The 81,104-nt window shown below is 69.7% G+C and carries 71 protein-coding genes and 3 pseudogenes; 27 read left to right on the forward strand and 47 right to left on the reverse strand.

The window, feature by feature from the left end:
• Positions 1 to 88: 88 nt before the first annotated feature.
• Positions 89 to 1,090 (reverse strand): transposase, encoded by a 1,002-nt coding sequence (locus tag N555_RS26510; protein WP_051683580.1) that lies wholly within the window; start codon positions 1,088 to 1,090, stop codon positions 89 to 91.
• Entirely contained in the window at positions 1,050 to 1,520 is a 471-nt protein-coding gene (locus N555_RS26515; RefSeq protein ID WP_156036076.1) for an IS110 family transposase, read from the reverse strand. Before N555_RS26515 ends, N555_RS26510 begins: the two co-directional genes overlap by 41 nt.
• A gap of 130 nt (positions 1,521 to 1,650) precedes the next feature.
• Between N555_RS26515 and N555_RS0102160 the strand changes: the two genes are divergently transcribed.
• The 4 genes from N555_RS0102160 to xerC (N555_RS0102175) all read left to right on the forward strand — a co-directional run bounded on the left by N555_RS0102160 (position 1,651) and on the right by xerC (N555_RS0102175) (position 5,483).
• A complete protein-coding gene (locus N555_RS0102160) occupies positions 1,651 to 2,178 on the forward strand; it encodes a hypothetical protein (RefSeq protein ID WP_051683584.1) in 528 nt (175 codons plus the stop codon).
• Positions 2,179 to 2,388: 210 nt separating this feature from the next.
• On the forward strand, positions 2,389 to 2,604 hold the full coding sequence (locus tag N555_RS0102165; RefSeq protein WP_029429861.1) for a helix-turn-helix domain-containing protein: 216 nt from the start codon (positions 2,389 to 2,391) through the stop codon (positions 2,602 to 2,604).
• A gap of 158 nt (positions 2,605 to 2,762) precedes the next feature.
• A complete protein-coding gene (gene xerC, locus N555_RS0102170) occupies positions 2,763 to 3,908 on the forward strand; it encodes a site-specific integrase (protein WP_029429862.1) in 1,146 nt (381 codons plus the stop codon).
• A gap of 312 nt (positions 3,909 to 4,220) precedes the next feature.
• The gene (gene xerC, locus N555_RS0102175) at positions 4,221 to 5,483 is read left to right on the forward strand and encodes a site-specific integrase (RefSeq protein ID WP_081865909.1); all 1,263 of its coding nucleotides are present in this window, start codon (positions 4,221 to 4,223) and stop codon (positions 5,481 to 5,483) included.
• Between the two features lie 668 nt (positions 5,484 to 6,151).
• On the opposite strand, the gene N555_RS29210 is transcribed toward xerC (N555_RS0102175), so the two are convergent.
• Positions 6,152 to 6,535, reverse strand: a complete 384-nt coding sequence (locus tag N555_RS29210; protein WP_081865910.1) for an AraC family ligand binding domain-containing protein — start codon at positions 6,533 to 6,535, stop codon at positions 6,152 to 6,154.
• Positions 6,536 to 7,865: 1,330 nt separating this feature from the next.
• On the opposite strand from N555_RS29210, the gene N555_RS0102185 reads away from it, so the two are divergent.
• Both N555_RS0102185 and N555_RS0102190 read left to right on the forward strand, forming a co-directional pair.
• On the forward strand, positions 7,866 to 8,858 hold the full coding sequence (locus tag N555_RS0102185) for a DDE-type integrase/transposase/recombinase (RefSeq protein WP_197028878.1): 993 nt from the start codon (positions 7,866 to 7,868) through the stop codon (positions 8,856 to 8,858).
• Positions 8,859 to 9,380: 522 nt separating this feature from the next.
• Positions 9,381 to 9,527 (forward strand): hypothetical protein, encoded by a 147-nt coding sequence (locus tag N555_RS0102190; protein WP_197028879.1) that lies wholly within the window; start codon positions 9,381 to 9,383, stop codon positions 9,525 to 9,527.
• A gap of 104 nt (positions 9,528 to 9,631) precedes the next feature.
• On the opposite strand, the gene N555_RS27710 is transcribed toward N555_RS0102190, so the two are convergent.
• From N555_RS27710 to N555_RS0102230, 9 genes and pseudogenes are all read right to left on the reverse strand, one after another.
• On the reverse strand, positions 9,632 to 9,772 hold the full coding sequence (locus N555_RS27710; RefSeq protein WP_156036079.1) for a hypothetical protein: 141 nt from the start codon (positions 9,770 to 9,772) through the stop codon (positions 9,632 to 9,634).
• A gap of 68 nt (positions 9,773 to 9,840) precedes the next feature.
• Entirely contained in the window at positions 9,841 to 10,065 is a 225-nt protein-coding gene (locus N555_RS27715) for a hypothetical protein (protein ID WP_051683587.1), read from the reverse strand.
• Entirely contained in the window at positions 10,062 to 10,232 is a 171-nt protein-coding gene (locus N555_RS27720) for a helix-turn-helix domain-containing protein (protein ID WP_156036082.1), read from the reverse strand. Before N555_RS27720 ends, N555_RS27715 begins: the two co-directional genes overlap by 4 nt.
• Positions 10,233 to 10,639: 407 nt before the next feature.
• Positions 10,640 to 10,783 (reverse strand): annotated as a pseudogene (locus tag N555_RS27725) (DUF3418 domain-containing protein); the annotation flags it as partial.
• A 55-nt stretch (positions 10,784 to 10,838) separates the two neighbouring features.
• Complete coding sequence (locus tag N555_RS0102205; RefSeq protein ID WP_081865912.1) at positions 10,839 to 12,329, reverse strand: aldehyde dehydrogenase family protein; 1,491 nt, start codon at positions 12,327 to 12,329, stop codon at positions 10,839 to 10,841.
• A gap of 241 nt (positions 12,330 to 12,570) precedes the next feature.
• Positions 12,571 to 13,686, reverse strand: coding sequence for an acyl-CoA dehydrogenase family protein (locus N555_RS0102210; protein ID WP_029429868.1), 1,116 nt, complete (start codon positions 13,684 to 13,686; stop codon positions 12,571 to 12,573).
• Between the two features lie 46 nt (positions 13,687 to 13,732).
• Positions 13,733 to 14,968 (reverse strand): acyl-CoA dehydrogenase family protein, encoded by a 1,236-nt coding sequence (locus N555_RS0102215; RefSeq protein WP_029429869.1) that lies wholly within the window; start codon positions 14,966 to 14,968, stop codon positions 13,733 to 13,735.
• A 40-nt stretch (positions 14,969 to 15,008) separates the two neighbouring features.
• A complete protein-coding gene (locus tag N555_RS0102220; RefSeq protein WP_034508353.1) occupies positions 15,009 to 16,691 on the reverse strand; it encodes a class I adenylate-forming enzyme family protein in 1,683 nt (560 codons plus the stop codon).
• Positions 16,692 to 17,119: 428 nt separating this feature from the next.
• A complete protein-coding gene (locus tag N555_RS0102230; RefSeq protein ID WP_034508357.1) occupies positions 17,120 to 18,565 on the reverse strand; it encodes an MFS transporter in 1,446 nt (481 codons plus the stop codon).
• 277 nt (positions 18,566 to 18,842) lie between these two features.
• Between N555_RS0102230 and N555_RS0102235 the strand changes: the two genes are divergently transcribed.
• Positions 18,843 to 20,564 (forward strand): N-acyl-D-amino-acid deacylase family protein, encoded by a 1,722-nt coding sequence (locus N555_RS0102235; RefSeq protein ID WP_029429873.1) that lies wholly within the window; start codon positions 18,843 to 18,845, stop codon positions 20,562 to 20,564.
• A gap of 332 nt (positions 20,565 to 20,896) precedes the next feature.
• On the opposite strand, the gene N555_RS0102240 is transcribed toward N555_RS0102235, so the two are convergent.
• The 5 genes from N555_RS0102240 to N555_RS25490 all read right to left on the reverse strand — a co-directional run bounded on the left by N555_RS0102240 (position 20,897) and on the right by N555_RS25490 (position 27,389).
• Entirely contained in the window at positions 20,897 to 21,997 is a 1,101-nt protein-coding gene (locus tag N555_RS0102240; protein ID WP_029429874.1) for a 2-oxoacid:ferredoxin oxidoreductase subunit beta, read from the reverse strand.
• Positions 21,994 to 23,910 (reverse strand): 2-oxoacid:acceptor oxidoreductase subunit alpha, encoded by a 1,917-nt coding sequence (locus N555_RS0102245; RefSeq protein WP_029429875.1) that lies wholly within the window; start codon positions 23,908 to 23,910, stop codon positions 21,994 to 21,996. The genes N555_RS0102240 and N555_RS0102245 overlap by 4 nt, the downstream gene beginning before the upstream one ends.
• 114 nt (positions 23,911 to 24,024) lie before the next feature.
• Positions 24,025 to 24,537, reverse strand: coding sequence for a DoxX family protein (locus N555_RS0102250; RefSeq protein WP_029429876.1), 513 nt, complete (start codon positions 24,535 to 24,537; stop codon positions 24,025 to 24,027).
• A 1,849-nt stretch (positions 24,538 to 26,386) separates the two neighbouring features.
• Positions 26,387 to 26,887: an alcohol dehydrogenase catalytic domain-containing protein gene (locus N555_RS25485; protein WP_051683593.1), complete on the reverse strand. Its 501-nt coding sequence runs from the start codon at positions 26,885 to 26,887 to the stop codon at positions 26,387 to 26,389.
• An 88-nt stretch (positions 26,888 to 26,975) separates the two neighbouring features.
• Positions 26,976 to 27,389 carry a cupin domain-containing protein gene (locus N555_RS25490; protein ID WP_081865916.1) on the reverse strand — a complete coding sequence of 138 codons (414 nt, stop codon included), beginning with the start codon at positions 27,387 to 27,389 and terminating at the stop codon, positions 26,976 to 26,978.
• A gap of 712 nt (positions 27,390 to 28,101) precedes the next feature.
• Here N555_RS25490 and N555_RS0102270 point away from each other — a divergent pair.
• On the forward strand, positions 28,102 to 28,977 hold the full coding sequence (locus N555_RS0102270) for a quinone oxidoreductase family protein (protein WP_255347331.1): 876 nt from the start codon (positions 28,102 to 28,104) through the stop codon (positions 28,975 to 28,977).
• Between the two features lie 60 nt (positions 28,978 to 29,037).
• A complete protein-coding gene (locus N555_RS0102275; RefSeq protein WP_029429879.1) occupies positions 29,038 to 30,042 on the forward strand; it encodes a MaoC/PaaZ C-terminal domain-containing protein in 1,005 nt (334 codons plus the stop codon).
• A 247-nt stretch (positions 30,043 to 30,289) separates the two neighbouring features.
• On the opposite strand, the pseudogene N555_RS29215 reads toward N555_RS0102275, so the two are convergent.
• A pseudogene (locus N555_RS29215) lies at positions 30,290 to 30,550 on the reverse strand (SDR family NAD(P)-dependent oxidoreductase); the annotation flags it as partial.
• Between the two features lie 10 nt (positions 30,551 to 30,560).
• Positions 30,561 to 30,695 carry a hypothetical protein gene (locus tag N555_RS28915; RefSeq protein WP_255347329.1) on the reverse strand — a complete coding sequence of 45 codons (135 nt, stop codon included), beginning with the start codon at positions 30,693 to 30,695 and terminating at the stop codon, positions 30,561 to 30,563.
• 297 nt (positions 30,696 to 30,992) lie between these two features.
• On the opposite strand from N555_RS28915, the gene N555_RS26540 reads away from it, so the two are divergent.
• Both N555_RS26540 and N555_RS0102295 read left to right on the forward strand, forming a co-directional pair.
• The gene (locus tag N555_RS26540) at positions 30,993 to 31,403 is read left to right on the forward strand and encodes a carboxymuconolactone decarboxylase family protein (protein ID WP_197028881.1); all 411 of its coding nucleotides are present in this window, start codon (positions 30,993 to 30,995) and stop codon (positions 31,401 to 31,403) included.
• A gap of 123 nt (positions 31,404 to 31,526) precedes the next feature.
• On the forward strand, positions 31,527 to 32,003 hold the full coding sequence (locus N555_RS0102295) for a VOC family protein (RefSeq protein WP_029429882.1): 477 nt from the start codon (positions 31,527 to 31,529) through the stop codon (positions 32,001 to 32,003).
• Positions 32,004 to 32,083: 80 nt separating this feature from the next.
• Here N555_RS0102295 and N555_RS27730 read toward each other — a convergent pair whose 3' ends face one another.
• Together N555_RS27730 and N555_RS27735 are read right to left on the reverse strand one after the other, a co-directional pair.
• Positions 32,084 to 32,239, reverse strand: coding sequence for a hypothetical protein (locus N555_RS27730; RefSeq protein WP_156036093.1), 156 nt, complete (start codon positions 32,237 to 32,239; stop codon positions 32,084 to 32,086).
• A gap of 295 nt (positions 32,240 to 32,534) precedes the next feature.
• The gene (locus N555_RS27735; RefSeq protein WP_156036096.1) at positions 32,535 to 32,672 is read right to left on the reverse strand and encodes a hypothetical protein; all 138 of its coding nucleotides are present in this window, start codon (positions 32,670 to 32,672) and stop codon (positions 32,535 to 32,537) included.
• A gap of 147 nt (positions 32,673 to 32,819) precedes the next feature.
• Here N555_RS27735 and N555_RS27250 point away from each other — a divergent pair.
• A pseudogene (locus N555_RS27250) lies at positions 32,820 to 33,125 on the forward strand (leucine zipper domain-containing protein); the annotation flags it as partial.
• Between the two features lie 279 nt (positions 33,126 to 33,404).
• Here N555_RS27250 and N555_RS0102305 read toward each other — a convergent pair.
• From N555_RS0102305 to N555_RS0102360, 12 genes are all read right to left on the reverse strand, one after another.
• On the reverse strand, positions 33,405 to 34,178 hold the full coding sequence (locus N555_RS0102305; protein ID WP_029429883.1) for an enoyl-CoA hydratase/isomerase family protein: 774 nt from the start codon (positions 34,176 to 34,178) through the stop codon (positions 33,405 to 33,407).
• Positions 34,179 to 34,369: 191 nt separating this feature from the next.
• Complete coding sequence (locus N555_RS0102310) at positions 34,370 to 35,482, reverse strand: NDMA-dependent alcohol dehydrogenase (RefSeq protein WP_029429884.1); 1,113 nt, start codon at positions 35,480 to 35,482, stop codon at positions 34,370 to 34,372.
• 104 nt (positions 35,483 to 35,586) lie between these two features.
• Positions 35,587 to 36,513, reverse strand: coding sequence for an MBL fold metallo-hydrolase (locus N555_RS26545; protein WP_051683600.1), 927 nt, complete (start codon positions 36,511 to 36,513; stop codon positions 35,587 to 35,589).
• Positions 36,514 to 36,797: 284 nt separating this feature from the next.
• Positions 36,798 to 37,634, reverse strand: a complete 837-nt coding sequence (locus N555_RS0102320) for a mycofactocin-coupled SDR family oxidoreductase (protein WP_029429886.1) — start codon at positions 37,632 to 37,634, stop codon at positions 36,798 to 36,800.
• Positions 37,635 to 37,726: 92 nt separating this feature from the next.
• Positions 37,727 to 39,145 carry an aldehyde dehydrogenase family protein gene (locus N555_RS0102325; RefSeq protein WP_029429887.1) on the reverse strand — a complete coding sequence of 473 codons (1,419 nt, stop codon included), beginning with the start codon at positions 39,143 to 39,145 and terminating at the stop codon, positions 37,727 to 37,729.
• 315 nt (positions 39,146 to 39,460) lie between these two features.
• On the reverse strand, positions 39,461 to 40,702 hold the full coding sequence (locus N555_RS0102330; protein ID WP_051683602.1) for an amidohydrolase family protein: 1,242 nt from the start codon (positions 40,700 to 40,702) through the stop codon (positions 39,461 to 39,463).
• Positions 40,703 to 41,059: 357 nt separating this feature from the next.
• Positions 41,060 to 41,815: an ABC transporter ATP-binding protein gene (locus N555_RS0102335; RefSeq protein ID WP_081865919.1), complete on the reverse strand. Its 756-nt coding sequence runs from the start codon at positions 41,813 to 41,815 to the stop codon at positions 41,060 to 41,062.
• Positions 41,812 to 44,616, reverse strand: coding sequence for a branched-chain amino acid ABC transporter permease/ATP-binding protein (locus N555_RS0102340; RefSeq protein WP_029429890.1), 2,805 nt, complete (start codon positions 44,614 to 44,616; stop codon positions 41,812 to 41,814). Before N555_RS0102340 ends, N555_RS0102335 begins: the two co-directional genes overlap by 4 nt.
• A gap of 264 nt (positions 44,617 to 44,880) precedes the next feature.
• Positions 44,881 to 46,086: an ABC transporter substrate-binding protein gene (locus tag N555_RS0102345; RefSeq protein WP_029429891.1), complete on the reverse strand. Its 1,206-nt coding sequence runs from the start codon at positions 46,084 to 46,086 to the stop codon at positions 44,881 to 44,883.
• A gap of 272 nt (positions 46,087 to 46,358) precedes the next feature.
• Entirely contained in the window at positions 46,359 to 47,651 is a 1,293-nt protein-coding gene (locus tag N555_RS0102350) for an alpha/beta fold hydrolase (protein WP_051683604.1), read from the reverse strand.
• A gap of 145 nt (positions 47,652 to 47,796) precedes the next feature.
• Complete coding sequence (locus N555_RS0102355) at positions 47,797 to 49,410, reverse strand: thiamine pyrophosphate-binding protein (protein ID WP_029429893.1); 1,614 nt, start codon at positions 49,408 to 49,410, stop codon at positions 47,797 to 47,799.
• A gap of 151 nt (positions 49,411 to 49,561) precedes the next feature.
• On the reverse strand, positions 49,562 to 50,803 hold the full coding sequence (locus tag N555_RS0102360) for an acyl-CoA dehydrogenase family protein (protein WP_051683606.1): 1,242 nt from the start codon (positions 50,801 to 50,803) through the stop codon (positions 49,562 to 49,564).
• Between the two features lie 492 nt (positions 50,804 to 51,295).
• On the opposite strand from N555_RS0102360, the gene N555_RS0102365 reads away from it, so the two are divergent.
• The 5 genes from N555_RS0102365 (at position 51,296) to N555_RS25505 (ending at position 56,709) form a co-directional block, all read left to right on the forward strand.
• The gene (locus tag N555_RS0102365) at positions 51,296 to 52,243 is read left to right on the forward strand and encodes an ABC transporter permease (RefSeq protein WP_029429895.1); all 948 of its coding nucleotides are present in this window, start codon (positions 51,296 to 51,298) and stop codon (positions 52,241 to 52,243) included.
• Complete coding sequence (locus tag N555_RS0102370; RefSeq protein ID WP_029429896.1) at positions 52,240 to 53,160, forward strand: ABC transporter permease; 921 nt, start codon at positions 52,240 to 52,242, stop codon at positions 53,158 to 53,160. Before N555_RS0102365 ends, N555_RS0102370 begins: the two co-directional genes overlap by 4 nt.
• 5 nt (positions 53,161 to 53,165) lie before the next feature.
• Complete coding sequence (locus N555_RS0102375) at positions 53,166 to 54,194, forward strand: ABC transporter ATP-binding protein (protein WP_197028882.1); 1,029 nt, start codon at positions 53,166 to 53,168, stop codon at positions 54,192 to 54,194.
• On the forward strand, positions 54,191 to 55,228 hold the full coding sequence (locus tag N555_RS0102380; protein WP_081865920.1) for an ABC transporter ATP-binding protein: 1,038 nt from the start codon (positions 54,191 to 54,193) through the stop codon (positions 55,226 to 55,228). The genes N555_RS0102375 and N555_RS0102380 overlap by 4 nt, the downstream gene beginning before the upstream one ends.
• Before the next feature lie 77 nt (positions 55,229 to 55,305).
• Entirely contained in the window at positions 55,306 to 56,709 is a 1,404-nt protein-coding gene (locus N555_RS25505) for an MmgE/PrpD family protein (RefSeq protein ID WP_081865921.1), read from the forward strand.
• A 61-nt stretch (positions 56,710 to 56,770) separates the two neighbouring features.
• Here the strand turns inward: N555_RS25505 and N555_RS0102390 are convergent, their stop codons facing one another.
• From N555_RS0102390 to N555_RS25515, 4 genes are all read right to left on the reverse strand, one after another.
• Positions 56,771 to 57,298, reverse strand: coding sequence for an FAS1-like dehydratase domain-containing protein (locus N555_RS0102390; protein ID WP_029429900.1), 528 nt, complete (start codon positions 57,296 to 57,298; stop codon positions 56,771 to 56,773).
• Positions 57,299 to 57,761: 463 nt separating this feature from the next.
• The gene (locus tag N555_RS0102395) at positions 57,762 to 58,544 is read right to left on the reverse strand and encodes an enoyl-CoA hydratase/isomerase family protein (protein WP_029429901.1); all 783 of its coding nucleotides are present in this window, start codon (positions 58,542 to 58,544) and stop codon (positions 57,762 to 57,764) included.
• A 348-nt stretch (positions 58,545 to 58,892) separates the two neighbouring features.
• On the reverse strand, positions 58,893 to 59,468 hold the full coding sequence (locus N555_RS26550) for an MBL fold metallo-hydrolase (RefSeq protein ID WP_029429902.1): 576 nt from the start codon (positions 59,466 to 59,468) through the stop codon (positions 58,893 to 58,895).
• 283 nt (positions 59,469 to 59,751) lie between these two features.
• Entirely contained in the window at positions 59,752 to 60,558 is an 807-nt protein-coding gene (locus tag N555_RS25515; RefSeq protein ID WP_051683617.1) for an enoyl-CoA hydratase-related protein, read from the reverse strand.
• Between the two features lie 145 nt (positions 60,559 to 60,703).
• Here N555_RS25515 and N555_RS0102415 point away from each other — a divergent pair, with 145 nt between their 5' ends.
• Positions 60,704 to 62,275, forward strand: coding sequence for an AMP-binding protein (locus tag N555_RS0102415; protein ID WP_029429904.1), 1,572 nt, complete (start codon positions 60,704 to 60,706; stop codon positions 62,273 to 62,275).
• A 185-nt stretch (positions 62,276 to 62,460) separates the two neighbouring features.
• On the opposite strand, the gene N555_RS0102420 is transcribed toward N555_RS0102415, so the two are convergent.
• Both N555_RS0102420 and N555_RS0102425 read right to left on the reverse strand, forming a co-directional pair.
• Positions 62,461 to 64,080, reverse strand: coding sequence for an AMP-binding protein (locus tag N555_RS0102420; protein WP_029429905.1), 1,620 nt, complete (start codon positions 64,078 to 64,080; stop codon positions 62,461 to 62,463).
• A 19-nt stretch (positions 64,081 to 64,099) separates the two neighbouring features.
• Positions 64,100 to 64,996: an enoyl-CoA hydratase gene (locus N555_RS0102425; protein WP_081865924.1), complete on the reverse strand. Its 897-nt coding sequence runs from the start codon at positions 64,994 to 64,996 to the stop codon at positions 64,100 to 64,102.
• A gap of 130 nt (positions 64,997 to 65,126) precedes the next feature.
• On the opposite strand from N555_RS0102425, the gene N555_RS0102430 reads away from it, so the two are divergent.
• Complete coding sequence (locus N555_RS0102430) at positions 65,127 to 65,921, forward strand: SDR family NAD(P)-dependent oxidoreductase (RefSeq protein ID WP_051683620.1); 795 nt, start codon at positions 65,127 to 65,129, stop codon at positions 65,919 to 65,921.
• A 101-nt stretch (positions 65,922 to 66,022) separates the two neighbouring features.
• On the opposite strand, the gene N555_RS0102435 is transcribed toward N555_RS0102430, so the two are convergent.
• From N555_RS0102435 to N555_RS0102460, 6 genes are all read right to left on the reverse strand, one after another.
• Positions 66,023 to 67,171 carry an acyl-CoA dehydrogenase family protein gene (locus tag N555_RS0102435; RefSeq protein ID WP_051683622.1) on the reverse strand — a complete coding sequence of 383 codons (1,149 nt, stop codon included), beginning with the start codon at positions 67,169 to 67,171 and terminating at the stop codon, positions 66,023 to 66,025.
• Positions 67,168 to 68,784, reverse strand: coding sequence for an acyl-CoA dehydrogenase family protein (locus N555_RS0102440; protein ID WP_051683623.1), 1,617 nt, complete (start codon positions 68,782 to 68,784; stop codon positions 67,168 to 67,170). Before N555_RS0102440 ends, N555_RS0102435 begins: the two co-directional genes overlap by 4 nt.
• 62 nt (positions 68,785 to 68,846) lie before the next feature.
• Entirely contained in the window at positions 68,847 to 69,389 is a 543-nt protein-coding gene (locus N555_RS0102445; protein WP_029429910.1) for a cupin domain-containing protein, read from the reverse strand.
• Positions 69,390 to 69,466: 77 nt separating this feature from the next.
• Positions 69,467 to 69,658 (reverse strand): ferredoxin, encoded by a 192-nt coding sequence (locus N555_RS27255; protein WP_029429911.1) that lies wholly within the window; start codon positions 69,656 to 69,658, stop codon positions 69,467 to 69,469.
• 25 nt (positions 69,659 to 69,683) lie between these two features.
• Complete coding sequence (locus tag N555_RS0102455) at positions 69,684 to 70,832, reverse strand: amidohydrolase family protein (RefSeq protein WP_029429912.1); 1,149 nt, start codon at positions 70,830 to 70,832, stop codon at positions 69,684 to 69,686.
• Positions 70,833 to 70,930: 98 nt separating this feature from the next.
• The gene (locus N555_RS0102460; RefSeq protein ID WP_051683640.1) at positions 70,931 to 72,403 is read right to left on the reverse strand and encodes an aldehyde dehydrogenase family protein; all 1,473 of its coding nucleotides are present in this window, start codon (positions 72,401 to 72,403) and stop codon (positions 70,931 to 70,933) included.
• 273 nt (positions 72,404 to 72,676) lie between these two features.
• Here N555_RS0102460 and N555_RS0102465 point away from each other — a divergent pair, with 273 nt between their 5' ends.
• The 5 genes from N555_RS0102465 to N555_RS0102490 all read left to right on the forward strand — a co-directional run bounded on the left by N555_RS0102465 (position 72,677) and on the right by N555_RS0102490 (position 77,652).
• A complete protein-coding gene (locus tag N555_RS0102465; RefSeq protein WP_029429914.1) occupies positions 72,677 to 73,654 on the forward strand; it encodes a TIGR03621 family F420-dependent LLM class oxidoreductase in 978 nt (325 codons plus the stop codon).
• Entirely contained in the window at positions 73,651 to 74,529 is an 879-nt protein-coding gene (locus N555_RS0102470) for a sugar phosphate isomerase/epimerase family protein (protein WP_029429915.1), read from the forward strand. Before N555_RS0102465 ends, N555_RS0102470 begins: the two co-directional genes overlap by 4 nt.
• Positions 74,526 to 75,533 carry an aldo/keto reductase gene (locus N555_RS0102475; RefSeq protein ID WP_029429916.1) on the forward strand — a complete coding sequence of 336 codons (1,008 nt, stop codon included), beginning with the start codon at positions 74,526 to 74,528 and terminating at the stop codon, positions 75,531 to 75,533. Before N555_RS0102470 ends, N555_RS0102475 begins: the two co-directional genes overlap by 4 nt.
• A gap of 180 nt (positions 75,534 to 75,713) precedes the next feature.
• A complete protein-coding gene (locus N555_RS0102485) occupies positions 75,714 to 76,754 on the forward strand; it encodes an aldo/keto reductase (protein WP_034508363.1) in 1,041 nt (346 codons plus the stop codon).
• On the forward strand, positions 76,747 to 77,652 hold the full coding sequence (locus N555_RS0102490) for a DUF6282 family protein (protein WP_029429918.1): 906 nt from the start codon (positions 76,747 to 76,749) through the stop codon (positions 77,650 to 77,652). Before N555_RS0102485 ends, N555_RS0102490 begins: the two co-directional genes overlap by 8 nt.
• Before the next feature lie 66 nt (positions 77,653 to 77,718).
• Here N555_RS0102490 and N555_RS0102495 read toward each other — a convergent pair whose 3' ends face one another.
• Positions 77,719 to 78,024, reverse strand: a complete 306-nt coding sequence (locus N555_RS0102495) for an AtuA-related protein (RefSeq protein WP_029429919.1) — start codon at positions 78,022 to 78,024, stop codon at positions 77,719 to 77,721.
• Positions 78,021 to 79,379 (reverse strand): acyclic terpene utilization AtuA family protein, encoded by a 1,359-nt coding sequence (locus tag N555_RS0102500; protein ID WP_029429920.1) that lies wholly within the window; start codon positions 79,377 to 79,379, stop codon positions 78,021 to 78,023. The genes N555_RS0102495 and N555_RS0102500 overlap by 4 nt, the downstream gene beginning before the upstream one ends.
• A gap of 402 nt (positions 79,380 to 79,781) precedes the next feature.
• On the opposite strand from N555_RS0102500, the gene N555_RS0102505 reads away from it, so the two are divergent.
• The 3 genes from N555_RS0102505 to N555_RS0102515 all read left to right on the forward strand — a co-directional run.
• Positions 79,782 to 79,964, forward strand: a complete 183-nt coding sequence (locus tag N555_RS0102505) for a hypothetical protein (RefSeq protein ID WP_029429921.1) — start codon at positions 79,782 to 79,784, stop codon at positions 79,962 to 79,964.
• A gap of 62 nt (positions 79,965 to 80,026) precedes the next feature.
• Positions 80,027 to 80,218, forward strand: coding sequence for a hypothetical protein (locus N555_RS0102510; RefSeq protein WP_029429922.1), 192 nt, complete (start codon positions 80,027 to 80,029; stop codon positions 80,216 to 80,218).
• Positions 80,219 to 80,359: 141 nt separating this feature from the next.
• The coding region (locus tag N555_RS0102515; RefSeq protein ID WP_029429923.1) for an FAD-dependent oxidoreductase at positions 80,360 to 81,104 on the forward strand (745 nt) is incomplete at its 3' end.

Below are 81,104 nucleotides of genomic sequence, written 5' to 3' on the forward strand. Positions count from 1 at the left end.
GAGCACCGCGACGACTCGCTGGGCATCCGGACCCGGACCCCGCGGCTGTCCTGGCAGCTAGCGGACGGCGCCCGCACGCAGGGGGGTATCAGCTACGGGCGGACAACGGCTGGGAGCTGGGATCGACGGCGATCGCAGCCTGCTGGTCCCCTACGTCGGACCACCGCTGCGGTCGGGGACAGCAGGTGCGGTGGAGTGTGCGCGTCCGCACCGACCTCGGGGAGAGCCCCTGGGCGCCGGACTGCTCGTTCGAGAGCGGGCTGCTCGGCGGGGCGGACTGGCAGTCCTCGTGATCGAACCCGCGCGACAGCCGCAGGGTCCTCCCGAGTACGAGCTCCGGGATCAGCAGATCTGAGTCCTGCGATCGGCGCCCTTGCGGAAAGGTGAGGGAACGCCGCCTCCCCCCGCGACAGTCGCGAGGTCGCGGCCCAAGGGTTGGCGTCGAGCCCGGCGGGCCGGTGCTGCAGGCGCGCGTCAGCGCGGGGGCGGGCGAAGCCAGTCCGCAGTAGTTCTGCAGTAGTGCTTCAGGCGGCCTGGTCGAGGACCACGGTGTGACCGAGGCGCTCGAGCTGGGCGACCAGGCGGCGGGCGTGGGCCTGCCGTTGCGGCGGGCCAGCCACTCAGGTGCGAGGTCCTGGTAGGGCTCGTCGCGGGTGAGCATCCAGTAGGCCGAGACGAGGATCGAGTGGCCGACCGCCAGCTGGGCGCGGGCCATGCCGCGGCGGCTGGTCAGGCGGGCGTGCTGGGCGGCCAGGCAGTTGGCGCCCCTCATACGCCCGACCGACCCGGCGGCCTCGACCAGCATCGCGGTCAGCCACTTGTTGCCGTGCGGCGGCCGCACCGGATACCGCTTGCCCGCAGACTCCCGCGTTCCTGGAGCGACCCCGGCCCAGGAGGCCAGGTGCTCCGGCGTCGGGAATCGAGACATGTCTGCGCCGGTCTCGGCGATGATCACTTGCGCGACCTTCTCCCCGACTCCCGGGATCGTCTGCGGCAGCTCCGGCTGGTGCGCCCAGGGCTCGAACGCCGTGGCGATGACCGTGCTTGGCTCAGCCAGCGCGGTCTCGATCGCCTCGATTCGGCTCAGCATGGAGCGGGCAAGCTGCGCGTGCTGGGCGTCGAAAGTGCCCGGTCAGCGCTTCGGTCAGGGCTGGGATCTTGCGGCGCATCGTGCCCTTGGCCGAGTCCGCCAGCACCCGCGGATCGCTCTCCCCGTTGATCAGCGCGCCCAGCATGGCGCGGGCCGAGACGCTGGTCAGGCTCGCTGCGACCGAGGAGAGCTTGACCGAGGCGTCTTCGAGCATCGACTCCAGTCGGGTGATCTCTCGGGTGCGGTCGGCCATCAGCTGCACCCGGTAGCGGGTCAGCATCCGCAGCCGGCGGATGTGCGGTGGTGGCACGAACGACGGCCGCAGCAGCCCGCACTCCAGCAGCTGCGCGATCCACTCAGCGTCCTTGACGTCGGTCTTGCGCCGCGAGATCGACTTGATGGGCGCGGTGTTGACCAGCCAGACCTCCATCACCGGCAAGCGGTGCAATCAAGATCGCAAGCGGGCACACCTCTTGCATCTTCGGTCGGGCCAACTCGTTGTGACGAGTAGCCGGCGCTGATATTGGCTGTCATGCGGCGGCTCACGGGACGATCTCGCCATGGGCAAGCGACAGCGTGAGGACCCGGACGTCCTGCACCGCAAGGCGCAGATCGCCATCCTTTCCGGCCTAGCCGACGGCATCGATGACGCATTCGAGCTCATCCTCTCGGTCCGCCCGTTCGACGTCCGCGGCCTGTTCACGCCGGATGTCGCGCTGTTCGACGTGGCGGCAACGGCGCTCGGTCTGGCCTGCCCGCCGGGCAGTGAGCGACTGGAGTACGAGGGGCTGACAGATCGCTACCTGGCTGACCTGATGCTCGACGGCCGCACCGTTCGCCACCGGACCCAGTACGCCATCTATGCGGCCGCCTGCATGCGCGGCGGGCTGCATCCCGACCTGCTGATGGAGGCCGGCGGCTGGGAGCCGCCGCTCTGGACGTACGCCGTCTCGGCGGTTGTCCTCTACTGCCGCGCCGCCGCGGAACGCCTCGACCTGCCGACAGCGGCGATCGCCCTGCGTGTCGCTGACGAGCTCGGCCTCGAGCTGCCCACCGCCGGAGGGGCATCCGAGCAACTCCTGCCGTAGCTCTGCGCGGGACCGGCGACAGGAGAAGCGCAGGCCCCCCGGGGCCGCAGGACCTACGCAGGCCTGAACAGGAGAAGGTCTGGAGGCTTCGACGAGCAGCCAACCACGCTCCCGTCCGGGCTGGAGAAGTGCGCTCCTGACACTGGAGAAGCACCGGCGACCCGTCGGCCATCGTGAGCTGGACATTGCTGACGCCGGAGAGGCCTGGCCATGACCGACGACTCACGAGACGCATCGCTGCTGACTCTCACCGAGGCGGCCACCGTTCTTCGCACACCCGTGGCCACCCTGCGCTACTGGCGGCACCTCGGCATCGGACCCGCCGGATTCCGCTTGGGCCGGCGCGTGCTGTACCGCCGGCAAGACCTCGACCGGTGGATCGAGGAGCAACGCACCGCCGAGGCGGTCGACCGGCCACGGCGCTGACACCCGAGGAAGGCACCGACGCGGCGTCATCCACAGGCACGCCGCCGTCCCCAGATCAACCCGGGACTCGACCACGGTGACCTGCCCGACCGCAGGCTGACAGATCCCGGTCATCCGCACGCCGCCCACAGCCGGGTCCGACGCTGAGGGGACGAGACATGCCGAGGCCGCCGCTGGCCGTGGGGACCTTCGGCAAGGTCAACTTCCTCGTCCTGGGCAAGGGTCGGGTGCGGGCGCAGGTCGGCTTCCGCGACTTCGACGGCCGCCGCCGCTCGGTCAGCCGCTTCGGGCGGACCAAGGCCGAGGCTGAGCGCCGCCTGCGGGCCGCGCTGCGCGACCGGGACAGCGCCCCTGACGAGGGGAACAGCAGCGACAGCCGGCTCGCCACTGTGGCCACCGCCTGGCTGGCGGAGGTCGACGACAGCGATCTGGCCACCGGCACCAAGCGGCTGTACCGCTTCGCCGTCCAGAGCTACGTCCTCCCGGGCATCGGTCAGCTCCGGCTGCGGGAGATCACCGTGCCCGCCGTCGACCGGCTGCTGACCGCCGTCCGCACGAGCCACGGCGCCGGCGCCGCGAAGTCCGCCCGCTCCGTGCTGTCCGGCATCCTCGCGGAGGCGGTCCGCCGCGGGGCCATCCCGACGAACCCGGTGCGGGAGGTCGGCTCCCGCCGCGCTCACCGCCGGCCGACGGCGGGGCCACGCGCCCTGACGGTCGACGAGGAACGCCAGCTGCGCGAGCGGCTCGCCGCCGACGACGAGACGGTCAAGCTCGACCTCCCGGATCTGGTCGACTTCATGCTCGGCACGGGCGTGCGCATCGGAGAGGCCTGCGCGGTCCGTTGGGCCGCCGTCGACCTCGATGCGGCGACGCTGCGCGTCGAAGCGACCTTGATCCGCGTACCCGGCCGCGGCCTGGCCATCCAGGAGGCGCCGAAGACCACCGCCGGCCGGCGCACCATCGCCCTGCCGGCCTTCGTCGTGGACCTGCTCCGCCGCCGTCGGGCGCAGGTGTCCACGGCCGACGGCTCGGAGGTGGCCTTCCCCAGCCCGACCGGTCGGCTGCGGGATCCGCACAACACCAGCAGCAATCTGCGTCAGGCGCTGAATCGAGCCGGCTTCGAGTGGGTGACCTCGCATGTGTTCCGCAAGACGGTGGCGACGCGGCTCGACGAGGCGGGGCTGTCGGCCCGCCAGATCGCCGACCACCTCGGCCACAACCGGCCGAGCCTGACCCAGGACGTCTACATGGGCCGGGGCCTGGCCGCTCCGGAGGCGGCGGCAGCGCTCGAGCGCGGCCGCTAGTCAGCGTCGGGCGAAGGGCGATCCACCGGGGCCGCGGGCAAGCAAGGCCGTGACGAATCTTCGTCGTTTGTTCGTCGTAGCGGCCGGTGCGGCGGGGCGCTCAAGCGCCTGACCTGCGGAGATGCTCCCCCGACTGGACTCGAACCAGTAACCCTGCGATTCCCTAGTCGCACCTGGCCGGTACACACCGCCGCGTCCCACGACTGGCCTCTGAGCACTGCATATGCGGAACCGCTCAAGCCGCTGTGGACCCTTGCGCTCCCCTGTTGACCGTCATTTTCTGCGGGTAAAGTGTGGGTAAGCTGCGGGCCCATGGGGCGACCACCGCTTGAGCTGGGCACCTACGGCACCATCCGCTTCTACAACACCGACACCGGCTACCGGGCCTGCACAACGGCGCGCGACTACGACGGCCGGACCCGGGCTGTGGAACGGCACGGCAAGACCAAGGCAGCGGCCGAGCGGGCGCTCAAGGCGGCACTGCGAGACCGCGCCGGTGACCACGCGAACGGTGACATCACCGCCAGCTCCCGGGTGTCGACACTGGCCGAGGCCTGGTACGCCGCGTTGACCGACCTGTCCCCCGTCACCATGCAGGCCTACCGGGCCCGGCTGGACCGACAGATCCTGCCCAGGCTCGGACAGCTGCGCGTGCGGGAGCTGAGCGTCGGCAACCTGGACCGGCATCTGAGAGGCATCACGGACCAGCACGGAGTAGCGACAGCTCGGATGTGTCGATCGGTGCTGTCGGGCATGTGCACGCTGGCCGCCCGTCATGACGCTCTTGCTCAGAATCCGGTGCGAGCCCTGGGTCCGGTGAACAGCAGAGCCAAGAAGGCGCCACGGGCACTCACCGTGCTGCAGCTGCGCCAACTGCGCGCCGCCCTGACTTACGACGACCGGGCCATCGCCCGGGACGTGCCCGACCTGGTCGGCTTCCTCATGGCCACCGGGCTGCGCATCGGCGAGGCCTGCGGTCTGGCCTGGGACGCCGTCGACCTCGAGGTCGGCACCATCGAGGTGCGGGCCTCCGCCGTCCGCGTCCGCGGGCGAGGGTTGGTGGTCAAGTCGACCAAGACCGACGCGGGGCACCGCACGCTGGTGCTGCCGCGCTGGTGCACCTCGATGCTGGGGGACCGAGCAGACCGCCTGCACGCCACCATTGCTGACCGTGGGAGCCGACCGGTCTTCCCGGCTCCGCTGGGCGGCTGGCGGGACCCGTCCAACACCCAGGCCGATCTTCGGGAAGCTTTTGCCGCCGCAGGCTTCGACTGGATCACTTCGCACTCCTTCCGTAAGACCGTGGCGACCCTCATGGACCAAGCCGGGCTCTCCTCGAGGGCAGCCGCCGACCAGCTGGGCCATGCCAACACGTCGATGACCACCGACGTCTACTTCGGCCGGAAGGTCGCCACCACCGGTGCCGCCGTAGTTCTGGAGGCGTTGAGCTCGCAACCCGAGGAGACGCCCGTGGACGGCGGCTCTTCACGCAGGAGCAACACCCTTCACCAAGTTGTTGAGGCAGAGCAGCAGCACGGCAGTGCCCTCGGTGATCGCTTTTCTCCCCGACACTAGGGCCCTCGTGGTGATAGACAGCAGGTCCCGGTCCCAAGGACCGCACCAGAGGTGACCAACCGGTCCGGCCAAGCAAAGTCCAGTGCCCCGCGGACGATCTCCAGCTGGCCAAGCTGACTGTGCGGTCTCTATTTCCGCCACCCGCTCCCATGCGATGTCGCGGGACACCTTTCAGAGGCTCGTGGCTCGTGGAGGAGAAGTGCTGCTGTGAGCCAAGAAGCACCCCGAGAGAGCCGACGTATCCGGGAGTACGCCCGTTGCACCGAACCGCCGGACCAAGCGCCGGGAGGATGACCGGATCAGGGCAATCCGCGGGGCGCGTCGCCATGTAGACGGGGCATCGCGGGCGCCGCGACCACCCGTGCGCGTTCATTTGAACGGCGAGTACGCCTTGCCGGATCGCGGCCGGTCGGAGGGGACGTCCGCCGGACCGCGGAAAGCGAAGGACGCCGAAATACTGGAGATCCGTTGCAGCGATCCCGGTCTTCGCCTCAGTTCCAGTCGGCTGCTCGCCGACCAGCGAGCGTCCACAGTTGCGACGCGCCTCGTGCGCTTACTGCCGCCCGCTCTCGATCGCCGATTGTCATGCAGTTGCCGTCAGATCGGCGGTGGCTCTCCTAGGCTCCTCCCTTCCGACGTCGCGAGAGCTCGCGGCGTGTCCCTCCGGGTCAATTCTGGGATGGCCGCTTGAACCCGCCGGTCGTGACCGTCAGGTGGGCCATCGGGCCATCGTCGGCCGCACCGTGGGTGTGGAGTTCGTCCGGTGGCGTGATGACCACGTCGCCGGGACAGATCCAGACTCGTTCGCCCGCTGTCTCGACCCAGCCGTTACCGGAGACGACGACGATGAGCTGCCCGCCGTCGTGCGAGTGCGGCCGAGCATGACCTACGTCGCCATTTGATCCGGGCTCGCCTGCGTCGCCTGCGTCATGGATGTGTTCTTCCGGCGCATCGGAGGCTGGCGCGCGTCGACCAGCGTCCCTCGCCCGACTGGGCAGGAAGCGGTGGTGGAGCAGGAAACGGAAGGAACGCCACCGCGGGTCATCGACCAGCTGCCGGCTCGCCCGTTTCCTCGCCGAAAGGCTCTCGGCGCCCTGTCACACGTAGTAGTGGACCATCTGCCACACCCGTGCGCATTGATCCGAGCAGAACCAGGCTTGACCGTCTGGCCGGTCCCCGCCACAGAAGACACAACCATGGGGCAGCAGCCGCCCGACCGCCCGCCTGTATCGATCCGCTCTCTGTCCGCTCCTGTCGGTTCCCGCCTGCGCCGGCGTCCCGACATCGGGAGCAACCACCACCGACTGCCCCGTGGCCTGCCGCTCATCCATCGCTCGGGAACCGTCACCTCCGACCTCAAGCGCACGCGTGTCGACAGGGGCGCGCTCGTGGGTACGCGGAGCGCCACTCCGCCCAACGAGGACTCGGACCACCGATCCCATGCGACGCCAGGCACTCCTAGACTCGACAGCTACTGCCGCTGGGCTCATAGTATCCAGGATGCAGCACTCGACCCACGAACACAACGGTCAGTGCCGCACCTCCTTGTACGGGCGACCTCCATCCCGCGCCGAGCGCCCGAGCCCGGTCGCGTCCGAGGTGAACGGGCTCCGGAGAGGCGGTCGGCGGGGCCATCTATGAAGACGGGCCCGGGGTCGATGGGGTCTTGGTGGGCGCTCCACCCAGACCCGCTCCTCACCGCCGGCGATCAACCCTTGCCCCGACAGGAACGGGCGCCATGGGTGCCCGGACGGGGAGATGCGGATCCGGGCAGACTGCTCGTCACCGTGCCGGGCGGCACCTACGATCGCTCCTATTGGGACACCCGCCTGCCTCAGGACGACGCCTACAGCTTCGCCGACGTGGCGACGGTCCGAGGGTGGCTCGTCCTGCTGCTGGACAACGTCGGCACGGGTGCCAGTTTCCGTCCGGCCGACAGCGGGTCGGTGACCGTCGCAGTGATGGCGGACGCCGTGGCGCAGGCCCACCCGGGCGGTCTCGGCCCGGATCCGGGACGGCGAGGTAGCCGGCCTGCCAGCCGCGTCACCATCGTCCGTCGTCGGGGTGGGGCACCCCCTCGGCGGTCAGGTCGTCGCCACCGCGCAGGCCCGGCACACCCCTTTTGATTGCGTCGCGATCCTCGGCAACTCTTCCTGGGCAACTCAGAGGCCGCCCGGCGGCCCCGCGGCCCATCCACCGAGGTGACGCGAGAGCTGGCAGAGACAGGTCTTAACGTGATGAGCGGCGAGAGCTGGGAGTCGGGCTACCTCGAGGTGCCTAGGCCTTGCTGGTCACGGGTTGAGGTGACACCTCTTCGATCTTGGAGGGGGTCACGGGGTGGGAGCCTTCGGTTGCTTCGGTGACCAGAAGGAGACCCTCCCCGTGACCCCTGACCAGATCATCCATGCTCGGCGTGCCCACGTGTTGGAGCAGGCCGCGCTGACCGACGTGACGACCGCCTGCAGGGCCGCCGGCGTCTCGCGCACCAGCTACTACCGATGGGTGGCCAAGGCCGAGAAGTACGGACTGTCGGCGCTGATGCCCAAGGACCGGCGGGCGCCGGTGATGCCGAACGCGATGAGCGCCGAGGAGGTCAGCACGATCTTGGCGACCGCGGTCGCCAAGGCCACGCTCGGTGCCCGGCAGTTGGTCGACCACCTCGCCACGGCCGGGGTGCACCGGTCGGCCTCCGGCATCCAGAAGGTGCTGTGTCGGCACAACCTGGGAACCCGCCGTCAGCGGGTCGCAGCGCTGGCGTCGCTGACCGCCGCCGGCACCGGGCAGCTGACCGATGCGGCGCTGGAGGGCCCGTTCGGGTTCTGCCTGGCTGCCACCGACCCGGGGCAGCTGGTCTGCCTGGACACCTTCTACGTCGGCAAGCTCAAGGGCGTTGGCGCGGTCTACCAGCTCACCGCGATTGACGTGGCGACCCGCTGGCTGGTCGTGCGGCTGATCGTCGGAGACAAGGGCGCGCCAGTCGCCGCTCGCTTCCTCGATCAGGTTCAGGCCGCGCTCGGCCAGATCGATGTCGAGCTGACCGGTGTGCTGACCGACAACGGTCCGGAGTTCACCGGCCGAGCATTCCGGGACCACGTCGCCGACATCGCGGTTGCCCATCACCGGATTCCGCCGCGCAGCCCGAACCACAACAGCGTCTGCGAACGCGTCCAGGGCACCGTGCTGCAGGAGTTCTACCGGCCCTACTTCCACCGCGGCCGAGTCGACCGAATCGCCGATCTCGACGACGCACTGCAGACCTGGACCACCGACTACAACACCCGCCGACGCAACCACGGCGACTACATGCGAGGCCGCAACCCCCGCCAGGTCCTCGAGGCGATCACCGCCCGCAACGCCCTCTGCCAAGCTGCCTGACGACAGCGCAGCCGACGGCCCCACCTGTCACCTCAACCCGTGACCAGCAAGCTCTAGGCGGTCCTCCGCGAGCAGTTCTTCACTCCCGACGTCCCGGAAGAACATATCGACGCCGCGTTGACGGTGCTTCCACGCGAGGCCGCTCTCGTACCGTCCCCCTTGGGAGACGTCTCGTAGCGGATACGCACCCGGTGTTCCCGTGCTACGCGGGACGGGATATGTCCCCGACCCCTCGCGAAGAGGCGCTCGGCTTCAGCGGCTCCCCCGACGTCACCCCCTTCCTCCTGCCGGGTCCGCACACCGTCACAACGTGGCCGGCAACCGGCATCTCCTGTGGGGCCGCCTGCTCACCCGGGCAACCGACGCCACGCAGGTACCCCGGGATCGGTCGCGGCGCTCGCAGGCGGATGACCGTCGACCCAGCGCGCTGCCCGGCCCACGAAGACACTCATCACCCGCCACGATCAAGAAGGAGTGGGACACCGGCAATACCGTGATCTGATCGAGCAGCACCAGGCAGTCATGGCGTACGCCGACCAGATCGTCCACCCGGGGCCCGGCGCCGGTCACGAGGGCGCCCGGGTTGTCTTCGAGGGGACGCCGGCCGACCTGGGCGCCGACTGCTCAACCTTGACCGGCCAGCACCTTGCGGAGCACGTCGGCGCCTGAGCTGGCCTTGTCTCGGCCGGTGACATATCGGAACCGCAATGTCGGGCATCGCCGGCCGTTCTAGCCTGACACCGGCGCATCTTCCTCCGCTAGCTGGCGTCGGATCAGTCCCCCTCCGCCGGCTGGAGAAGGCGGTCCACCAGCCGCGCAGTCAGCTGGGCGACGTCTGCCGCCGGCGCGGCGGCCAGGGTCGCGAAGGCCCCGGAGGTCCGGCTCAGCACGACACCCGCGAGTGGTGCGGTCACGATTTCCGCCCGCAGCTGGGCCTCCGCAGCCAAGCCATTGGGCTCGGCGCGCGCACGGGACGGCTGGATCAGGGCTCGGTCGAGCACCTCGAGGGCCGCTGTCTGCAGTTGGCGTCCTCGTGGGGGCGGACGGCGGCGTCCAACGTGGGCGTGAGGCCGCGCAACGCGACGCGCTCCAGCAGATGCCGGACGACCTCGGGGTCAGCGACATCCCTCGGGACGACGTCCGCCTGGTACCGCCGGATGGAAGCCAGGTAGAGCGCGGCCTTGCTGCCGAAGTAGCGGGCGATCATGGCGGGTCGACCGCCGCCCGTTGTCCGATCTCGCGGACAGTGGTTTGTTCGTAGCCCCGTTCGGCGAACACATGTGCGGCAGCTCGGAGCAGTCGTTCCCGGCTGTCGGTGGCGTCGCGACGCCGGATCAGCGGAACGGGCTCGGCCATGCCGGCGAGGTCGGTCACGGCGTCCGCTCCAGCGACCCGACACTCTTCTCGAGTGTGAGCGTGCTCGAGATCGCAGCGTCGACGTCCTGCTCGATCTCCAGTTCCTGATCGGGAGTGAACGAGGCGGACAGCCCGACGTCCCAGCGTCGCCACGCTCACCAGCGCCGCGAGAGGAGCAGCCCGGCGCTAACCAGCGCGCCGGTCGTGTAGCCGGCAGCGGAGGGGAAGACCCCGGATGCGGCGGTGTATGCGGTGAGGATGGTCCCTGCCAGGGCGCTGCCCAATGGAGTAACCGACCTGCGGCATGGGTACGGGGCTCGGCCATCGGACATCTCCTTCGACTGCGTGGACTAATCCTCTCGCCTCTCCCCCGCTCCCGCCGGGGCCAGACCCATCGAGCGCGGAGTCACACGCGCCGACGGCGCTCAGGCCGGGACGCGGTCCAGCACCCGGTCGATGGACTTGTAGATCCGCTGCTCGGAGACAGCGCACGCCGAACCGATCTGCTGGGCGAACAGCGCCACCCGCAGCTCCTCGACCATCCAGCGGACCCCGGGCTGCCCGGGCGTGCTGGCCTCGCGAGCGAGGGCAGCACGCCTCGGGGTGCGGCCTCTGGCCTGGCGGTTAGAGGACCACGGAGATTGCCTTCTCCCGCGTGTAGCTCACCAGGCTCTCGAAGTCGCCGGCCTTCCCGACGCCGCTGTGCTTGAACCCACCGAAGGGCATGCCGCTCGGTCCGCCGTTGGCGGTGTTGATCCACAAGCGGCCGGCCTCGATCTCGTTGGCGAGTCGGAGGCCCGGCCCGAGGTCGCCGCAGGCGATGCGCGCGGTGAGCCCGTACTCGACGCCGTTGGCGATCTCGATGAGCTCGTCCTCGGTGGACCACTTCATGATGGATACGACCGGTCCGAAGATCTCCTCGTTCGCGATCCGCATGCCGCGGTCGACATCGGCGAACGCCGTCGGCTCGACGAAGAAGCCGCTCTCGAAACGGTCCGGCGTGCCGCCGCCGGCCAGGAGTCTGGCGCCCTGACGCTGTCCGATGTCGATGTAGTCGCGAACGCGGGCGAAGTGCTGCCGGAAGGCGAGAGCGCCCATCTCCGTCGCCGGATCCCGGGGGTCGCCGATCTTGACCTCGCCGAGGGCCTGGACCAGCCGCTCGCAGAACGTGTCGTACATCGACTCGTGCACCAGGACGCGGGACGTGGACTGACACGACTGTCCGGCCTGGACCCCGCGGAAGTTCATCCCGCCCACGGCCATCTCGACTGCCAGCGCCACGTCGACGTCGGGGAGGATGGCCAGCGGCCCCTTTCCACCGAGCTCGAGCGTCACGTGCTTGAGCTCCTCGGCGGCGGCACGCATCACCAGCCGTCCGGTCCGGATGCTCCCGGTGAAGGAGATCCGCGGGATGGCGGAGTGCTCACTGATGGCGTTGCCGATGCTCGCGCCGTCACCGGTCAGGACGCTGACCAGCCCGGCCGGAAAGACCTCCTGCGCGATGCGGCCGATCTCCAGCGAGGAGAGCGGCGTGAACTCCGAGGGCTTCAGGACCACGCCGTTGCCGGTCGCCAACGCGGAACCGATGGCCGAACACGTTCCGAGAGAGGGGTGGTTAAACGGCAGTATGTGGCCGACGAGGCCGTAGGCCTCGCGGGTGCTGTAACCCCAGATGCCGTTGGCCTGGGGGAACGTCGCGCCCTTGATCTCCTCCGCCAGACGGGCATGGCTCTTGATCATCCGGGCGCCGTAAGCGGCCTCCATCCGGGTCGCGCTGATCGGCATGCCCGCATTGATGGTGTCCAGCCAGCCGAGCCGCTCGTTCGCCTCAAGGAGGCGGTCCGCGAAGGCATCCAGCAGACCGACGCGCTGGGACGGGGCGACCTTCGCCCATTCCTTCGCGGCTTGCCGAGCAGAATCGATGGCGCGGTCGAGGTCGTCCCGATCGGCGTTGGGCACCGAGGCGACCACCGAGCCGTCGATCGAGGACTCGATGTCGGAGTACTTCCCGTTGACCGGCTCGTGGCCGCCGCCGCCGTAGACGAGCCCCCAGCCGGTCTCGGGGGGCTCGATGGGCTCGACCGGTGCCAAACCCGGCGTGGACAGAGTGGTCATCTCGACATCCGCTCTTCGTTGGTGTTGTCCGAGTAAGTGCTCTGCGACCGATCAGCGGGCGCGCGTCGCCGCATCCTCACCCGCGCTCCGCCCGGAGGTGCGTGCCCGCAATCCGTCGGTGCAGGTGGGTGATGCGGACGTTAGGCCGTGAACTCCGACGCCGGGGCTCGTCAGACCAGCACCCCGCGCGACCGCCACCCGCACATCTCATCGGCCTCCGCCCGCAGGAAGGTCTCGCCGGTCACAGCCCCATCTGGTCGGCGATGCGGAGCAGGTGCTGATCGGGAGCTCCCAGCAGCTCACGGCTCGACAGCGCACGCTTGAGATACAGGTGGGCATCGTGCTCCCAGGTGAAGCCGATGCCGCCGTGGATCTGGATGTTTTGCTGGGCGGCCCGGACATAGGCCTCGGAGCAGTGCGCCTGGACCGCCGCGGCCGCCAACGGGACGTCGTTGCCGTCGACCGACACGGACCAGGCGGCCTGCCAGACCGCACTGCGACCGGACTCGATGTCGAGGACCATGTCGGCGCACTTGTGTTTGATCGCCTGGAAGGACCCGATGGGTCGGCCGAAGGCCACGCGGGTGCCGGCGTAGCCGACCGCCATGTCCAGGCAGCGCTGCGCGGCGCCGATCTGCTCGGCGCCGAGCGCCACGGCAGCGTCCTCGAGGGCCCGGCGCAGGCCCGGGCCGGCTGCCCCGTCGGCACCGACCAGGACCGCCGGCGTCCGGTCGAACTCCAGCCGCGCGAGCCTGCGGGTGCCGTCCAGCACCGGCAGCGCCGACCGGCTCAGGCCGGGCGCGTCGCCGTCGACGGCGAAGAGGCAGAGTCCGGCCGCGGAGCGTGCCACGACGAGCACGAGGCCGGCTGACTGACCATCGGGGACGAACGCCTTGGCGCCGGTCAGGGCCCAGCCGTTCCCGTCGGGCTCGGCGGCGAGCCGGACGGCATCGAGGTCCCACGACCCGTCGTCCTCGGTCAGTGCCAGGGTGCCGATCGTCGTCCCCTCGGCCAGACCGGGCAGCAGTCGGCTCATCGCATCCACGTCACCGGAGCGCAGCAGCGCCCGGGTGGCGAGCACGGCCGAGGAGAAGAAGGGAGAGGGCACGAGCTGGCGGCCCATTTCCTCCAGGACCACCACCAGCTCCACGAAGGACGCACCGATGCCGCCGTGCTCCTCGGGCACGGCGAGCGCGTGCAGGCCGAGGTCGTCGGCCATGCGGCTCCAGAGCGCCGGGTCGTAGCCCTGCTCCGTCTCCGGAAGTTCCCGTGCGGCCTCGGTCGGTGACTCCTTGGCCAGGAAGGCACGGACCGAGGCCTGCAGGTCCCGCTGCTCGGTGCTCAGGTCGAAGTGCACGAGCCCCTCCTCCGCTTCCCGTCCACGACGCCGCCGGTGGCCACCCTCATCTGGCGGCCGCCGGGCGGGGCTCCCGGGGCATGCCCAGGATCTGTTCGGCAATGGTGTTGCGCTGGATCTCGCTGGAGCCGCCGTAAATGGTCCGGGAGCGGGCGTTGAGGTAGTCCTCCACCCACGCGGCGCTCGAGGCGCTGTCGAGCCCCAGCGGCTGCGCCTTGAGCGTGTCGTACGCGCCGGGGCCGGTCGGCGCGAGTGCTGCCATCCCCAGGACCTCCACGGCCAGCTCGGTGACCAGCTGGTGGTACTCGGCGGTCAACGCCTTCGTCAGGGAGGACTCCGGCCCGGGCGGTCCGCCGCGCAGGCCGGCCGAAAGTGCCCGCAGGGCCACGCAGCGCAGCGTGTGGACCTTGACCTGGCAGTGGGCGATGCGCAGCCGGATGTCCCGGTCCGCCGACCGGCCTCGCGCGTGGGCCAGCTGCACCAGGCGGCGCAGCTCGATGGCGAACGCCTCGGCGTTGGCCACCCCGGAGATGCCGCGCTCGAAGCCGAGCAGCGTGAGGGCGACGCGGGCGCCGTTCCCCAGCCCGCCCAGCACGTTGTCCAGCGAGGTGACCGCGTCGGTGAGGAACACCTCGGCGAGTTCGGTCACCCCGGTGATGTTGCGGATGCCGCGCAACTCCACACCGGGCTGGTCGAGCGGCACGAGGACGAACGACAGCCCCTTGGCCCGCTCGGCGCCAGGATCGGTGCGCACCATGGTGAACAGCCAGTTGGCCGTGAGCCCCGCGGTCTGCCAGATCTTCTGGCCGTTGATCACGAGGTCGCCCCCGGACACGGTCGCGCGGGTGCGCAGGTTGAACAGGTCCGAGCCGGCGTCGGGTTCGGAATAGCCCTGCGCCCAACGGATCTCGCCGCTCAGCGTGCGCGGCAGGAAGAACGCCTTCTGCTTCTCGGTCCCGTACTGCAGGAGGGTCGGCACGAGCAGGTTGAACCCGAAGTTGTCGTTGGGGTGCGGCAGCACCGAGACGCCCACGCGGACGAACTCCTCGGTGAGCACGGCCTGCTCGACCAGCGTCAGCCCCGCGCCGCCGTACTCGGCCGGCACGGTCACGCCGAGGAGCTCGTTGTCCAGCAACCTCTGCCGCCAGTTGCGCTGGAACTCCGCCTGGTCATCCGGCGGCAGCGCGCCGAGCCCGGTCCATCCCTCGGGCAGGGAGTCGGCGAGGAACCGCTGCACCCGCTCCCGGAACTCCTCCGCCTCGGGTGGATACGTCAGGTCCACGGGATCTCCTCCGGTCGGTGCGGCGTCGGGGCGAGCGCGGTCATGCGCCCATCACCGGCGTGCCGATGGTGAGGTCGGCCTTGACCACCTTTCCGCTGGCCGTGCGGGGCAGCGGGTCGTCGGTGAAGCGGACGGCCGTCGGCACCTTGAAGGCAGCCAGCCGCTCGACCAGGAAGGCCGTGAGCTCGCCGGGGTCCAGTGACCGGCCCGGGCGGAGGCGCACGAAAGCTCCCACCTCCTCGCCCCACAGCGGGTGGGCGATCCCGATGACCGCCGCCTCGAGGACGTCGGCGTGGTTCTCGATCGCGGACTCGACCTCGGCGCAGTACACGTTCTCACCGCCCCGGATGACGACGTCCTTGAGCCGGCCGACCAGGTGGACGAAGCCGTCCGCGTCCACGCTCACCTGGTCCCCCGTCCGGTACCAGCCGTCGGCGAAGGCATCGGCGGTGGCCTCCGGGCGGTGGTGGTAGCCCACGGCCACCTGGGGACCGCGGATCTCCAGCTCGCCGACCCCGCACGGGGGCACGATCGCGCCGTCGGAGGCCCGGACGCGCATCTCGACGGTGGGCACCGGACGTCCCACGCTCGTCGGCCGGGCCAGGTAGTCCGCGCCGGTGATCGTCAGGACCGTCGACGTGGTCTCGGTGGAGCCATAGCCGGTGCCGGGGCTGACCGCTCCACCGAACGTGGTCCCGATGTCCTGGATCAGCTGCGGCGGCGCCGGTGCCGCACCGACGACGAGGGACACCAGGCTCGACGTGTCGTGCTCACCCCGCGCGGCGCCGTCCACGAGCTGCCGCACCACCAGTGGCGGCCCGGACATCTCCGAGACGCGCTCGCGCTCGATCAGGCGCAGCGCCTCCTCGGCGTCCCACTTGTACATGAGGACGACGCGGCGGCCGGCGTAGGCGTTGGAGGTGAGGGCCGTCAGCGCCGCGATGTGGAACAACGGATTGGTCACCAGCGTCGCGGTCGGGGTGGCCGGTCCGCCGGCATCCGCGAGCCGGGCCCGGCGGACCGCCTCTGCCCGCAGCCGCATGACCAGGATGGTCGAGACGTGGTTGCGGTGCGTGGCCAGCACGCCCTTGGGCGCCCCTGTCGTGCCGGACGTGTACAGAATCGTGGCGACGTCATCCGGAGTCACCGGGTGCGGCTCCACGTCGGGACCGTCGACGTCGGCGACGACGTCCTCGAACGGGACGGCGGCCGGGTGACGGCCTCGCACGACGATTACGCCGCGCAGCCCGGCCAGGCCCTCGGGCCGTCCGGCGACCCGCCCGAGCCGTTCCTGGTCGGCGATCAGCACGACCGGCTCGCTGTCGGCCAGCAGGCCCTGCAGCTCGTACCCGGTGAGCCACGCGTTGAGGGGGACGACGACCCCGCCGAGGAGCTGGACGGCCCAGAACACCGGACCCCACTCGGGGTAGTTACGCATCGCGACCGCGACCCGGTCCCCCCGCCCGACCCCGAACCGGTCGCGCAGCTGCCGGGCGAGGGCCATCACCAGGCGGTCCTGCTCGGCGTAGGTCCACCGCTCGTCGAGGTACACCAGCGCCTCGGCGTCTCCGTGCGCGCGCATCTCGAGAAACGCCTCGACCAGGGTGCGCGGGCTCCGGTCGAAGACCTGTACGGGACGCCCGTCGACGACCTGCTCGGTGAGGGGGAAGGGGCCGCGCCGAGCGGTGAGCTCCCAGTAGGGGTCGACCGATTGCGCGCTCACGAGAGCACCAGGGAGTGGACCGGCGACCCGGCCGCCCCCCTGATGGTCGGACGCACCGCGGTAGGCAGAGACTGGGAAGTCCCGTCCGCGGCGAGGCCGGCCACGAGGGCCTTGAGGTGCCACATCTCGTTGCTCCAGACGCTGGCGTTGACCAGGAGGACCACGTGGAGAGGGGCCCATCGCTCTTTGCGATCGTACGAGAGGCTGCACACCAGCACGAGGGCGCCCTCGCCATCCTGGATCCAGCATACTCCTCGAGGTGCTCGCCCTGGGTAGCCTCCGCCGGCTCCGGCCAGGGACGGTCCACCCGCCCCGAGACCTCAAGGAGCACACCCGCCGACGGCGCGGTGCCGGACAACCTCGGTCTTGGCACCGTCCGCCTTCTTGCCGGTGGCCGACACGCGCCCCGGTCAATCGGACTCACTCATCTAGGAGTCGGTCGGCAGCGGGGAGAGTGACCGCGGGGCGCCCACGACGGCGGCGCGGCGGGCGACGCGCCGCGGGTCGGGCATGACCCGGGTGGCCAGTGCGGCGACGACCATGATGACGGTGAGCAGCAGGAATCCCGTGGTGTAGCCGCTCTCGGTCGGGATACCTCCGGGCGGGGCGGTCGAGGTGACCACGGTGGCCATCGTGGCGGTGCCGATGGAGCCGCCGATCGTGCGGATGTTGGCGTTCATCCCGCTCGCCGCGCCGGTCTGCTCGCGCCGGACAGAGGTCACGATCACATTGGCCAGCGCAGCCTGCATGGTGCCGGTGCCGAACCCGAAGAGGACGAAGGAGACCAGCAGCTGCCAGTGCTCGTCGTGCGCCACGGTGAACCCCGTGTATGCCAGCACGCTGATCAGCGTGCCGGCGGTGACGATGTTGCGGGAGCTGAAACGCCGGCGCAGCACCCCGGCGGAAAGACCCGCGCAGAACCCCGCGGCGGCCTGCGGCAGCAGCGCGAGACCGACCTGGTTGATCGACGAGCCGAAGCCGTAGCCGGCCGACGGTGGCGTCTGCATGAGCTGGGGGAGGAAGGCGAACGCGGCGAAGGTGGTCAGCCCGACGCAGAAGGCGATCAGGTTCGCCGTCCAGACCGCGCGCAGCCGCATCATGCGCATATCGATGAGCGGTTGCGCCGACCGCGTCTCGACGGCGATCCAGCCGGCCAGGAGGGCGACGCCACCGCTCAGCAGCGCCAGCACCGGGGGCGACCCCCAGCCCCACGCGGTGGCCCGGCTGACCCCGAGGAGGACGCACACCAGCCCGCCGGAGAGCAGCAGTGCAGCCGGGACGTTGACCCGGCCGGGTGTACGTGTGCGTGACTCCGGGATCACCCGATGAGCGATGGCAGCAGCGACCACCGCGACCCCCATGGGCAGCCAGAAGAGCCAGTCCAAGCCCAGCGCGGAGTCGATGGGGCCGGCGATCACCACGCCGGCCGCGGAGCCGACGGCAAGGAGCGACGAGAGCGCGCCGATCGCGCTCGCCACCCCGGCGTCGGGAAACTCGTCGCGCAGGATGCTGTAGCCGAGCGGGACGATGCCGCCGCCGACCCCCTGCAACGCCCGGCCGACAATCATCAGCGGCATCGCGCCGGCCACCGCCGACAGCAGGCAGCCGAGGCTCAGCAGCAGCAGCACGCCGACGAACAGACGATGCTTGCCGAACATGTCGCCGAGCCGCCCCACGATGGGCGTGGCCACCGCCGCGGCCAGCAGGTTCGCCGTCAGCACCCAGGTGACGTCGGCCTGGGTGGTGCCGAGCTCGGCCTGGATCGTCGGCAGCACCGGGATCACCATCGACTGGAGCAGCGCGTAGGTGAAGAATCCGCACGCCAGGACCGCGGCGATCACCCGATGCGACCTCCGGCCCACCTCTTCGCCCACGCGCCAACTCCTCGTCCCACTGGTTGTCGCCACCAACTGCCCACTGTGACAGGCCCATAGTGCGTAGAAGCCTGAATCCTGGACACGACCTGTGTAACCTGCGCCATAACTGGCCGCGCGTCGCTCGCCGCCTCCAGTCGACCAGCACTCCCGGGGGCCCATGACCGAGGCCTCCGCATCGCAGCCATCTGCGACGACGGGGTGCGGCACTCCAACTGAATCCACAACTCGCAGACGTAGTGCCCCACTGCTGCGGCACGACGGAATGAGGGGAAGAATGGCGACGGAGTACGACCTGTTGATTCGAGGCGGCACGGTGGTCGACGGCTCGGGTGCGGAGCCGTTCGAGGCCGATGTCGCGGTCGACGGCGGTGTCATCGTCGCCGTGGGCCGCCACCTGGGCCGAGGACGGGCGGAGATCGACGCATCGCGTCTGCTGGTGACGCCGGGCTTCGTCGACATCCACACGCACTACGACGGCCAGGTGACCTGGGAGAACCGATTGTCACCGTCCTCGGAGCACGGCGTCACCACCGTTGTCACTGGCAACTGCGGCGTGGGTTTCGCGCCCTGTCGTCCAGCGGACCGCGAGGACCTCGTCGCGCTCATGGCCGGGGTCGAGGACATTCCCGAGGTGGTCATGGTCGAGGGCCTACCGTGGACGTGGGAGACGTTCGAGGAGTACATGGACACGGTCGCTGCGCGTGACCACGACGTGGACGTCGCCGTGATGCTGCCGCACTCGGCGCTGCGGGTGTACGCCATGGGCCGGCGGGCCATCGACCGGGAACCCGCCACCGATGACGACATCGTCCAGATGGCGGCGCTGACCCGCCGGGCCATGGCAGCGGGGGCGATTGGGTTCGGTACTTCCCGCGCCTTGCATCATCGAAGCATTGACGGTGAGCCCATCCCCACTGTCGGTGCGGATGCCGAAGAGCTGCTCGCCATCGCCAGGGCGATGGCCGAAAGCGGATCCGGCGTGTTCCAAGTGATACCCACCGACTTCGACCAGCTGGCCGACGTGGAGCAGGAGTTCGCCCTGTTCCGACGAATCGTGTTCGAGAGCGGTCGGCCGCTGTCATTCTCGCTCAACCAGAGGCACAGCGACCCCGAGGGCTGGCGCCAACCGCTCGAGCAGACCGAGCAAGCTCGCGTCGACGGGCTACCGATCCGCGCCCAGGTTGCATGCCGGGCCGCCGGAGTCGTACTCGGGCACGAGGTCACGCTCAGCCCCTTCAGCGGATGCCCCTCGTACGAGGCGCTCGCAGATCTGCCGTTCGACGACCGCATCGCCATGCTGCACCGCCCCGAGGTGCGGGCCGCGATCCTCACCGAGGCGGGGGACGACCGGTCGGCGAGGTGGGAACAGCGCTTCGAATTCGGGGACCCCGTGAACTACGAGCCCGGGCCGGAGGACAGCCTCGCTGCCCGGGCCGCCGAAGCAGGAACGACGCCGCAGAAGCTCGCTTACGACCTCAGTCTGCAGGACGGCGGACGGCGGCTGATCTTCCAGCCAGGGCAGAACTACGCGTACGGCAGCTTGGACGCCTCCTACGAGATGCTGAACCACGAGGGCACCGTCCTCGGCCTAGGTGACGGCGGAGCCCACCTGGGACTGATCTGCGACGCCAGCTACCCGACCACCATGTTGTCGCACTGGACCCGCGACCGGACGCGCGGTCCGAAGCTAAGTGTGCCGGCGGCGATCCGCGCGCTGAGTGCCGAGACGGCCGAGGCCGTCGGCCTGAACGACCGCGGCCACGTGTTGGCGGGTTACCGGGCCGATCTGAATGTCATCGACTACGAGCGGTTGCAGCTGTACATGCCGGAGGTCGTCCACGACCTGCCGGCCGGCGGTCGCCGGATGCTTCAGCGCGCCAACGGCTATGTCGCCACCATCGTCGGCGGCATGGTCACCCACCGGGAGGGGGAACCGACGGGCTCCCTTCCGGGTCGGCTGGTGCGTGGCGCCCGCCCGGCGCCGGCGGCTGCGTAAGCGAGGGAGTCCTGCCCCTCGCTTAGGGGTCAACTTTGGGCCGTCGTTGACAGAGCGCCGTACGTCCCGGCCCGGGGCCCCGTTGCGAAGCTCTTCCCGGGGCGTCCCACCCTCACGGCAGTGTGCGGCGACCCTGGGCAAATGTCCTCTGCCCAGCGACGTCGACATGACCCGCTGCCACACGGCCCAAGGTGCTACGACAGGTCCGCTTACTCCTCCCGCCCCCGCTGCCTCCCCGATGAGGGCTCACCCTCACCAGGCGACAGGCATCTGCAGGGGTCCAGGGTCTGGCTCGGGCGGAGGGACCGGGTGTCTGCGACCCACGACGCCTGTCATCGGGTGCTCTCTCCAGTCGTCGCGTGCGGGAGGACCGCGCCGTCGCGGACGGTCCAGGTGTCGGTGCCGTGCAGGAGCGCGAGCAGGTCGTCCCCGCCGCCCTCGACCGCCTGCTGGACCTGCGCGCGGGTCAGGTCGTCGTAGGTGGGGCGCTGCACCTGCCGCAGCACGCCGAAGACCGCGTGGTCCAGGTTCTGGTCGCTCAACCGGGACAGCGCGAACGACAGTTCCAGGTCGGCGGGGTCGTGCACCACGATCGCTTCGGCCGCCACCTCGCCGGTGGATGCGATCCGCAGGCCGAAGCCGCGGCGCACGACGGCCCAGCGGCCGTCGGTGCCGAAGGTGATCGGCCGGCCCGGGACGACGGGGATGACCCGCGCCTCGGAGTCGTCGGGCCGGCGCAGCACGTCGAAGGAGCCGTCGTTGAAGATCGGGCAGTCCTGGTAGATCTCCACCAGCGACGCGCCGCGGTGCCGGGCGGCGGCCTCCAGCACCGCCGTCAGGCCCTTGCGGTCGGAGTCCATCGCCCGGCCGACGAACGTCGCCTCCGCGCCCAGCGCCAGCGACACCGGGTTGAACGGGTGGTCCAGCGAGCCCATCGGGGTCGACTTGGTGACCTTCCCGACCTCCGAGGTTGGCGAGTACTGGCCCTTGGTCAGGCCGTAGATCCGGTTGTTGAACAGCAGGATCGTGATGTTGACGTTGCGGCGCAGCGCGTGGATCAGGTGGTTGCCGCCGATGGACAGCGCGTCGCCGTCCCCGGTGACCACGAACACCGACAGGTCCGGCCGGGAGACGGCCAGGCCGGTGGCGATCGCCGGCGCGCGGCCGTGGATGGAGTGCATCCCGTAGGTGTCCAGGTAGTACGGGAAGCGCGACGAGCAGCCGATCCCGGACACGAAAACGGTGTTCTCCCGCTTGATGGACAGCGTCGGGAGGAATGACCGGACGGCGGCCAACACGGCGTAGTCACCGCACCCGGGGCACCAGCGCACCTCCTGGTCGGAGGTGAAGTCCTTGGCCTTCTGCACGTCCTCGGCGGTGGGCACGAGGTCCAGCCCGCCGAGGACCGGCATCCCGAGGTCGATCGTGCTCATCGCCGGACTCCGATTAGATCGCTCGCAGAGGGACTGACGTGGGGGCTCACATGGGGGCGCAGCAGCTCCTGGAGCTCCTCGGCGCCGAAGGGCATCCCGGCGACCTTGGTCACCGAAACGACTTGGCGGGCGAACCGCCCCTGCAGCAGGAAGGCCAGCTGGCCCAGGTTCATCTCGGGGACCACCACGGTGCGGTAGCGCTCGAGCACCGCCCCGGTGTTGGCCGGCAGCGGGTTGAGGTGGCGCAGGTGGGCGCGGGCCACGGCGACGCCCTCGCGGCGCAGCCGGCGCACGGCCGCGCCGATCGGCCCGTAGGTCGAGCCCCAGCCGAGCACCAGCACCTCGGCGGTACGACCGTCGGGCCCCACCGGGTCGTCGACCTCCAGGTCGGGCACCGCGATGCCGTCGATCCGGGCCTGGCGCAGCCGGACCATCCGGTCGTGGTTGTCCGGCTCGTAGGAGATGTTGCCGGTGCCGTCGGCCTTCTCCAGCCCCCCGACCCGGTGCTCGAGCCCCGGGGTGCCCGGGACCGTCCACGGCCGGGCGAGCGTCTCGGGATCGCGGGCGTAGGGCAGGAACTCACCGTCGGGGCCGTTGGGCTCGGTCCCGAACGACACGGGCGTGGACGTCAGGTCGGCCGCCTCCGGCAGCCGCCACGGCTCCGACCCGTTGGCGATCGCCCCGTCGGAGAGCAGCAGCACCGGCGTCCGGTAGGTGACGGCGATGCGGACGGCGTCCAGGGCGGCGTCGAACGCGTCCGCCGGTGACGACGGCGCCACCACCGGCACCGGCGCCTCGCCGTTGCGGCCGAACAGCGCCTGCAGCAGGTCCGACTGCTCGGTCTTGGTCGGCAGCCCGGTGGAGGGACCGCCGCGCTGCACGTCGATCACCAGCAGCGGCAGCTCGATCATCACCGCCAGGCCGAGCGCCTCGCTCTTGAGCGAGATGCCGGGGCCCGACGTCGTGGTCACCCCCAGCGCCCCGCCGTAGGCCGCGCCGATCGCCGAGCCGATGCCGGCGATCTCGTCCTCGGCCTGGAACGTGGTCACGCCGAACCGCTTCAGCCGCGACAGCTCGTGCAGGATGTCCGACGCCGGGGTGATCGGGTAGCTGCCGAGGAACACCGGCAGGCCGAACCGCCGCCCGGCGGCCACGATCCCGTAGGCCAGCGCGGTGTTCCCGGTGACCTGACGGTAGGTCCCGTCCGGCAGCACCGCCGGGGCGACCACGACCGGACCGGCGAAGGTCTCCGTCGTCTCGCCGTAGGCGTGGCCGGTGCGGAAGGCGACGACGTTGGCCTCGGCGATCTCCGGGCGCTTGGCGAACTTGTCGCGCAGCCAGCGCTCGGTGCCCTCGGTCGGCCGGGAGTACATCCACGACAGCAGCCCCAGGGCGAACATGTTCTTGCTGCGCTCGGCATCCTTCTTGCCGATGCCCAGCGGGGCCAGCGCGGCCGTGGTCAGCGACGTCATGGCCACCCGGTGCACCGTGTGCGCGGACAGAGAGCCGTCCTCCAACGGATCGGCCTCGTAGCCGACCTTCGCCAGGTTCCGCGGCGTGAACTCGTCGGCGTCCACGATCAGCACGCCACCGGCGGGCAGGTCACCCACGTTGGCCTTGAGGGCGGCGGGGTTCATCGCCACCAGCACGTCCGGCCGGTCGCCCGGCGTGAGGATGTCGTGGTCGGCGAAGTGCAGCTGGAAGCTGGAGACCCCAGCCAGCGTGCCGTGCGGCGCCCGAATCTCGGCGGGAAAGCTGGGGAACGTCGCGAGGTCGTTGCCGAACGCCGCCGCCTCCGCGGTGAACCGGTCACCGGTGAGCTGCATCCCGTCGCCGGAGTCACCGGCGAAGCGGATCACCACCCGGTCGCGGCTCGCCGCATCCTCGGCGACGCCCTCACGAGCCCTGGTCATTGGTCCTCCTAGGTTGAACGGCGAAGAAGCCACGACCCCTGCGTGACGACACATGCAGAAGATCGCCAGCACGGACGAATCGCCCCGGACGTGGACTGCGGAGGCGGTCGCCGGTCACGCCCGCTCCGCGACCCGTGGCCGCCAGAACACGGCGAGCAGCGCCGCGGCACCCCCGACCCCACCGACGAGACCGATCCCCAGTCCCCACCAGCCGGGAGGCTGGAACCAGCCGAGAGCGTGGTCGAGCGACCAGTCCCCCGCTCCCATGCCGGCGAGGCCGATCCCGGCAAAGGTCAGGGTCATGACGTACTCGTAGCCCTCGCCGGGACGGAAGATGAAGAAGCCGTTCCTTCGATGGTTGGCTACCCACGCCACGACCATCGTTCCGACGACTCCGGCGCAGGCCAGCGGCGTCGCCAGCCCCGCGATCAGCAGCACCCCCGCCGCGAGCTCGGTGAGACTGGCCAGCCAGGCGTGCAGCGCACCGGGCCGCATGCCGAGACTCGCGAACCACCGGGACGTCCCTTGGATTTTGCCGCCGCCGAAGATGTGGTTCCAGCCGTGGGCGAGGAAGACCACTCCCAGGGCGAAGCGGAACAGGAGCAGCCCCACCGACGTCGCTTCCAACCGGTACTCCACCTCACACGTCGGAACGGGATGTCCTTCAGGTCAGCGGGCCGACGGCCGCATGTGCGTCGGCCGAACACCTCCGTCGCGGGTCTCGGCATCCGAAGTGGAAGGGACATCAGACCCAGCCGACCGCACACCTACATCGGACGCCATTTCCACCGTGCGAGAATCTTACATCCAGGATCCAGTCAGTCAACCGTCAGTCTTGCTGTCACCCACGGACACCGACAGCGCCGCGGCCGTCCTCTCAGATCTCGGCAGTGCTTGCTGTACTGCCCGGACAGGTTGGTCAAGCGGGTGATGGGCGGGCGCCGGTCGGTCGCGGGGGTCATGGGGGCCGGGAGGATCGAACGAGAGCGACCCGCCCTGCGAGGAGGTCGACGTCGACCAGGCCGTCCCACTCGGCTGCTGCGATCAACCGGAAGGTGAATCCCCGCTGTCGCAGCGCCCCCACCGAGGCCGACTCATGGCCTTGCAGCCAGGTCAGTAGTTCTTCCTGTGTTCGGCGGACGGACGGCGTCGAGGACCGGACACGCATCGCCCGGGTCGACGAAGCGGTGGGTCGATCCGCGCTGTCCGGCGCGCCAACCATGCAATAGCCGTGGCGGAGGCACGGGACCAGCGCACCAGGTTCGGGGCTGGGTTCCGGGTCGGGAATCTGAGCACGGTTCCGCAGCGCAGCACCACCGTGAACATGGAGCCAGGCCTCTCACGTCGCGGACACCCGCGGGCATCCGGCGGGTACCGCTGTGGACCTTTGCCGCTCGACCATCGCGCTCACAGCTGGAGCGCAGCAGTAGCGGTGCTGTGGTTGTGTCTCGGGAGCGCCGCCGATGCGTCGTCGTCCAGGACGACCTCAGCGCACATCTCCGTCGCTCGAACGACGGGTGCCCCCGCCGCGTGAGCCGCGTCGGGAATTCGCCCCGCCCCCCCACCGCAAACCTGCGCGATCTGTCATCGCCGAGCGCCCGCACGTGCGCCACCGTCGCGAGCGTCGCCACCACCCGGGCCTGAAGACCTCGCGACCCCAGCAGGACCAGGCACCTCGTCCACGTGATCCACCGAGAACGGGCGACGACGTATGCGGCCGACGTCGGCCCTCCGGCGCACGGTTCAGGGAATCCGCCGGCCGCGGCGCACCAGGAACCGAGGACGAGGGAGTTGGGTCATCAAGCGGCCGTCCACGGTGAGCGATCCGGGTCCTGACTGCGTGCAACGCACCTCGAGTCCCGACCGCTCGTCCCGGTAGACCTCGCCGGCGACTGCGCCCACCACCGTGCGGGATCCCACGGACCGCTGCGAACAGGGTACGTACGGCCCGGGGACCATCTCCCGGCCCGCGCACTCGAGCACGACAGGGCGCTTCGCGGCCCGAACGACCACGACGTCGGTCACGCCCTCCCCACACGTCAGCCGCTGCCCTGGCTGCAGCGCCGGGGGATGTCCAGCGTCTACGACCACCCTGCCGACCTCCTATGCGAGCAAACCCAGGCCCCGAGGACCGGCAGATGTGCTGCCGTTTCACCCGACGTCCATCCTCGTCCCAGAACTGTGTCCAGGATACATTGTGGACCGGGTTTCCCTACCCCACACCGCCGCTACAGCCAGTGCCGACACGCCCGCCGTCGGGAACTCGGCGAAGGCGGCTCCCCAACGGCTGGTCGTCCTGGTCCGGCATTTCGCACGGCTTTCCGCGGCAGTAGTACCCCCAGACCATTGGCGATATCGTGCATGGGCGACGAGGCCCACCGCAGCGTCGACGTCGGCTGCCTCGAGCACGCCGACGGTGACGATCGCGTGGTCGGCCATGAGTCCCGGCGTGGCCTCGACCAGGAAGGCCGCCGCCTCACCGGCGTCCCCGAAGACGTGCATTGCGCCGAAGTCCATCGCGCTCTTGCGCTTGAAGGAGTTCGGGTCGGCGACCACGACGCGGCCGCGCCCGAGAGCGCGGCACCCTGGAAAGGGTTAGCCCGACCCCGTCGGCCCCGAGCACCACGACGGTGTCACCGGGCTGGACCTTGGCCGCGCGCACCGCGCTACCCCAGCCGGTCGGTACGGCGGCCAAGTCGAAGTCGATCTCGTCAGGCAGCGGCAGCACCGAGTACTCGGAGACGACCATCCGCTCGGCGAAGGCGCCCAGCGCGCAGAAGGCGCCCAGCTCCTCGTCACCGGCGTGGAACCAGTGGGTCTCGTCGGCCAGCCGCCCCGTCCCGGCGTGGCGGCCGTGGTCGCAGATATCTGGCCTACCGGAGGGGCAGAAGGGACACACGCGGCACGCCGGGATGGACGTCGTGGCCAAACGGTCGCCGACGGCGACCCGCTCGACGTCCGCGCCGACGGCCTCCACGATCCCGGCAGGCACTCCTGTAGGGAGCTGACCGGGCGCGTGAACTCGATCGCCGCCTGTGGTGCGGCTGCCGTCAGATCGGTGCCGGCTAATTCTGATGCTCTTCTCTCCTCACGGAGCGGAGGCCCGCGGCGCGGATCTCCGGTGAGTCTTGGGATGGCCGCTTGAACCCGCCGGTCGTGACCGTCAGGTGGGCCATCGGGCCATCGTCGGCCGCACCGTGGGTGTGGAGTTCGTCCGGTGGCGTGATGACCACGTCGCCGGGACCGATCCAGACTCGGTCGCCCGCGGTCTCGACCCAGCCGTTACCGGAGACGACGACGATGAGCTGCCCGCCGTCGTGCGAGTGCGGCCGAGCGGCGGCCCCCTGGTCCAGGGTCACCAAGCCCACGTCGAGGGCGTCGACGTTGGCAGGTCCGGCCAGCCAGTTCACCGACAGACCTTGACCCGCAGGTACCGCGGCGATGAGGTCGTCGACCTGGTCGGATCGGATGAGCTCCATGACGCAATGAGACGCGCGACGACGTCCCTGTGCAAACCTCTGTGACGGCGACCCGCCTCGAGGAACCGCTGTGGGCGCGACGTTCCGCGGCGGCGAAGCCGACAGATGCACCGTGTCGGGACTGTGCTGTTCGGATAGGACGACGACGCTTCCACGAGGTCGCTCGCCCGACCATCGAGGATGTCGTCCACATCGTGGTCGTGTGGATGCTGGTCCGACTCCTGCCCGACCCCGACTCGCTGAGCCGTCAGAGGAGCCAGCTCCCGTGAATTGGCGGCGCGTCGTCGGCTCCCCGCGAGCCGGCCGTTCCGTGCACGCAAGGGCCCCACTCCCTCACAGCGCACCGCCCCCCGCCTCGGCCTCGGCCTCGGGATGCAAACGCCTCCGACCGGTCGGTCGGCGGGGCGGAGCCACCGCGCCGACCCGCACAGGCGCCCATTGGTGCACGACGCAACCTTCTGGTATCCAGGATCCGTTCTGTTCATCGGCTTCCTGGCGACCGCCGTCTGCAGAGAGGCCGTGCGCGAAACCCCTGCGTTCCGCCTACAGAGTGGCCGATACGCGGGCCTGAGTGAATCCCCGATACACGACCCGGTCGACAGATTGGCCGCAGGAGTAGCTGATACTTGGCGCATTCCACGATGACGTCGGCGCTGTCGACGTCCTGCAGTACGGCGAGATCGATGCGCCGACGCTGAGTGACCATGACGTCCTGGTAGAGATGGCCGCGAGTTCCCTCGACCGTCTCGACATCTACAGCCGCGAGGGCTCGCACGGGGTGGTCAGGACGGGGCGGCAGGTCGGTGGGCGCGACGTGGCCGGCACCGTGGTCGAGGTGGGTCCGCGCGTGACCGGGGTCGCGCCGGGCGACGACGTCGTCGCCGTCGCCCGCGGCGGCCGCGGTGCACATGCGGAACGTGTTGCCTGTTCGGACGTCCTCACCTTCCCCCTCCCGGCCGGGTGCTCCATGGAGCGCGCCGCGGCCATCCCCACGGCGGGCCGGAGCGCCTGGGCCGCCCTGGTGGAGCTCGCCAGGATCCGGCCGGGCGAGCGGGTGCTCGTGTTCGCCGCAGGCAGCGGGGTCGGCAGCTTCGGCATGCAGATCGCTCGCGCGGCAGGCTGCTTCGTGATCGCCACCGCCGGCTCGCAGTGGAAGTGCGACCGCGCGGTGGAGCTCGGGGCACACGCCGCGATCAACCACTACACGGAGGACGTCACGGCGCGGGTGGCAGAGATCACCGGCGGCCGCGGAGTCGACGTCGTCCTCGACCACGTCGGCACGCCGGTATGGGACGCGGCCATGGGGAGCCTGGCGCCGGGGGGTCGCTTCGTGACGACGGGGGTCACCGCCGGCCATCGAGTCTCGCTGCACCTGGGACAGGTCTTCGCCAAGGGACTAACGGTGGCGGGCGTCGGCCGCCCCGACGACGGGCAGATCCGGCGCCACCTGAGCGGCCTGCTCGAGCTGGTCGCCCAAGGGTCGGTCACCCCGATCGTCGACCGCGTGTTCCCGCTGGCCGAGATCGTGGCCGCCCACACCCACCTGGAGAGCGACGACTTCTTCGGCAAGGTCGTCCTCACCCGGTAGTTCCGTCTCCGGCCGCCCGCCCGACGAAGCGCTTGCTGAAACCGAGACAGGAGACCACCAGTGACCAACACCAGGCAGGCGTCGGCCCCGACGGAACTGGAATCGGTGACGGTGACGGATTCGCGTACATACCAGTTCCCGGTCGAGGTCGGCCAGGTGCTGCAGTTCGCGCGAGCCGTCGGAGAGATCCCCTTGGGCAAGGACCAGCCGGGACTGACCGACGTCGCCGCGCGAACACCGGCCCCCACGTTCCTGGTCGGCGCCGACGTCTTCGATCCGCTCTGCCCGCGGCGCCCCGTCCCCGGCGTGACGTACCCGGTGCGGCCGGTCCCCAAGGAGGCCGGCGAGGCCACGTCCCAGCGGCGCGGCTTCCACGCCCAGCAGACCTTCGAGTTCCGTCGTCCGCCCCGGATCGGTGAGGTGCTGACGGTGGAGACCGGGATCGGCCGGACGTGGAGCCGCCCCGGCAGCACCGGCCGGCTGAACTTCACCGAGCACCTCACCGCGTTCACCGACTCCGACGGCGAGCGTGTGGCGACGACCTGCTGGCTCAAGGTGATGATCCCCCCCACCACCGAGGCGGAGCCGGCCGCGCCGGCGAAGGAGCAGCGCCCGGACACGTCAGCAGGCGTCCCGGCGGACGGCGCGGCCGCCGGGGAAGACGCCGGGACCGTGGAGACCTGGTCCGAGATCGTCGTGCCCGAGGTGACCCTGAGCCATCTGGTGATGTACGCCGGCGCCTCCGGCGACTACATCCCGATGCACCATGACGATCAAGTAGCCCGCACCGCCGGCTACGACGGCGTCTTCGCGCACGGGATGTGGACCATGGGCGTCACGGCACGGGCGATCTCGCCTGCCGTCGCGACGGAGAACCTGCGCCGCTATTCGGCGCGGATGCGTGCGCCCGTGTGGCTCGGGGACACCCTGACGACGGAGGTCGTCGCGACTCGCCCGGCTGCTGGTTCCGCTCCCTCGGGCTCGATCTCGCTCGTCCTGGAGACGCGCAATCAGCATGGCGACGTCGTGCTGTCCGCCGAGGCCGTCGGGGACGAGACCCGCTGAGAGCAGCCTGATCGGGTGGGTCGTGGCCTCGGTCCGCCGTCAGGTCCGCCCGGGCAGCTTGACGCCGGGGGCCACGACCGTGGCGAAGCGGCCGTCGACGAGTTGGTTCGGTTCACGACGTTGCCGGTGAACTCGGTCCGGCACTGGGCCAGGTGGACGATGGCCGGGTTGATCGCCGACGGCGGGACAAATGTGGCAAGCCATTCCGGGTCGGTGGTGTGCTTCGCGGCGCTCTCGGTCAGGAGGCTCATGGGCCGGATGGAGTTGACGCTGATGTTGCGGTCGTAGAGCTCGATCGCCAGGCCCGCGTGAGCTGCTCCATGCCGGCCTTGCCCACGGCGTGGCTGATGAGCCGGCCCCCTCCGTACGTCGGATCGCCAGCGGTCGAGGACATGTTGATGATGCTGCCGCCGTCGGCCGACAGGTGCGGGATGGCGTAGCGCGCACATAGGAACGGGCCCCGGATGTGCGTGGCGATCGTCTCGTCCCAGCGCCCGAGGGACTTGGACTGGACCGTTTCACCCGGCCAGAAGAGGCCCGCCTTTGTTGACGACCACGTCCAGCCGGGCGAACTCGGACACGCACGCCTCGATGGCGGCCTCGACCTGGGTCCCGTTGCGGACGTCGCAGACGAGCGGGAGGGGCCGTACCACCGACGGCCTGGACCTCCAGCGCTGTTTTCCCGGCCGTCCCCGGCCCGGTGCCTTCGGCCCGGCCGGTAAGCGCAACCGTGGCTCCGGCCTCGGCCAGGCCGATGGCGATCGCCTTGCCGATGCCCTTGCTCGCCCCTGCCACGAAGGAGACCTGCCCGGCCAAGGGAGCGTTCGAGGCATCCACGGTTGTGACCTCATCGTCTGGCTCGGCTGTCTTCGTGACCCAGCTCACCGGGATGTTATCGTCCATCCTGGATCCAGGCCCGGGTGGGCATGGACGAATCATCGAGGGGTGACATGGCTACCGACGACGCGGCGCTATTGAAATGGGTCTACGGAGACGAGATCAGCATGGCTGTGATGAAGCCGCTGCTCGACGCCCCATGGTGGCCGAAGCTGCAGTCTGACATGTCGGTTCCCCAGCGCGAGGTCTTCAAAGGTGAGACCAATCAGCTCAGCGTCCGCGAGCGGATGCTCGTGAACATCGCGATCCTGGCGTGCGTGGGGCGCGAGCGCTCGTTCCGGTCCCGGTGCCATGGCCTGCTCCGCGGCGGCTTCCAAGAGGAGGAGCTCGCCGAGGTCTTCCGGCAGGTCGCCATGTACGCCGGCATGCCGACCGGCGTCGAGTGTTCGCTAGTCCTCGCCGAGGCCGCACGTGACCTCAAGGCGGCCGGCGTCCTGCCGGCTGACGACGCCAAGGAAGCCTGAGCGATCCGGCCGGTCGCCCCGCCGTCCTAACGGCGGTGGCGGCCCACCACGCGGCGCAGGTGCCCAAGCGATCTCGTCGACCACGACTGTCCAACGTTCCCCCTTGTCCCATGGAGGTTTCCGATGAGCGTTACCGGCTTCTCGCACCTGTCCGTCCAAGTCCGCGACATCGAGAAGGTGCTGCCGTTCTACCGCGACCTCCTCGGCCTGAAGGTCTCGATCGACCGCGAGCACTCCTTCTCCGCGCACAGTGGCGCCGACGGCGAACGCGTCGAGTACAGCCGGCGAGAGGTCTACCTCCGGTGGGAGGAGGGCCCGGGCGCGGCCTACATCGTGCTGGGCCAGAGCAAGCGGGAGATGAAGGGTTCGGCCACCCCGCTGCAGGAAATCGGATTCGACCACGTCGCCTTCGAGGTCGATGACGTCGACGCCGTCGTCGCGCGTGCCGAGGAGCTGGGCTACGAGTGCCTGAGCGGCCCGAACACGAACGACGGTCCCGCCAACGCCTACGACGGGCCCGCCGCCGTGCGGACGGCGCTGTTCTACGACCCAGAGCGCAACATCGTCCAGGTGGACGCCTGGCTCGACCTGCCGGAGTGAGCACGCCGCCGGTTGCGGTCTCGCGGCAACTCCTCGACCTCGAGGTCACGCCCGCGAGACCGCAACCGGTGAGCTGGGGGTCAATGTGCCCGTCGACTGACGATCCGCCCGGCGCGCAGGTCGTCGTAGGCACGCTCCAGGTCGTCGAACGTGTAGTTGACGGTGTCGACGACGGGCAGCCCGCGTTCCGGCGATGAAGACCAGGTCGGCGAGCGCGGCCGGCGTGCAGCTGGCATGCGTGGAGTACGCGGCCCTCCCGCCATGAAGCCGAACGGCACGGTGCCACCTCCGGTTCCGACGAGTACCAGCCTGCCTCGCGACCGGGTGACGGCCGCGGAGAGCTGGTAGTCGCGCCGATGCCCCCGGGGTCGCGGACCCCATCGACACCGTCCCCGCCGGTGAGCTCGTTGATCGTCGCCGCGGCCTTCTCATCGTGGGCACCGTGACGTGGGCGCCCCGTTCGCCGGCGTGCTCGAGTCGGTCGGCCATGTCGACGGCGATGACGGTGGCCGTGGTCTTGAGCCGGAGCAACTACAGGGCGTAGGGCCCGGGTCCACCGACGCCGATGACGACGACGTACCCGTTGTCGCGGGCCGCGTGCAGCATCAGGTTCGCCGCCCCATACGCGGTGGCGCCGGCGTCCCCGAGTGGTGCGGCGACCCGCGCCAACGTGCCGACGGGGACGACATCACGTCCTCCGGGCGACCTAGGTGTACCGAGCCAGGACGCTGGTGACAGCGGTCGGGGCTTGAACGAGGGAGAACCTCCGAGTGGGGTGTGGCTTGTCGAAGGCCCAACACCTGCTCGGAGGTTCTCGTGGCTCACGGCAACGCCCGCACGACCGTTCACGGCCGGCTGCTGATCGTTGCCCGGTATCGGGCCGGATGGCGGCAGGCGCACATCGCGGCGGCGATGGGGATCTCACGCAAGCGCGTGCGGACCTGGATCACCCGCTACGAAGCCGAGGGCGAGGCCGGGCTGGTGGACCGGTCCAGCCGCCCACACACCAGCCCGCGGCGCGCCCCGGCGGAGGTGGGAGAGCGCATCGTCGAGCTCCGGCGCCGGGAGCGCCGCGGCCCGGCCTGGCTCGCCGTCGAACTCGGCGTGCCGGCCCGCTCCGTGTCTCGCGTCCTGGGCGGCCGGGGACTGCCCACTCAGCGCGGCGCGCGGGACCGCCGCCGGCCTCGGGACGCGATCCTTTCCCGAGCTGGTCGACCAGGCCATGGCCAGCGTGTGGAGCTACGGGCAGTCGCAGCCACCGGCACCCTGACGGGCCGGTCTTTCGCCACCGCCTGCTCGACTTCCCGGTTCCCAGCGACCTCGGGCGCTACTGCCTCCGGGCGCTCCGAAGCAGACCACTGCGGGCCGGCTCCGGCCCGACCGGGTCGTACCGGATCCGGCTCACCGCCGGTCGGATCGACGCCCTCCGACGAACTCTGCGATGGCCGCCCGATGGTAGGACGTCTCCCCCAGCGTCTGCTGGACGCGCCGCTCCTCCGCGAGCGAGGCGTCCAGCGTCCGATCCCATCCGTCCCGCAACAGGCGCTTGGACGCGGCGAGTGCCGGGGCGGAGCCGCCGGCCAGTTGGGCGGCCACGGACTGCACGGTGTTCGGCAGATCGGCAGCAGCGACCACCGTACCCACCAACCCCCAGGCAGCGGCCTCCTCAGCGGTGAATGTCCGGTTGCGCAGCACCAGCTCACTGGCCCGGGCCGCGCCGACCGCCCGCGCCAGCAGGACCGAGACGCCGCAGTCAGGGGCCAGCCCGATTCCCGTGAAAGCGAGGGCGAACCGGGCCCCCGCTGCCGCTACCCGGATGTCGGCAGCGAGCGCCAGTCCTAGACCGCCGCCGGCGCAGCTGCCGTTGATGCCGGCGACCACGGGCTGCGGCATTCCGGACAGCGTCCGGATCACCGGCGCGTAGTGCTCATCCAGACTCTCGAACGCCGTCCCGGGGTCCGCCTCCAGGGTCGCTCCGTGCTCGTGCAGGTCCTGGCCGGCGCAGAAGACCCGGCCGCTGCCCGTGAGCACGACCACGCTGACGTCGTCCCTGTCCGCCAAGCCTGCGAGGGCACCCAGAAGGTCGACGCGGACCGCTCGCGTCAGCGAGGGGTGCAAGAGGGTGACCGTGGCGACACCGGCGTCGACCCGGCACCGAACGTGGTGATCCGTCATGACATCCACCGTTCCATCAGGTCCCTCGCGCAGCAGACGACGTTTCCGGCGATCCTGACACGGAGGACAGCCGGCGCCGATGCAGGCGGCGCGTCGGCTGGGGAAGTCACCGGCTCCATCCGTGCGCTAGCCCGACCCCGCGGGATCCCTCCAGGGCGACCGTCGGACGGCAGGAACCGCGACCGGACGGCTCAGTCGAAGGTGATGACCCCGCGGATGTTGGTGCCGGCGTGCATGTCGTCGTAGCCGGTGTTCACCTCGTCCAGCGTGTAGGTCCGGGTGACGAGTTCGTCGAGCGCGAGCTTCCCCTGCTCGTACATGTGCAGCAGCACCGGCACCGCCGCGGCCGGCGACCACATGCCGTACAGGCAGCCCTGGATGCGCTGCTGGTACATGGCCAGCTTGAACGGGTTCACCGGCACGCCGACCTCGGCCGCCGATCCGGTGCCGGTGACCACCACGACACCGTCCTTGCCGATCGCGTCGAAGGCCTGGCCGATGTGCTCCCCGGTCACCACGCCCACCGTGACGATCGCGGCGTCAGCGCCCTGGCCGTCGGTCACCGACCGCGCCAGCTCCGCTGCCTCGGCGATGTCGGAGACGGCGGTCGTCGCACCCAGCCGCAACGCCGTGTCCCGTTTGAACTGCACCGGATCCACGGCGATGACGTGGGCGGCGCCGGCATGGGCTGCCCCCTGGACCGCGTTGATCCCGATGCCACCGACACCCATCACGATGACGACCTGCCCCGGCTTCACCGCAGCGGCGTTGACGGCCGATCCCCATCCGGTCGGCACCCCGCACCCCAGGAGCGCCACGGTCGACAGCGGAAGGTGCTCGGGCACCTTGATGCACGACCCCTCCGGCATCACGGACCATTCGGCGAAGGTGCCGATGGCCGAGGACCGGGCGACATCCCTGCCGTCGTAGTGCATGCGGAACGTGCCGTCGAGCATCGACCCGGCGGCCAGGAACTTGCCGTTGTGGCACAGGTTCTGCCGACCGGTCGCACACGGACGACACCGCCCGCACGCCGGGACGAACGACGTCACGATGTGGTCGCCCACCGCCAGCGACCCGACACCGGCACCGACGGCCTCCACGACGCCGGCTCCCTCGTGGCCGCCGCACAGCGGGAGGTGTGGTGCCGGGCCGTCCCCGGTGGCCCGGTGGTCGTCGGAGTGGCACAGACCGGAGGCGACCATCCGCACGAGGACCTCGTGCTCCTTCGGGTCGTCCAGGACCGTGTCGACCACCTCCCACTTGCCCGGCTGGTCCATCAGCAGCGCTGCTCGTGTCCTCATCAGGTACGCCTTCCGCTAGGGATCGATGCCGCTGGTCGAGGCGCGCTCGGCGACCGAGGACGCTCACGGCGGGGTGGTGGTGACACGCGCCTGGTCGGCGGCTCTCAGACCGACTGCCAGGCCCCGCTGAGGACCCGGCCGCCCTTGAGACCGGGGAAGTGGCACCCCAGGCCCACACCGCCCCCCTCGTCGAGCTCGCGGAGATAGCGCTCGCGCACCCGCTGCGCCGCGCGCGGGTCCACGTCGCTGCCGGCGATCCAATCCACCTCGGTCAGCTGCTGCGGGCAGTACATCGCGTCCCCGAACAGGATCGCCCGCTCTCCGCCGTCCTCCACCAAGTACAGCGAGTGCCCCGGTGTGTGGCCGGCACCGTCGAGCCGCGTGATACCAGGGGCGACCACGACATCCCCCTCGAGCAGATCGACCCGCCCCTGATCCGCCAGCGTCATCAGGGCCCGCTTGACGTACCCGTCGATCGGCAACTGGGCCTCGTCGGTCTCCATGAAGTGGTGCCAGTCCTGGGCGCCCATCACCACCCGGGCGTTGACGAACAGCGGATTGCCCTCGAAATCGGCCAGCCACCCGGTGTGGTCGGGATGCAGATGACTCAGCGCCACGATGTCGATGTCGTCGAACCCCAGCCCCTTGCGCGCCATGTTCCGGCGCAGTTCGCCGCCGACCATGATGCCGCCCCCACCGTCGCGCGGCCCGAACCCCGCGTCGACCAGCACGTTCAGCTCTCCCGGCCAGACGAAGGCGCCGACGGGAACGCGAGGGGGCGTCATTCCCTGCGCGACCAGATCATCGTGCAAGCCGTGCGGATCGGCCGGCGAGCCGAGGAACTCGGGCACCCGGTCGATCGTGAAGAAACCATCCGACAGCGCCAGCAGGGTGCGCCCGCCGACCGGCAACTCCTCCACCGCCAGCGTTGTCAGCGTGTCGTCGTACAGCGGACTGCCGGCGATCGGGTCCGCATCGCTGTAGTCGAAACCGAAGGTCTCCGACGAGACCTCGGGATCCACCTCGGACATACCGCTCATCACGCACTCGCCTCGGCTCTCTGAAGACTGGATTGGCTGTTCCGTCCTGGATGTGGGTTTTCTCTGCTCGAGTGGAATCCCCGGATCGACGTGCACCGCACCGCGCGGCGGCTCACCCGATCCGCGACCGTTCCGTCCGGGCCTGGAGGAGACTCCTCCCTCAGGCCCGGAACGGAACGGCAGTGTCGAGCGGACAGTGATCAGCAGCGCCACGAGCTACCGCGAGAAGGTTCCGTGACGCGCTCACGACGTGGCCGCACCGCGGCCACGGTCGCTCATCCGGTCCAGGTGGCCGACTTCCCGGCCGTGACGTCGAAGACCGCCCCGGTGACGAATCGGGCCTGATCGCTGGCGAGGAACGCGACCATGTGAGAGACGTCCAGGGCGTCGATGTGCGAGACCCCCATGGGGTTCAGCGCGGCGAACCCGTCCTTGCAGTCCTCCCACGTCGGGTTCTCGAGGTCGGGCCGGAACAGGTGGTAGATCTCCTCGTTCTGGATCAGCGGCGTGAGCACGGCCACCGGGCAGACCGCGTTGACCGTGACGCCGTGCTGACCGGCCTCCAGGGCAGCGGACTTGACGAGCCCGATGATCCCCCACTTCGACGCGGCGTAGTGGCCGCCGTTGCGCGCACCCCCACGACCCATCGTCGACGAGGTCGCGATGATCCGGCCCGAGCCCCGGTCGATCATGTGCGGGAGGACCGCCCGCATGGCGTGGAACACCCCGGTCAGGTTGATGTCGATCAACTCGCTCCACGCCTCCGGCGGCATGGCCGACACCTGGTGATAGCTGGCCACCCCGGCGTTGGCCAGCATGATGTCGACGGAACCCAATTCCTCGATGCCGCGCTCGACCGCCCCGGAGACCTGCTCGAACGACCGCACGTCACCCTCGATCGCCAGGCAGCGCCGGCCCAGCCCGGTGACGAGCGCCTGGGTCTCCTTCAGGTCCTCCGCGCTCGCCGGCGGATAGGACACCGTCGACATCTGGTCGGGCACGTCGAACAGCACGATGTCCGCGCCCTGCTCGGCGAGGGTGACTGCATGACTGCGACCTTGACCGCGACCGCCACCGGTGATGAACACGACCTTGCCGTCGAACGCTCCCACGGGTCCTCCTCGGACTTCTCGCTCCAGCACGACCTGCTGGACGCTCTGTGGCTCCTCGATCGCATGGCAGATGACCGCCGGACACCGCGACCTCAGGTGGCGCTGATGCCCACCGTCTTCAGCTGGGTGTACGTCAGCAGTGCCTCGGCGCCCTTAACCCGGCCGAGGCCGCTGGACTTGAAGCCACCGAACGGCGCTTCGTTGCCGAGTAGCGCACCGTTCACACTGACCTGGCCGGCCTTCAGCTCGTAAGCGACCCGCAGCGCCCGGCCGGAGTCCCGCGTCCAGACGCTCGCCGCCAGGCCGTACTCGGTGCCGTTGGCGATGCTGATCGCCTCCTCCTCTGTGGAGAAGGCCAGCACACCCAGGACCGGCCCGAAGATCTCCTCCTGGGCGATGCGCATGGTCGGCTGCACATCGGTGTAGATCGTCGGCTGGACGTAGCGCCCGGCGTCGAAGGGCGGCTGGCTCACGACCGCGCCCCCCAGCCGGAGTGTCGCCTTGTCGTCCTGGGCGACGGAGAAGTACTCCTGGACCTTCGCGAACTGATCACTGGTGATCATCGGCCCGATCTGCCGGCCGATCTCCAGTTTCCCGACGACATCCGCGACCCGATCGACGAGTTCGTCGTGGATTTCCCGCTGCACGACGAGGCGGGTCGGCGCGGAGCAGATCTGGCCGGAATTGACGGTGAAGCCGTTCGCGACATGGGTGGCAGCACGGGAGAGATCGGCGTCGGCGAACACGACGTTGGCGGACTTGCCGCCGAGCTCGAGCGTCACTGGGATCAGCCGCTGAGCGGCGGTGGCGGCAATGCGGCGGCCGGTGGCGACCGAGCCGGTGAAGGCCACCTTGTCAACTGCAGGGTGCTCGACCAGGGGCGCGCCCACCTCCGGTCCGAGACCGGTGACCACGTTCAAGACACCGGCGGGAAGTCCTGCCGCGACGGCGACCTCCCCCAGCACGAGGCTGGTGAGGGAGGTGAACTCCGAGGGCTTCAGCACGACCGCGTTGCCGGCCGCGAGGGCCGGCGCCACGTCCCGCGAGGCCTGGTTCAGCGGACCGTTCCACGGAGTGATCACCGCGACGACCCCGTAGGGCTCACGCCGCGTGAACGCCAGGATGTCCGGGCCGAGGTCGATCGTCTCCCCGTGCCCAGCACGGACGATGGAGCCGTAGTAGGTGAAGTACTCGGCAGCCGCCTGCACCTCGCGGACGGCGCTCGGCTTGCCCGTCTGCGCCTCCTCCAGGGCAATGAACTCGTCGGCCTTCGCGAGCATCGCAGCGCCGACCGCCGTCAGGATCCGACCCCGCTCGGCCGGCGCGCGGCGGGCCCAGCCGGCCTGCGCCGCCTGAGCAGCCTTGACCGCGTCGTCGACGTCCCGCGCACTTCCGCGCGGGATGGTGGCGACGACCGCGCCGTTCACCGGACTGGTGGCGTCCTCCAGGTACTCGCCGTCCACCGGAGGCCGGTAGTCGCCCGAGATCCAGTGGCCGTATCGATCCGCCATGGTGCACAACTCCTTCTCGCGCGCTGCACAGAAGCATCGGACCCTCGGCTCGTCGCGCCTCGCGCTGCACGAGCATCCCGCTGCGCTCGGCGCGCATCGACCGTGGCGTCACGGGGGGAGCGGAGTGCGGAACACCTGCCGAACGGTCGGACTGTACATCCTGGATTCACTGCGAGACAGGGCGCCAGCGATCCGCGCCGGCAGTCTGACCCTCAGACGACCAGACGGCCCGCCGGCGGAACTGCGTCACAGCAGCTCCGGCCGACGGGCCGTCTCGACCGGGCGGTCGTCACGTCACAGCGTGCCGACCGCAGGTCACCACTGGATCGTCGTGCGGTAGTCCCGCTTGCCCGTCGCGATGTCCTCCGGGACGTCGATCTGGAAGAGCTTCGCGGCGTTGCGCCAGGTGATCTTCTCCACCTCGTCACGCGGGATGTCGCGCAGCAGGTCCCGGAGGGCCGGCTGCGTGGCGGGCCAGCTGCCGTCCGCGTGCGGGTAGTCGACCTCGACAGTGATCTTGTCGATCCCCACCCGGTCGCGCAGAGTGAAGCCGGCCGGGTCGTCGAAGGTGCAGAACCAAAAGTTGCGCGCGAACACCTCGGACGGCGTGAACTCCTTGTCCTTCCACCCGTCCCACTCCGGGGCCATGCCGGCGTGCGTCTCGATGTACTTCAACCGGTCGTAGATCATCGGCACCCAGCCGATGCCGCCCTCGGCCAGGCTGACCCTCAGGTTGGGGAACTTCGAGAGGACACCGGAGTAGAGCCAGCTCAGCGAAGAGACGAGCGCGTAGGCGGGGAACAGCGCGACGAAGATCTCGGGCATCACGCCGGCATCGACGTCCCGCATCGACCCGGACGAGCCCGTGTGGAGGGCGATGACGGTTCCCGTCTCCTCGCAAGCGCGGAGGAACGGGTCGAAGTGCCCGCTCGCCAGGCCCGGCAGTCCGAGCTTCGACGGGATCTCCGGGAAGCTGACAGCCCGCACGCCGCGCTCGGCGTTGCGGTAGATCTCCTGCGCGGCGATCTCGCCGTCCAGCAACCACGGGATCTGCAGACCGATGATGCGGTCGGGGTAGGGGGACTTCCACTCCTCGTGGTACCAGTCGTTCCAGCCCTTGACGCAGGCGAGACCCAGCTCGTGGTCCTTCAGCTCCGCGAACCGCGCCCCGCCGAAGCCTGCGAGACGGGAGGGGAAGCACAGCGAGGCGTAGACCCCGTTTAGGTCCATGTCGCGGATGCGCGCGTCGATGTCGAAGCAGCCCTTGCGGAGCTCCTCGAAGTTGGTCGGCTCATCGTTCCACTCCTCTGGCGGACGCCCGGCGACTGCGTTCAGACCCATGTTGTGGAGGACCAAGTCCTCTATCTGCCAGGACTGGATACCGTTCATCTCGATGATGCGCGGCCCACGGTCACCGAACTTCGCGGGGATCCGGCCGTCAAACATGGTCGGCGGCTCGACGAGGTGGTCGTCGGTCGAGATGACCAGAAACTCGAGGTCCTTCTCCGGCACCGGCTCGGGCAAGAAAGTCACGGACCGTTCAGCGGTGCTGGTCATGCGAATCTCCTTTCAGTTCCTGAATGGCGTCCACCCAGGAGGCAACCTTCGGGTGCGGGGACTCCCCCACTCCTACTGCCGACCAGGGATGTCGCGCGCGTCGCGATCGGCGCCCTGGACAGCCGCTTGGATGTAGGATCCAACTAGTCTCGAGCATTGTCAACGGAAGCGGATGGCGCGCGCATTTTGCCTCCGCATACTCGCGCCTGGGCGCGCCCAGACGTCGCAACGACGAACAACAGGTGGAACGGGAGGTCCTCTTCTGAGTCGTCCGGCCCGGCCCGGAGAGAACGAGCCGGGCTGGCTCGGCTCGTAGAGATCGAGCCGGACCGGCCCGGAGAAGACACCCGCGTACAGCTACACCGCGGCGTCGGCGAGGTACAGCGACTCGACCTCGTCCAGCCGACCGTGCAGCTCCGCGGCAGGACCCTCGAGCACCAGCCGCCCACGGCGCAGCACGTACGCATGATCGGAAATGGACAGAGCGCTCTGGACCTGCTGCTCGACGATGAGCGCGCCGATGCCTTCCTCGTCCGCGGCTCGCCGCACGATCGTGAGCAGTCGTTCCACGATCATGGGAGCGAGCCCGAGGGACAACTCGTCGGCGAGCAGGAGCCGGGGGCGACCAGCAAGGGCACGCGCGAGTGTCAGCATCTGCTGCTCACCGCCGGACAGAAGTCCGGCCCGACGCTTGATGAGCCTCTTGAGCTCTGGCACGTACTCCAGGGCGAGCTCGACCGGACCGCGGCCGAGACGCAGGTTGTCCTCCGTCGTCAGCCCCGAGATGATCGATCGAGATTCGGGCACGAAGGCGACACCGTTGCGGCTACGCACGTGCAGCGGCGCCATACGGGTCCGGCCGAGCCATTCCACCTCACCACCGAGCGGCGCGAGCACCCCGCTCAGGGCCAGCAGGGTGGTGCTCTTCCCTGCGCCGTTGGCACCGAGCAATGCGACCACCTCGCCGGCGTGCACCTCCAGGTCCAGATCGCTGACGACAGCCGCCCCGTTGTAGCCCGCGGCCAGGCCGCGAACCTTCAGGCGGAGTACGCCGGTGCGAGGAGTCCCCGGCGCCGCGGCGCCCTGAAGCTCTCCTGTCGAGGTCATCGTCATCGCCCTTCTGTGGTGCCGACGGAGGCGGGCGCAGAATCCTGGTCGGCCAGCGCACCGTCTGAGGTGTCGTTCGCGGCCGCGCCCAGATAGGACTCGATGACCTGCGGATCACGACGGATCTCCTCCGGGGTCCCGCTGGCGACGACCCTGCCGAAGTTGAGCGCGACCACCTTGTCGCACGTGCTCAGCACCATCGACACGTCGTGCTCGATCAACAGGATCCCCATCCCCCACTCGGCGGCCAGCCGACGGATGAGGACGCCGAGTTCCCGCGTGCTCCTCGCGTCGAGTCCGGCCGCGGGCTCGTCGAGCAACAGGATCGACGGCGACGTCGCCACCGCGCGGGCGATCGCCACCAAGCGCCGCCGGGCGTAAGGCAGGTCGGAGGGCTTCTCGCGCAGTTCGTCCTGCATCTCGAACTCGCGGACGCTGGCGACGCCTGCCGCGGACAAGCGTGACCGGTCCGGGCGGAACAGATCCAGCACGTCCTTGCGCAGCGATCGCTCATCGCAAGCTGCGCGGATGTTCGCATCGACGTCGAGATCCTCGAACAGCTCGAGGGACTGGAAGGACCTGGTGAGTCCGGATCGGGCCCGCTTCACCGCGTTCAGCCGGTCGATCGAGCGGCCGTCGAAGAGGACGCTGCCCTCGTAGGAGCGGTGGAAGCCACTGGCCACCTCGATGAGCGTGGTCTTCCCGGCACCATTCGGACCTATCAGACCGACGACTTCGCCCGGCGCAATGGACAGGCTGACGTCCTCGAGCGCCGTCACCCCGCCGAAGCGCATGGTGACGTTACGGATCTCGAAGTGTCGGGGAGGAACCGCGCTGACGGGCGCAGCCGCCACCTGCGTGGCGCCGCCGGGGGTCTCCACCGGTTCGGGAGCGGACGCCCGGTCCGGACGTTCCTCGGCTGCGGAGGCGGCACGCCCGCGTGCACGTCGAGCCGAGACCCGCGCCCGAATTTTGTGCGCTTCGTGGAGCTGGGCATGCACGACGCCGTCGGGTGAGAGCACCACGGTCAGCACGAGGATCACAGCGGCGATGAACGGGAACCAGCCGGAGAGGTCGACGAACCGCGAGAGGACGAGCTCGAAGGCGGCGCCTGCCGCACCGAGGGCGCCGACGATCGAGCCACTGATGAAGCCGATGCCACCGATCACGGCAAGGAGCACGACGGCGATCGAGGCGAACGCGTCGTACTGCTCGAACTGGACGTTCGGGAATCGGAAGGCCGTGAGGACGCCCGCGACCGCGGCGATGGCGCCGGCAAGACCGAAGGCGTACATCTTCGCCCCGACGATGCTGATCCCCAGGCTGGCTGCCGCGCGCTCGTTGTCGCGGACGGCGATGAAGCGTCGGCCGGCACGACCCCGGCGCAGGTTGGACACCATGACCGCGCAGATGATGAACAAGATCACGGACAGGGCTGCATAACGCTCGGGGTGGTCGACCGCGAAGACGCTAAACCCGAAGATCCTCGGCTCGGGCACCACGATGCCGTGGAGTGCGTCCCCGATGATGTCCGGGTTCGCCAGCACGACAGCGCTCACGACCACTGCCAATCCGAGCGTGACGACCGCGAGGTTGACCCCGCGGGCACGGAGGGCGGGTAGGGCCACCAGCAATGCGACCGGAACCGTGAGCAGGACGCCGAGGACGGCCGCGATGGGGAACGGGAGGCCGCCCGAGTCCGCGAGCCGGCTCGAGATGAGTGCGCCGATTCCCGCGATGGAGAACTGGGCGAGGCTGAGCTGGCCTGCATATCCCGTGAGCACGACGAGGGACAGGCAAATCAGCGCGTAAACGGCGGTCGTCGTCATGGCGACGGCCCAGTCCCCGGTGAAGACCCACAGTGAGATCAGCGTCAGAAGCCCGAGCACGACCGCCGTCTGCCAGCGGATGCGTCCGGTGCCGATGCGGGGCAGACGGTCGTTGAGGTGACTGCGCAACGGTAGCGCCTTGCCCCGGATCACGAGGATCACAACGATGATCAGGAACGGGGCGGCACTTGCCGATCCCGGGTAGTCGACGTATCGCGTCGCTTCGGCTTCCAGCACGCCGACCAGCAGGCCGCCGAGGAAGGTGAGGGGGAGGGAGGAGAAGCCACCGACCAGCGCGGCGGAAAGGGCCGGGATGATGGAGAGGGTCAGCGACGTCGGAGAGAGACCGGTGATCGGGACGAGCAGGACGCCTGCGAGCGCAGCCACCCCTCCGCCGACACCCCAGTTGATCGCTGCGACCACGTTCGGCGACCAGCCCAGACTGGACATCGCGATCTCGTTCTCCGCGACGCCGGTGGTCGCCAGTCCGAACCTGGTCCGGCGGTAGACCAGGTAGAACACGGCGAACAACCCCACGGTGATCGCGAGCAGCAGGAGCCGGTCCTCGCCGACGGAGATGTCGGAGGTGACGTCGACCGAATCCTGCGGGAGCACGGACTTGACGAAGATTCCATTCGACCCGTACCGCTGCTTGGCGGCCTCCTGCGCCACCGTCAGCAGTCCCAGTGTCGCGATCACCCGCGCGAGCGGTGAGGCGTGCCGCATCGGCCGCATGACCAGGAGCTGCACGAGCACTCCGGCCACGACTCCTGCGAGGATTCCCACGAGGATGGCGACGGGAATCCCGACCCGGTCACGCAGCTCGTAGAAGAACGACGCGCCGAGGAGGGCGAACGCGCCGTTCGCGAAGTTCACCACGCCTGAGCCGCGGTAGACGACGACGACTCCGAGCGCCAGGAGGGCGTAGATCCCGCCGGCGCCGAGCCCGAGCAGCAGGAACTGCAGGAATTCGCTCATCACTGACCAACCCGGTCGGCTCGGGAGACCTGGTCCGCGCGACGCCCGGCCGGCACGGGCGGACGACCGCCCCCACCGGCTAGCTTGCGCAGACGGTCAACTGCTGGCGTCACGGTCACTCCTCTGACAGGCCCACGGGTCACGCAGGCTGTACCGCTTGGTCTGGGCATGAGCTCGAGACGGCTTCCCCTGACCGACAATCGGCTCGGGATTCTGGTTGCGGGGCCCACGCTCTCTCATGTGGACGTGGGCCCCGTCAGCGAGTCAGGACAGCTGTCCGAAGGGGTCGATGACGTCGCCGGTCTGCTTCAGCTCACCGTCTTCGTAGATCAGGCCGTAGCTGGTCGAGTTGAACACCCTGGGCGCCTGCCCGCCGAGAGCGACGCCCGGCGTGGTGAAGTCCAGCGGGGGCGTGGCCCCGCCGGTGTCCAGGTCCGTGGTCTGCGAGAGAGCCGTGGCGAAGGCCTCCGGGGTGATCTCCGGCAGTCCCGCGGCGATCTCGGCGAACTCGTGCACCGCGAGCCACACCGTGTACGCCGCCTCGTTGGCCGCCGCCTCCTCACCGGCGTCCTTCATCGCTGCCTGGAAGTCGTCGAAGTCATCGGCCTCCTGCGACACACCCCCGATGAAGTACAGATCGTCGGTCACACCCTGCAGCTGCTCATCGATCACCGGAAGCGAGAACACGGCCGCCGGCGCAACGATCGCGCCCTCGTAGCCCTGCTGGCGCGCCGTGCGGATGTACTTGGCCGCCAGGTCCTGGGTCAGGGCGAGCAACACCGCGTCCGGGTCGCCCTCGGTGCTGGCCGCGACCTGGGCCGAGATGTCCGCCGCGCCGATCGGGATACCGACCGACGTTCCGAGCTCCAGGCCCCTGGGCTGCAGGACGGCAGCGTTCAGCAGGGGCGGCAGCGTCTGCCCGGCGGCGACGTCGAGGTACGCCACGGAGATGTCCTGGGCGTCGAGTTCCTCGACGGCGAACGTGGCCTGGCCGCTGATCCCGCCGAGGCCACCGCCGACGATGGGATAGGACGCCGGCGAGGTGAAGTCCGCCTGGTTGTAGGGCTGATTGCCGAACCGGGCGACCCCGGCACTCTCCAGAACCGGCAGCGAGGCGGACCCGAAGTTGTCGGCGCTGCCGACGTCGGCCACCGCGCCGGCCGCGAGGCCGTCACGCACACACTGCGCCGAGGTGTTGGCGTCGTTGTTGTTGTTGCACTCCTCCGACTGCAGCGGCCGGCCGTTGATCCCGCCGTTCGCGTTCACGTCGTCGACCGCCACCTTCAGGGCGGGAGAGTTGATGTCGTACACCGGGTCGTCGATGGTGGTCGTGATGACGACTGGTTCGCCGGTCAGCTCCGCCGCCGATCCGGAGGAGTCCGAGCTCGAGTCCGAGTCCGAGTCGCTGCAGCCGGTGACGGCGATGGCGACCCCTACGGACAAGGCGGCAAACCGGTGGATCTTGCGCATGAACTCTCCTCAGCTATGAGATTGGCCACGCGAATCCAAGATGCTGTATCCAAGCTTGTCAAGCGATCGGTGGTCCGTCTGCGCATGCGTATCCGAGCCGTTATCGGCCCTGGGATCGTCGAGGAGCACGGCCTCAGTCAGCCGCCGTTCCGAGCCAGGAGCGCTCGCCCGTCAAGATCCGGGCATCGGGGCAGCGCCCCGCACATGCACGAGTCCGCGTGGTGGCCAGCCTGGCCGCCACGGGGACTGTGTACGTCATGACCTTCGAGGGGTCAGGTGCCGGCGATCCGGTCGAGGATCGGGAGGAGGTGGGCGGCGAAGCGCTCCGGGTCCTCCGACATCGGGAAGTGACCCAAGCCGGTCATCAGCTCGAAGTGGACGCCGGGGATCTCCTTGGCCGTCTGCTCCGAGGCCGCGACGGTGGCGATGTCGTAGTCGCCGGTGAGCATGTACACCGGGCATTCCGGCGTGTTCAGAAGATGCCCCTGCCCACGGAGGTCATGGTCCACGGTGAAGTAGTAGAGGTCCCCGGGGAAGATGCCCGGAGCACCCTGCGCGTACCCGAGCCGGGTTTCCTGCCGGTACGCCTCGGGCGCGGTGGCGGCCATCCACGCCATCATTGACGCGGCGTGCACGGCCGGGTCCTCGCCCATCTCGACCACCTGGCCCGGGTCGTCCTCCCTGGCCCCGGTCCCGAGGTGCAAGGCTCCCTCGCACGAGATCACAGCCCGGAACAAGTCTGGGTGGTACCGCCCCAGATCCAGCGCAAGCATCCCGCCCACCGAAGAACCGATGAACGCGGGGCGGTCCAGACCGAGCGCGTCGGTCAGGCCCATCGGCACCTGCATCAGGGTCTCGCGGGTCAGCCGGTACTTCTGGGCCCACCAGGCGATTCCGGTCGGAGGTAGTGACTTGCCGTGGAACGGTAGATCGTAGCTGATCACCCGGAAGCGCGACGTGACGCGCTCGTCCTCGAGGAGGTGGCGCCACTGGCGGCCATCGGACCCGGCGGTGTGCTGGCACAGCAGCGGGATCCCCGACCCGGCCTCCTCGTAGTAGACCCGGTGGTCCACGCCATCGATGTCCAGGTGCACGTACCGGCCGACTGCGGCGTCGTGGACACCGTGCCGGCTCGGCTTGGTGATCACCTGCGGTGCGGCATCGGTGCCGTTGACCGCGTGGCGCAGGAGCTCTACGAGCCGCCGGATGGCCAGGTGCCGTTGGGCGTCGTGCGGCGGCGGGGACACCGTCATGCCGGACCAGACGGCACTGAACACGTCGGTGTAACCCGGCGGCGGCACCGCACGCGTGAGCTGCGCCCACTCCTCAGCGGGTCCCTCGATCACCACCGGCTCGTCGGCGGAAGCCTCGTCCGCGGAACTGTCGAGGTCCGTGCCGAGCACTCCCCGGCGCACGGTCAGCTCCCGGCGTGCCTCCCCACAGACGAGCACCACCCTGCCGGTCCAGGCGCCGGCGTTGATCCCGAACTCGCCGTCCTGATTGGCGGACGAGACGAGCGCGTCGATGACCCGCGGGGTCAGCACCTCCGACACCGTGGCGGTCATGCCCGCACCGCCGCTGCCGGACTCCTGTTGATGATCATCGCTTTCCCTTCAGGCGCCCTGGGACGGGCATTCGTCGTGGAACTGATTTCGAGCCTGCGGCCCGTGACGGCACGGAGCTCCGGCCGGACACCCACTCCGCCTCCGATCAGTCGCTCAGGCTCGCGGCCGGGTCGATCACCAGGTCGACGAGCACCGGACCTTGCAGATCGGCGAAGACGTCCTCGAGCTTCTCGAGGTCCTGGACTGTCCGGGCCGTGTACCCCCGCGCTCCAAAAGCCTCGGCCAGACCGGCCAGGTGCGGCCACTGCGTTCGCGAACCCTCCGGGTTGAGGCCGTACTCGGCGAGCTTCACCCACTCGGCGCCATAGGCTCCGTCGTTCGCGACGACCACGATGAGCGGAAGGCGCTCCCGCACCGCGGTGCTCAACTCGACCACGCCCTGCATGAACCCGCCGTCTCCGACTACCGCCACTGTCGGGCGATCGGGGCGTGCGACTGCCATGCCGACCGCGGTACCGACGCCCAGCCCGATGGACCCGAAGTTCACCGAGTGCATGAACCCGCGGGGGTCGTCCCCGTGCACAAACTTCCAGGGAGTGGTCATGGACCGTCCGGCGTCGGTCACGAGGTTCCTCTCACGTGGGAGTACCCGGTCCAGGGTGACCATCGCGGTGCGGAGGTCGATCGTGTCCGTGCCGCTGCGGTCGGTGAAGGATCTCTCGGGAGCCCACTCGGCGAGCTCCCGCGCGAGCGTGTCGTTGGAGCGGGACGACGGCTCGACCTCGGCGGCCTTCAGGTGATCCAGCAGCTGCGCAGCCACCGCGCGCGCGTCGCCCACGATCGAGATCTCCGCCGGGCGATGGGCATTCAGCCTGGCGGCATCCCGGTCCACGTGGACGACTCGCGCGTTCTGCAGCAAGTGACCGCGATCGGTCGTCCACTGATTGAGGCTCGCGCCGAAGGCGAGGACGCAGTCCGCCGTCGCGAGGTACCCCGACGCCACTCCGGTGGAGACCGTTCCGCTCACCCCGAGGTCGAGGCGGTGGCCGCGGAAGAGGTCCCGGGCGAGCAGCGTGGTGGCCAGCGGTGCGCCCAGGTGCTCGGCCAGCTCCACGAGCGTGTCGCGCGCCCCCCCGTGCACGGCTCCCCTACCCGCAAGCACCACCGGTCGCGACGCGCTGAGCGCGAGACCGAGGGCGGCGTCGATCGATTCCTCGTCCGCGTCGTGCGGGCCCGCGAGCTCAACCCGCGCCGCGAGCTCGTCGCTCCCGCACTCGTCCTCGAGGAGGTCGAACGGGACGTCGAGGACGATGGGCCGACGCTCCGTCAGCGCCCGCCGGAACGCCCGGGCGGCGTCCGGAGCAGCGGACGCGCCACTCCAGACGCGCTCGTAGCCGGCCCCCGCAAGTGCGGCCACGGCCCGCACGTCGATGTACTGGATGTGGCTCGCGACGCCGGGCGTGTCACCGGTGACGAGCACGACGGGCTGATTCCCGCGGGTCGCCTCCACCAGGCCTGTCATGGCGTGCGTGAGAGCCGGGCCGTGGGTGACCGTGGCGACGCCGACGCAGTTGCGCGCCGACGCGTACGCGGCGGCCATCAGCAGGCTGCTCCGCTCGTCGACGACAGGGACGAACCTGCCGCCCTGCTGGCTGACGAAGTCGGTGATGTAGAGCATGTTCGCGTCGCCCATCAGGCCGAACAGGGTGTCGACGCCCTGCTCGCTGAGCGTCCGCGCTACGGCGTCGTGAACCTGCACAAGTAACTCCAGGGGCTATCGAGGGTTGTGCAGCGAGTGAACCAGGATCCAGGATGAAGTCAACAGGATCCATGTGAGCCGGGAACCGGCAACGAGACCGACCCCCGCCGGCTCACGGGACGCCCGCGTCCTTGGCGAGCGACCCAGGCGGTCACGCCTGCCAGAGGGACTTCCCCTCGCTGAAGATGGCCCGCTGGATAAGGATGCGCTGGATCTCGTCCGTCCCGCCGCCGATGCGACCGTGGCGGATCTGGTGGTACCAGTGCGGGATGGGGAAGTCCATCGCCTCTCCCAGCCCGCCGAAGATCTGCATGATCTTGTCCATGGAGCGGTGGCCCCAGTTGGCGCCCATGAGCTTCGACATCGCCGCGTAAGCGCGGACATCTTCGCCGCGGTCGGCTAGTGCTGCGGTCTCGTAGGAGACGGCCCGGATGCTCTTGAGGTCGAGGAGCACGTCGACGAGCATCCACTGGATCGCCTGGCGCTCGCTCAGCGGCTTGCCGAAGGTCCGCCGCTGCTGCACGTAGTCGACGGCGAGGTCGAGGCTGCGGCTCAGGAACCCGCAGGCGAGCGACCCCCGACTCAAACGGTCCTGGATGGCCAGGAACTGCTGCCCGAGGCCGAATCCCCCACCGACCTCGCCGATTACCTGACCGGGCGCCACCCGCACGTTGTCATAGGTGACGGTGAACTGGTGCGGTCGGCTCGACTGCCAGGTGCGCAGCGGCTGCAACGAGATGCCGGGCGTGTCCGAGTCGACGATGAACATCGTGATCCCGCCGCGCTGACGCTTCTCCGGGTCGGTCACCGCGAGCAGGAGGTGGAAGTCCGCGCGATGCGCTCCGGAGATGAACGTCTTCGTCCCGTTGATGACCCACGTGTCGCCGTCGAGGACCGCGCGGGTCGTCATGGCCCCCGGATCCGACCCCGCGTCGGGCTCGGTCTGGGCGTAGCAGCCGGAGAGCTCGCCGCGCATCGAGGGCAGGAGGTACTTCTGCTGCTGCTCCTCGTTCCCCGAGTACAGCGGCCCCATGACGAACGCCCGGGGGAAGGGGATGATGGTTCGGTTCAGCTCCTCGGCGATGACGAACGACCCGAGGATGCCGTAACCCATCCCGCCGTACTCCACCGGCAGCGTGGCCGTGTCCAGCCCCGTCTCGGCGGCGATCGTGCGCAGTCGCTTCCAGTCCGCGGCCGGGAGGGTGCCGTCCACCAGGGATTCCCCCCCGATCCCGCCGCGCTCCCACTCCGGATTGTCGGCGAGGAACGTGGACTCGAGCGGGATGCACTCCTCGTCCACGATCCGGCGGACGAGGTCCTTCACCTCGATGAGCTCCGGCGGCAGCACGAACGGGCTCTCCGGCATGGAGTAGGCGACTTTGGACTGGGACAAGGGGATCGGTTCCTTTCCGACGGCGGTGCATGCTCGCGCGAGGGAGTGGCGAGCCGCTCCGCCTCAGCTCGGCAGTGCGGTCGCCGCACGGCCAATGTGGCCGGGCGACCGCTGCCGACACAGCGATGAGGGCGACGGAATCAACTCCCTGGCTCAACTGTCAAGCGGAGCCTCACCTCCTGCGAAGGCTGCCAAGCCAGGTCCGGCACCGGACGCCGACTGCTGGGGAGCCGGCGATGTCAGAGCCACCCGCGACTACCCCGGCATCGGAGCTCCGCCGGACTCCTCCACGCGAGACTGGATCCAGGGCCCAGGTTTCTGTACGTTAAGTCACAGCGTCGGGGCCGGTCGGACCCTGCCGCCACACATGCAGGGAACCAGAGCGCCACACGAGCAAGGAATCAGAATGTCCAGCAGGGCCCACGCCTCCGATCCCGCCGTGCGTGCGGACCGGCAGACGGTCCGACTCCCCTCCAGCCAAGGAGACCGTTCATGATCGGAGCAGTCGGACGGCGTCTGCTGCTGGCGATCCCCATCCTCGTGGTGGTTTCGCTCCTGTCCTTCCTCCTCATCGACCTGACGCCGGGGAGTCCCGCTGAGCTCCTCGCCGGGGAGGGCGCCACTCCGGAGCGGGTAGCCGAGCTCGAGCAGACGCTCGGCCTGGACCAACCCATCTGGCAGAGGTTCGGGGACTACATGTCCGGCCTGCTGCAAGGCGACTTCGGGACGTCCCTGTTCTCCGGGCAGTCGGTCGGGGACGCGATCGGTGCGGCGCTGCCGGTGACGGTGTCCCTCATCGTCGTCGCCTACGTGCTCGTCTTCGTGATCGCGATTCCGTTGGGTGTGCTGGCCGCGGTGCGCCGCGACACCCGTACCGACCGGGCGATCTCGGCCACGTGCTCCTTCTTCCTGGGCATCCCGTCGTTCGTGGTGGCACTCGTGCTGGTGATCCTGCTGGCCCTCACGGTCGAGGCCTTCCCGGCAACGGGGTACAAGCCGCTGGCGGACGGTTTCGGTGTGTGGCTCAGCCACCTCATCCTCCCGGGACTTGCACTGGCGCTGACCTCGGCGGCCGAAGTGACGCGGCAGCTGCGCGGGGCGCTCGTCGACGTCCTCGAACAGGACTACATCCGGACGCAGCGGGCCAAGGGCCTGCCTCCGCTGCTGATCCTGGGCAAGCACGGACTGAAGAATGCCGCGCCTCCGGTGCTGACCGTCATCGGGTTGCAGCTCGCGCGGATGTTGGGCTCGACCGTGATCATCGAGCAGGTCTTCGCGATGCCGGGATTCGGTGCCCTCACTCTCAACGCAGTCCTGCAGCACGACTTCCCGCTCATCCAGGGCTGCGTCCTCGTGTCCGCCATCGCTGTCATCGGGACGACCGTGGTGGTCGACGTCGTCGAGGCAGGACTCAACCCCCGACTGAGGAGCGCAGCATGACCGAGACGCCGACCACCGAAGTTGTCACGCCAGCGCCGGAGTCGACGCTGGCAGCGGACGGGACCACGACGACGCGCCGATCGCGCAGCCGGGTCATGCGCCGGCTGCGCCGCAACCGCGGGGCGATGATCGCAGCCGGGTTCATCGCCCTGCTGATCCTGGTGGCGGCCCTGGGTGGACTGCTGCCGCTCCCCGACCCCAACAAGCAGGACCTGGTGAATCGTCTCTCCGGCCCGTCGGGAGACCACTGGCTGGGCACGGACTCCTTCGGACGCGACACGTTGAGTCGGCTCGTCGCCGCCACCCGTGTGACCCTCCTGGCGGCGACCGAGGGCCTCCTCGTCGCGGTCGTGCTCGGCGTGCCGCTCGGTCTCCTGGCGGGCTACGTCGGTGGCGCGACCGATGCAATCCTGAGCCGGATCGCCGACGGTCTGCTCAGCCTGCCGGGGCTGGTCCTCGCCCTCGCCATCGTGGGCGTCGCCGGCCCCGGCCTGACGAACGCGATGGTGGCCATCGGCATCGTCTTCGCTCCCCGCTTCTACCGCGTGGGCCGCAGTGCGGCGCAGTCGGTCTCGCACGAGACCTACATCGAAGCTGTCCGCGCCGACGGCGTCCCCACCAGCCGCATCCTGCTGCGGCACATCCTGCCGAACTCGAGCGGTCCCCTGCTGGTCCAGGCCTCGTTCGCCGTCGGCTTCATCATCACCGCGGAGGCCAGCCTGAGCTTCCTCGGCCTCGGTGTGCAGGTGCCGGACGCCAGCTGGGGCTCCATGGTGCGCGAAGGCTTCGCGCACGTCCACGAATCCACCTTCGCGATCATCCCCCCTGCCGTGATGATCACGCTGACCGTCTTCGCCTTCTCACAACTCGGCGACGGTCTGCGGGACGCCCTCGGCCGCGACTCTCGAGGATCCTGATGGCCATGAAAGCCCTTCCCCTGCCGACCTCGCCCGACGGTGACGTCACCGATGCCGTCCTGACGGTGACCGACCTGTCGGTCGAGTTCCAGACCGAGCATGGACGCGTCCGGGTCCTCGACGGCGTCGACCTCCAGGTCCCCAGCGGCAAGACCCTCGGCCTCGTCGGCGAGTCGGGATCGGGCAAGACGGTCACGTCGCTGGCGATCATGGGTCTGCTGGACCGCCGCGTCGGCCGGATCAGCAGCGGGTCGATCCAGTTCGAAGGGCAGGATCTCGCCGCTCTCGACGCCCGTCAGCTACGCCGCATCCAGGGTGCGAAGATCTCTATGATCTTCCAGGAGGCGCGGCGCAGTCTCGATCCCGTGTTCACGATCGGGGACCAGATCGCCGAGTCGGTCCGCATCCACGAGGGCCTCAGCCGCCGCGAGGCCTGGAAGCGGGCCATCGAGATGCTCCAGCTGGTCCAGATTCCCGATGCCGAGCGCCGGGCACGCGAGTACCCCCACACGTTCAGTGGCGGCATGTGTCAGCGGGTCATGCTCGCCAGTGCCCTGGCCTCCCGCCCGTCGCTCCTCATCGCCGACGAGCCCACCACCGCACTCGACGTCACGGTGCAGGCGCAGATGCTGCGGCTGCTCCGGACGCTGCAGGAGGAGATGGGACTGGCCATCCTGTTCATCACCCACGACCTCGGGGTCGTCTCCGAGATGTGCGACCGCGTCGCGGTGATGTACGCCGGCCAGATCGTGGAAGAGGGTGACGCCACGCAGGTCTTCGGCCATCCCCGCCACCCGTACACCGAGGGTCTGATCCAGTCGTTGCCCGAGAGCGCGGTCGCCCGCGGCCGGCTGGCGGCGATCCCCGGGAGCGTCCCGCCCGCCCACGCCTGGCCGCAGGGCTGTCACTTCGCCGATCGCTGCCGGTACGCGGTCGACGCCTGCAGGTCCGGTCCGATTCCCCTGTTGAGCCGGGACGGCAGCGCCACCCGGTGCATCCGAGCCGACGAACTCTCCCTGGCAGGCGTGCGATGACCGATGTCCTTCGGCTGAGCGGGATCACCAAGTCCTTCGTCACCGGCCGCACGCTGCTGGGCAAACCGAACAGCTACTTCCATGCCGTACGCGGGGTGACCCTCTCGGTCGCGCGCGGCGAGACGGTCGCGGTCGTGGGTGAGAGCGGTGCCGGGAAGTCGACGGTGGGGCGGCTCGCGCTGCGACTGATCGAGCCCGACGACGGCGGCATCGAGTTCAACGGTTCGGATCTGCGCGCGGCTTCGAAGGAGGACCTCCGGCGACTGCGCGGCCGTATGCGCATGATCTTCCAGGACCCCTACTCCTCCCTCGACCCCAGCATGGTCGTGGGCGACACGGTGGCCGAGCCCCTCCTCGTCCACACGAAGATGTCCGCCGCCGAGCGGCGGGCGAAGGTCCTCGACCTCCTCCAGCGGGTGGGTATGGACACCCACCACATGGACCGGTTCCCCTATGAGTTCTCCGGGGGCCAACTGCAGCGCATCGCGATCGCCCGCGCGATCACGACGGACCCGGACCTGATCGTCTGCGACGAGCCCGTGGCCGCCCTGGACATGTCCATCCGCGCGCAGGTGGTCAACCTGCTCCGCGACCTGCAGGTAGAACGCGGCATGGCCTACCTGTTCATCACCCACGACCTGTCGCTGGTCCGCCTGATCGCCGATCGCGTCGTCGTCATGTACGCCGGGCAGATCGTCGAGTCGGCCACCACAGAGCAACTGTTCGCCGAGCCGCGTCATCCGTACACCCGCGCCCTGCTTGCTGCCGTCCCGGTTCCCGACCCCAACCGGCGGAAGAGCCAGACAGCCATCCCGCTGGCCGCCGTGCAGGGGAAGCCCCCGGCGAAGGGCTGCTCCTTCGCGCCCCGGTGCCCGCTCGCCACGGAGGAGTGCACCGTCGAGGCTCCCCCGCTCGCCGAGGTGGCCGGTCACGACGTCGCGTGCTACCACGCGGACCACGTACCGGTCGCGGAGCTGTCGGAAGGAGCGCCCGGGACGCCGCACCCGCGGACCGAGTTGCTCGACCCCCACTGAACCGACACCCCATCCCTTCGACCAGGCGGCTCGACGATGTCTTAGGGCTCGCGGCAACCGAGACGGAGCGATCCCTCATGAGTGACGAAGTCGTTGGCGCCACCCGAGCCCTGGCCGAGAGGCTCGTCGCCCTGCGCACGTCTCCCCCGCCGCAGCACGTACTGGCGCGGGCTCGGCACTGCCTGCTCGACTGGACCGGGGTGACGGTCGCGGGCGTGACCGAGGACGCGGGGCGCATCGCCGGTGACCTGGCGCTCGACGAGGCAGCCGACGGTCCGTGCACGCTGGTCGGCCGGCCGGGGCGCACGACGGCCCAGCTGGCGGCGCTAGCCAACGGAGTGGCATCGCACGCCCTGGACTTCGACGACGGCAGCTCCCTGATGATGGGGCACCCGTCCGTGGCCGTGGTCCCCGCGGCCCTGGCCGTGGCCGAGGGCCGGGGGGCCAGTGGCCGCGACCTGGTCACTGCGACCGTCGCCGGCATCGAGGCGGCGAGCGTCGTCGGGGTCCTGGTGGGGAAGAGTCACTACGTCGCCGGATGGCACGGGACCGCCACGATCGGCACCTTCGGCGCGGCGGCCGCCGCAGCGCACCTGCTGAACCTCGATGTGCCGCAGACGCAGCACGCCCTCGGGCTTGCCGCGACCCAAGCGGCCGGGCTCAAGGCCATGTTCGGCACCATGGGCAAGCCCTTCCATGCCGGCCGAGCCGCCATGAGCGGCGTCCTCGCCGCCCAGCTGGCAGCGCGAGGCTTCACCGTCAACCCCGACGCCATCGAAGCCGAGCAGGGGTTCGCCTCGACCGGCAGCACCACGTTCGACCCCGCCGCGCCGGCTCGCGAGCTCGACGATGGAGAGCGCTACGGCGTCGAGGCGGTGTCGTTCAAGCACCACGCCTGCTGCGGCGGCACGCACCCCACCATCGACACCCTCACGCGGCTGCGCCGGCAGTACGACTTGACGGTCGACGACATCGAGGACGTGCGACTGCGGGTGAGTCCGCTGATCGCAGGCATGTGCGCGATCGAGGATCCCGCCTCCGGCCTCGAGGGCAAGTTCAGCATCCGCTACTGTGCCGCCCTCGCACTGGCCGGCCGGGGCGCCGGTCCACAATCGTTCGAGGACGCCGCCGTCCAGGACCCGGACATCCGCGAGCTGATGGCCCGGATCGCCACGGAGTCGATCGACGGCGACTGGACGGACGTCGAGCTGGAGGTCCGGCTACGGGACGGCCGGACTGTCCGGGCCACCGCCGAGAGCAGCTCCGGTGAGACCGCGGGCCTGCGACACCTCGATGGCGGCGAGCTCCGTGACGAGTGGACCGCCCTGGCCGGGAAGTTCGACCTGCTGGTCACCCCACGACTCGGAGCCGAGGTCGCGGCCGAGCTGGTCGGGCTGATCGATGCCCTGGACGACCAGCCGTCGCTGACGGCACTGACGAACCTGCTCCAGCCGCGGGCGGAACTCCCGCTCGTCGACTGAGCCGGGCCGGCCCGTCATCGACGGGCCGGCCCACGACTCCCCCGCCGCGAGCACCCGCTCGTCAGCGTCGGATCACCGTCTGCGTGACGACGACGAGCAAGTCGTCGTGCTGGTTGGTATAGGTGGTCTCAGTACGGATGAAGACCATCGGGTTGTCGTCACCGCCCTGACGCTCGCTGATGTCGACGTACTTCGACCGTGCCGTGATCACGTCGCCGACGCGGGCCAGTCGGTGGAAGCGGGCCTCACTGCCGCCGTTGAGCACCCGCTTCACCGGAAGGTCGATCAGCGGCAGCCCCGGGGTCCGGCCCATGTCGAACAGCCCGTCGTCGTCCGGGTCCGCCGCGAACGCCTCGAACGGGTCGGGCGTCCCGGGGGCCCGTTGGAAAGCGAACACCGGGAACAGTGGCGGTGCAACCACTTCGCCGTACCGCGACTCGCTCGCTCGTCTCGGGTCCCAGTGGACCGGATCGTCCTCCAGAACGGCATGGACGAAGCGACGGAGCAGTTCTTCCGACACGGGCTCGGATGAGCGCGGCTCGGACTCCATGCCGATGAGCGAGCGCATTTCGTCGGTGACGATAGCCATGAGGGTTCCCATTGCATAGGCCGTGGGGCGATTGACGACGAGCGTGGCGTCATGAAGTCCGCGACGGGTGGACTCAACCCTGCACGTGGTGCTCTTCGTCCACAGCGTCTGGGCAGCAGACCCCGAGAGATGCGTTCCTGCGATTCCGCCGACCCGTTCGGGAGCTCGCCGACGCGGTATCCCCGGCGATGTTCCGAGCGGGCGGCGGCAGCAGCCCCCGAGCAATCCCGAGGTCGGCAGCCATGCAGTCACCGCCCGAGGCCAAACCACCCGTGGCCCTGCGCCCCGGGCCGTGAACCTCGCCGGCAGCTCCGCCTGGACTCCCTCTGCTTGATCGGGATCGCGGATCAGCCCGAGCGCCCCGTGCGCGCCGCCGAACGCGAGCAGCGCCGCACGGGTGACCCGGCTTGCTCTCGTGGGGCTCGAGGTGCGCCCGGCAATCGATGAGGCGTCGGTACGCCCTCTACTCGCCCGTGAACTCGGGGGGCGGCTGGCGCTCCGCCACGGCCGCCCGCGCCTTGATCGAGTCGTCGGTGCCCTTGAGGAAGTATGCCCAGGCACGCTCGAGTTCGTAGTGCTCCATGGTGTTCATCGACTTCTTGACAAGCTGGCGGACTGCCGCGACAGTCAGCGGCGGCCGCGCCGCGATCGTCTTGGCGACTTCGACTGCGGTGTCGAAGAGCTGGTCACGGGGCACGACCTGGTTCACGAGATCGTGCTGGAGCAACTCCTGGGCCGGGATCCTCCTGGCATTGAGCAGCCAGTCGAGCGCCTTGTGCTTGCCCACCATCTTGGCCAGGTAGTTGCAGGTGTTCGAGAACGGCGGAAGGCCCACATCCATCTCGACTGCACCGAAGACGGCGTCATCGCTCGCGATGATGAGGTCGCACATGTGCGCGAGCTCCCACCCGCCACCGAGGCAGTAGCCCTGAACCGCGGCGACCATCGGCTTGGGAAAGTTGTGCAGCGTCTCCCACATGTTTCCGAATGCGTACTTGTACGCGAGCCGCTGCCCGTTGGACCAGTCGAGCTCGTCGTGGCCGCCGAAGTGGTTCGTCGGCCGGATATCAGCACCGGCACAGAACGCGCGGCCCTGCGCGCTGAGCACCACGACCCGCACATCGAGGTTGGCGCGCAGCTCCTCGAGCGCGTAGTGGACGTGGATCTCGTTCGCGCCGAGCGGGTTCAGCCGCTCCGGCTCCGCGAGCTGGATGTGCCCGATCTGACCGTCGACCCAGACCTCCACGGACTCCGGGTGGGGAAGCTTGGATCGATCGGCGACCCAGGGTGAAGGCATACGGGCTCCTTGATGGTGTACAGCCAGGTGAATGGCGCTGGGCATCGGACGTTACATGGCCGACGGTGCCTCACACACCTTGCCTGGATGTTGGATGCAGACCGAGTCTTTACCCTGACAGGAACTCGTTGCGCGCAGGGTCACCGACGCGCACCTGCTGGAGCGCGCCGCACGCCTCTCGGATCTCAGCCGACCGACCACCCCGGCTTGTCGAGGCAAACACGGGCAGCCACGCGCGCGATCGCACCGACGACCGCGGAGGCCGACGTGGACGGCCGGCCGTCCACGCGCGGTGAGTCAGGCGGTCCCGCCGGGTGGCTGATCCACCCATTCGTCCAGCTGCCGGAAGGTTCCTTCGGGATCGCGGATCATGCAGGAGCGCACCTTGGCGCCCGTGGGGTCGCCGTATGCCGCACCGTCGTGGTCGGTGATGGTGCCTTTGATGCCCGCTGCCCAGACCCGCTCCATGATGCTGTCCAGATCACGCACCCAGAAGCCGACGTGGCTGATGCCATAGGTCGCGGATGGGAAGAACGGGCGGCCGTCCACGCTCGCCCAGCCGATGTAATCGATGTGGAAGTGGGAGAACACGACGTCGGTCACGTCGGTCGGGGAGAAGCCGGCCTTCGCGAGGTTGCCCGGCAGCTCGCCGCCCTGCAGGGGGCCCATCGCGTTCGGGCCGAACCCCGTGTCCACGAGGACGACCCGGTCATGACCAACCAACAGGAGTCCGCCCATGGTCAACTCGACCGTTCCGTCGTCGTGGAGGAGCTCCGGGTGGCGGTCCCAATCCTCTTGCTCTGCGCCGAGCCCGGTCCACGGGTGCCCGTCTGCGCCGAGGTCGCTTGCAGTTGTGCCGGAGTCGCCCGCCACTGACCGTCCCGGATCGGAATGATCGTCCAGTCTCCGACCGTCATGGGATCGGCTGTGGGCGCATGGAACGCGGATGTCACTGTTGACTCCTTGAGACATGACGATCGGCGATCTGCCTGACGAAGAATCCGGTGTCCTGGAGGTCGTCCAGACAACTGCCCGCCGGCGCGCGCAGCAGGGTGGTCAGGTCCGGTGGCGTCGCCCCCGACCGGAGGCGCCACACTCTCGAGGTCAGGTGTCCGTCGGCCGGGCGGGCCATCCCGATCACCCTCGTGCGTGCCCGTCAACGGTTCTGCCACCGGGGCCGGCGCTTCTCCAAGAAGGCGCGGACCCCCTCGGCAGCGTCTGCGCTCCCTTTCACCTCGTCGAAGTTCGGGCTGCGGTGGGCAACCGCCTCGGCGGTGTCGGCGAAGCCGCCCAGCTCGTCCAGGTCCGCCAGGGAAGCCCGCACCGCAACGGGCGAGCCCTCGAGAATCTCCGCGGCCAACGCCCGGGCGCCCTGGAGCGCGAGGCCCGGGCCGACCACTCGGTTGACCACACCGTGCGCCTGCGCCTCGACGGCTCCGAGCCGGCGACCGGTCAAGACGAGCTCGGCTGCCAGCTTCGGTGGGAGACACCGGGGCAGGCGGGCGAGTCCTCCCGCCGCCGCCATCCGGCCGACCCGCACCTCGGGAAGCGCGAACCACGCCGTCTCATCGGCGACGACGAGGTGGCAGGCGAGGACGACCTCGAATCCCCCGCCCACGGCGATCCCGTTGACCGCCGCGATCACCGGCTTGGGCAACCGCCGGCGTCGTGTCAGGCCGGCGACTCCGTTCTCCGGCAGCCAGAGCCGTCGTCCCGACGTCAGGTAGGCGAGGTCGGCGCCGGAGCTGAACGCCTTGTTCCCGGCCCCGACGAGGATGGCGACCCAGAGATCCTCGTCGGCGAAGTAGGCGTTGAAGACCTCGTCCAGCTCGTCGTTCGCCGGGGGGTGGAGACAGTTGCGGACGTCGGGGCGGTTGATCGTCACCTCGAGGACATGCCCTTCCCGCCGCACGAGCAGGTGGTCGTACGACTCGCGGAGTCCGCTGGTGTGCGACGAATGCATCTGGTCCACTCCTGTTCCCGATGCCGCCCTCGCTGCGGCTGACGTCGAGCAGGGGCACCGCTCGGCTGCATGCCTACACGGAACACCTAGACTCCGGTAACATCCGCAGGATCCTGGATACACCCCATGAAGGGAATGCACAGTGGTGACCGCTACACCAGACGTCGCCGGACGCTCCTTCTGGCAACGGGCCGAGTTGCTCGGGGACAAGCCCGCGGTGATCGACCCCGATGGCACCGTGGTCACCTATGCCGAGCTCTTCGCGGCGGGGAACCAGGTGGCTAACGGCCTGATCGGCCTCGGCCTGAGCGACGATGAGGTCGCCGCGACGATCCTGCCCAACGGTCACATCGTCTACGAGATCTTTTCCGCCGTCCTGCAGTCCGGCACCTACTTCACCCCGATCAACCGGCACCTTCAGGCCGACGAGATGGCGTTCATCCTGAAGGACAGCGGTGCGAAGGCCTTGTTCACGCACGTCTCGCTGGTCGACATCGTCCGCGAGGCCGCGGACATGGCCGGCATCGCGGAGAACCGCCGCTTCGTGGCGGGCGGGGAGGTCGAGGGCTTCACGTCCTACGAGGCCTGGAAGGCCGAGCAGAGCACGAACCTCCCCACCGTGCGCCGTCCCGGGCACCGCCTGTACTACACGTCGGGAACGACGGGCCGGCCGAAGGCCGTGCTGAGGCCGCGGCCGACCGGCGACCCCGACGCCGCCTCGTCGGCCTTCACCCGAAGGTTGTTCTCCAACTCCGGTCTGGGTCTCGGCGAGGACGAGGTGCACCTGGTCCTCGGACCGATGTACCACGCGTCACCGCTCGGTTTCGGAATGGCGGCCCTGCACCTCGGGCAGACCGTCGTGATCATGGACAAGTGGGACCCGGAAGACACGCTGCGCCTCATCCAGAAGTACAAGGTGACCGCGGCGCACTTCGTCCCGACGATGTTCCATCGGATGCTTCGCCTACCCGCGGAAACCCGCGCCGCGTACGACGTGTCGAGCTTGCGCAGTGTCGTCCACGCCGCGGCACCGTGCCCGCCCGAGGTGAAGCGGGCCATGATCGAGTGGTTCGGGCCGATCGTGTGGGAGTACTACTCCTCCTCGGAGATCGGTGGCACGCATGTCAGCCCCGAGGAGTGGCTGCAGCGCCCCGGCACCGTCGGTCGCCCCTTCCCCGATGCGCAGATGCGCATTCTGGACGAGAGCGGGAACGAACTGCCGGTCGGTGACGCCGGCCTGGTGCACTTCAAGGTCGCCACGACCTTCGAGTACAAGGGCGACCCGGGCAAGACGGCAGCAGCCCGGCACGGTGACTTCATCACCGTCGGTGACATCGGCTACGTCGACGAGGAGGGCTACCTGTTCCTCTGCGACCGTGCCGCCGAGACGATCATCTCCGGCGGGGTGAACATCTATCCGGCAGAGGTGGAGGCGGCGCTGCTGATCCATCCCGCCGTCGAGGAGGCCGCGGTCATCGGCGTCCCCGACCCGGACTGGGGCGAATCCGTCAAGGCTGTGGTACAGCTGAGCGAGGGGTGGACGGCGTCCTCCGACCTCGAGGCAGAGCTCATCGAACACTGTCGCGCCCGAGTGGCGAAGTTCAAGGCCCCCCGGAGCGTGGACTTCGTCGAGACCGTGCCGCGCAACCTCAGTGGCAAACTGCTGCGCCGCGCACTCCGCGCCCCGTACTGGGAGGGGCACGACCGCAAGATCTGAGCCGAACCGGCCGGAGCCGTACTCGACCCCTCGGGGACGGGTACGGCTCCGGCTTCTGCTGCTGAGCGTCGCCCGTCGCCCCTCGCGGCGTCCAGCCCGGCCGTGCCTCAGTGGTGGAAGGCCTTCCGCGCGGAGGACTATCCACCGGCGGACACCCGTGTGACAGCTCGGCCAGCCCCCGGCGCTCACGGAGCGGGTTGCGGATCCCGGTTCTCGTCGATGAACGACTGGCGGAGCGCGGCCTTGATCACCTTGCCGCTCGCCGTACGCGGGAGCTCGGGGACATGGCGTACGTGCTCGGGGCTCTTCTGAATCGCCAGGCCCGCATCGAGGACCAGGCGACGCAGTTCGTCCAGCCCAGGTCCGCCGGCCGGACCCGGGACCACGAAGGCGCAGGCCCGCTCGCCCAAGGTCGCATCCGGCACGCCGACCACGGCCACGTCGACGACGTGGTCCCCGCGCCGCAGCGCCTCCTCGATCTCCTTCGCCGACAGGTTCTCCCCGCCACGGATGACGATGTCCTTCGACCGGCCGGCCACCGTCACGTACCCATCAGCATCCACGCTGCCCAGATCTCCAGTCCGCACGTACCCGTCGGCCGTGAACGCCCTGGCGTTCACCGACGAGTCGACGTACCCGAGGAAGATCTCGGGACCCGCCACCTCGATCTCACCGATCGCGCCGTCCCGGCCATCGCCACCGGCGGCCAGTCGGAGCAACGTATCGTCGATGAGGCGGCCGTCGGTCAAGGCCGCCTTGTCCGGCGGGGCGTCCGGCGGAACGCACGTGACGGTCGGCATCTCGGTCATCCCGTAGACGCGCAGGATGGCCACGCCGAGCTGCTGCGCGGACTCCATCAGCGATGCCGGGATGTCGGCGCCGCCGCAGCGGAAGAATCGGAGGGACGACAGCGCCTCAGCTGCATCCGGATGCGCGAACATCTGCTGGATGAAGGGGGTCGCCACGACGGAGTAGGTCACGCCGTGGCGGGCGATGAGTTCCAGCCCGCGATCGGCATCCCAATCACGCTGCAGCACGACGGTGGCCCCGAGAATGATCGGCCCGACCATGCCGTTGAGCAGACCGGTCACGTGCGTCAGCGGCGATGGCATGAAGAAGACATCGTCGCCCGTGAGGCCGAGGAAGTCGACCATGGAGCGCGAGTCGTACGCCAAGCCGGTGTGCGAGTGCAGCGCTCCCTTCGGATCGGACTCGGTGCCCGAGGTGTACAGGACAGCGGCGATCTCCTCGAGCCCCGGAGCGGGGCGCAGGTCGACCGTCGGCGCCCCGAGCTCCTCGCCGGGCCAGTTCGCCCCGGGGGCGGCGTCCAGATCGATCGCATGGGTGGTCCGCAAGGTCGGGACCGCCTCCGCCACCCGCCGCGCCATGGCCGCGTGGTCGTGCTTCCGGTACTCCCGGGGCACCACGAGCACGGTGGCCCGGGTCTGCTGGCAGATGAACGTCAGCTCGCGGTCCCGGAAGATCACCACGACCGGGACCGAGACCGCCCGCAGGCGGGCTACGGCGAAGAACAGCACGACCGCATCCACGCAGTTGGGTAACTGCCACGCCACCGCGTCCCCCGTCCCCACGCCGGCGCTCTCGAGGAACCGGACGCACCGGTCGACGAGGGTATCGAGCTCGGCGAAGGTGACACTCACCGTTCCCTCGACGACCGCCGCCTTGTCCGGGGTGCGGGTCGCGCTCGCGCGCAGCGCGTCGTCGAGGGCGCCGGCGCGCCACAGCCCGCGCTTCGTCCAGTCGGCGCGCCAGCCGGCCGGGGGGAGATGAGTGGCGGTCAGCATCCGCGACAACCGTCAGGCGTCAGGCGGACGTCGTCGCGGGGGCCGCCTCAGGACCGTCAGAACTGCCGGGGCGGTTCCACAGCGGGTCCGACGTGCGGATGTTCGCCGGCAGTCCACTGGGGTCCATCGGCGACCCGAAGAGCACTTCGTTGTGCGCGTGCGCCAGCTGGTGCAGGCCGAACGAGTTCTGCGTCGCGACCTCGTGGCCCTGCGCGTCCACGGTCGCGTTGATGGCGGACTTCACGAGCTTCACCGCGAGCGCGGGCTTGGTCGCGATCTTGCGGGCGAGCTCGACCGCGACGTCGCGGATCTGGTCGTCCGGCACCACCCGGTTCACCATGCCGAGCTGCTCGGCCTCCCGAGCCGTCCAGGAGTCGGCCGTCATCAACAGCTCCTTGGCCTTGCGGGGCCCAAGCTCCCACGGGTGCGCCAGCCACTCGATGCCGTTGATGCCGAAGTTGACCACGGGGTCCTGGAAGACCGCTCCCTCCCCCGCGATGATCAGGTCGCAGACCCAGGCGAGCATCAGGCCGCCGCCGATGCACTTGCCCTGGACGGCGGCGATCGTCGGCTTGGAGAGGTTGCGCCAGCGGCGGCACATGTCGAAGTAGATCTCGTGCTCACGGGCGAGGCGCCCCTCGGCCCCCGGTGCTGCCCACCCGGCCCAGGTACCCACGCAGAGGTCCGTCTCGGTGTAACGCGCCGGGTCGGTCAGGTCGTGACCGGCTGAGAAGTGGCGGCCCGCGGCCGCGAGCACGATGGCTCGGACGTCGTCGTCACGCACCGCGCGGTCGAAGGCCTCGTTGAGCTGGTAGGTCATGGGCACGCTCTGCGCATTGGCCTTCTCCGGCCGGTGCAGCTCGATGACAGCCACACCCTGGCCGTCCTTCTCATAGCGCACGATGTCGAGATCCACCCCCGGAGATTACAAGATGTATCCCGCATCCAGCAATCCTTCGAGCCGCTTGACCGGCCGTGCATACCGTGCCGAGGATGCATCCCGAATCTCGTACCCGGCGGCGCCGCCGCCTCTAAGGAGCAACGAAGTGACCGACCCACTGACCGTCTTCCGCTCGGACACGCTGGCAGGGAAGTCAGCCCTGGTGACCGGCGGAAGCCGAGGCATCGGTGCCGAGATCGCGACGACCCTGGCCCGACTGGGCGCGTCAGTCGTCCTGGCCGCGAACGACGCCGACGGCCTCGCGGCCACCGCCGCGGCCATCAAGGAGGCCGGCGGTTCGGCCGAGGCGGTGTACGTGGACCTGAGAGACCGCGCGGCGGTCGACGACCTCGCGCGGCAGTGCCGCGACGTCGACGTCCTGGTCAACAACGCCGCACCCGAGCAAGGGCCGGTGCCGTTCCAGGAGACGACCGACGACACCTGGGACCTGTTGTACGACCTCAACGTGTGGACGCCGGTTCGGCTGATGCGCGCCATCGGACCACGGATGGGCGAGCGCGGCGGCGGCTCGATCATCAACGTCTCGTCCGTCTCCGTGTCGTCCCCGGCCCCCCGCATCGCCCCGTACGCCTCCAGCAAGGCCGCACTCGAGGTCATCATGCGGGTGCTCGTCCTGGAGTGGGGCCCGCTCAACGTGCGGCTCAACGCGGTGGCCCCGTCGATGACCCGGACGGCGCGAGTGGCTGCGTTGCTGGCGGACCCCGAGTTCGAGGCCCGGGTGACCGGCCGCATCCCGCTCGGCCGGCTGGCGCAGGTGTCCGACATCGCGAACGCAGTCGCCTGGTTGGTCAGCGACGCTGCCAGCTTCGTGAGCGGTCAGGTCATCGTCACCGATGGCGGAGGCTCGGCCGGCTTCTTCGCCCCCATGCCGAAGGTCTGAGCTAAGCGGCCGGCGGACCGCTCCGTCGCCGTCGTCGTCGCGCGCCAGAATGACGAGAGCCCCCGGCCGTGCGGTCGGGGGCTCTCGTCATGGTGGCGGGATCACAGGCGGATCCGTCGGGCAAGCTCTTCGCGGTAGACCTCGGGGCCCCCGAGGAGCACGGCTGTGCTGTGCGCACGACGGAAGTACAGATGCGCCGGGTGCTCCCATGTGAAGCCGAGCCCGCCATGCAGGTGGATGCAGTCGTAGGTCGCCTTACGAGTCTCGTCAGCGCAGCGTGCTCGCGTGGCGGCCACGGAGGCCGGCGCCAGCGGGCTGCCCTGGTCGGCCAGCCAGGCGGCCTGCTCTACCAGGACGCGGCAGGACTCGAGGGCGAGAGACATGTCGGCGCAGGCGTGCTTGATCGCCTGAAACGAGCCGATTGGCCGGTTGAACTGGACTCGCATCTTGGCGTGCTCAACGCTCATCTGGAGGACTCTGTCGATGATCCCGGTCTGCTCCGCCGCGATGGCGATCGAGAAGCGGTCCATTGCCTCGGAGAAACCCTGCGCGACGCTGTCGACGGTCCCGATCGGTCGAGCCGGCACCGCCTTGAGCGTCAGCCTGGCGAAGGCACGACCGAGGTCCAGGGATTCCAGCCGGTCGATCGTCAGGCCCGGAGCCGCGGACTCGACCGCGAAGAGCCGGACGCCGTCCTCGGCCCGAGCCACCACCAGAAAAAGATCGGCCTCCGCGCCGTCCAACACGGTCGGCTTGACCCCGTCGAGCAGGTACCCGTCGCCGCTCCGTCGCGCCGACGTGCGGACGTCGGACACGTCCGGGCGGTCGGATTCCGGACCGGCCACGGTGGCGATGAGCTTCCCGGCCGCGATGCGCGGCAGGTACTCCTGCATCGCCGCTTCATCTCCGCACGCCAGCAGTGCAGGGACGGCAAAGCCGACGGTCGCCAGGTACGGGCCCCCGACCAGCGCGCGACCGAACTCGTGGAAGACGAGCCGCTGTTCGACCCATCCGTAGCCCGCACCGCCGTAGACCTCCGGGATGGCCAGACCCTGCAGCCCCAACTCGTTGGCCATCATCTGCCACCGCGCGCGGTCGAATGCCTCAGGTGCGGCAGCAAGCCGGCTTGCCTCCGACTCGGGGAAGCGCTCCGCGGTGAACCGGCGGACCGTCTCCCGCAGCGCCTCGTGTTCGGGCTCGAGGGCGACTCCCCCAGCCGCGACCTCTGCTGCGGTCAGCACCGTGCTCATGCCTCTGCCTTTCCAGCGGCGCCCACAGCGACGACGGACGGGTCGGCCCCCGGCCGGGACCGTTCCGGCGCCGCCTCCATGACCCGGGCACCTAGCCTTCGGAGCTCGTGGAAGGACATCCCTCGGCCGACGGAGGGCTCCCGCGGGAGACCGAGCGAGCGCTCGGCGATGACGTTCTTCACGATCTCGTCCGTGCCTCCCCCGATGGCCAGGCCCGGGGAGATGAGCAGACGTGCGGCCCACTGCTCGGCGTCCGGCTCGGCCGGGTCCCAGGCCACGGCACTCGACCCGGACAGCTGCACACCCAGCCCGGAGACCAGCTGGATGAACTGAGAGGATGCCAGCTTGTTGAGCGCCCCCTCTGGCCCGGGCGCTTCACCGGCGAGCACGGCCCGCTTGGCCCGCTCCCTCATCAGCTGGATCACCAGCTCGCCGGTCCAGGCCTCGGCGATGCGCTGCCGCCACACCGGGTCGTTCGCGAGTCCACGCTCCTGAGCCTCCATCGCGATCATCGTGGCGTTGCCCCCTCGGAGCGCCGTCGATCCACCCACCGACACCCGCTCGTTCGACAATGTCGTGCGAGCGCACCGCCACCCGTCGCCCGGCCGGCCGATCACCTGGTCGTCGGGAACGAAGACGTCGTCGAAGAAGACCTCGTCGAACTTCGAGTGTCCGGTCATCTGACGGAGAGGACGGACGTCCAGTCCCGGGGCCCGCATGTCGACGATCAGCATGATCAGGCCCTCGTGCTTGGGGACCGATCCGTCGCTGCGAGCAAGCGCGAGGCCGAAGTCCGCCGACCGCCCACCGGAGGTCCAGACCTTCTGCCCGGTAAGCCGCCAGCCCTCCTCGACACGCTCAGCACGCGTGGCGATCGCGGCGAGGTCGGAACCCGCATCGGGCTCGGAGAACAGTTGGCACCAGAGCTCCTCCCCTCGGAGGAGTCGCGGCAGGTATCGCGCGCGCTGCTCGGGTGTGCCGTGCACCCGGATGGTGGGACCGCACATGCCGAGCCCGACATTGAGCGGGGCGGTCGGCAGCTCGTACGCGGCGGACTCCTGCGCGGCGACGACGTCGTACTGGGGGGACAAGCCCCGTCCCCCTGCCTCCTCCGGCCAGGTGAGCCCCGCGAAGCCGGCGTCGTACAAGGCTGCCTGGTACGCCTTCGCCGCGGCGATCGTGGCCGCGTTCGTCTCCTCGACGGCTCGAACGGCTGCACCCACCGTGTCCTGAGTAGGCACCCCCGACGCCGCGAGCCAGTCGCGCAGGCGCGCTCGAAAGGCCGCGAGGTCCCCATCGGCTTGGTGATGGTCAGCCGCCATGTCCAAGAGCTCCTCGATCGATCCCACCAGTGAATCCTGGATTCGAAAATAGATGAGCTCTGGACCGGCGTCCATGGTCTGCGCAATGTGCCGTGTGCAGCTGCCGGTCGGCGAGCGGATCCGGCGCCTCACGCAGATGACCGGCGACGTGACTGGGGCCACGACTGTCGTACGGAAGGTGAACGTTCCGAGCGTCACCTGGCCGATGGCGAGACGGCACGTGACATCGACCATCAGCGCTCGTCCGGTGAAATCCAGAGAGCGCATGGTCGTCGAGACGTCAACGACCATGCGCTCTCTTGCGACCGTTCGCGGGACGGTCGTACGACCCGGCCCGGTCCGCAGGCGTCCTGTCAGATCGTCGACGCGCCCTCGTTCGCGAAGAGCGGATTCGTCCCATCGGCCTTGATCCAGCGCTTCGGGTTGTCTTCCACCCACCTCGTCTCGAGCTCGCTCAGCGACCCCTGGCGGATCTCGAGGTAGGTCGCGCCTTCGGCACCTGCGCGGATCGTGTACACCTCGTGAGCCCGTGAGAAATACCCGTCACCCGGAGCGAAGCGACGCTTCCCGCGGTAGATCTCCCCCTCGAGGACGACGATGCTCTGGGGCATGTTGTGCGAGTGGCGGGGGATGGTGATGTTGGGCGCGGCCTTGATGTACAGCAGGTTGAAGGTCTCGCCCGCGACGTACTTGAATTGCGTCGCGCCGTCGAAGAACTTCTGGAGATCGACCGTCCCGATGATGGACTCCGGCCAGTACTTCCCGCCACCCTCGCCGTTCGGACCCACCACGGCGGGAACCCACTCGAGCTCGTCCAGGAAGAACAGGGAGGCACTCGCCGCGGTTTTTTCACCAAGCGCCGCGCCGAACCCCTTGGCATCCACCGTTGCAGCCATCTCAGACCTCCACTCATATTTCCATGGTGCGACAGGCAACCGGCCTGTGCGCATGTCACCGACACCCGGTCACGGGTTCACTCGACGGTGATGGCGCCCTCAGGGCAGCTGCGGGCCGCAGCACGCGCCGTCTCCAACTGATCGTCCGAGATGCTCGACTGGAGCACCCGCGCATAACCATCGTCATCGAGTTCTATCAGCCCGGGTGCCATGGCAGCGCACACCCCGTGCGCCTGGCAGAATTCCGAGTCGACATTGAGCTGCGGCACTACGTTCTCCTTGCCGGCGGGTCGTTCAGGCGGTCGTACGAGGGAAGTTGAACAGCTCCCGCGCGTTGGTCTCGGCGATCTTGGCGGCGTCGTCATCAGGGACATCCGCCATGGCCTTGGTAAGGAGCTTGCGACTGTCGGGCCACTGCGAGTCGTTGTGGGGGTAGTCGCCCTCCCACATCAACTTGTCGGTACCGATGTGCTCGTAGGTGGCGAGCGCGAAGCGGTCGTCGATGAAACAGCTCCAGAAGTTGCGGTTGAACAGCTCCGTGGGCGACAGCTCGCGGTGGACGTCGACGCGCGTGCGCTCCCAGGTGTAGTCCATGCGCTCGAGGAGGTAAGGAACCCAGCCCGACCCACCTTCTGCCAGCGCAATCTTCAGGCCGGGGAACTTGAGAAGCATGCCGGAGAAGATGATCTCCGCGGCGGCGGACATCGAGTTCAGCCCGCACAGAGCGATCGAGACCGCCTCACTGGAGTCCTTCGACGGCACGACGAGTTCACCGGAGGTTCCGATGTGCATGCACAGCGGCAGCCCGGTCTCCTCAGCGGCATCCAAGAACGGCGCCCAGTGCTCGATGTTCCACCAGGACGGAAGACCCAGCGGAGCAGGGTTCTCCGTCATGGAGATCGCCTTCGCCCCCTTGGCGGCGGTGCGCCGGATCTCCTCCGCTGCAGCCTGCGGATCCCACACGGGAGTAATAACCGCGGAAATGAAGCGGTCCGGCGCCGAGCCGGTCCACTCGTCGAGAATCCAGTCGTTGTAGGCCCGGACGCATTCGAGCGCGAGGTCCCTGTCCTTGCCCTCGAGGAAGCGCGTGCCCGCGAATCGCGGGAAGGTCGGGAAGTTGAGACCGGCGTGCACCCCGTCGGTGTCCATCGCGGCAACCCGGGCCTTGACGTCATAGCACCCGGGGACCATGTCGTCGTAGTGGCGCGCGTGGAAGTCCTCGCCCGTTCCGTCGGTGCGGAAAACCCGGGTGCGGGGGCTGCCCTGGAGGTGCAGCGGGTAGAGGTCGCCCTGGTAGGACCAGGCCTGGGTGTGCCCGGGCTGATCGACGATGCGCGGGCCGGCTTCCCGCATTGCCGCGGGAAGGCGATCCGACCACACGTTCGGAGGCTCGATGACGTGGTCGTCGACGGAGATCAGCTGGACGTCGTCAGCCAGAGGCATAGCAACTCCCGGGGTTCTTCGGGCCGGCACGGTCGTCGGCGGCGGTTCGTCCTGGATCCAGCATACGCGCGCCTCGATGGGGTCTACAAGCGCCGATGCTAGGACGGCAGGTGCAGGGACTTGATCTGCAGGTATTCCTCGAAACCGAACCGGCCGTACTCGCGGCCGATACCAGATCTCTTATAACCCCCGAAGGGCGCATACACGTTCGTGGCGGCACCGTTGACGTAGACCGCACCCGTCCGGATCCGCCGGGCGACGAGCTCGGCCCGGGCGACGTCGGCCGACCAGACACCGCCCGAGAGCCCGTACTGGGAATCGTTGGCGATCCGGACGGCGTCCGCGTCGTCGCGGTAGGGGATGAGACAGAGGACGGGTCCGAAGATCTCCTCTTGCGCGATGCGCATCGAGTTGTCGACGCGCGTGAACACGGTGGGGCGCACGTAATAGCCGCGGTCGACCCCTTCGGGCCGGTCGGGCCCCCCGACGAGCAAGGCTGCGCCATCCTCGAGGCCGGCCCGGATCATGCCGACGACGCGGTCGCGGTGCGCGGCCGAGGCGAGTGGTCCGACCACGGTCGCCGGATCGAACGGATCACCGACCCGCATGTCTCCCACCACCGCGGAAAGGACCTCCTCGGCAAGGTCCAGCCGACTCTGCGGCACCAACATCCGGGTCAGCGCGGCGCAGATCTGGCCGCCGTTCATGAAGGCACGCTGCACCCCCTGGCTGACGGCGTCCCGGAAGGCGTCGTCGGAGAGGTCGTCCAGCAGGATGTTGGCACTCTTGCCACCGAGCTCCAGGCCAACCCGCTTGATCGTGGTGGCCGCAGACTGCATGACCTTCGTACCCGAGGCGGTGGAGCCCGTGAGGCTCACCATGTCCACGTCCGGATGGGCGGACATCGCCTGCCCGACGGTCGGGCCGATGCCCGGCACGAGATTGAACACTCCAGGCGGGAGACCGATCTCGTCGAGGACCTCCGTGAGCACGTAGGCGTCCAACGGCGCAACCTCGCTCGGCTTGGCCACGACGGTGCATCCGGCCGCCATTGCATAGGCGACCTTCTTGACCATCTGGTTGAGCGGGAAGTTCCACGGTGCGATCGCCCCGACCACCCCGACCGGTTCGCGGACGACGAGGCTGTGCTTGATCCGCTCCTCGTAGGCGAAGTCGACCGCCACCTCCGCCGCGACGCGGACGAAGTGAACGGCCCCACCGACCTGCACGACACGGCAACCTTCGACAGGCATGCCCGTCTCCCGGGTGATGAGCGTGGTGAGCTCGTCGGCCCGCGCAGCCAGACCGTCTGCCGCCTTCGCCATCAAAGCCGCGCGCTCACCCACCGGCGTCGCCGCCCATTCGTCGAACGCGGCCCGAGCCGCCTCGACTGCGTGGTCCACATCGGTCGGATGCCCTTCGGGCGCGCAGCCCATGACCTCCTCGGTCACCGAGTCATAGACTTCGACGACACGGGCGGACGCACTCTCGACCCAACGGCCGCCGATGTAGACGTGCCGACGATCGTGTCGCCGGTCCCGCTCGGACCCGGCGCCGTGACCCTCGTCCATGTCCACCCAGACCTTTCGACAGTGGCTGTTGCCCCGCTTCGTGGCGCCGCTTCCAAAGATGCGCCTCGCTGGCACCGTATCCAGGATGCAAGGGGGTCGCTAGAGGTGATCAGCTCTTGATCCACCCCTGGGTGGGGTGTTAGACACCACGCGACGTTCTGCATCCTGCATCCCGGTGAGTCGCGCCACGCCCAGCGCCTCCAGCACTCGTCGCGACCACGCCGGTGAGCGTGCTCCGACGAGTTGAACAACGCCCGCTTCTGAGAGGTCTCGATGTCGCACCCCTTCCGATTCGGACTCATGGCCCAGGGCGGCTCGACCGTCGCGGAGGTCACCACCCGTGCCCGCCGGGCCGAGGAACTCGGCTACTACTCGATCCTCTACAACGACCACTACCTCGGTCCCGGCGCGGCCATGACGTCGGCCAACCACTCGATCCAGGCGTCGGCAGCCATCCCCACGGCCGTGCTGGCCGCCACCGCGACCGAGCGGCTCGTGATCGGCTTCCGGGTGCTGAGCGTCGACTACCACAACCCCGTGGTGCTGGCCAAGGAGCTCGCCACCATCGACGTGTTCAGCGGCGGTCGCCTCGAGGTCGGCATGGGGGCCGGCTGGGTCGAGGCCGAGTACGCCGGCATGGGCATCCGCTACGACCGCCCGGGCATCCGCATTGCCCGCCTCGGCGAAGCCGTCGAGGTGCTGCGCGCGTGCTTCGGAGAGGGAGAGGTCGACGTCCGCGGAGAACACGTCCACGCCTCGGGATTCTCGGGAGTGCCCAAGCCGGTCGGGCGCGTCCCGATCGCCATCGGCGGCGGCGGGCCCAAGATTCTCCAGCTCGCCGCCCGCAAGGCCGACATCGTCGCCTTCAACGTGAGTAACGCGGCCGGCAAGCTGACCGCTGACGGAACCAAATCCGCTACGGCGACCGCCGTCTCCGAAAAGGTCGACATCGTGCGCCAGGCCGCCGGGGAGCGCTTCGGCGACCTGCAGTTGGAGATCGGCAACTACTTCACGTTCGTGACCGACGACGTCGCCGCCACCGCGGCCACGCTGAGCGAGCGCACCCGCGGAGTTCTCGACATGCCCCTCGACGAGGTCCTCGAGCACCCGCACGCCCTCCTGGGCGACATCGACCAGATCTGCGACACGCTGGAGAAGCGTCGGGAGCTGTACGGCTTCAACTACATCACCGTGCGCGAGACCGAGATCGAGACGTTCGCGCCCATCGTTGACCGGCTGGCCGGACGATGAGCCGCCTCGGCGACGGCGGCACCCTCCTGTGCCACCACACGATCTCCGGCTCCCCTGTCACCGACAGCGCCCGTCACCCGCTGGAGGACCGGGCGGCCGCCGCGGCCGCCGCGGGCTTCACCGGCATCGGGCTGACGATCGCCGAGTACGACCACCTCGTCGCGACCGGGCACCGCGACCCGGACCTGCGCGCGGTCCTGGACGCCCACGGCGTCTCCGTTCCCGAGATCGAGTTCCTCAACGGCTGGTGGGCAGACGGCGAGCGCCTCGAGGCGGACCGGGCGAGCGAAGAGCGGTTGTACGCGATCGCCGAGGTCTTCGGAGCCCGCCATCTCAACATCGGGGCGAGCGCGCCGGTCGACGCCGCTCCCCCGTTGGACCTCATCATCGAGCGGTTCGCCGGGGTCTGTGACCGCGCCGCTGAACACGGGCTGCTCGTCGGGCTGGAGTACATGCCGTTCTTCGCATTGTCCGACGTCGGGAAGGCCTGGGAGGTCGTGCGTGCCGCGGACCGGCCGAACGGCGGCCTCGTCACCGACGCGTGGCACCACCTGCACGGCACCGACGGCCCGGAGACGCTGCGCCAGGTCCCTGCGGACCGGATCGTCGCCGTCCAGCTGTCGGACGCCGTTCCGGACTTGTCGGCGCCGCTCATCCCGCAGTCGATCAACAACCGTCTGTGGCCCGGTGACGGCGCGCTGGACGTGGCCGGATTCGTCGCGGTGCTCGAGGACATGGGTGTGACCGCCCCGGTCGGTCTCGAGGTCCTGTCGACCCGTATTCGGGGTCTGCCTGCAGCGCAGATCGCCGAGGAGGGCGCAGCCAGCCTCGAGCGTGTGCTGTCCGCGGCGAGGGCGTTGCCGAGCGCATCATGAGGTACCGCCGCCTGGGGTCCACCGGCCTGGAGATCTCTGCGATCGTCCTCGGCGCGGCGTCGTTCGGGGACACCGTCGACACCGACGCCGTCCACGAGGTCGTCGCCGCCGCCCTGGACGCCGGGGTGACGACGTTCGACACCGCGGACGCCTATGCCGGGGGACGCTCCGAGGAGATTCTGGGCCGAGCGCTCGCCGGCCAACGGCGCGAGGACATCGTGGTCTGCTCGAAGGTCGGTCTCCGTCCCGGCGACGCCGACGCCGACCACGCCGCCATCGTCCTCGGCCGAGCGGATCACGCGGAGCGCTGGCGGCGCGGGATCTCCCCCAGCGAGGCCGGGCTCTCCCGCAAGCACGTGCTGGAGGCGGTCGAGGCGACCCTCACCCAGTTGCGTACCGACTACCTCGACCTGTACCAGGTGCACCGGTTCGACCCGGACGTTCCGCTGGAAGAGACGCTCGGGGCGCTTGACGACCTGGTGCGCGCCGGGAAGGTCCGCTACCTGGGCTGTTCCGGCTTCGCCGCCTGGCAGCTGTTCCAGGCGCTGTGGGTCAGCGACCGTCGAGGGCTCGCCAGGTTCGAGAGCTTGCAGGTGCGCTACAACATCAGTGACCGGGTGCCCGAGCAGGCGGTCCTACCCGCCGCCGTCGATGCCGGGGTGGGGGTTCTCGCCTACCAAGTACTCGCCGGGGGGGTGCTGACCGGGCGCGCGGACACGGGGGGTTCGCAGACCAGACGCCGCTCCTCCCGCCCGTCGGTCGCCGGTCGCTACGTGAACGCCGACGTGATCGGCCGGGCCGAGCGACTGCGATCCGCCGTGCAGGAGGTCGGCATCAGCCCCGCGGCAGCGTGCGTCGGATGGGCACTGTCCCGCCCGGGCGTCACGGCGGCGGTCGTCGGCGCCTCGTCACCTGATCAGCTCGCTGGACTGATCAGCGGCGTGGAGACATCTGTGCCCGAGCACTTGTTGGATCAGCTCTCCGCCTTTGCCGTCCCGGCCTGAAGCAGGGACCGGACGCTCAGCCCGGGGACCTCGGAGAGCGTCCCCCCCGTCCACGATGTGTCGAAGGAGTCCGCCGACCGTGACCGCCCTGCACCGCCCGCTCCACCGCGTCGCCTCGGAGGTCGACGACGTCCTGAGGCGGAACGTCGCCCAGGTCGAGACCTCACGGGTTCCGACGGCATGAGATACCGCCGACTGGGGTCCTCCGGGGTGCTGGTGTCCGAGGTCGTGCTCGGGACGGCGACGTTCGGCGAGCTGACCACTCCGAACGACGTCGACGCCCTCGTCGACGCCGCGGTGGAGGCGGGCATCAACGCGATCGACACCGGAGACATCTACGCGGGCGGGCGCAGCGAGGAGGCTGTCGGGCGCGCTCTCGCCCGTCACCGCTCCCGCATGCTGGTGTGCACGAAGGTCGGGTTCGGGGTCGGCGACTCGACAGAGGCGTTGACGGCCGCCTCCCGCGGCGCGGACGATCCCGCGCGGTCCCGTCAGGACGGCCCGACGAACTCCGCAGGCCTCTCCCGCAAGCACATCCTCGCGGCGGTCGACGCGAGTCTGCGTCGTCTCGAGGTGGAATACATCGACCTCTACCAGATCCACCGATGGGATCCGGCCACCCCTCTGGAGGAGACTCTCGGTGCGCTGGACGACCTGGTGCGTGCCGGCAAGGTCCGCTACCTGGGGTGCTCCGACCTCGGGGGCTGGCAGCTGGTCAAGGCGCTGTGGACGAGTGACCGGCTGGGTCTCGAGCGGTTCGTGAGCATGCAGATCCCGTACAACCTGCTGACCCGGGAACGCGCCGAGACCGACCAGTTGCCGGCGTCGGCCGCCATGGGGGTCGGACCACTCGTCTACCAGCCGCTCGCCGGCGGGATGCTGACGGGACGGTACGACCATCGATCCGGTCCCGAGGAGGGCAGTCGATTCGCGGCGCGGCCGCTGTACCGCGCGCAGTACTGGAACGACGATTCCTTCGCGCTCGTCGAGCGGCTCCGGGTCGCCGGCGCGCAGTTCGGCCGCCCGGTCAGCGCCCTGGCGCTGGGGTGGCTGCTGGCGAAGCCGGCCGTGAACGCCGTCCTTATCGGCGCGGAGCGGCCCGCCGAACTGCGCGAGAACCTGAGCGTCGTCGAGGCGCCGCTGTCCGCCGACGAGCTCGCGGCCGTGGAGCAGGCCATGGTCGCACCTCCCGAGGGGGGTGGCGGGGACAAGCGTGGCTGACCCCGAGGCCACGCCGGTCCAGGGTCATCCCCCGGCCGAGCGGTGGCAGGACCTCCTGCACGGCGCGGTGGACCTGTACGTGCACGCCGAACCGGACCTCGTGCCCCGCCACGGGGACGACGTCGACCTTGGGCGGCAACTCGTGTCCTGGGGCTTCGCGGCAGGCGTCCACCGCAACCACCACTCCCCCACGGCCGAGCGCAGCGCACTGGTGCGCCGGCTGACCGGCGCACCACTCGTCGGCGCGATCCTCGCCAATCAGGCGGCGGGCGGGCTCGACCCCGTACCCGTGGACCTGGCGCTGCGCCACGGCGCACGCTGGGTCGGGCTGCCGACCCTGAGCGCCCGCCACTTCCGCAGCACGATGGCCGCCCGCGGCGCGCTCACCCCGGTGCTCGGCTTCGGCTCTGCAGAGCTCGAGCTGCTCGACTCTTCGGGGGCCATCCGCCCGCAGGTACTCGACATCCTCGAGCTGGCCGGGGCCGCCGCCGTGCCGCTCAACCTCGGCTACGCCTCGGCGACCGAGTGCGTGGCGGTCGCGCGCCGCGCGGCCGAGCAGGGGCTCACGCTCGTGGTGACCAACCCGCTGAGCGTGATGGCGTTGTCGACCGGTGAGGCCGCGGAGCTGCTGGACGCCACGGGCGCCTTCCTCGAGGTCACGGCGTACAGCCTGCATCCGTCCAACGCATCACATCGACTGGCCCCGCAGCTGTTCCGGCTGATGCGCTCGATCGGGGTGCAGCGATGCGTCCTCAGCTCGGACGGCGGCATCGCCACGGCACCGGCCTCGGACATCCTGCTGGCGATGGCGTGCGACGTCCTGAGCGGAGCCGGCTTCACCGAGGCCGAGCTCCGGACCCTGATTCAGGGCAACCCGCGCCGCGTCCTGGCGATCTGACCTGCGCACGACGCGGAACAGCCGCCGGTCATCCGTGATGACCGGCGGCTGTTCCGCGTCGTGCTCTCAGCCGTCGATGTCGATGTCGAGCATCAGCGAGGCATAGCTCTTGCCGTGCCCGTCCACGCGCAGGGAGAGGGACACCCCGCCGCCCAGAGCCTCCGTGAGCACGAAGTTGAGGGCAGGCAGGTTCGGGTACTCGTACCGGGTGACCGTCCCGGTCATCAGGTCCCCGAACTTGCGGCGCACGACGTCTTCCGTCAGCGCCTCCCTGATGCGCGGCCAGTCGGCGTCTTCATAGGGCAGGACGGCGATGTTGGCGATGTCGGCCTTGTCGCCTTCACGGGCGTAGGCAATCTCACGGAGCTTCATACGGTGTGCACCTTCACCTTCAGCGGCACGTCTTCGCGAGGCAGGAATGCCGGGGTCACCCCGATGGCACGCTGGAGGTTCACCGCGCCACGCCCACCGCCGGCGGCGGGACCGGAGATGGGGAGGTACTCCGCTTCCTCGAGGACGATCTCCGCACCTGCCTTCGTCTTGGTCCGCGCTGCGATCCGGATGCGGACGTCGGCCGGGTAGCCGCCCTCCAGCGACTCGCCGTAGAGCGCATTGACCCCGATGACGTCGGTCCGCCACTCGATGATGTCCGCGTCCCGGGAAGCCACCCGGGCGCGCACGATGTCACCGGCCAGGCGTGCTCGCTCGACACAGCCGGGACCGCCGTAGGAGATCTCGGCGAAGACCTTCCACCCCATGTCCAGCCCGACGAGCACCTTCAGCTTGTCCGGCCGTGGCCGGCCCGAGATACCGGAGAGGGCCACCCGGTCCGGCCCGAGCTCGCGGACCACCGCCTGGGAGTAGTCAGCGGTGACGTCGGGCGTCAGGTAGTTCGCGGGGTCGTGGACCTCGTAGGTGAGCTGGAGCTTCGTCGTGCGCTCATTCACCACGCCGCCGGAGCCCGGCAGCTTGCTCACGACGATGTGGTCATCGTCCACCTCGCACCACGGGAAGCTGAGGTTCAACCAGTTCGCGACCTCGTTGTACGGCGGGTCGGCGTAGTTGCCGCCGGTGATCGACGTGCCGCACTCGAGGAGGTGACCCGCCGCAGTGGCGACCGCGACCCGATCCCAGTCGTCGAGCGCCCAGCCGTTGACGTGGCAGATGGCGCCGACGTACGGAGAGGGGTCGGCAAGTCTGCCGCCGAGGATGAACCGGGCACCCTGCTGCAGGGCCTCGACCACCGGGTCAGCGCCGATGTAGGCATTGGCCGAGAGCACCCGGTCCTTGATCTCGGACACATTGCAGCCCTGTTCGGGCAGGTAGAGGTCCCGGTCGAGAACCTGAGCGAGCACGTCGTCCCCGGTGATGACGCCGACCTTGACGCCGGTCGCCCCGGCCTCGCGCAGCCGGTCGACGACGAGCTCTCCCCCGGCTTCGGGGTTGGCGGCACCGAAGTTCCCGATGACGGTCCCGCCGTCACGCACGTAGGGGGCGAGCCGGGTCGCAATCTCTCCGAGCCGCGGGTCGAACCCCGGGGCCGGGTTGTCGATGCGGCGCAGCCAGCCGGCTCCCGGGTCTTCGAGCTTGCGCAGCTGGTTGAGCGCCATCGAGCGCTCGGCCAGGCTGTCGAAGCCCATGTAGTCGACGATCCCCGAGTAGGCCATGTCCTCGGCCCAGTCGAGTCTGTCGCGGTCGAACGCGGAGCCGCAGCCAATGCGGATCATGACGCGTTCCCTCGGACCAGTTCCATGCCCATGGACTCCTTCGGCGCCGGCCGATGGCCAGCGGCATCGTCGGGTGGTGCCTCGTGTCCGACCTGCAGACACCGCCAGACCCTACATCCTGGATTCAGGGTCTTTCCATATGTCGGCCCGCTCCAGCTGCGGAGCCCGAAGTAGGTGTCGAAGCCGTAGCAGGATGTTGCGTTGCCGCGGAGCATCACCAGGCCTCGTGCTCGTCCATTCCAGCCGCGGCGATGATTTTCTCGGCCATCTGCTGGGACTGCGGGAAAGCTGATGTCGCCGTGCGGGCAGTCCGTCTCGAACATGGCCTGCCCCATGCTGATCTGATCGCGCAGCTTCAGACCCGCCAGGTCGTCGAAGACACAGCCGAACACCCGGCCCGGGATGCAGCTACTGGGCGGACGGGGGACGCGCTCGTGCAGGTCGGGCTCCCAGAGCTCGCAGACCGCGATCCGCCGGGCCGTCGAGCTCGGCAACGTCTGGATCCCCTTCCCCCACCCGCGCAGCGACCACGCACTGGAGCGCCACTCCGACCCGCTGGCCACGGCCGACGACCTGCCGCGCTGATCGCCGTCGCACACGAGCACGCGGAGCGGATCGGCCGGACCGCGCCGCTCGACGTCCCGTTCATGCCGGGCGCCCTGCCGAAGCTCGAGGGCCGGATCCCGTCGACCCAGGAGATCGTCGACGATTGCGGCCGACTGAAGGAGCTGGGCGTGACGTACCTGATGACGAGCGTTCCCGGCGCGACCATTGACGAACGCATCGCTGCACTCGAGCAGTACGCAGCCGACGTCCTGCCGGAGGATGCGCGCCTCTGACACCCGACGCTGCGCGCCCCGGCCCATCTTCAGCATCGTCTCGAGAGAGACCGGATGCAGGATTCACCTTGCGCTAGCGTGTGGCCGAAACGGATCTCCCGGGAAGGCCGCCGCCGCACCCCCTACGGAAGAGGACGAATCGTGCCGACCGACGACACCGTGCTGAGTTCGGCCAGCGCCTGGAGTGTGCACGACATCGAGTGGGACCTCACGAGCGACGTGGTCGTGGTCGGCAGCGGTGCGGCGGGGTTGAGCGCCGCCGTCACCGCCGCGGCGGAGGGCGCATCCGTCATCGTGCTCGAGCGCGCCGGCGCCCTCGGCGGGACGACAGCCAAGTCCGGCGGCGGGATGTGGATCCCGAACAACCCGCTGATGCAGGAGCAGGGCCTGGCCGACCCCCGGGCCGAGGCGCTGGACTACATGTCCCGCATCGCCTTCCCTGACCGCTACGACCGGGACGCGCCGACGCACGGCGTGCCGACGGCCGAGTTGGCGCTCCTCGAGACCTTTTACGACCGCGGCGCCGAGGCCGTGCAGGTCTTGGTGGATGCCGGAGGGCTGTACCTGAACAGGGAGCGCGGCCACATCTTTCCCGACTACCACGCGGATCTGCCGCAGAACGCTGCACCGATCGGACGTTCCTTCGGCCCGGCCATGCCACCGGAGCAGGAGCTTGCCGCCGGCCAGGCGGTCAACGCGAACCTGCCCGGGGGCACCATCCTCATTGAGGTGCTGCGCCAGGCGGCCAAAGCGCGCGGGGTGAAGCTGCTGTTGGGACACCGCGTAGTCCACGTGCACCAGGACGACGACGGCGCGGTGGTGGGCGTTGAGGTCCATGCCGGTCGTGGCCGAGGAACGGTCCTCGTGGGAGCCCGCCGCGGCGTCG

Origin of the sequence: Blastococcus sp. URHD0036 (genome assembly GCF_000701365.1) — a bacterium.
In the GTDB taxonomy this organism is placed as follows: Bacteria; Actinomycetota; Actinomycetes; order Mycobacteriales; family Geodermatophilaceae; genus Trujillonella.

Coding starts and splice junctions, on each gene's coding strand:
- N555_RS25490 (WP_081865916.1), bottom strand. CDS start 27,389: ATGGAGCTCATCCGATCCGACCAGGTCGACGACCTCATCGCCGCGGTA.
- N555_RS25515 (WP_051683617.1), bottom strand. CDS start 60,558: ATGCATTCGTCGCACACCAGCGGACTCCGCGAGTCGTACGACCACCTG.
- N555_RS0102365 (WP_029429895.1), top strand. CDS start 51,296: ATGATCGGAGCAGTCGGACGGCGTCTGCTGCTGGCGATCCCCATCCTC.
- N555_RS26510 (WP_051683580.1), bottom strand. CDS start 1,090: ATGCTGAGCCGAATCGAGGCGATCGAGACCGCGCTGGCTGAGCCAAGC.
- N555_RS0102465 (WP_029429914.1), top strand. CDS start 72,677: ATGTCGCACCCCTTCCGATTCGGACTCATGGCCCAGGGCGGCTCGACC.
- N555_RS0102460 (WP_051683640.1), bottom strand. CDS start 72,403: ATGGACGAGGGTCACGGCGCCGGGTCCGAGCGGGACCGGCGACACGAT.
- N555_RS0102295 (WP_029429882.1), top strand. CDS start 31,527: ATGAGCGTTACCGGCTTCTCGCACCTGTCCGTCCAAGTCCGCGACATC.
- N555_RS0102380 (WP_081865920.1), top strand. CDS start 54,191: ATGACCGATGTCCTTCGGCTGAGCGGGATCACCAAGTCCTTCGTCACC.
- N555_RS0102505 (WP_029429921.1), top strand. CDS start 79,782: ATGCAGCTACTGGGCGGACGGGGGACGCGCTCGTGCAGGTCGGGCTCC.
- N555_RS26515 (WP_156036076.1), bottom strand. CDS start 1,520: ATGGAGGTCTGGCTGGTCAACACCGCGCCCATCAAGTCGATCTCGCGG.
- N555_RS0102205 (WP_081865912.1), bottom strand. CDS start 12,329: ATGACCACTCTGTCCACGCCGGGTTTGGCACCGGTCGAGCCCATCGAG.
- xerC (WP_029429862.1), top strand. CDS start 2,763: ATGCCGAGGCCGCCGCTGGCCGTGGGGACCTTCGGCAAGGTCAACTTC.
- N555_RS0102350 (WP_051683604.1), bottom strand. CDS start 47,651: ATGACCGCCACGGTGTCGGAGGTGCTGACCCCGCGGGTCATCGACGCG.
- N555_RS0102165 (WP_029429861.1), top strand. CDS start 2,389: ATGACCGACGACTCACGAGACGCATCGCTGCTGACTCTCACCGAGGCG.
- N555_RS0102440 (WP_051683623.1), bottom strand. CDS start 68,784: ATGGTCGTTGACGTCTCGACGACCATGCGCTCTCTGGATTTCACCGGA.
- N555_RS0102435 (WP_051683622.1), bottom strand. CDS start 67,171: ATGAGCACGGTGCTGACCGCAGCAGAGGTCGCGGCTGGGGGAGTCGCC.
- N555_RS0102240 (WP_029429874.1), bottom strand. CDS start 21,997: ATGAGCACGATCGACCTCGGGATGCCGGTCCTCGGCGGGCTGGACCTC.
- N555_RS26540 (WP_197028881.1), top strand. CDS start 30,993: ATGGCTACCGACGACGCGGCGCTATTGAAATGGGTCTACGGAGACGAG.
- N555_RS0102190 (WP_197028879.1), top strand. CDS start 9,381: ATGGCGTACGCCGACCAGATCGTCCACCCGGGGCCCGGCGCCGGTCAC.
- N555_RS0102310 (WP_029429884.1), bottom strand. CDS start 35,482: ATGAGGACACGAGCAGCGCTGCTGATGGACCAGCCGGGCAAGTGGGAG.
- N555_RS0102420 (WP_029429905.1), bottom strand. CDS start 64,080: ATGCTGACCGCCACTCATCTCCCCCCGGCCGGCTGGCGCGCCGACTGG.
- N555_RS27715 (WP_051683587.1), bottom strand. CDS start 10,065: ATGATCGCCCGCTACTTCGGCAGCAAGGCCGCGCTCTACCTGGCTTCC.
- N555_RS0102305 (WP_029429883.1), bottom strand. CDS start 34,178: ATGACGGATCACCACGTTCGGTGCCGGGTCGACGCCGGTGTCGCCACG.
- N555_RS0102470 (WP_029429915.1), top strand. CDS start 73,651: ATGAGCCGCCTCGGCGACGGCGGCACCCTCCTGTGCCACCACACGATC.
- N555_RS0102510 (WP_029429922.1), top strand. CDS start 80,027: ATGCCGGGCGCCCTGCCGAAGCTCGAGGGCCGGATCCCGTCGACCCAG.
- N555_RS0102325 (WP_029429887.1), bottom strand. CDS start 39,145: ATGGCGGATCGATACGGCCACTGGATCTCGGGCGACTACCGGCCTCCG.
- N555_RS0102495 (WP_029429919.1), bottom strand. CDS start 78,024: ATGAAGCTCCGTGAGATTGCCTACGCCCGTGAAGGCGACAAGGCCGAC.
- N555_RS0102335 (WP_081865919.1), bottom strand. CDS start 41,815: ATGACGATGACCTCGACAGGAGAGCTTCAGGGCGCCGCGGCGCCGGGG.
- xerC (WP_081865909.1), top strand. CDS start 4,221: ATGGGGCGACCACCGCTTGAGCTGGGCACCTACGGCACCATCCGCTTC.
- N555_RS0102235 (WP_029429873.1), top strand. CDS start 18,843: ATGGCGACGGAGTACGACCTGTTGATTCGAGGCGGCACGGTGGTCGAC.
- N555_RS0102245 (WP_029429875.1), bottom strand. CDS start 23,910: ATGACCAGGGCTCGTGAGGGCGTCGCCGAGGATGCGGCGAGCCGCGAC.
- N555_RS0102370 (WP_029429896.1), top strand. CDS start 52,240: ATGACCGAGACGCCGACCACCGAAGTTGTCACGCCAGCGCCGGAGTCG.
- N555_RS26545 (WP_051683600.1), bottom strand. CDS start 36,513: ATGTCCGAGGTGGATCCCGAGGTCTCGTCGGAGACCTTCGGTTTCGAC.
- N555_RS25505 (WP_081865921.1), top strand. CDS start 55,306: ATGAGTGACGAAGTCGTTGGCGCCACCCGAGCCCTGGCCGAGAGGCTC.
- N555_RS0102330 (WP_051683602.1), bottom strand. CDS start 40,702: ATGACCAGCACCGCTGAACGGTCCGTGACTTTCTTGCCCGAGCCGGTG.
- N555_RS0102390 (WP_029429900.1), bottom strand. CDS start 57,298: ATGGCTATCGTCACCGACGAAATGCGCTCGCTCATCGGCATGGAGTCC.
- N555_RS0102340 (WP_029429890.1), bottom strand. CDS start 44,616: ATGAGCGAATTCCTGCAGTTCCTGCTGCTCGGGCTCGGCGCCGGCGGG.
- N555_RS0102475 (WP_029429916.1), top strand. CDS start 74,526: ATGAGGTACCGCCGCCTGGGGTCCACCGGCCTGGAGATCTCTGCGATC.
- N555_RS0102445 (WP_029429910.1), bottom strand. CDS start 69,389: ATGGCTGCAACGGTGGATGCCAAGGGGTTCGGCGCGGCGCTTGGTGAA.
- N555_RS27730 (WP_156036093.1), bottom strand. CDS start 32,239: ATGCCAGCTGCACGCCGGCCGCGCTCGCCGACCTGGTCTTCATCGCCG.
- N555_RS0102485 (WP_034508363.1), top strand. CDS start 75,714: ATGAGATACCGCCGACTGGGGTCCTCCGGGGTGCTGGTGTCCGAGGTC.
- N555_RS0102500 (WP_029429920.1), bottom strand. CDS start 79,379: ATGATCCGCATTGGCTGCGGCTCCGCGTTCGACCGCGACAGACTCGAC.
- N555_RS0102160 (WP_051683584.1), top strand. CDS start 1,651: ATGGGCAAGCGACAGCGTGAGGACCCGGACGTCCTGCACCGCAAGGCG.
- N555_RS0102455 (WP_029429912.1), bottom strand. CDS start 70,832: ATGCCTCTGGCTGACGACGTCCAGCTGATCTCCGTCGACGACCACGTC.
- N555_RS0102345 (WP_029429891.1), bottom strand. CDS start 46,086: ATGCGCAAGATCCACCGGTTTGCCGCCTTGTCCGTAGGGGTCGCCATC.
- N555_RS0102375 (WP_197028882.1), top strand. CDS start 53,166: ATGAAAGCCCTTCCCCTGCCGACCTCGCCCGACGGTGACGTCACCGAT.